General features: G+C 39.1%; 84 protein-coding genes, 1 pseudogene and 1 riboswitch. Of the genes and pseudogenes, 3 read left to right on the forward strand and 82 right to left on the reverse strand.

Annotation, left to right across the window (positions count from 1 at the left end):
* Positions 1–21: 21 nt before the first annotated feature.
* From tnpA to KH286_RS07435, 53 genes and pseudogenes are all read right to left on the reverse strand, one after another.
* Positions 22–485, reverse strand: a pseudogene (gene tnpA / locus KH286_RS07175) (IS200/IS605 family transposase).
* Positions 478–1,779: an S-layer homology domain-containing protein gene (locus tag KH286_RS07180; RefSeq protein ID WP_278617789.1), complete on the reverse strand. Its 1,302-nt coding sequence runs from the start codon at positions 1,777–1,779 to the stop codon at positions 478–480. The pseudogene tnpA and the gene KH286_RS07180 overlap by 8 nt, the downstream one beginning before the upstream one ends.
* Positions 1,780–2,385: 606 nt before the next feature.
* Positions 2,386–3,648 (reverse strand): S-layer homology domain-containing protein, encoded by a 1,263-nt coding sequence (locus tag KH286_RS07185; protein WP_008715767.1) that lies wholly within the window; start codon positions 3,646–3,648, stop codon positions 2,386–2,388.
* A gap of 612 nt (positions 3,649–4,260) precedes the next feature.
* The gene (gene lepB / locus KH286_RS07190; RefSeq protein ID WP_008715769.1) at positions 4,261–4,833 is read right to left on the reverse strand and encodes a signal peptidase I; all 573 of its coding nucleotides are present in this window, start codon (positions 4,831–4,833) and stop codon (positions 4,261–4,263) included.
* A 9-nt stretch (positions 4,834–4,842) separates the two neighbouring features.
* Positions 4,843–5,712, reverse strand: a complete 870-nt coding sequence (locus KH286_RS07195) for a YitT family protein (RefSeq protein WP_038125901.1) — start codon at positions 5,710–5,712, stop codon at positions 4,843–4,845.
* Positions 5,702–6,229, reverse strand: coding sequence for a hypothetical protein (locus KH286_RS07200; protein WP_008715774.1), 528 nt, complete (start codon positions 6,227–6,229; stop codon positions 5,702–5,704). Before KH286_RS07200 ends, KH286_RS07195 begins: the two co-directional genes overlap by 11 nt.
* Positions 6,230–6,343: 114 nt before the next feature.
* Positions 6,344–7,558, reverse strand: a complete 1,215-nt coding sequence (locus KH286_RS07205; protein WP_278617790.1) for a DUF3084 domain-containing protein — start codon at positions 7,556–7,558, stop codon at positions 6,344–6,346.
* Positions 7,559–7,645: 87 nt separating this feature from the next.
* Entirely contained in the window at positions 7,646–8,737 is a 1,092-nt protein-coding gene (locus tag KH286_RS07210) for an LptF/LptG family permease (RefSeq protein ID WP_119209191.1), read from the reverse strand.
* A gap of 9 nt (positions 8,738–8,746) precedes the next feature.
* The gene (gene lptB, locus KH286_RS07215; RefSeq protein WP_008715778.1) at positions 8,747–9,466 is read right to left on the reverse strand and encodes an LPS export ABC transporter ATP-binding protein; all 720 of its coding nucleotides are present in this window, start codon (positions 9,464–9,466) and stop codon (positions 8,747–8,749) included.
* A gap of 9 nt (positions 9,467–9,475) precedes the next feature.
* Entirely contained in the window at positions 9,476–10,198 is a 723-nt protein-coding gene (locus tag KH286_RS07220) for an LptA/OstA family protein (protein ID WP_004698437.1), read from the reverse strand.
* Positions 10,199–10,210: 12 nt separating this feature from the next.
* Positions 10,211–10,747: an LPS export ABC transporter periplasmic protein LptC gene (lptC, locus tag KH286_RS07225; RefSeq protein ID WP_004698432.1), complete on the reverse strand. Its 537-nt coding sequence runs from the start codon at positions 10,745–10,747 to the stop codon at positions 10,211–10,213.
* Positions 10,734–11,666 carry a lysophospholipid acyltransferase family protein gene (locus tag KH286_RS07230; protein WP_004698446.1) on the reverse strand — a complete coding sequence of 311 codons (933 nt, stop codon included), beginning with the start codon at positions 11,664–11,666 and terminating at the stop codon, positions 10,734–10,736. Before KH286_RS07230 ends, lptC begins: the two co-directional genes overlap by 14 nt.
* A gap of 14 nt (positions 11,667–11,680) precedes the next feature.
* Positions 11,681–12,202 carry a KdsC family phosphatase gene (locus KH286_RS07235; RefSeq protein ID WP_024061567.1) on the reverse strand — a complete coding sequence of 174 codons (522 nt, stop codon included), beginning with the start codon at positions 12,200–12,202 and terminating at the stop codon, positions 11,681–11,683.
* Positions 12,202–13,173: a KpsF/GutQ family sugar-phosphate isomerase gene (locus KH286_RS07240; protein WP_004695498.1), complete on the reverse strand. Its 972-nt coding sequence runs from the start codon at positions 13,171–13,173 to the stop codon at positions 12,202–12,204. Before KH286_RS07240 ends, KH286_RS07235 begins: the two co-directional genes overlap by 1 nt.
* Before the next feature lie 11 nt (positions 13,174–13,184).
* Positions 13,185–14,003 carry a 3-deoxy-8-phosphooctulonate synthase gene (gene kdsA, locus KH286_RS07245; RefSeq protein ID WP_004698452.1) on the reverse strand — a complete coding sequence of 273 codons (819 nt, stop codon included), beginning with the start codon at positions 14,001–14,003 and terminating at the stop codon, positions 13,185–13,187.
* The gene (gene kdsB, locus KH286_RS07250) at positions 14,004–14,735 is read right to left on the reverse strand and encodes a 3-deoxy-manno-octulosonate cytidylyltransferase (protein WP_004695494.1); all 732 of its coding nucleotides are present in this window, start codon (positions 14,733–14,735) and stop codon (positions 14,004–14,006) included.
* 44 nt (positions 14,736–14,779) lie between these two features.
* Positions 14,780–15,892 (reverse strand): tetraacyldisaccharide 4'-kinase, encoded by a 1,113-nt coding sequence (gene lpxK / locus KH286_RS07255; RefSeq protein ID WP_278617791.1) that lies wholly within the window; start codon positions 15,890–15,892, stop codon positions 14,780–14,782.
* A gap of 54 nt (positions 15,893–15,946) precedes the next feature.
* Entirely contained in the window at positions 15,947–17,251 is a 1,305-nt protein-coding gene (locus KH286_RS07260; RefSeq protein WP_278617792.1) for a 3-deoxy-D-manno-octulosonic acid transferase, read from the reverse strand.
* Positions 17,252–17,253: 2 nt separating this feature from the next.
* Complete coding sequence (locus KH286_RS07265; RefSeq protein WP_004695487.1) at positions 17,254–18,984, reverse strand: ABC transporter ATP-binding protein; 1,731 nt, start codon at positions 18,982–18,984, stop codon at positions 17,254–17,256.
* Positions 18,977–20,119: a lipid-A-disaccharide synthase gene (lpxB, locus tag KH286_RS07270; RefSeq protein ID WP_008715788.1), complete on the reverse strand. Its 1,143-nt coding sequence runs from the start codon at positions 20,117–20,119 to the stop codon at positions 18,977–18,979. The genes KH286_RS07265 and lpxB overlap by 8 nt, the downstream gene beginning before the upstream one ends.
* The gene (locus KH286_RS07275) at positions 20,119–20,955 is read right to left on the reverse strand and encodes an LpxI family protein (protein ID WP_004695483.1); all 837 of its coding nucleotides are present in this window, start codon (positions 20,953–20,955) and stop codon (positions 20,119–20,121) included. The genes lpxB and KH286_RS07275 overlap by 1 nt, the downstream gene beginning before the upstream one ends.
* A 330-nt stretch (positions 20,956–21,285) precedes the next feature.
* Complete coding sequence (gene lpxA / locus KH286_RS07280; protein WP_004695481.1) at positions 21,286–22,098, reverse strand: acyl-ACP--UDP-N-acetylglucosamine O-acyltransferase; 813 nt, start codon at positions 22,096–22,098, stop codon at positions 21,286–21,288.
* 20 nt (positions 22,099–22,118) lie between these two features.
* Positions 22,119–22,544, reverse strand: a complete 426-nt coding sequence (gene fabZ / locus KH286_RS07285) for a 3-hydroxyacyl-ACP dehydratase FabZ (protein ID WP_004695477.1) — start codon at positions 22,542–22,544, stop codon at positions 22,119–22,121.
* A complete protein-coding gene (gene lpxC, locus KH286_RS07290) occupies positions 22,541–23,380 on the reverse strand; it encodes a UDP-3-O-acyl-N-acetylglucosamine deacetylase (RefSeq protein ID WP_004695472.1) in 840 nt (279 codons plus the stop codon). The genes fabZ and lpxC overlap by 4 nt, the downstream gene beginning before the upstream one ends.
* 263 nt (positions 23,381–23,643) lie before the next feature.
* Positions 23,644–24,546 (reverse strand): lysophospholipid acyltransferase family protein, encoded by a 903-nt coding sequence (locus KH286_RS07295; protein WP_060919866.1) that lies wholly within the window; start codon positions 24,544–24,546, stop codon positions 23,644–23,646.
* Positions 24,547–24,552: 6 nt separating this feature from the next.
* Entirely contained in the window at positions 24,553–25,584 is a 1,032-nt protein-coding gene (lpxD, locus tag KH286_RS07300) for a UDP-3-O-(3-hydroxymyristoyl)glucosamine N-acyltransferase (protein ID WP_024061013.1), read from the reverse strand.
* Positions 25,585–25,615: 31 nt separating this feature from the next.
* The gene (locus KH286_RS07305) at positions 25,616–26,143 is read right to left on the reverse strand and encodes an OmpH family outer membrane protein (protein WP_004695467.1); all 528 of its coding nucleotides are present in this window, start codon (positions 26,141–26,143) and stop codon (positions 25,616–25,618) included.
* 11 nt (positions 26,144–26,154) lie between these two features.
* Positions 26,155–27,126 carry a hypothetical protein gene (locus KH286_RS07310; protein WP_278617793.1) on the reverse strand — a complete coding sequence of 324 codons (972 nt, stop codon included), beginning with the start codon at positions 27,124–27,126 and terminating at the stop codon, positions 26,155–26,157.
* Between the two features lie 29 nt (positions 27,127–27,155).
* Positions 27,156–27,644, reverse strand: coding sequence for an OmpH family outer membrane protein (locus KH286_RS07315; protein WP_004695463.1), 489 nt, complete (start codon positions 27,642–27,644; stop codon positions 27,156–27,158).
* A gap of 107 nt (positions 27,645–27,751) precedes the next feature.
* Complete coding sequence (locus KH286_RS07320; RefSeq protein WP_278617794.1) at positions 27,752–29,887, reverse strand: BamA/OMP85 family outer membrane protein; 2,136 nt, start codon at positions 29,885–29,887, stop codon at positions 27,752–27,754.
* A gap of 176 nt (positions 29,888–30,063) precedes the next feature.
* The gene (locus KH286_RS07325) at positions 30,064–34,353 is read right to left on the reverse strand and encodes a translocation/assembly module TamB domain-containing protein (RefSeq protein WP_058948507.1); all 4,290 of its coding nucleotides are present in this window, start codon (positions 34,351–34,353) and stop codon (positions 30,064–30,066) included.
* A gap of 178 nt (positions 34,354–34,531) precedes the next feature.
* Positions 34,532–35,992, reverse strand: coding sequence for a TolC family protein (locus KH286_RS07330; protein WP_004695458.1), 1,461 nt, complete (start codon positions 35,990–35,992; stop codon positions 34,532–34,534).
* Positions 35,993–36,034: 42 nt separating this feature from the next.
* Positions 36,035–37,294 (reverse strand): MlaD family protein, encoded by a 1,260-nt coding sequence (locus KH286_RS07335; RefSeq protein WP_024061015.1) that lies wholly within the window; start codon positions 37,292–37,294, stop codon positions 36,035–36,037.
* Positions 37,294–38,052 (reverse strand): ABC transporter ATP-binding protein, encoded by a 759-nt coding sequence (locus tag KH286_RS07340; protein ID WP_024061016.1) that lies wholly within the window; start codon positions 38,050–38,052, stop codon positions 37,294–37,296. Before KH286_RS07340 ends, KH286_RS07335 begins: the two co-directional genes overlap by 1 nt.
* A gap of 21 nt (positions 38,053–38,073) precedes the next feature.
* The gene (locus KH286_RS07345) at positions 38,074–38,835 is read right to left on the reverse strand and encodes an MlaE family ABC transporter permease (protein ID WP_004695453.1); all 762 of its coding nucleotides are present in this window, start codon (positions 38,833–38,835) and stop codon (positions 38,074–38,076) included.
* 30 nt (positions 38,836–38,865) lie between these two features.
* The gene (locus tag KH286_RS07350; RefSeq protein ID WP_004695451.1) at positions 38,866–40,848 is read right to left on the reverse strand and encodes a SpoIVB peptidase S55 domain-containing protein; all 1,983 of its coding nucleotides are present in this window, start codon (positions 40,846–40,848) and stop codon (positions 38,866–38,868) included.
* 12 nt (positions 40,849–40,860) lie between these two features.
* On the reverse strand, positions 40,861–41,145 hold the full coding sequence (locus KH286_RS07355; RefSeq protein ID WP_058948506.1) for a biotin/lipoyl-containing protein: 285 nt from the start codon (positions 41,143–41,145) through the stop codon (positions 40,861–40,863).
* A gap of 88 nt (positions 41,146–41,233) precedes the next feature.
* The gene (locus KH286_RS07360; protein ID WP_058948505.1) at positions 41,234–42,574 is read right to left on the reverse strand and encodes a phosphodiester glycosidase family protein; all 1,341 of its coding nucleotides are present in this window, start codon (positions 42,572–42,574) and stop codon (positions 41,234–41,236) included.
* 226 nt (positions 42,575–42,800) lie between these two features.
* Complete coding sequence (locus KH286_RS07365; RefSeq protein WP_012864056.1) at positions 42,801–44,186, reverse strand: rod shape-determining protein; 1,386 nt, start codon at positions 44,184–44,186, stop codon at positions 42,801–42,803.
* The gene (murA, locus tag KH286_RS07370) at positions 44,167–45,432 is read right to left on the reverse strand and encodes a UDP-N-acetylglucosamine 1-carboxyvinyltransferase (RefSeq protein ID WP_004695444.1); all 1,266 of its coding nucleotides are present in this window, start codon (positions 45,430–45,432) and stop codon (positions 44,167–44,169) included. The genes KH286_RS07365 and murA overlap by 20 nt, the downstream gene beginning before the upstream one ends.
* Before the next feature lie 201 nt (positions 45,433–45,633).
* The gene (glpX, locus tag KH286_RS07375) at positions 45,634–46,596 is read right to left on the reverse strand and encodes a class II fructose-bisphosphatase (RefSeq protein ID WP_004695442.1); all 963 of its coding nucleotides are present in this window, start codon (positions 46,594–46,596) and stop codon (positions 45,634–45,636) included.
* A 59-nt stretch (positions 46,597–46,655) separates the two neighbouring features.
* On the reverse strand, positions 46,656–47,300 hold the full coding sequence (gene fsa / locus KH286_RS07380) for a fructose-6-phosphate aldolase (protein WP_058948504.1): 645 nt from the start codon (positions 47,298–47,300) through the stop codon (positions 46,656–46,658).
* Between the two features lie 13 nt (positions 47,301–47,313).
* The gene (gene serS, locus KH286_RS07385) at positions 47,314–48,594 is read right to left on the reverse strand and encodes a serine--tRNA ligase (RefSeq protein WP_004695438.1); all 1,281 of its coding nucleotides are present in this window, start codon (positions 48,592–48,594) and stop codon (positions 47,314–47,316) included.
* 125 nt (positions 48,595–48,719) lie between these two features.
* Positions 48,720–49,673: a cation diffusion facilitator family transporter gene (locus tag KH286_RS07390; RefSeq protein ID WP_021147868.1), complete on the reverse strand. Its 954-nt coding sequence runs from the start codon at positions 49,671–49,673 to the stop codon at positions 48,720–48,722.
* Positions 49,674–49,825: 152 nt separating this feature from the next.
* Positions 49,826–51,112, reverse strand: coding sequence for a guanine deaminase (gene guaD / locus KH286_RS07395; protein ID WP_021147867.1), 1,287 nt, complete (start codon positions 51,110–51,112; stop codon positions 49,826–49,828).
* A gap of 129 nt (positions 51,113–51,241) precedes the next feature.
* Entirely contained in the window at positions 51,242–52,591 is a 1,350-nt protein-coding gene (locus KH286_RS07400; protein WP_024060965.1) for an NCS2 family permease, read from the reverse strand.
* Between the two features lie 53 nt (positions 52,592–52,644).
* A riboswitch (purine riboswitch) is annotated at positions 52,645–52,743 on the reverse strand.
* A 157-nt stretch (positions 52,744–52,900) separates the two neighbouring features.
* Positions 52,901–54,220 carry a putrescine-ornithine antiporter gene (potE, locus tag KH286_RS07405; protein WP_021147865.1) on the reverse strand — a complete coding sequence of 440 codons (1,320 nt, stop codon included), beginning with the start codon at positions 54,218–54,220 and terminating at the stop codon, positions 52,901–52,903.
* Positions 54,221–54,282: 62 nt separating this feature from the next.
* Entirely contained in the window at positions 54,283–56,457 is a 2,175-nt protein-coding gene (locus KH286_RS07410; protein ID WP_021147864.1) for an ornithine decarboxylase, read from the reverse strand.
* A gap of 556 nt (positions 56,458–57,013) precedes the next feature.
* Positions 57,014–58,528, reverse strand: coding sequence for a lysine--tRNA ligase (gene lysS, locus KH286_RS07415; RefSeq protein WP_021147863.1), 1,515 nt, complete (start codon positions 58,526–58,528; stop codon positions 57,014–57,016).
* Positions 58,529–58,557: 29 nt separating this feature from the next.
* The gene (gene greA / locus KH286_RS07420) at positions 58,558–59,031 is read right to left on the reverse strand and encodes a transcription elongation factor GreA (RefSeq protein WP_004695428.1); all 474 of its coding nucleotides are present in this window, start codon (positions 59,029–59,031) and stop codon (positions 58,558–58,560) included.
* Positions 59,032–59,154: 123 nt separating this feature from the next.
* Positions 59,155–60,141, reverse strand: coding sequence for a tRNA dihydrouridine synthase DusB (gene dusB, locus KH286_RS07425; protein ID WP_021147862.1), 987 nt, complete (start codon positions 60,139–60,141; stop codon positions 59,155–59,157).
* Between the two features lie 94 nt (positions 60,142–60,235).
* A complete protein-coding gene (locus KH286_RS07430; RefSeq protein WP_004695423.1) occupies positions 60,236–61,003 on the reverse strand; it encodes a type III pantothenate kinase in 768 nt (255 codons plus the stop codon).
* 9 nt (positions 61,004–61,012) lie between these two features.
* On the reverse strand, positions 61,013–61,987 hold the full coding sequence (locus KH286_RS07435) for a biotin--[acetyl-CoA-carboxylase] ligase (RefSeq protein WP_004695422.1): 975 nt from the start codon (positions 61,985–61,987) through the stop codon (positions 61,013–61,015).
* A 171-nt stretch (positions 61,988–62,158) separates the two neighbouring features.
* On the opposite strand from KH286_RS07435, the gene KH286_RS07440 reads away from it, so the two are divergent.
* Positions 62,159–63,502, forward strand: coding sequence for a threonine/serine ThrE exporter family protein (locus KH286_RS07440; protein ID WP_278617795.1), 1,344 nt, complete (start codon positions 62,159–62,161; stop codon positions 63,500–63,502).
* A 53-nt stretch (positions 63,503–63,555) separates the two neighbouring features.
* Here the strand turns inward: KH286_RS07440 and ftsH are convergent, their stop codons facing one another.
* The 21 genes from ftsH to KH286_RS07545 all read right to left on the reverse strand — a co-directional run bounded on the left by ftsH (position 63,556) and on the right by KH286_RS07545 (position 83,412).
* The gene (ftsH, locus tag KH286_RS07445) at positions 63,556–65,484 is read right to left on the reverse strand and encodes an ATP-dependent zinc metalloprotease FtsH (RefSeq protein WP_004695418.1); all 1,929 of its coding nucleotides are present in this window, start codon (positions 65,482–65,484) and stop codon (positions 63,556–63,558) included.
* An 88-nt stretch (positions 65,485–65,572) separates the two neighbouring features.
* Entirely contained in the window at positions 65,573–66,118 is a 546-nt protein-coding gene (hpt, locus tag KH286_RS07450) for a hypoxanthine phosphoribosyltransferase (RefSeq protein WP_004695416.1), read from the reverse strand.
* Positions 66,119–66,141: 23 nt separating this feature from the next.
* Positions 66,142–67,140 carry a tRNA lysidine(34) synthetase TilS gene (tilS, locus tag KH286_RS07455; RefSeq protein WP_004695413.1) on the reverse strand — a complete coding sequence of 333 codons (999 nt, stop codon included), beginning with the start codon at positions 67,138–67,140 and terminating at the stop codon, positions 66,142–66,144.
* A complete protein-coding gene (locus tag KH286_RS07460; protein WP_278617796.1) occupies positions 67,109–68,005 on the reverse strand; it encodes a phosphatase in 897 nt (298 codons plus the stop codon). Before KH286_RS07460 ends, tilS begins: the two co-directional genes overlap by 32 nt.
* Positions 68,006–68,101: 96 nt before the next feature.
* Positions 68,102–68,503: a S1 RNA-binding domain-containing protein gene (locus KH286_RS07465; protein WP_004695410.1), complete on the reverse strand. Its 402-nt coding sequence runs from the start codon at positions 68,501–68,503 to the stop codon at positions 68,102–68,104.
* Positions 68,504–68,572: 69 nt separating this feature from the next.
* Entirely contained in the window at positions 68,573–68,905 is a 333-nt protein-coding gene (locus KH286_RS07470) for an FtsB family cell division protein (RefSeq protein WP_004698500.1), read from the reverse strand.
* A gap of 177 nt (positions 68,906–69,082) precedes the next feature.
* Complete coding sequence (locus KH286_RS07475) at positions 69,083–70,030, reverse strand: L-lactate dehydrogenase (RefSeq protein ID WP_004695406.1); 948 nt, start codon at positions 70,028–70,030, stop codon at positions 69,083–69,085.
* A gap of 94 nt (positions 70,031–70,124) precedes the next feature.
* Positions 70,125–70,940: a hypothetical protein gene (locus tag KH286_RS07480; protein WP_278617797.1), complete on the reverse strand. Its 816-nt coding sequence runs from the start codon at positions 70,938–70,940 to the stop codon at positions 70,125–70,127.
* Positions 70,941–71,041: 101 nt separating this feature from the next.
* On the reverse strand, positions 71,042–71,512 hold the full coding sequence (folK, locus tag KH286_RS07485) for a 2-amino-4-hydroxy-6-hydroxymethyldihydropteridine diphosphokinase (protein WP_278617798.1): 471 nt from the start codon (positions 71,510–71,512) through the stop codon (positions 71,042–71,044).
* A complete protein-coding gene (gene folB / locus KH286_RS07490; RefSeq protein WP_008603485.1) occupies positions 71,512–71,874 on the reverse strand; it encodes a dihydroneopterin aldolase in 363 nt (120 codons plus the stop codon). Before folB ends, folK begins: the two co-directional genes overlap by 1 nt.
* A complete protein-coding gene (gene folP, locus KH286_RS07495; protein ID WP_278617799.1) occupies positions 71,874–72,707 on the reverse strand; it encodes a dihydropteroate synthase in 834 nt (277 codons plus the stop codon). Before folP ends, folB begins: the two co-directional genes overlap by 1 nt.
* Complete coding sequence (gene folE / locus KH286_RS07500; protein WP_060919845.1) at positions 72,700–73,269, reverse strand: GTP cyclohydrolase I; 570 nt, start codon at positions 73,267–73,269, stop codon at positions 72,700–72,702. The genes folP and folE overlap by 8 nt, the downstream gene beginning before the upstream one ends.
* 8 nt (positions 73,270–73,277) lie before the next feature.
* Complete coding sequence (locus KH286_RS07505) at positions 73,278–74,834, reverse strand: ABC-F family ATP-binding cassette domain-containing protein (protein WP_004695392.1); 1,557 nt, start codon at positions 74,832–74,834, stop codon at positions 73,278–73,280.
* A gap of 97 nt (positions 74,835–74,931) precedes the next feature.
* On the reverse strand, positions 74,932–76,086 hold the full coding sequence (locus KH286_RS07510; protein WP_058948496.1) for an amidohydrolase: 1,155 nt from the start codon (positions 76,084–76,086) through the stop codon (positions 74,932–74,934).
* A 150-nt stretch (positions 76,087–76,236) separates the two neighbouring features.
* Positions 76,237–77,175 carry a S66 peptidase family protein gene (locus tag KH286_RS07515; RefSeq protein ID WP_058948495.1) on the reverse strand — a complete coding sequence of 313 codons (939 nt, stop codon included), beginning with the start codon at positions 77,173–77,175 and terminating at the stop codon, positions 76,237–76,239.
* A 56-nt stretch (positions 77,176–77,231) separates the two neighbouring features.
* Positions 77,232–78,833, reverse strand: a complete 1,602-nt coding sequence (locus KH286_RS07520) for a peptide ABC transporter substrate-binding protein (protein ID WP_004695386.1) — start codon at positions 78,831–78,833, stop codon at positions 77,232–77,234.
* A complete protein-coding gene (locus KH286_RS07525) occupies positions 78,830–79,648 on the reverse strand; it encodes a serine hydrolase (RefSeq protein ID WP_278617800.1) in 819 nt (272 codons plus the stop codon). Before KH286_RS07525 ends, KH286_RS07520 begins: the two co-directional genes overlap by 4 nt.
* Positions 79,649–79,660: 12 nt before the next feature.
* Positions 79,661–80,608: an ABC transporter ATP-binding protein gene (locus KH286_RS07530; protein ID WP_004695381.1), complete on the reverse strand. Its 948-nt coding sequence runs from the start codon at positions 80,606–80,608 to the stop codon at positions 79,661–79,663.
* Positions 80,608–81,588, reverse strand: coding sequence for an ABC transporter ATP-binding protein (locus tag KH286_RS07535; RefSeq protein WP_058948494.1), 981 nt, complete (start codon positions 81,586–81,588; stop codon positions 80,608–80,610). The genes KH286_RS07530 and KH286_RS07535 overlap by 1 nt, the downstream gene beginning before the upstream one ends.
* Positions 81,588–82,487, reverse strand: a complete 900-nt coding sequence (locus KH286_RS07540; RefSeq protein WP_060919840.1) for an ABC transporter permease — start codon at positions 82,485–82,487, stop codon at positions 81,588–81,590. The genes KH286_RS07535 and KH286_RS07540 overlap by 1 nt, the downstream gene beginning before the upstream one ends.
* The gene (locus KH286_RS07545; protein WP_004695374.1) at positions 82,480–83,412 is read right to left on the reverse strand and encodes an ABC transporter permease; all 933 of its coding nucleotides are present in this window, start codon (positions 83,410–83,412) and stop codon (positions 82,480–82,482) included. The genes KH286_RS07540 and KH286_RS07545 overlap by 8 nt, the downstream gene beginning before the upstream one ends.
* Positions 83,413–83,547: 135 nt before the next feature.
* On the opposite strand from KH286_RS07545, the gene KH286_RS07550 reads away from it, so the two are divergent.
* Both KH286_RS07550 and KH286_RS07555 read left to right on the forward strand, forming a co-directional pair.
* On the forward strand, positions 83,548–84,381 hold the full coding sequence (locus KH286_RS07550) for a pyridoxamine kinase (protein WP_270279382.1): 834 nt from the start codon (positions 83,548–83,550) through the stop codon (positions 84,379–84,381).
* Between the two features lie 21 nt (positions 84,382–84,402).
* Positions 84,403–84,987 (forward strand): DUF805 domain-containing protein, encoded by a 585-nt coding sequence (locus KH286_RS07555; RefSeq protein ID WP_156696946.1) that lies wholly within the window; start codon positions 84,403–84,405, stop codon positions 84,985–84,987.
* A gap of 128 nt (positions 84,988–85,115) precedes the next feature.
* Here KH286_RS07555 and KH286_RS07560 read toward each other — a convergent pair whose 3' ends face one another.
* From KH286_RS07560 to KH286_RS07595, 8 genes are all read right to left on the reverse strand, one after another.
* Positions 85,116–86,285 carry a hypothetical protein gene (locus tag KH286_RS07560; protein ID WP_278617801.1) on the reverse strand — a complete coding sequence of 390 codons (1,170 nt, stop codon included), beginning with the start codon at positions 86,283–86,285 and terminating at the stop codon, positions 85,116–85,118.
* Between the two features lie 272 nt (positions 86,286–86,557).
* The gene (cydD, locus tag KH286_RS07565; RefSeq protein WP_278617802.1) at positions 86,558–90,145 is read right to left on the reverse strand and encodes a thiol reductant ABC exporter subunit CydD; all 3,588 of its coding nucleotides are present in this window, start codon (positions 90,143–90,145) and stop codon (positions 86,558–86,560) included.
* 201 nt (positions 90,146–90,346) lie between these two features.
* Complete coding sequence (gene cydB, locus KH286_RS07570; RefSeq protein ID WP_278617803.1) at positions 90,347–91,366, reverse strand: cytochrome d ubiquinol oxidase subunit II; 1,020 nt, start codon at positions 91,364–91,366, stop codon at positions 90,347–90,349.
* A complete protein-coding gene (locus KH286_RS07575) occupies positions 91,357–92,745 on the reverse strand; it encodes a cytochrome ubiquinol oxidase subunit I (protein WP_278617804.1) in 1,389 nt (462 codons plus the stop codon). Before KH286_RS07575 ends, cydB begins: the two co-directional genes overlap by 10 nt.
* Before the next feature lie 86 nt (positions 92,746–92,831).
* Positions 92,832–93,263, reverse strand: coding sequence for an RrF2 family transcriptional regulator (locus KH286_RS07580; protein ID WP_021147851.1), 432 nt, complete (start codon positions 93,261–93,263; stop codon positions 92,832–92,834).
* 219 nt (positions 93,264–93,482) lie between these two features.
* A complete protein-coding gene (locus KH286_RS07585; protein ID WP_156696943.1) occupies positions 93,483–93,977 on the reverse strand; it encodes a MogA/MoaB family molybdenum cofactor biosynthesis protein in 495 nt (164 codons plus the stop codon).
* Between the two features lie 8 nt (positions 93,978–93,985).
* A complete protein-coding gene (locus KH286_RS07590) occupies positions 93,986–94,858 on the reverse strand; it encodes a polysaccharide deacetylase family protein (RefSeq protein ID WP_278617805.1) in 873 nt (290 codons plus the stop codon).
* 413 nt (positions 94,859–95,271) lie between these two features.
* The coding region (locus tag KH286_RS07595) for a hypothetical protein (protein ID WP_278617806.1) at positions 95,272–95,558 on the reverse strand (287 nt) is incomplete at its 5' end.

A 95,558-nucleotide genomic window follows, 5' to 3' on the forward strand; every position in this document is an offset into this window, starting at 1 on the left:
ACTCGGGGGCTTTTATTTTGCCTATTTTACCGGCTCACCCGTAAACGGGTCGGTATATTCTTTAAAGTTTAATGTATCTTGTGCTATATCTTCTTGTAATTGATTGCGAATATACTCTTTTATCGCTCCTTCGTATCTTCCCACTGTATCCACATAATATCCTCTACACCAGAAATGTCTATTTCCATACTTATATTTTAAATTTGCGTGTTTATCGAATATCATGAGGCTACTTTTGCTTTTTAAATATCCCATAAAACTTGATACACTTAAATGTGGTGGAATAGTTACTAACATATGAATATGATCCGGACAGCATTCTGCCTCTATAATCTCTACATTTTTCTATTACATAAATCTCTTAAAATTTTACCTACATCAGCTTTTATCCGTCCATAAATTATTTGCCTTCTATACTTTGGTGCAAAAACAATATGATATTTACATCTCCATTTACTATGTGATAAGCTTTTTACGTCATTCATTGACATTGAACCTCCTATGTTGAAATGTTGTGGTTGCGTCAGCTTTGTCAGTTTTAGCGCTGTCAGCTGTTTTCCAGTCGAAGCCATAGTATGCGGACAAACCAACATTGGATTGTAATGCATAATCAACGGAAGCCATCCAACCTTTAGCGTTTTGGATGTATTTGTGGTTCCAAGTGGAATCGAGTACAGGTGCGTTTTCTTTAGCGTTGAAGTATTGACCTTTAACGCCCCAAGAACCTTTTTTAGCAATGCTGTAGTCGCCAAAACCAACGCCTGCAGTCCAAGCTGTGGAGTCTTCAATATTAGAAGCTTTTACCCATTCGCCACCAACCCAAACTTTGTCGAAGTTAGTGTTAGCATTGAAACCGTAAACGTTTTTGAATTTATTAAGTTTATCGGAACCACCATTATCTTCGGAAACACCTAATTCTTTGCTACCGTTGAAACGAGCATAGAAACCACCTAAATCAGCATGTTTACCTAATTTACCGTTTAAGCCTAAGTATACTACTTCAGCGTTAGCATCTTTTTCTACAGTTGTAGTTGCTGCAGTCGCACCAGCTGGTGTATGGGAAGCAGTCATAAGATTGCTAGAAGTCAAGTAACCATAAGCAGCTTGGAAGCCGATTTTATCGTTACCAGCGTTGAATTGAGCACCATCGAATTGTGCATCATAAGCTAAACCAGCACCGAATATTTGACCGAAACGACCAGCTTTAGCAGATACGCGTTCGCCAAATTTGTGGTTTACATAAGCACGGTCCATTGTTACTGTAGAAGATTTGGATGCATCACCAAATTCATACGCACCTTTAACACGAACTACAGCGTCAGTACGATCGTTTACTTTTGCATTGAATTGGATACGAGCACGAGCATCAGTTTTGGAGGAAGCATGTTCTTGGTCTTCCCATTTAATACGCGTATCGCCAGTAACTTTTACGTTACCAACGCGGTCTTCCAAACGAGCTACACGAACTCCCAAGTTGTTCAATTCGTTGGAGAATTCATCAGCCAAACGGTTGATCATAGCTTGTTGTTCAGCGTTAGCGCGGTCTTGGTTAGCCATAGCTTTAGCTACCATTTGAGCCATTTCGTAACGAGTGATGTTGTTTTGGCCTTTGAAAGTGCCATCTGGGTAACCGTTAACGATACCAGCGTTAGCCAATTGGGAAACTGCTTGGTATGCCCAAGAATCTGGAGTTACGTCGGAGAATGGGTTAGCTGCGAATGCAGTAGTTACACCCAAAACTGCTGTTGCTGCGAAGATTGCTGCGAATTGTTTTTTCATAGTTGAATTCCTTCTTTCTGAAAAATAGAAATATAAAAGGTTACAAGTCATAACATTCACATTCTACTCTGTTCTTCAGAATAAGAATTACTGGGAGTGTCCACGTTTCCTCGCCACATTCTACATCGAAGTTCTTCGTTTCATGTGTTTGTTACTTCTTGTAGGGTGATATTAGCATAACCAAATTTTCGTGTAAACCCTTTTTTCTCAATTTCATTCTCATTATAAAAATTTTATAATTTAAAATGCCCTAAAATGCATTTATTATCTACTTTTATGCGATATATATTTTTTTATTAAAAATATCAAATTTATCTTTTTTTACACTAAATGAGATTTATTATCACATATATTATTAAGTTATACTAATTAATAACATATCTATTAATTAATCGATAGCTATTTTATGCATAATTGGTTCATAAATACCTCATACAATATATTGTGGAATAGATCGATATACATACTAAGCAAATAAATTTTTACCTTTTACTATATATAGATTTATTTTACTATATATATACTATTATATACAAAAGAAAATATTATCTCTTTATATACAACAAAAAAAGACTTCCGAAGAAGTCTTTTTTGTTTGTGAGGGAATTAGAATTTGTAGTTTAATTCTGCACGGTAGAAATCGGAAAGATCATTACCTTTTTGGTCTTTAGAGTTGAAACCATAACCTGCAGATAAGCCTACGTTATCTTGTACTGCATAGTTTACGCTAGCCATATAACCTTTATAACCATTAGATGTATTTGTTAAGTCATACGCTTGATCCCAAGTGGAACTTACGATTGGAGCGTTAGCTTTTTGGTTGAAGTATTGACCTTTTACATCCCATGTACCTTTTTTAGCGATGTCGTAATTACCATAACCAACACCTGCTGTCCAAGCTTGGGAGTCATTTACGTTGGAAGCTTTTAACCATTCACCACCAACCCAAACTTTATCTTTACGTAAATCTGCATTGAAGCCGTATACGTCTTGGCTATCAGAGTTTACTGTGGAACCATTATGGTTCAAGTTGCCGCTAGACAATTTAGAGTAGAAACCACCAACTGTGGATTCTTGACCAACTTTACCTTTAACACCTACATAAGCTACGGAAGGGTTATCGGATTTGGAATTACCATCAGCAGCACCTGCCATCATGTAACCATAAGCACCTTGTACTTGAACTTTATCATTACCTACGTTCAATTGAGCACCATCAAATGTATCATCGTACATTAAACCGCCACCAATTGTTTGTTGGAAACGACCACCTTTAGCAGATACGCTATTACCAAATTTGTGATCTACATAAGCACGATCGATTGTCGCATCAGCACCTTTTGTGGAGTCACCGAATTCGTAATTACCTTTTACACGAACAACAGCTTCAGTTTTATCATTTACTTTACCATTGAATTGAACACGTGCACGGCCATCTGTTAAGGATTTGCTGTTTGTTTTATAAACGCCTTTATCTTCAGAACCTTGGTAACGGATACGAGCATCACCAGTAACTTTTACATTACCTACGCGATCTTCCAAACGAGATACGCGTACGCCCAAGCTGTTCAACTCGTTGGAGAATTCATCTGCTAAGCGGTTAATCATTGCTTGTTGTTCTGCATTAGCACGATCTTGGTTAGCCATTGCTTTAGCTACCATTTGAGCCATTTCATAACGAGTGATATTGTTTTGGCCTTTGAAAGTACCATCTGGGTAACCATTAACGATACCAGATTGTGCTAATTGAGATACTGCTTGATATGCCCAGCTATCTGGAGTTACATCGGAGAATGGGTTTGCAGCGAATGCTGTTGTTACACCTAATACTGCTGTTGCTGCAAAAATTGTTGCGAATTGTTTTTTCATAATGAATTCCTTCTTTCTTATAAATAAGAATTTATAGTATCAGAAGACATTCACTGTATAAGTGGTATAACTATGAAAGATATATTAGGAGTGTCCACGTTTCCTCGACTATATTATCTATCACAGCGTCACCTCTTTATTAGTGGTGCCTTACTGTGATTAGAATATATCACCGTCCAAATTTTTTGTAAAGCATTTTATACAACTTAATTTGATGAAATTTCTTTCATGAATAAAAATAAACCTATAAACATAGATTTTTACTGCATTTTTCAAAATTAAATTTTGCGCAATTTCATTTTATTTATCTAAAATTCATGTATTTTAGATAATAAACCTACAACTTTTAATTATTAAAAATAATGAATATCATATTATTTAATATTTAATACTAATATATAGACCTAAAATATAATTATATTCCTCTTTTCTATTATTAATACCTTTATTTTGTCTCTCTAATTTCTATTAGTAATAACCTTATCAATGCCATTCATCATATATTATCTCTTAAAATATGTAATTAATAATATTAAGCTATAAATACCCCATTATTTAAATACAAAAAGCCTCTCTATAGTAATTACTACTATAGAGAGGCTTTTAGAAGCATTAAATTGCATAGGATACAAAACCTAGGACGTGATCAACTGGAACAGGGCCAATGAAACGACTATCACTAGAATGATTTCGGTTATCCCCCATCACAAATACATGACCTTCTGGAACAGTAACCGGTGTAGAACGTGTATAATTCATTATTGTATCTTTAGTATATGGTTCTTGTAATTGTTCACCATTACGCCATACATGACCATCTTTAAATTCTAATACATCACCTGGACGACCAATAACGCGCTTAACCCATACATCATTTGTTTGAGCAGCTTTATTAAAGACAGATGCATAGTTCATCAATGGTTCTTCTACATCATCCACCCACGTACGAGCGCGATTAACACGACTATCAATGATTACAATTTGTCCATAATTTGGCATTTCATTCATAATATGATGCCACTTCGTTACAATTAAGTATTGACCATTATGTAGTGTATCCTCCATTGATTCACCAGAAACACGTGTTGGTTGAATCAAGAAAATATGAATTACCATGGCAATAATTAATGCCAATACAATGGCATAAATCCAATCTAATATTTCTTTTACTATTTTATTACTCATATTAACCCCTTAATGACCGTTCTTTGTAAATCTACCACCAAATACATCATGTACATCTTGAATCGTAATAAATGCCGATGGATCTACTTCATAAACAGTATTTTTTAACCTCATAATTTCAAGTCTTGTTACTACAGAATATAAAACATGCTTAGGTTGCTTTAAATAGCCCCCTTCACCATACATAATTGTAACACCACGATTAAGGTTCGCATTTAATGCATCTGCAAGATTCTTAGAGTTCTCTGCATCTGTAATAATCATTACCCCTTTAGATTCATCAAGGCCTGTAATTGTAATATCGATCATCTTATAAGCAATGAAATAAGCGATTAAGGAATACATAGCACTATTCCAACTATATACAAAACCTGCGGCACCAAGAATAATGAGATTCATGGCCATTACGATTTCACCAACGGAGAAAGTGGAACGTCTATCAAAGATGATCGCCACAATTTCAGAGCCATCTAAAGAACCACCATTACGTATTATGAGGCCTACCCCAATACCTAAAATGATACCACCAAAGATAGAACCTAAGAATGGATCTGTTGTGATAGGTGTAAAATCATGAGCAAAGGTAGAGAAAATTGCCATCCATACGATAGAAAATAGTGTAGAGAAAGTAAAGTTTTTGCCATTAGCTCTATAGCCAATATATAAGAAAGGCAAGTTAAAGAGTACGACGAAAATACTAAAGGAAATTCCTGAAAGCTCTGCAGCCATCAAGGAAATACCAACTACACCGCCATCGATGATACTATTCGGTACTAAAAATAAATCTAAGCCTATAGTATAAATTAAGGCCCCTAAGATCATCATTAAGCAACGCATAATAAAGTTCGACCAGTTATGCGTTAAAGTTTCATTTTTCATGCACTTCTCCTTTACCGTACAACTGCTCCATAGCATGTAATCTTTTTTCTTCTAACTCACTAGCATCCATCGTATCACCTTGTATGTCATTAACAGCTTGGCTTAGTTGTTTTGTATATCGTAAACCAATAACAAAAGCTGTCAAATCATCTACAGGTTCAGGTGGAAATTGCATAGACGTAGGGATAATTTTACGCCATCCTGTAGGAGGATTATACTTCCAATATAATTTTCGAGCCTCTTCCGTACTATGCGATTCATCAATTAAGCTAGTCGTAATTTTATGATTTCGTCCAATTTGTTGAAGCGATGGATACAAATATTTATGATTTGTACCATTTCCACATACCATATGAACAATTCCATAGTATTCAGTTAATATACGTTCAATTTCACCATTGAACTGTTTTGTCATAATAATTTTACGACATACCATAGTACCAGAAGGTGTCACAATTGCTACACCTGTTTTTTCATTGCCTGGATCTACAGCCAAAATGTACGTAGTATCAGTCATATTATTATCCTCATTTCTAATACAGCATTTATATTTTAACACAAAACGAAGGTCTTATGTAAAAATTTACATAAGACCTTCGTTTAAAGTATATAAACCAAAATACTATTCAATTTAATAAGCTGGCATTTTAGCCTTATCATTAAAAACAGGCATTTGAGTAATACGTAACTTAAGATGTACAGGACCAGATGAATATGTATCACCATCAACATACGCTTCTACATGAACCTTGCCATGTATTGTAGCAATACGACGAATAGCCGTAAACAAATCATCCCCTGGTATCGTTCCGATATCACCAGATAAGGAGTCTGGAATAATACCTTTCTCTCTTGCCTTTTCATTTACTTGCTTTAAGAATTGAAGCATAGCAGATTGAGCGTTAGGTCCACCATCCATTATAGCAGAATGAATTACTTCCCCATTTTTATAAATAAATTGTTGTGGGTAAACTTGGATAACTGCTACCGCTGGTTCACCAGCAATAATATTTCCAGCAGCAACCACTTGAACCACCATTGGAGTCTTTGCACTATTAAGCTTTTGTGTAGCTACCTCAATATTCTGACGATCTACATATACAACAGCCTGATCTTGATCTTCTATACCAAGACGACGTAATACCAATTTATTTGTATCATCAATAATATTTTTGATGGCTGCATTGCTATCTTCTTCACTTAAACCAGGTCGAACAACAGCTTGCGCCAATAATTGATCAACTTGGAAAAGAATTGTACCTTCACGCAAATGAATAATGCCATTTTGCAACTGTTCCTGCGTTGTCTGTAAATCCTTAATATGAGCTTCCATCTTGGCTCTTGTAGCCTCTAAATCAGCTAATTTTTTAGATACTTCATCATATGAAGCTTGAAGTGTAGCTAACTCAGCTTCAGTCGCATCTTTAGCCGCTTGTGCACTAGCCAACTCAGCCTTAGTTGCATCAACCTCTTTACGAATTTGCTCTATTTCAGCCATTCGTTCTGCTAATTCTTGCTTATTTTGCTCAAGCAATGCTTGTCCTCGAATAAGCTCTTGCGTCTTAGCAGCTACCTCATCATTAAGTTGCTTCATATCTGCTCGTAACTGATCCATCCCAAAGAGCGCTGTTCGTACGCTTTGAGATGTAATAGTTAATACACCTACTGTAGCAGCAGCAACTAACAATCCCGTTACGATAGTAACAATTATGGACGTATGTTTAGGCCGTAATCCAAAGAGGGACATGCGACGCTTACCAACTTTAGTGCCTAACTTATCCCCCATGTAGGCAATAAGTCCCCCCATAAGGGCAATAATAACTAATATTTTAACACCTACTAACATCGAGTCCCTCCTTTCATAAGATTACACAATTATTGGATTCGAAAATATGCTATTTCGTAAATCAAATTTATTTCTTTATATACTAGGTTACTTAGATACACGCCAATTCAAATATAGGCCAGCAATGATGCCTAATGTATCTGGAATTAATGCAGCAAATACGGTTGGCAATGCACCACCTTTACCTAATGCACCAGCAAATGTCATCACCCCATAATAAATAAAGATGATTAAGATACTGATACCAAAACCAATAGATGAGCTAGAACGTTGCTTTTGAAGACCTAATGGAGCACCTACAAGAGCAAATACAAAGCTAGCTAATGGAATTGTAAAACGTTGATACATTTCCATTTCTAGTTTATTGGCATTCGTATAAGCCGCCTTATATGCTTTAATTTGATGACGTAATTCTTTGATTGTTAATTCTTCTGGTTTACGTTGATCTTGTTGAATATCCTTTGGTGCAGACTTAATTGGCAAGGATTGCTCCTTGAACTTCATTGTACGTTCTACACCATCACCAGCGGAAATATCATAAATAATGCCGTTTTGCATCACCCAATATTGACCATTCCAAACAGCAGTATCTGCATTTTCAACTTGTTGTAACTTGCCACCTTCACCAAACTGTTGCACCGTAATCATGCTTAATTTTTTAGTCTCCGCATTGTAGCTTTTAGCATACATTAATGTGCCTAAATCATTACCATTCATTGTTTTTAAAACGATATGATTTTGTGTTTGAGGTGATGCATTTTTCATAATCTGTTCACGCACAATCGTTTGATACATATTATTTGTACGTGGTACAACAAATTCATTAAATGCGACAGCCCCAATTGAGATGATAAGGGCAATAATGTATACAGGCATCGCTAAGCGTAAAAAACTAAGACCACCGGCACGCATAACAACAATCTCACTAGTACTGCTCAAGCGACTAAAGGTCATAAGTGAAGCCAATAGTACTGACATTGGGAATGTTAAGATAACAATGCTTGGTAATGCCAACACAAAAGCTTTCATAACGAGAACTAGCGGTGCCCCATATTCAGTAATATATTGAGCAATTCTAAATAATGTACCTGTGCCAATAAAAATACTGGTAAAAGCAAATACCCCAAATAGGAACGGACCTACAAAAGCTTTTAATATATATTTATCTAATAATCTCATAGTCCCCTCCTATAATCTAAAGTTATCCCCTAAGTAATGCTCACGAGCGATTGGGTCGTTTGCAATTTCTTCAGGGGTGCCTTCTAGGAGGATTTTACCACTACTTAAAATATAAGCCTTATCTACAATCCCCAATGTTTCACGCACATTGTGATCTGTAATCAAGATACCAATACCGCGATTTTTTACATGCAAAATGATTTGTTGAATGTCAGCAACTGCGATAGGGTCGACGCCAGCAAAAGGTTCATCGAGAAGAATAAAATTCGGTTCTAACGCAAGACAACGAGCGATTTCTACGCGACGGCGTTCACCACCAGATAGCTGCATCCCCATACGATCTCGAACATGACCAATATGAAATTCTTCAATGAGGGATTCCACTATAGCTTCAATTTCATCAGATTTCTTTGATGTTGTTTGTAACATAGCACGAATATTATCCTCAACAGTCATGGAGCGAAAAATTGATGCTTCTTGTGGAAGATACCCAATACCTTCAGCAGCTCGTTTATACATTGGAATATTCGTAATATCCTTGCCATCAACGGTAATGATACCAGAACTAGGTCGTTCAATGCCAACAATCATATAGAATGATGTAGTTTTCCCTGCCCCATTAGGACCTAGGAGCCCAACGACTTGCCCCTTATCAACGCGTAAACTAACCCCGTCTACAACATTGCGACCGCTAAAGGTTTTGACTAAGTTTTTGGTTTCTATATACATATTTAATCCTTATTTATTCGGAACAATGACGAGTGTACTACGTCCACCTAATGTTTCAGCAGAATCATCAGCTAAACGAATTTTCAGTTCCGGTGCATTCAGTACATTACCATTTTGAACGGCATGCGCAGAACCAGATAAGAGTACCACTCCATCATTTTGGTTTGGCGTTTGTGTATATGTAGCTCGGTCAGCAGAACCAGACACGTTTCGTTCAGGATTAGAGAAAGTAACATTACCTTGCGCTACAGCACGAACTTCCTTCATCCATCCTTCTACCTTATCACCGGTTAAGGTTGTCCCTTCAGCAATCAAACGGGCATTGCCTGTAACAAGACCGTATTCAGAGTCAGTACTATACTCAACACTGTCGCCAAAGATTTGGCGATCAGCACGTTGTAAATGAACGCTACCATTAGCAGTGAATTTATTATTATTGTAACTGTGAACCGCTTGAGCAGACATAGCCATATCAGAACCAATCATAGATACACCACCATCAAGATTTGCTTCTTGAGTTTTTGTATTGTACCAACCCTTGGCACCAGTCATAGTTTTATCCGCTTGGGTGATAACAACATTACCTGTTGCATCTGCACGACCTGAATTGCCATCATAAGACAATGTATCAGCGCTGATAGTCAACGGATCATTTGCAGCCCAAACTGTAACAGATGCGGTCATGAGTACAGCTAATATAGCCATACCAATCTGTTTTTTCTTATTCATCATATTTCCTCTCAATTACTTCTTTGTTAATTTCGCATGTCCAATGGCTTTAATAATTTTTAAAGACATATTGCCCTCAAGCTTGTCACCTGTGAGGGTTACATCCTTACTGTTATAAGTGAAAGCCGTTTTAGATGTCAATGTTTTCGTTTTGTTATCAAAATGAAGGGCCTCAGTTTTAAATTCTGCACCTTCCGTATTAGTAGCAGTAACGCCTTGATCAATATCAAGAGAATTTCGATCGCCCGTCAGTACAGCATGAGGCGCTGTAATCGTAGTAGTCACATCATCTTGATAGAACAGACCTTTCAAATTGGTCAGAACGATAGCTTTTGTACGCGGGTCATATTCAATCTTCTCAGCCGATAATGCCCATACTAGCTTGCCATCTTTTTCCTCTTGCAAATCCGCACCTTGGAAATTAACGAGTTGTCCACTTTGATTTTGAGTGGAATTAGCCTCATTAGAGTCTTTCATAATAAATACAATAAGACCGATTAGAGCTAATACTATAGCGACCACAATGGCAATTAACTTTTTATTGTTTTTCATGCGCTCTCTCCCGTATAGCTATCTTCTTATCGTAATCAATAATTTGATCCATCTTAGTCATCCAACGGTGTTGGAACCAAAGCCACTCATCTGGATGTTCACGAATAAATTCTTCCGTAACACGTACACAGGCTTCAGTTAGACGATACATATCAACATCTTCATCGCCAGTTTCCTCATAATGTAATGCTGGCAAGATATGAACGATATGCCCTCCTTCAGGCTTACGAGATGCAAAAATAGGTACTACAGGAGAGCCAAATTTCTTTGCAAATGTTGCTGGTCCCATAACAGCTGATGAATCTTGTCCCAAAAACGGAACTGGTAAACCATTTATATATCCATCTTGGTCAGCTAAGAATCCAAGAAGTTTTTTCTTTTTTAAAGCCTTAGCAGCAGAAACGATTTCGTTGCCACCACTAGCAAATACGTCAAGCCCCACCATCTCACGATATTCATTCATAAGGCGTGTGAATTGAGCATTAGGTTGTTTCTTAACAATTGTAGTGGAAGGATATCCATGAGCCGCCATAGCAGCCCCCATCCATTCCCAGTTGCCTACATGGCCAGTAAGAACGATAACTCCCTTATCTTCAGCAATGGCCTTTTCTAAATGTTCAACACCACGCATCTCTATGTGTTTATTGATAAAGGATTTCGTCAGGTTTGGCATGTATAATACTTCCATAACACTGCGACCAAGATTTTTGAACAACTTATTGATTAATTGTTCCGCCTCTTGATCGTTCATATTCATGCCAATTTTAATATTATTTATGCCTCTAAGCTTTTGCTTCTTCGCTATTAGCCCATATACAGGACCTAAACAAGCGCCTATGAGCAAAATGAGCTTGTATGGTAGTCGACAAACAAGCCAACTAATGCCTTTAACTAAATGGTATTGCCATTCGTTATTCATTCTGCCCACCTCCTTTATTGTCCATGAGCATGGGCCTCTCGCGCATAATCTGCAACAACAGAATCCCATAAACCTTGATTCTTCAAGATATATTCTACAGCCTCTCTAACAGCACCATGTCCACCATTGACGGTAGAAATAAATTTAGCTATTGATTTAACCTCTAATACCGCATTGTTTGGTGCCATCGGCAAACCTACGAGTTGAAGAGCTCCTAAATCATTAAGATCATCACCCATGTAAGCAACCGAAGCTAAGTCGATTTGATGTTTTTTACAAAGAGCTCTTAATGCTTCAGTTTTATTAGCATGCCCCATAAGAAGTTCATCAAAATGCAATTCCTTTGCACGGCGCTCTACCATAGGAGATACACGAGCCGTAATAATTGCTAACTTTATCCCTGATTTACGAGCCGCAGTCAAGCCTAAACCATCTTTTACAGAAAAGGCTTTGAGCTCTTCTCCAGTCGATGTATAAATTAGAGTGCCATCTGATAAAACTCCATCAACATCGAGAACAATCCATTGAATATTCATTATACAATGCCTCTACGCAATAAATCCGTAATGTGAACAATGCCAAGACATACATTATTAGTATCAACCACAGGTAATACGGTGATAGGGCGAGGTTGATTTTTCTCCATCAAATGAAGCGCTTCTGCGGCCAGTTTATCCTTTGTAATCGTACGCGGCATAGACGTCATCATATCCTCTACGGGCCATTCTAAAAAATTGCTGCCAGAATCAAGTCCACGACGCACATCACCATCAGTAACTAGACCTAACAAATGTCCTTCTTCATCAATAACATTTGTAGCACCTAAACCTTTTTCTGTCATTACAAAGAGTGCATCACGAACGGTAGCCCCTTTAAATACTGTTGGATTATCCTCGCCACCATGCATGATATTTTCTACAGTCAACAATAATTTGCGACCTAAGGAACCACCTGGATGGAATACAGCAAAGTTTTCTGGAGTAAAATGATGGCGTTCCAATAAACATACTGCTAACGCATCACCTAGTGCTAGGGCAACAGTAGTACTTGTAGTAGGTGCTAAACCTAATGGGCAAGCTTCTCGTTCTACCTCTGCCAACAATACAATATCAGAATTTTTTGCTAATGTAGACTCTGGTTTCCCTACAACACAGATTAATTTAGCTCCTATGCGGCGCAGAGACGGCAAAATACTAATGATTTCTCCTGTTTCACCACTATTAGAAAATGCTAACACTACATCATCTTCAGTAATCATACCAAGATCACCATGCACGCCTTCACCAGGATGCATAAAAAGTGCCGGTGTCCCTGTACTAGCCAAGGTAGCCGCAATTTTACGACCAATATGACCAGATTTCCCCATTCCTGTACATACTACACGGCCCTTACAAGCCAAAATCATATTTACAGCATTTACAAAATTGTGATCCAAACGAGAACTTAATTCTTCAATAGCACGAGCTTCCTCATGAAGCACCTGTGCCGCTTGTTCTAAAATAGTCACAAATACCGCCCCTAACCTTTTACGATTTTATCAATAGCTACTAAATCACGAAGCACAGCTTCGAATTGATCTAAATACAACATATTAGGACCATCAGACAATGCTTCCTCAGGATTATCGTGTACTTCAAAGAATAACCCATCTACGCCACTAGCCACAGCCGCACGTGCCAAATTTGGTACAAATTCACGATTACCACTAGATTTAGTTCCTGCACCACCTGGCAATTGAACGCTATGAGTAGCATCAAAGATTACAGGATAGTCGAAAGAACGCATAATTGGGAAGGATCTCATGTCAACTACGAGGTTGTTATAACCAAAGCTAAAACCACGTTCGGTAAGCATAAGATTTTCATTACCTGTTTCTTTCATTTTATTTAGAACATTTTCCATGTCCTTAGGAGCCATGAATTGACCTTTTTTAACATTTACGCATTTACCAGTTTTAGCAGCGCCGTAAACAAGATCAGTCTGACGGCATAAGAAAGCAGGAATTTGTAGAATATCTAATACTTCAGCAGCAGGTTCAATTTGCTCGATAGAGTGAATGTCACTGACAACGGGCACGTTGAGTTCCTTCTTAATAGAAGCAAGCATTTTTAATCCTTCCTCAAGACCTGGTCCGCGGAAAGAACTAAAGCTAGAGCGATTAGCTTTATCAAAAGAAGCTTTAAAGATATAAGGAACACCTAAACGTTCGCATATCTCTTTTGCTCGTTTACCGATAGCTAATGTGCGGTCATAGTCCTCAATAACACATGGACCTGCAAGGACAAATAAACCTTTGCCACCACCCACTGTAATATCTTTAATTTGAACTGTTTTCATTTATTTCTCCTCTTGCTCGTAAATTGCATTAACACGAGCTAAGTCTTCAGGTGTATCAACACCGATAAATCGTTTATTTGTTAGAATAACACGAATTGTATAACCGTTTTCTAGAGCACGTAATTGTTCTAGAGATTCTGTTTGCTCCGCCGGAGTTGGCTCCATCTTAGCGTAGTTTAATAAGAACTCTCTACGATATGCATAGATGCCAATATGTTTTAGTGGCGGACGCACAAAGTCATGACGAGGATATGGGATTAAAGATCTAGAAAAATACATCGCATCATTACGATTATTTAAAATGACCTTTACCGCTGATGGCTCCTCGTACTCTTCCTCTAATAAAGGAGTAGCTACTGTGGCCATCTGCAAGTTTGGATCTTCCTCAAATAGACGTGCCAAGTCATCAATAAGATTTGGATCAATCATCGGTTCATCACCTTGGACATTGATAACAACATCTAAGTCTGTATAATGACTAGCAACCTCTGCTAATCGATCCGTTCCTGTAGGGTGATTAGGATCTGTCATCATAACAGTTCCCCCAAACTGTTGTACTGCAGAATATACGCGGTTATCATCAGTGGCTACAATTGTACATACTGTCTTTGTAGCTTGTGATACCCTTGCATAAACCCGTTCAATCATAGGTTTACCTGCAATATCAGCTAATGGTTTGCCCGGTAATCTTGTAGAACCATAACGCGCAGGAATAACACATCCAAACTTCACGATAAAACCCCATTTCTGTTATTCGTGTATCTTATTATTATACACTAAATCTCTAAATTTTCTATGAATTCTTGTTTTCCAGAAATAAATTCAATCCCTATAGATAGCACCAGAATCGGTATTTTTAAGTCTTCAATTGCATGCAACTGACTTAACTTAACTGCATCCTTTTCTGTAATACAAATAGCATCAGCTTGATGAGCAAATGCTTGTTTCCAAATCTCAACTACATCATCATTTGAAAAGTCATGATGATCTCCAAATGGCAAGGTATGAACAACGTTATACCCTACATCAGTTAACGTTTGTGTAAAGGATTGAGGGTTTCCGATTCCACTTACAGCCATAATACGTTGTTCCTTGTAAGCATCTACAGAAGCCCCAACAGAACCATTAGCCCACTCATCTAAGGTGTACATAAATTGCGGTTTATGTGTTGTTTCATAGACAGGTATATTGGGAATCATCTGAGTTAATCGCTTTCGAATTCCGGATACAATACCTGGTGCTACTTGATCAACCTTAGTAAGAACGATAATATCCGCGCGCTGTAAACCACTAAGGGGTTCACGTAATAGTCCCCGTGGTAACACATGTTCATAGCCAAACGGATTGGATGCATCAATTAGTACAATATCAATATCTCTTGCTAGTGCACGATGTTGAAATCCATCATCCATAATAAGACAATCGGCACCTAGCTCATTAATAGCGATTTCTGCAGATTTGGAACGTTCACGTCCAATAATTACATTGGATTTTTGTAAAACCTTAGCCAGTAACCAAGCCTCATCACCACTGATAGATGGCTCTACAAGCATTGTTCCGTCTTTAGAAATAATAATATTTTTGTTATTATCTTCTGCACGGTACCCACGACTAAGAACAGTAGGATGAAGGCCCTTCTGAGTAAGCACATCACAAATAAATCGCACCATCGGTGTTTTTCCAGTACCACCAGCCGTAATGTTGCCAACGCTGATTACAGGCACCGTAACTTTCGTAACGCCTTTACCCTCATCAAATCGAGCATTGCGTATTGATACAGCTTTCTCATAACCTTTACTCAAAAGGCCTAAACTGGAGCGAGCTATATCACCTAATACGGATTGATCTTCACCACTAACGATGGATTTGAATAATGCTTCCCCACTCATAGGTGACGCCTCCTATTATGTAATACAGTAAACTAATCTACAAATTTAGTCTTACTACGGAATAATTTGATGTTTCTCAAATAGCAAACGCAACTCTTGTGTATTACGTCGCGTAGCACCACGATTTTCTTTAATGATATCCAGGCAGTTTTGCCCCATCTTTTTAGCCAAGTCTCTATCTTTACATAAACACAAGACCATAGCGGTTAACTCTTTTCCATTCTTCACTTGCTCACAAGCATTTCGAGAGTTTAATAAGGCGAAAATTTCTTTAAAGTTAAACATATGAGGCCCAACCAAAATTGGCTTACCATGTGCAGCTGGTTCCAAAATATTATGGCCTCCAGTTTTAACAAGGGAACCACCAACAAAGATAATATCGCCTAAGCTATACAGTCGTCCAAGTTCACCAATGGTATCTAAAACAACAACGGGAATGCCTTCGTGAACAGGCTCCTTCATATCGCTACGACAAATAGCACTCAATTCATAACGCTTTGCAATATTTTGCACATCATGACCGCGATAAATCTCACGAGGTGCAATCAATAAACGAGCTTGTGGATACGCTTTCAATACTTGCTTGAAAGTTTCAAAAATAGCCTCTTCTTCACCTTTGTGAGTACTACCTGCAATAATGATAGGATGATTATTCCCAAAGCCAAATTCATCGAGAAGAGCTTGTTTTTCTTCATATGATACGGTGGCATATGTTTGATCGTATTTCATATTACCTGTTACGGTAATATCAGGTGTATGAGCACCTAAACTTTCAATATACGCCGCATCAAATTTGGACTGCATGCAGAAACGCTCAATAGAACGTAACATTTCACGCGTAAAAGCACTGATATACTTATAACGTTTCATACTGCGATCTGAAATGCGTCCATTAACCATCATAACTGGAATATTTTCCGATTCGGCGATACGCAAGAAGTTTGGCCAGATTTCAGTTTCTACAAGTAAAATAGTAATCGGCTTAATAATATGTAAAATTTTACGAGTTAAATATGGTAAATCAAGGGGAAAGAAAATAATTCCTTCGGCTTCAGGAATGATACGATGAGCCATAGCATGACCAGTAGCAGTAACTACAGACACGACCACAACAGCTTCAGGAAACTCCTTTTTGACTTCTTTTACCAATGGACTGGTAGCCACAATTTCCCCTACAGAAGCGGCGTGAATCCAAATAGCACGACGCCCTTCAATTTTCTTTAATAGTGAAGCTGGCATATAGCCTGCACTCTGTTTGATACGCTCATAAAATCCATCTTCAAAGGCAAGTCGGTATAAAATAACCGGAATCAAGCCAATCCAATAGAATATGAGCAATACGTTATATATCCAGTACATGGTTATCCTTTATTGGAGAATTGAACGGAATAAAGATGGTTGTACAATCCGCCGTCAATAGCTAATAGCTCTTGGTGAGTCCCCTGCTCTACCAAGCGGCCTTGATTGAGTACAACAATTTGATGAGCATTTTGAACAGTGCTCAATCGATGGGCAATAACAAATGCCGTACGCCCTTTCATAAGGCGATCTAACGCCTCTTGCACAAGTTTTTCACTCTCCGTATCTAAAGCAGATGTAGCTTCATCTAGAATTAAAATACGAGGGTCTTTTAAAATAGCGCGTGCGATGGCAACGCGTTGACGTTGTCCACCAGATAATGAACTGCCTCGTTCGCCTACAATTGTATCGAGACCATCAGGCATCTTCTCAACGAACTCAAGTACGTTAGCCGCTTTAGCCGCTTCATAAACGTCTTCATCAGTAGCATCTAAACGGCCATACAAGATATTCTCTTTAATTGTAGCATTGAATAATACGGTTTCCTGTGGTACAAGACCAATTTGTTCACGCAAAGATTTAAAAGTAACATCTTTTATATCGTAACCATCAATTGTAATAGAACCACCGGTTACATCATAGAAACGAGGTAGTAAGTTAGCGAGAGTTGTCTTACCTGCACCAGATGGTCCAACAAGGGCTACACTTTCGCCAGCCTTAACTGACAAGGTAAAGTTTTCTAAGGCAGTCTTTTCTCCATCATAGGAGAAAGAAACATCATTAAACTCCACATTGCCGGTAATAGCAGGCAATGTAATAGCATCAGGTTTCTCCACAACATCTGTTTTAGTATCTAAAATTTCAAATACACGATCGGCAGCAGCCAACGCCTTTTGAATATTACCATATACTTGACTCAAACGTTTTACGGGATTTGACAAGTTAATAGCATAAATCAAGAAAGCAATCAAAGAGCCTGCAGTAATAGCACCTGTTACTACGGAGTAACCACCGTACCAAAGGATGACCGCTACAGCGATTGCCGCAGAAAACTCAACCATTGGGCTTAACAAGCTAGTCAATTTAGTAGCTTTGATAACTGCTTTAAAATTGCGATCATTTTCGTCTTCAAAGCGCTTACGCTCAAAATCTTCACGAGCAAAGGATTTTACAACGCGAACTGCACTAATTACCTCTTGTAAAAGTGCCGTAATATCAGCTACACGCCCTTGGACATCGTGCCCCGCCACGCGAAGCTTCTTACCAAAAACATTGATAATCACTAAAACTACGGGAACCGTAATAAAAGTAACTAACGTCAATTTCCAGTCAATGAGAAGCATGGACACCAAGGAACCGATAAGTGTTACAGATTCAGTGATAAAAGAAATCAAATTATCTACCACGGCCGTTTGCAATGCAGCTACGTCATTTGTAAGATTACTCATGATAACGCCCGTCTTACGACGATCGAAATAGGATAAGCTTAATTTTTGTAGATGATTAAAAATAGCCTCACGTACATCGATAATCACGCGCTGTCCGATGTAGGACATGTTATAAGTTTGACCATAGGTAGCAAAGCCACGAATTAGGAAAATGAGTATAATAGCACCTACAATAAGGTTCAACATAAACATATTCTTTTCATCTAATACTTGGTCTACTACATTCTTAATTAGCCAAGGTACTACCAAATAGGCAGCAGCAGCGACAATCATGCAGAATACTGCAAAAAGCATTCGCTTATAATAAGGCTTTACAAAGTATAAGAGCCTAGAATAACTATTCATTACATTTCTCCTTACCGAGATTATATACAAGATGTGCTACCCGTTTTACTGCACCCGGCTCACCTAATTTATGACGTACTTCGCGCAATTCACTGCGCATAGCTTCATTTTTGTCTACATCGCTGAGCAATGGTTCTACCAAAGACACAATTGCGTCTGGAGTGACAGCATCTTGTAATAATTCGGGAATGACTTCTTTACCCGCTACAATATTAGGCAAGCCCACATGTGTTACATTCACAACCATCTTACCAATACCATACGTAATTGGAGATACACGATACAATAATACCGTTGGCAATTCCATCATCGCCGTTTCTAATGTAGCCGTTCCTGATGCAGCAAGGCACACATCACAAATCTGCATCAAGTCATATGTATGGTCTTCCGTAATCGTAACAGGCACCTTATGAACATCGATAAACTCTTCTAGCTCACTTCGATCAATTGTATGTGCTCGAGGCAAGAAGAATTGAATATCTTCATGCTTCGCCATCAATTGCTCACCACTTTTTAACATCGTATCAAGTAAGGATAAAACCTCTTGTTTACGACTGCCAGGCATGAGCAATATCTTTTTAGCCTCTTTGCGAGCCCCAAAGTATGCTTCGGCCACATCCTTAGTCATCGTAGGATGTACGATGTCGAGTAAAGGATGCCCTACAAAATCTACATTACATTTATACTTGCGATATGCTTCAGCTTCAAATGGAAAGATAGATGCTACCTTAGTTACATACTTACGGATTGTATTACCTCGACTACTATGCCATGCCCAAATCGTTGGAGCAATATAATACAAAACAGGAATCCCCAGTTCATGCGCCACCGCAGCTAATTTCATATTAAAACCTGGGTAATCTACACAAACGAGAATATCTGGTTTCTCCTTCATCATGACGCGTTTCAAATACGTGCGCAACTTAAAGAATTTTGGCAATGATTTCACAATCTCTACAATACCAATGACACCAAGATTCTTAATATCATACACGATACGAACACCAGCACGCTCCATCAAGGTGCCACCCATACCAAACATTTCTACAGAAGGATCTATTTCTCTCAATGCATTGGCTACACTTGCCGCATGAGTATCGCCGGAAGCTTCACCGGCGGAAAACATGACTTTCATTATGCATCCTTTCTGGAATTTACAAATTCTTGGTCAACAGCACAGATAACAATACCATGACGATCTGCCATATCAAGCACATCTTGTTGTTGTACGAAAATAGTCTTTTCCGCTTCTACAGCTAGTACCTTACAACCACTATCAATCATAGACATGAGCGTTTTTATGCCTACTGCCGGCACATCAAAGCGTACATCTTGATTTGGTTTTTCGGTTTTAACAACAACCGCATCCCCACGGCCGAGCTCACCACCTCGTAAAATACACTTATCAGTACCTTCAATAGCTTCAATAGCCATGGCCGCCTTATGCTTAACAACAACAGTTTGACCTATATCAAGGGCACCCATTTGTTTAGCTAGTTCAAAACCAAAACAAATATCAGCCCATTGCTCATCTGTAGGTTGTGCTTTTGAAAGCACTCCAACCTTTGGCATAAATGGTTTTAAGTATACGGTTTGATCTAATACTTTAAAGCCTTCTCGCTCTATTTCATCAACGATGGCAAGCATAATCGTATCATCTTTACGATTTTTAAGACGCTTTAAAACACCTAATGTTTTTAAATCAGGAAACGTAAGACCTTTAAAAAGAATCTCTTTAGTAACTTTCCCAAGCATGGTTAACTCTTCAACCTCTTCTTTTTTCAAGGTTTTGAAGATTTTACCTAGTTTAGCAACACCAATATCGTAGAAAGCATCAGCCTCAGCCTTTAGAGCCGGGTCTATATCAGGTACCACACCGATAACAACCACCTCGTGGCCCAATACATGAGCGGCACGCATGAATTCTACAGGCAAAACACCTATGCCCGCAATTAATCCTACCTTTGCCAAGACTATACCTCCTAGATGGCCTCACGGCCTATATATCAATTAGTAATTTCAAGTTCCCTATGAAAAGGCCTAAAAATAGACATAATCATATACAATATATTGTACTATAAATAGCTACTTTTTACCATTAAAAAGCCATGGTTTATGCCCTTTTCTTCATCATTTTATTATAATTCCCTTATTCCTTTTAAGCACTAAAAAATCTACGATTATATCTATCAAAACTTTTCTATAAATATAAAAATATAATGTAAATTAATCATTGATATAAAACTCAACTAGTGATAATGCACACAAAAAGACCTCGTACATTGTACGAGGTCCTCATAATTAGTCGCGACGAGTACGCATAATTCCCCTATCAGCATTGCGTAGGAAGCGTAATAAATTTTCAATTTCTACGGAAGAATCCAATTGTAATTCCATTTCTTCAATCGCCTTAGATAAGCTGAATCCAGAACGATAAATAATACGGAATGCCTGTTTCAAATCACGTCGTACATCTTCGGAAATTCCTGCACGAGATAAGCCTACAGAGTTTAGACCGATAACACGTGCCGGTTGACCATCAGCAATTACGTAAGGTGGGATATCTTGTACCACCTTAGCCATCCCGCCAACCATTGCATTACGACCGATTTTAACAAATTGATGAATACCTGCAAGGCCGCCAATAACCACGCGATCTTCAACGATAGCGTGCCCTGCAAGACCAGCACAATTACTCATTATTACATTATTACCAACGATACAGTTATGAGCCACATGTGTACAGGCTTGAAGTAAACAATTATTGCCTACACGTGTTTCTTCACCTTCACCAGTAGCGCGGCTAATAGTTACGAATTCACGAATAACCGTTTCATCGCCAATATTACAATAGCTTTTTTCGCCTTTAAATTTTAAATCTTGCGGTTCCAACCCAATAGATGCGTTAGGATAAATTTCACAACGCTTACCAATGGTTGTCCAACCACCAATTACAACATGTGCACCGATTTGTGTGCCATCGCCAATCTCGACATGTTCGCCGATAACAGCGCCAGGACCTACGATTACATCTTTGCCCAATTTAGCATTTGGATGGACTATGGCTGTACTATGGATGTTGGATTCCGCATTTTCCATGCCTACAACTATCACTACAATCACTCCTCATTCTATTATACAAGGGCAAACATGTATTCACCGCTAGCGCACAATTTGTCGCCAACATAGGCACGGCCTTCAACCTTGCCCATTTTACCTTTAATTTTAACAATATCTACCTCCATGCGAACTTGATCGCCAGGTTTTACAGGATGGCGGAAACGCACTTTATCAATACCTGTAAACATAGGAGTAAGACCACGATTTTCCTCAGGGTACAATAATGCAATACCACCGACTTGAGCAATAGCTTCAGTCAATAATACACCTGGCATAACGGGGTTCCCTGGAAAGTGACCTTGGAAGAACAATTCGTTGAATGTAGCATTTTTAATACCCACAGCACGTTTCATAGGTTCTAACTCAACAATGCGATCAACCAAAAGCATTGGGTAACGATGAGGTAAAATTTCTAAAATATCTTCGTGATTAAGAATCATGGCTGTGTCTCCCTTATTTCTTCCATTATACTGCGAGCCAATCTTGAATTTAATTCATGACTCGATTTCAAAGCAATTACATGGCCTTCAATCGGTCCTAACAAGAATAAATCCCCTATAACATCTAATGCTTTATGGCGAACTAATTCATCCTCAAAGCGTGGTATAGATAGACATTTCTCATCATCATAGACTAATGCATTATCTAGGCTACCGCCTTTTGCAAGCCCCATGGCCTGTAATTGTTCCAATTCCTTCATAAATCCGATAGTCCTAGCCGATCCAATGTGTGCTTTGAAATACTCAGGCGATACTTCAAAATCACATTGTTGCGTACCAAGCAACGGATGGCTGTTAATTGATGTAAAAGTCATGCGATAGCCATCATATGGCAAAATCACAATAAAACGATCCCCATCATAAACAGCATGAGATCGAGTCACTTTGTATATATGACGTGATGCTATTTGTTCTTCAATGCCAGCCTCTTCAATAAGATTGACAAAAATAGCACTACTACCATCACCTACAGGAGGTTCTGGAGAATCCATTTCAATATAACAGTTATCAATATTCATAGCACTGAACGCTGCCATCACATGTTCAACAGTAAATACCTTTGCTTCACCATTTTCCAGCGTGGTAGCGCGCATAGTGTTCGTCACATTATCAATGTGTGCTCGCACAGAAGGATGCCCTTCAATGTCCGTACGGACAAACACAATTCCTGTATCTTCAGGTGCAGGCTTAAAAACCATATGTACTGGTTCACCGCTATGAAGGCCAATCCCTTGATATGAAACAGCCTTTTTTATTGTTTGTTGTGGCTTACTCATAAGAATGTCCTTTCATAATCCGAATTCACGTTTACTATACACCAATATGTATTATACCCTATTTGCATAGGCGTTACAAGAAATTTACCATATATTACGCTAATTGGAAAGACTATTCTTAGTCTTTAAAATTTTAATAGATTATTTTTAAACACTAAGTTATAAGTTATAAAATAAAAAGAGATTTCATCCATGCTAGTAGGAATCAGTTTCATCTTGAAGATTCCACAATCGCATAAACAAAATCTCTTTAAAATTATTAACTATTGAAAAACATCAGGTGGTGTATCTATTTGTTCACCATAAAAACGACGAGTCCATTTCCAACGGTTATGAAGCCAGAACCAATCTTCAGGATATCGTCGAATATAATCTTCAATAAACTCATTTAGACGAGTTGTTGTTACCGCTATATCACGCTTTTTATCATCTGTACGTTCCACATAAATTGGTGGATGTGCTTCAATCTCATATTTCTCAGAAAACGGGCTATAATGTATGGTTACAAAAATAATAGGCACATCTTGCATACGAGCCAGTACAGCTGGCCCCGCAGCCGTCAATGTTTCATAGCCAAAGAATGGTACAAGAACGCCATCATCACCAGGGTCCTGATCCATAATAAGGCCTAAAAATGCACCTTTTTTTAGTTCATTAATCATTTCACGAACACCTGTTTTATAGGTCACATGTTGATGCATAATCTGACGATATTCATTGATAAACTTATCGGCATCACCATTCTGTTTCATAGCCACAGAAATCAGCGGATATCCTTCAGAAGCAAGAACGCCACCTAAAAGTTCCCAGTTACCACTATGAACAGCAGCTAAAATTGCACCTCGACCATTTTCTAAGGCATCATCTAAGTACTCTCGATTAATAAACTCCACCATATCTTTGTATGCGCCATCTTTAATTTCAGGATAGCGCAATACATCAATAATCATACGGCCAAAGCGTGTAGTACTAGCTTTCGCAATACGTCGAGCTTCTTTAGGATCATCTGTAATATTACAGAATAAAATTTGGCCTATCGCCAGGCGCTTGCGTTTAGGTGGCACCACTAACCACGCAATTTCACCAAGCAATGTACCAATAGCATATTGCAAACCTTTAGGTAATAAGCAAATAAAGGCACTAAAGATTTTCATAAACCTATACATGGATTATTAGCTCTCCTTAAGCTGTGCTTTCAAAGCGTCAATTTCTTTTTGTAATTGTTTTACAGTTTTCACCATTTCTGGCAAACGATTCTCGTAAGCAGCCAATTTTAGCCACTCTTTATGAGGTCTCATTGGATACCCAGCCATAACAGAATTAGAAGGCACATTGCCAGTAATTCCTGTTTTACCTGCAAATTGTACATTATCTCCAATTGTAATATGACCTGTACAGCCTGTTTGTCCTGCAAAGATTACATGGTTACCACATTTTGTACTACCTGCAATCCCAACCTGTGCGATTAAGAAACAATCTTCTCCAATCTCAACATTGTGGCCAAGGTGAACAAGATTGTCAATTTTGGTACCGCGGCGTACCAAGGTAGATCCCATTGTAGCATTGTCGATAGTAGTGCAAGAGCCAATTTCTACATCATCTTCAAGAATAACATTGCCTACTTGAGGAATATGCGTATGAATACCATTTTCTGTGGCAAAACCAAAACCTTCACCACCGATAACTGCTTTAGCACGCAATACAACGCGTTTACCCAAAATACAGTTCTCATGTACGATAGCACCCGCATAGATGTCAGAATCTTCCCCAATTCGTACATTATGACCAATATATACATAAGGTCGAATCGTTACATTATCACCGATAACAGCATTATCATTAATAACACAATAGGCACCAATAGCTACATTTTTACCAAGTGTAACATTCTTGCCAATAATAGCAGTACTATGCACTTCACGGGGAACTACAACAGGTGGATGGAATACTTCTAGCACTTGGGCAAATGCAGATTTTGCATTATCAACTACGATTTGCGCCATCGGTGCATTTTTTACTTCTGATTCAACGATAACAGCACCCGCTTGGCATAACGCAATATGTTCAACATATTCACCAATTGCAAAAGTTATGGATTGTTTTACCGCTTGTTCAAAGCTACGTGTCTCAGTAATGACAATAGACTCATCCCCTATAAGTTGACCGCTTACTAAATTTGCGAGTTCCTGTAAAGTTTTTTCCAAGGCAAACTCCTCCCCCTGTGGTAATCCTCAATTATTGTGCAGCTTCAGTTGTACTTGTTGTAGCTTGATCTGCTTGCTGTGCATTTTGCTGAGCATCTTGTTGCTCTTGGGCTTTAGCCGCATTTTCAACTTCTTTGATTTGATCGTCAGAAGCTTTACCCATTTTTGTGATCAAATCATCGGTTACATCAGAGCCACCACCAACAACAGCGCCTTTTTCAATAATAACATCAAGTTTTTTTTCTTTCACAAGTTCATTGATTTTTTGTTCTTGATATTGACGGTATTCTTGTGCTTTTGCATTTGCAAAGGCATTTAATTCTTGATTCGCTTGGTTAAATACATTTTGTTTAGATGCTTCATCAGCAGCAGCAATTTTAGCATCTAATTCCGCTTTTTTAGCGTTAATCTCTTTAGTAATTTCAATACCTTTTTCAGTACTATTTGCTACTTTCACGCTATCCACATAGCCAACATTGTTAGAACCACAACCACCTAAGATAGCCATAGAAGCTACTAAAGCTGCACTTAATACTAAAGATTTAATACGTTTATTCATAATATAACTCCTTATTGAACTCGATAAGACGCCTTCACTGCATCAGTAATATCAAGCCCTTTAATATTACCACCATCATCGATGATGACTAAATCTAAATGTTGTTCCTCAGCAATAATTGTTACACGCATACGAACATCTTCTAAAATAGCCTCATGAAGTGCACTCACTTCAGCTTCTTTATCTGAAAGTTTTTTTGCCCATGTATCATTCCACTCTTGCGCCACAGGCAGGTTATTATTAGCAATGATGGATTGTGCTTGTTGTTGTACCATAGAGTCTCGTTTCTCAGCTAATTCCTTCTGTAGGGATGCAGCGTATTGATTGAGCTCTTCCTGCCCTTTTTGTTGCATTGGAGCAAGCTCAGCCTGTACCCTTGCTTTAATTGAATTTACATCGAAATCCGATGGTTTTCTCTTAGCTAATAAGTCCTTTAATCTTTCTTCTTTTTTAGCTTTTTCAGCCATAGCCGCTGCTCTTTGTGCATCATCTATATATACACGTGCATCATAGGCATATAAGTCTAGTTGAAGGTTTACGATTTCCAGATCATATTCATTAGTACTAACCTTTAACTCAGCTAAATACTTTTGAGTCAATTCATTGCGCTTTGCATTTAATTGCTGATTTAGTTCATTCTCTTTTGTTGCAATACGAGTTTGCAATTCGACCGTAAGAGCATCTGACAAGGTTGAATCCAGTGCAAGCGTTTTCAACTGTTTATCTTGTGTCTCTGACTTGGCATTTAAGGCTTGTTGTTCAAGTTCATATTGACGTTGTAAAAGTTCCAGTTCATTTTTGGCTTGTTTATAATCCGCATAGGATGGATTAAACTCTAGTACATCATCAATGCGTACAACACCTATTGACATGCCATCAGGACCCTGTTGGTGATTTGTTACAAAACCATAGGCCCAAACCATAGCACTTATTGCAGCAACGAGAAATATGACTAGTCCTATATATCGTTGTTTCCCGTTCATTGTCGTTCTCCCTTACATAGAACTACAGTTTATTTTTTTGCATCAGTAGCTAGTTTTTTCAATACTTGATCTGTAATATCAACACCACCGTATAGTACAGTGTCTTTAGTCATGACAACGCTAAGACCTTTAGCATCACCAACCGCTTTTGCAGCCTCCATAGCTTTATCTTGAACGGATTTAGCAATTTCTTGATCTTTTTTAGCTAGGTTTTGACGAGCTTCTTCAGCAATTTTTTGTTTAGTAGCATCATCTTGTGCTGCATCAATTTTAGCTTGCGTTTCTTGTTGTAATTGGCTTTGATAGCTCATATATTCTTGAGCTGCAGAGATATAAATTGGATTATCTTGCGACAACATACGAGATGTATCGATAACCCCAATAGTACTAGTCCCACTATTACTACTAGGCGAAGCCATTTGCGTATAAGCTAACGCACCAATACCAACAATAAAAATAGCAGCAATGACGATGGAAAAAATCTTTACATTCGCCTTGTTATTCATCATTCGCATCATAATAGAGTGCCCTCATTTCTTTAAATCACTGCATCAAAGGATGCCATATAGAGATATTGGTGAAAGCCTCTTTAGAAAAGAGGCCTCCACCATATACATTTACTATATTAGAATTGTGTGCCGAAGCTGAAGTGGAATTTATTTTTGTGTTTACCCACACCATAGTCAAGTTTAACTGGACCAATTGGGGTTGTAATACGAACACCAGCACCAACGCCATAGTTAAAGGTTTTCTTACTATTATACCATGTAACATTTGGTGCATCCCATGCATCACCAATATCAGTAAACAATACGCCACTAACCTTTTTAACGATTGGGAAACGGAATTCCAATGTAGCATTGTACATATACTTGCCACGGAATTGATCATCTTCATAACCACGTAAGGAGTCAGCACCCCCCAATGTGAACAATTGGCTATAAGGAGCATCACCTTGAATAAAGCCACCACGTGCACGGAATGCCAATACATTCTTAGCACCAAGTTTTTTATACATGCGTGCTTCAGCTGTGAATTTATAGAAGTCGAAGTCACCGCCTAAACCATGACCAGCCCATTGTGTAGTATAGGAAATACGACGACCACGAGTTGGTTCATAGATATTATCACGAGAATCGTATACTTTTTGCCATGTTACGGAGTTAATGCGACCGAAGTTATTTTTTACATAGTTGTCAGATGCAAAGTTATAGGAACCATTATCCCAGTTTGTACCTTTACCCGCATTTTTATCATAACGGAAGCCAGAGCTATCATCATCATCCCATTTATAAGTATCTTTACGAGATTCTAATGTCAAGTAATCACGAGTATATTCCCCAGTTTGACGACCGAAGGAAATATTGAAACCACGAGATTTCTTATTGTATTCTGCTACTTCACTACCATCTTCATTGTAATCTGTGTATTCATCTTCGCGATTGAAGAAGGAGAAGCCAAGGGATGTACCTTTGCTATCGATCCAAGGTTTCAAGTAGGAGATTTGGTAGTTCTTATATTTTTTCTTACCACCGATTTCCCAGTGAACTTTAAATTTATCACCAGTACCACGGAAGTTATCTTCACCAAACTCAACGATGCCCATCAATCCATCAGATTTAGAGTAACCAGCACCTAATGTAATGGTACCAGTCTTATGTTCCAATACATCGATTTCAATAATTACATTATTTGGATCTTGTTCACCTGGCAACATACGAACGTTTACGTCATCAAAGAAACCTAAGTTATATACGCGTTCTACAGAACGACGTACCAAGAATTTATTAAAAGGTTTTCCTTTCTTTTGAACAAATTCACGAGTAATAACTTTATTGCGAGTTTTCTTGTTACCTGCTGGAATGATATCTTCTACGATACCTTCAACAATGTGTATATGAAGTACGCCTTGGTCATCTACACGGACACCATCAACGTGTGCTAACATATAGCCATCACGAGCATATGCAGCATTAATACCTTGGACTTTTTGCCCTACAGATACAGAGTTAAGAACTTGACCTGGTTGAATATCCATGAACTTAGTCAATACTTCGGAGGAATATACAGTATTACCTTCAAAGGAAACGCCAGTAGTAACTGGATTTACGGTTACGGCAAAGTCCAATTTTACGCCTTCAGGCACGGAAGTAAATACAGGATTTACTTCAGAGAAGTACCCAGTATTACCAAGATTAGTTACATCTTTAAATACGCCATCAACAGATACGGCATCGCCAACTTTTTCAGTTAAAATTGGCAACAAATTTGCTTGCTGTTCAGCTGTAACGCCAGATATAGATAAACCGGTAATCAATTTACCTACGTAAGGATTAACAGATTCTGCACTAGCAGATGTGACATATTGTGCTTCTACTGTTGTAACAGCTTGAGTTTGGCCATTTTCAGCAGCCTTATCAAGATCAGTACCACCAGTAGTTTTAGATACCATTTTTACTTGTTTATCATCAGTTTTTAAAGCAGCATTATTGACTGTAACAGTTCCATCAGAACCTTTTACTACAGTGCCGTCACTAGATATAGTCGTATCACCACGAGCAGCTAAGATAGCTGCATCAGTTTCATCTTGTATAGTTGTAGTAGCTGCATCATTTGCTGTAGCAGCATTAGTCGTCGTTGTGCTATTTAAATCTGGAGTATAGCCAGCTTGTACCTCAGCAGCAAATACACTGCCTGTCCCCATGACAGCGGTCAACACGGACGCTGCAAGCATACTTTTATAAGCTTTTGGTTTAAACATAAATTCCTCCTAGAACTCATCCCCATAAAGAGTTTACATCTTATTTATAAAGACTAATAAATCTTTATCATTATAGCATAAATTGCTTGGAATGAGTACTATATTAAACAAATTTTATGAAATTAATATGACTAGAATGTGCATACCTAAGGGGTTTACACATTCTAGCCATACTCTTAAAAGCTACGTGTCCAACGACCACCTATATAATTGTTCCCTTTTGATGTATGCCATCCCGTGAACTTAAGGTTTCGTTTAACAGAATATTCTATACCATATTTATTTTGTTTGTTATTAATACCTTGAGAATAAGTCAACATGACTCTCGGTAATACATATTTACCGATTTCAATATTATAATTACTTGCCGTATCCCTATTGGTTGGCTCATCGGGATCAATTGACCCTGTTGTAATATTGATGCGGTCTAACCCAAGTGTATTTTGTAATGCATCTTGTACATAGCCAAAAGCAAACATTTGAAGCCCTGCTGTAGCCACAGCATTCACATCTTCATTTGTCAAAGTACTACTATTTGAATCTGCACCGCGGCCGAAGGTCAACATGGAAATGATTTGCTTTCTAGACAATGTAGGATTAGAGGACAATGATAAGTCCATATGATCCACTGTCCCTTTTACGCCAAGCATAATAGTGTAATTACTTACATTTGTTTCAGCCTCTAATTGTAAGTTTGGTAAATAAGAGCCACCTACGAAATGAGCATTCCCTTTTGTAATATTAAATACATGGCTCAAATACTTAAACGTGCCATTTCTAACATCGAATTGACCACTAGCAGTTGGATTTTGTAAGGATCCACCAAAATGAACATCGCCACTGATAAACATGTTGTATAAGGTGCGATCATATAAACGTACACCTTTACCCGCATGAACAGTAACATCCACCCCCATATCTTTGGTACTTTCACTAGATTGTAAGGAAAGAGGAATTTTGAATTGAATCTTTTCAAGATTTAAAGTGCCAATAAGGGTCGGCAATCCATCTCGGTCAGCAATATAAAGTTCACCATTCAAAGGTCCTCTTACATATTCACTGCGAACCTCTAAGTCTTCTAGCTGAACTGCCGCCTTGTAATTAGTAAGAGTATGTCCAGACCAATTTACTTTAGCAGCCAAACCAGCTGAGCCTTTGCCCATATTAATACGGGATTGGAAATCACCTTGTTGACCAGAGAAAATTAAGTCACCATCAATACCAGTAATTTGATTTTCTACACTTGCCAATTTCATCGTACCATTACGTACCGATACAGTACCATATGCTTCAGGCTGATCAATAGTGCCTGTAATGTGAACCGTGCCTTTTAACGGACCTGTTGCCTCCTTAACACTAGTTGTAAGAAGAGGGATAACAGCCATATCTGCTTCGTTAAAATCAATAGTTACATCCATAGATTTGCTATCATTTGCTGGAATATACCCAGACGTAAAGATTGCCGCTAATGGAATCTTACCATAGACACTTAGCTTATACCCACTTTTGGCACCTTGAATTCGTTGAATCTGAATAACTTGATCTTGCATTGTAGCCAATACAAAACCTTCATCAATACCAACACCATTAAAGGACCCCGACTCTACAGCACCGGATAATTCTACTTTAGGATTCTTAGTTTCCCCAGTGATATTTACAACGCCAGTCACCCAACCAGTAGCTTGAATATCCTTACCCATAAGTGGCAAGAACGGTACTATATCAACATCCTTTAATGCAACCTGTAAGTCCGCTTGACCATCAAGATCCATCGTACCGCCTATTGCAATGAGACCTTCATCAACAGGCAGTTTCAAAGTTGTAACTTTGAATTTACGATTAGCAAGACTTGCATCGATAGTTGCATCACCAACAATCTTTTCATCAATACTTACATCATTAATCTTGCCTGTTACATTAACGCTTGGATTGTCGCGTGTACCTCCGATTTCAACAGAACCATTTAATTTGCCATCAATGTGTTCATTGGACCGGTCTAGCAAGGTTAGCAAATTCTTTACGCTACCATTAGTAACATCTAATACACCAAATAGTTGTCTACTATCATCAAACTTCATACCACCTTTAGCAGTGTAGCGACCACCATCGGCTTCAGCAAAGGTGAAATCTTGCACATTTACAACCGATTTATCTGCATAAACACGACCATGAATATCGTTCAATAATTCCCCATTAACTGATAAGGCATCGGATGAAATATAGCCATTGAATTGAGGGTTATCCACAGATCCAGTAATTTGTCCTCGACCAGATAGCAAACCATCAACTTTGTAATCCGTATTAATGAGCAATCTGCCCATATCAATTTTTTTGCCTTCAAAATCAATATTAATTGCTTCTTTAGATACTGTACCGCCACCTGTGATAGTTGCACCATAACCTTCAATATCAAATCTATAAAGCTCTAATGTATCATTCTGATAGTTATATTTTGCAAACGCATTGGTCACGAGTTTGCCATAAGCAGAACCATCCCACAAATGAGCACGACCTTCTATAATCGGATTTGCAGCCGTCCCTGTAATATGATTGTCTGTTTCAAACCAACCTGTAATAGGAACATCTGTAACAGTACGAATCACATTTTCAATACGAGCAGCCCGAGCCTTGGCATTTAGATCTAACACATCTGTATTAAGATTATACCAACCATTAACATCATAGCCCCCATCGCCATCACCAATATGTCCATTGGTGATAGTGAGAATATGGTTATCTAGCTTAATATCTCCATGGATATTATTGAATCGAGCCCCTTTATAATGTACCTCTTGCCCCCATACAGTGCCCATTACATTTGGATTATCCAATGTACCTTGTATCGCAAAAGAGGTATTCAAGGTGCCATCAACATCTTGACCAATAATAGGACTTAGTGCGGTCAATGGCAATGCATTACCGGAAATAGTGGCATCTATATTACCATTTTGGATATAGCCATATCCGCTTAGCGCCCCATCTCCTATAGTGCCTACAACGGTCATATTTGTACTATTATCTGCATGTGTAAAGTTAGCTTTTGCAGTATCAACTACAACACCGCGAATGCCTATTTGGCGACCTTCAACAGCGCCTACAACATCTGTAACTTGATTATTTTTTCCTAAGATACGCATCTCACCATCGATATTACCTGTAACCGGTGAGGTCATATCTTTTGTGAAAGTGCCTAAAGGTAAATTTTGAATCTTTATAGTAGTATCAAAATCCCCTGTATCAACCACATATTGGCCCTTAACCTTTGCACTACCTTCGCCTACTGATAGGCGCACATCATCCGTACGAACTAAACCGTTATCATATACAATATCACCTTGTAAACGATCAATATAGTAACCATTATAAGAAATACCATCACTAGCAATCGTTGCATCTACACGTGGAGCTACTGTCGTGCCACCAATATGTGCACGCCCACCTACAATACCAGAAACACCGACGTCTGTTATCGCCTCTAAATCTACTTTATCGGCCACAACATTAAGATTTAAATACTCTTCATCTTTGCCTAGTGTAACTAAGCCATTGATCTTTGTTACTTGATCATTTACCCTCCAAGAACTACGACTAATAATGATTTGATCATTATTAAGCATAATGCGACCCGTGCCATCGGTAATATTATAAATTGTATTACCCCGTTTATAAGTGCCTGTTGAACCTTTAAAGCCTACATTACCACTCATAATGTATTTGCCATCTTCACTTTTAAGATTTAAATGTAAATCTTGTAACTTACCACTCGTTACAGATAGATCCTTACGAAGTGGAACAAAACTCATAATACCAGCAGTATCAATTTCATCAGCTTGTACAAAGAGATCAAAATTAGATACATTGTTCATATCAATTTTGCCATTCAAGGTAATTGCGGAACCATCTACATCAGCAGTAAAGGCACCTTTAGACATGCCACTCATATCAAGCGCCATAGTCCCATCAAGATTTCCTACATTCCTCTTTATTCCATCTTTAGTACGTAGCGCTACGCGACCATCATTAACAGTCACAGAGCCATCAAAAGTACCCGACTTATTTGGATCGGATGGTTTTACTAACTTAGTTATACTCCACGACCCATCAGCTAGTTGCCATATATGAAAATCTGGCGCCTCAACGATTACACTAGAAATAGCCGTAGCCCCTGATGTGTTGCCACCGACAATCTTCGGCAAAGAAGATAGTTTAACTCCTACAGCTACCTCTTGAGCAGTTCCAACTAAATGACCATCTCTATCTTTGATAGTCACATCTGTTAGAACAACATCACCATTCCAATTAATTCGGAGAGAATCATAGTCTATAGATCCGTTTATGACATTATTTACTTGTTCTTTAACCATAGGTGCAATGTAAGTTTGAGCCATAGGATTGATGCTGGCACCAACAATACCAGACAAACCTAAAATCGCTGCACCGATAAGGAGCCACTTTTTACGGGTCATAATGATACTCCCATACACATTATGAATAATATAAATATATATACTAATCTTACCACAGACACAGTAATAACTATAGTATTTTCAGAGTGAATTTTATAAAACCTATCAAGAACACCCATTGTCTATAATGTCCATTACAAGAAAAAAGACGACCGAAGTCGTCTTTTTAAAGATCATATTATTGATTGCCGCCTAGTTTTGACAATTGTTCAACAGCACCACTATTAGCAATAACTTCAGCACCTTGACCTACAGGTGTAGACAATGGAACGCCTGTTAATTGTTCAAGAGCCGCAATGCTAATATTGTAATTGTAAAGAGCTTCTACATAGTTATTACGAGCTGTTGTCAACTTAGTTTCTGCATCAAGTACATCAAGGTTCGTACCAACACCTGCACGGTAACGAAGCGTAGCAATACGGAAACTTTCTTGACCTTGTGCGACTGCAGTTTGTGTACTTTGGATTGTTTGTTCAGCAGCTCGTAAATTCAAGTATGCTTTTTGTACAGCTAACAATACAGCATCAACAGTTGCCAAGTTAGCTTCTTTTGCTTGTTCAAGTTGTGCATTTGCTTTTTTAATAGCATTTTGTGTTGCACCACCGTCCCATAAGTTCCAAGTAGCACTAGCACCAACACTCCAGGACTTTGTACTTGTACCAAAGTAACCATCTGGATCACCATAGCCACGACCAGCTTTTACAGCAACCGTAGGCAAATAACCCGCCTTAGCAGATTTTACAGCTTCTTCCGCAGATTTTACATCAAGAGCTGATTTAACAAGAGCGGAACGATGAAGCATAGCATATGCTTTCGCTTGCTCCAAAGTTACATTATATGGTTTATATTGTAAATCATGCTCTGCTGTAGTAATAGCTGTTTGTGCAGGGTATGCAATAACTTGATTTAAGTTCGCCTCTGCTAAATTTGCAGCATTTTGCGCTTTTACAAGAGATGTTTGAGAATCATCAAGATTTGTTTTAGCGGCCAATACATCGGAGCTCGCCACTAAACCAACATTATACTGTGCCTCTACATTGGTTACATGACCTTGATAATCTTTAACAGCTTGTTGTGCTACATCTACCATATTACGGCTCATAATCAATGTATAATAACCGTTAAGAGCATCATATTTTGCTTGTTGTAAAGCCTCTTCATAGCTAGCACCAGTACCTTCACGAGTATAACGTGCAGAATCAATGCTTGCATCGAGTTGTGGATTGAATACAGGCGCACTAATGGAGAAGTTATGACTACCAGATTTGCCACTACCTGTGTCACCGCCCGTTTTTTGAGCACTCCAACCATAACTAACACTTGGATTCTTACCAGCTGCTACTTGGCTTACTGCAGATTTAGCAGCTTCATAACCCCATTTAGTTTGCTTAGCTGTACGATTATTAGCTAATGCTAAATCAACCGTACGGGCTTCGTTTAAAGCTAATGTACGTTCATAGGTTTTACTATCTAAAACAGATTTTTCTGCTAATTGCTTTTGTGTTAATTGAATAGCTTCTTTTTGATATTTGCTTAATTGGTCTCCGTTGTTAACGGATGTAGTTACTACATCAGCGGCAAATGCACCAGTAGTAACTAAAGAAAGCATTACACCTAAGGAAAGAACCTTTTTATTCATAATATGTACCTCCATACTCATATAGAGTAAATGTGTTAGTCATTAGAATACTTGTTTAATACCGAAATAGGTACCTCCATTCGTAGAACTGAACGGTCTGGTCATTTGAATAACGCCATAGGTATCTTTATGCAAACGTATATCACTACGAATACGATATTTACGATGATTAAGGTCATATAGCGCGGCTGATAAGGACACAGGACCACGGAGGTTATAATCCACTCCAAGACCCAATTCACTTTCAAAAATACCACCACGCACCAACCATTTAGAACTAATAAATCGACCTGCATTCAGATCAAAAGTAGTATCATCACCCATATTAGAAAGGCCAATTTCAGCCATTCCTTTATTATTAAAGGCACGTACTCTACCATTGACACGGAATTCATTATCCGTTGTGTTATACAACAAATCTACAGATGGTTCAATCTTGGTAGATGACTTTTTTTCAGTCATACCAACCTCTACACTATTTCCATTTACATCCGTTTGGTACGCCTTTCCGCCCATCAGTTTATTGATGCGAGCTGAAATCTGTGCCGTATTATGTAAAGTCTCCTTAATATTTTCTTGTGCTTTAGGATCTGTTACAGTTGATTCCATGGTACGAGCCATATTATCTACACGATCAGTAGTTTGTTTTAAATTAGTTAAAATAGCACGCATATCATTGCCTGCATTACCATCAGCATTAAACTGTTGTGCTGCTTGATTTAGCTGAGCCGTTACATCCGCCATATTTTGTGTAATAGCTACCGCATTATCAGCCATCACAGCTGTAGATTGCAAAGAATATTTAAGTGCACTTTGAGTTGCAGGATCACCAATAATACTATTAATAGACTGTAGCATCTTCTCAGTACCATCCATTAATTTTTGTGCACTCTGCATGGCCTTATCCACAGCATCAACGCCTTCACCTTTAACGGAGTCACCATCTTGTAAATATACTTTAGACTGTCCTGGTGAAATTTGAATAAATTTATCACCTAAAAAACCATCTGACCCCAAGGAAAAGATCGAGTCACTTGGAATCTGCGTTTTTTCATCAAGTTTCATCTTAACCACAACGCCACGCGGTGTAATTTCAATATCAGAAACAGTCCCGATGGCCACGCCGGAAAATTTAACCTGATTCCCATTTTTTAGGCCATTTACTTGAGTGAAATCACCTGTAATTGTCATTTGCGGTTTAGCCCAAATATCGATACGGCCTACAAATAGTATGCCTGCAATAAATAGAACTATACCTATTATTGTAAAAGCCCCTACCTTGGCCTCCGTCGTCCACTTCATTATATATCTCCCATCGCAGATTCGTTAATCGGCTCTGCTTCACCATGAATAAATTGTTGTACCTTCTTATTTGTAGAATTCTTAAATTCTATTGTATCAGAAATTTCTACAAAATGCCCCTGATCGAGTAAAGCTATGCGGTCAGCAACATAAAATGCTGACTGCATATCATGTGTTACCACGATAGAAGTACAACCAAGCCGATTCTGCATCCCCTTAATTAGTATACTAATCGTACCTGATGTAATAGGATCTAACCCTGATGAAGGTTCATCATAAAGAATTAAACTCGGATCTAGTGCTATAGCACGAGCTAAGCTAACCCGCTTTTTCATACCACCAGATAACTCATTAGGCATATAGGACTCATATCCCTTTAAACCAACCCAATCAAGTCTTTCTGCCACAATGCGTTTGATTTCGTCATCCTTTAACTTCGTATGTTGACGCAAACCAAAAGCTACGTTCTCACCTACCGACATAGAATCAAACAAAGCTGAATATTGGAATACCATCCCCATTTTTCTTCGTACCGTATTAAATTCATCTTCAGATAATGTAGTTATATCTGTGCCATCTACGATAATCTGCCCTGATGTAGGACGTTGTAAACCTATTAATAAGCGAAGTAATGTACTTTTACCACTACCACTGCCGCCTAATATAACTAACGTCTCCCCATCATTAATAGTGAGATTAACAGAGTCTAAAATCACACGTGACTCGTAGGCAACTACAACATTGCGTAGTTCAATCATAAATCCCTCTAAAAATATCCACTAAAATAACAATGTAGATAAAAAGTAATTTAATACAAATACTAGAATAATACTAGTTACTACAGAACTAGTAGTGGAAAAACCAACAGCTTCTGCGCCCATTTTAGTTTCCATGCCCTTATAAGCACCTACCAATGCAATGACAGCACCAAACACACTAGACTTTATAAGTCCTAAGGTGAAATCTGAAATGGTAGAAAACATTTGAATAGAATCTAAATATGTACTAGGCGCCAAACCCTTGATAACAGTGGCTACAAAGTAACCACCGGCAATACCGATAACAACACCATAAAATGCCAAAATTGGCACCATAATCATACACGCTACTACACGTGGTACCACGAGGTAACCAACAGGATCAACAGCCATAACACGTAGGGCATCAATTTGTTCTGTTACCTTCATTGTACCAATTTCAGCCGTGATAGCTGCGCCAACACGGCCGGCTAATACTACACCAACTAAGATAGGACCCAATTCACGGCCCATAGCTACAGCCATAAGGCCACCTACTGTACTTTGAGCACCATAGGTAATGAGTACATCTGTAATCTGTAAGGTCATAACGGCACCAGCAAAGAGTAGAGTTAAGCTAATAATAGGCAAGGAGTCTACCCCTAAGTGAGCCATCTGTTGAAATACATGCCACAGATTAATCATTTTTAATTGTTTTATTGTTTGCCACACTAATAATGTAGCACTACCCATCTGCGATAAGCCGTTTATGACGACTCGACCTATCGATTCTAGCCAACTCAACAGTCTATCCCTTTCCCTTACAGTTTCAACTTATTCAGCTGTATTTGTTCCACCAGCATTAGCCTCATCTTTTTTATTGGTTTCTTTCGACTCTTTTTTAGAATCCTTTTTAGACTCAGCTTTATCCGTTTTATCTTTTTTAGATTGATCTTCCAATTCTAACTTGCGTTCCATCTTAATCTGATGTTTCGCTTCTTTGACACGTTTTGCTAATTCTTTATCCCGATCAGCAGGCTTCATTACATGAATCGTAAATTGACCATCACCTTGCACAATGTACTCAGTATCAACAGCAGTCTTTTCAGGTTTCTTTTCATCATCCTTACTAGAACTCAAATCTTCTTGACCTGTTTTTTTCTTTACATCCCCTGGCATAGGTTTTGATTCCACATCTTTAAGCTTAGCCTTTTTAACAGATTGAGAGCCATCTTCATCAACTAAGCTGATACCATCTTCCAAAAATTCTACAACGATTTGATTATTTGTATCTGTCTTTTGAATTTCATCATAAAGCTCATCAAAATCTTTATGAACTTTCAAACGGCGTAAAATTTCATCTGTTAAATTATATTTCTGTTTTTCCAATACGTATGGTAATGGAATCTCGCCACCGCCACGCACCTCTAAGGTATACTTACCAATAGCTTGATCTTCAGGTACCTTAAAGAAAATTTGTTTAATAACCTTTTCACCGCGGAACGGCTCTAATGTTACATCTACTACGATAGTATCCCCAGGAGAAACTACAGTAGACGAAGCAGAAGCATCGATAAGCTTTGCTGTTTTCTTATCTTGCGTTACGTTTGTTTCAACCGAAATATCCGAAATTTCATAGTTGATGAATCGATTGTTCATAAGAACATCAATGACATTATAAAATTCATCAACTGCTTTTTCACTAATAGAATCAGAGCTGTAGAACATATTTGTCCGCGTTAATGGCTTATGTTCTTTCCCTTTTGGCGTAATAGTATAAGAAATTGTAGCCGTACCAGAGCCACTGCGATCCAATGTTTTATTCAACATATTGTATAAGGCTGTAGCTGCTAAAGTTGGTGTCATTTCACCATCTTCAATAACCTTGACAGAACTAGTTCTATCACGGCCCATATCAATATCCTTTAAATGGAATCGCAATGGAATACCTGGCGAAATCACGCCTGATACACCTGCAATACCGGCACCTCTATCTTCGGTAACAGAGCCAATCTCTTTACCCATAGAGCCAAGCTTAAAGGCAGCATTATAGCTTTTTACAACGGTAAAGATACTTGCATTGTGCATAAAATAGTTAGAAGAACCATGTTTTAAGAATGGATGACCAAAGGCAACAACCTTTTCACCATCTACATGAGTAACAGTACCAATAGCGCCCAATTTAAGGTCACCATCAACTAGCAAAGCCGCTACTGAGCCACCAGCTTCTAAAGGTTTTGCAATTTCATCACCACTAGCACTTGCGGTGTCATATGTTTCATATTTATATTGTGGTAACTTCGATTTAAAGTATTCCATTGATGCCGCATCGAAGCCATATGCCATAAGTGGAGTACCTAAAGGAATCAATTGTGTATCATCCCAAGGTTTAGATAAGTTTTTCTCATATGGTATATTCCATAGTTTGACCATATCCTCAATAGGAGTAATCATACCTATCGTACCATCCGCAAACCCCCAGCCATAAGCAACAGCCCCAACGAGTTTACCATTTATATATACAGGGCTACCACTCATACCATGCGCAATGCCACCAGTTTGATCCATAACGGGGCCGGAAAACTTGGCTAAAATAAGATGACCAGATGGTCCCTTATCCTTCATGACACCCAGTACCTTTACATCAAAGGTGGAAATAGTATCCCCTACGATTACAGTTTTTGCAATACCTTCCATACCTGTTGTTACATCATTGACAGGCATAAAATCAATAGCCTGTGCAGTTGTAAGTGAAGTACAGAAGAAAAGCGCCAGTATCGCTTTTCTATACCGACGCCAAGAATGAGAAAACTTCATTCCTTCTCTCCTTTATTTACTTTCTACAGTGACAACGATTTGATCACGAGAAACGTCTGAACCCACTGTAACATTAACCGCCGTTACAGTACCAGTTACAGTAGATTTAGCAGCAGCCATAGGACCAGCCAATGTCTCTACAGTCACCAATGTTTGGCCTTCTGTTACAGAAGTACCAACAGAAACTGTAGAAGCAACTTTACCTGTTAATACACTTTGGTATGATACAGGGGCCGCCATTACAGAGCTAACACTTAAAATGCCTAATGCAGCTAAAGCTAACGCTACTCTTTTCATAACGATCCCTCCTTTTACAAAATTAGTTATGTATTTATAGTATACTAAATTATTAGTAATATTTCAAACAAAATTGTATGCAACGAATCTATTTTATAATTACTATATCTTCATAACTCATAGGTGCAGAAGATTTGTGTACATAATCATCATTGATAACTATATCAATGCTACCTTGATTTGATAATTCAGCGCCATCAACAACACCTAATTTAGACAATAACTGAGCTCCTTCTTTTTGAGTCACACCTACAGATTGAAGTTCGGATTTATCAACTGTTAGCACAACTAAATCATGTTCCTTTGTAGTTCCAATGAAGCTACGACCTTTGTTATTAGATTCATCAGCTCCTACATAGCGACCACCTTTCATCACCATAGTGCCCACTTCTAAACTAGCTCCACCGGTAGTGCTAACTTGAGCTAGTTCTTCTCTATTTTGAATTGTAATAGGTGTTCCAACTTTTAACTTACGTAAAGCATTTCCAGATTCGCCATGACCAGACAATACGTATTGATTTTCCCCAATTTTAGAATTTCCCTTTTGTTTACTAATAACCTTGCCATTAGCTACAGTCACTTCATAACCATATTCATTGGTCTTTGTAGAAGGACCATAAGTTGACGTATAAAGGGTCAAAGCGTTCTCTTTACGAACCGTATCAACGGAGGTGATTACAAAACTCTCATTCTTTGTTTTAGCTTGAAGCAAAGGTTTTTTCTCTTCTATAAAGTATCCTCTATTAGGCGTATATCGTAACGTACCACGATTGGAAATACGCTCTAAATCAATAGCTCCATCACTCGCCACTGAGTAAGGTCGTTCAAAACTGCCCCCTTTTACCTTTGCTCCAATGATAGCTGTATGAGCTTGAGTGACAGAAGATAATGGTTTACCTTCTGGAACATGCGCCACCACCATAGGTGAATCATTATCTACGGTCAATGCAAAGGCTTGAATTTTCCCTTCAGCTACGGTGTTATTAATTTTGCTATACGTTACAGATTTATTTACATCTTTTGTAGTCTGTTGCGCATAGCCAGAAAATAAATCCACTACTATACGCGAAGGCTTTTCTAATGCAAACTCATGATGTTGTACATCCTTATTCGCTGTTAATGTTACTCGTAAGGCCCCATTAACCGGTTGTAAGCCAATGCCTTTAAGAACTCCCGTTTTTTTATCATTTTGTGATATGGGGCCAGTTAAACCATTTGTAGTGCCCCCCAAGTTCAATGTAAGAGCATGTGTTTCTTCATTATAGGATTGAGTCCAAGATACAGGCATTTCAGATACATCTAAAACAATTCGGCTTGTACCTTCATGATTAGATACACGCACCCCTGTTAAATTACCTGCCTCAGCATGAGGAACGGTACTACCCAGTAGACCTAAAACAGCAAAAGTCATATACAGATATCGTTTCATCTTTAATTCCTCTATAGCTACAAACCATAATAATGGCCTTATATCATTACATCAATTTTACGCAATATACTTTTACTATAGTATACAGCATAAAGATGAAAAATTCAAAAATAAACGAAAAACGAGGTCACAGTCTAAAAATATTCCATACCAAAAATAGAATAATTGTAGACCATAACCTCGTCAATTTAAGCTTACATCATCATGGTATATTATTGTAACTATATTATTGTAACTCATCTAATGTATCACGAAGCTGTGACATTTCATCTAAAGCCTTTGCAACACCTTTAATCACTGCATATCTTGGAGATTCTACAAGGTATGCCGCGATTCCAATAGAACGTGTAATAACACGGTCTAATCCATCGATGAGCGCGCCACCACCAGTAAGAATTATGCCATGATCGTTGATAGCGGCCACAAGTTCCGGTGGAGTTTTTTCTAGAATAGACTTAACGCCTTCCAAAACATTCATCACTTGTGCTTCTAGAGCACGTTGAATCTCTAAAGAATTCACCGCAACCATCTTTGGTAATCCAGAACTTGAATCTCGTCCTCGTACCTCAATCGTGCGCTCCTTTGCACGGCGATCCACAGTCCCTACAGAAATTTTAATTTTCTCTGCTGTTAGCGGACCAATAACCAAGCGTTTCTTACGACGGATATAGCGAATAATAGATTCGTTAAAAGAATCTCCACCGATGCGAAGTGATTCACTTACAACTACACCCGTATCACAAAGAACGGCAATATCCGTAGTGCCACCGCCAACATCGACAACCATCGCCCCTACGTGCTTAGCATCATTGAGGCCAGTCCCCATAGCAGCAGCCAATGGTTCTTCAATAAGGACTGTCTTTTTTGCACCAGTTCTGAGTAAAGCTTCCAAAATAGCGCGTTTTTCAACTGGTGTAATGCCCGACGGAACACATACAATAATACGCGTCTTCATCAATCTAGAAGCAGGTACAACGGAGCGAATAAAGTACTTCAACATGAATTCTGTCATATCATAATCTGCAATAACGCCCGCTTGAACTGGACGGATGACGGAAATCCCTTTTGGAGTACGGCCCACCATAGAACGTGCAGCCTCACCTAAAGCAAGAATATCACCGGTTTTATCATCCCGTGCAATATACGCAGGTTCATCTAATACCAAGCCTTTACCCTTCGCAAAAATGAGGATATTTGCAGTCCCTAAATCAATTCCCAAATCGAAGTTTAAGGATCGATTTAAACGACTCATAAAATCTCCGACTTGCTCAGGTCGAACTAAACGTTTTAATGTCATGGCTGGTGTTGTTTTAGCAATCGCTACAGTCTCACGACTACGTCGTTCAGCACGGCGCATTTTTGTAACTTTAATCATGGTCTCACGCATATTGGAGGCCAAATGATTAGCTTGCTTTGCCACGCCATTTGAAAGCTTAGTAGACTTACGTTTTGTCCTTCTCAATGGTTTGCGTGTAGTACTCACTTTCGAATTTTCAACCTTTGCAGCACCTAAGTTCTGTTGCTCGTTGTATAAAGCCGGCCCTTTAGAGCGCCGGCTTCTTTTCTTTTTATTTTGTTTTGGCTGTGTACTCTTATTCGTCAACCCGAACAATATCAGCACCTAACCTTTGCAATTTACCTACAAAATCATCATAACCTCGGTCAATATGATGTAAACGACCGACTTCTGTTCTACCTTCCGCAGTCAATGCAGCGCATACCAGCGCCGCTCCAGCACGCAGGTCAGTAGCATTCACTATAGCCCCGTGTAAGCTTGGCATACCTTCGACAATAGCTTGACGATTATCGATGTCAATATGCGCCCCCATTTTACGAAGTTCAGCAACATGCATAAAACGATTTTCAAATACAGTTTCTGTTACTGTACTAGTGCCTTCCGCAATCGTGGTAAGAGCCATGAATTGAGCTTGCATATCTGTTGGGAATCCAGGGTATGGCAAGGTTTTAATATCGACAGCTTTAATGCCTTTACCACTACTGATAACGCGAATGCCGTCGATTTCTTCCTCTACTGTTACACCAGCTTCCTTTAATTTAGCCACTACTGGTTTTAGATGTTCTGGCAATGCATTTTCTACGAATACATCACCACCTGCCATAGCAGCAGCGATTAAATATGTACCAGCTTCAATGCGATCAGGAATAACTGTATGAATAGCACCGTGTAATTGAGGTACACCTTCAATACGAATCACATTTGTACCAGCTCCGCGAATATTAGCTCCCATAGCATTTAAGAATGTAGCTAAATCAACAATTTCAGGCTCTTCTGCAGCATTTTCGATAACGGTTTTACCTTCCGCCATAGAAGCAGCCATAATTACATTCTCTGTAGCCCCCACACTTGGGAAATCCAAATAAATTTGAGTCCCTTTAAGTCCTTCCGGAGCATGAGCATATACATAATCTTCAGTAATTTCAATTTTTGCACCTAATGCTTCAAATGCTTTTAAATGAAGATCAATGGGACGTGCACCGATAGCACATCCACCAGGCATTGAGATTTTAGCCTCCCCTTTACGAGCCAAAAGTGGACCCATGACAAGAAAGGATGCACGCATTTTACGCACAAGTTCATAAGGAGCTTCCGTAGCAGTCAATGTAGAAGCATCGAAAACAATTTCACCATCTGCATTATTACGAGTGATTTTAACCCCCAAAGACTCGATAACTTGGCAAATCGTGCCTACATCTTCTAAATTTGGAATTTCAAGCAATTTACTAGGCGTTGATGCTAGCAAAGTACCGGCAATAATAGGGAGTACTGCATTTTTAGCACTACTAACACGTACACGTCCTTCCAATCGATTGCCACCTTGAATGATTAACTTTTCCAACAGAATTCCTCCTACACTTTATATCGTTCATCTTGTATAAGCTACAAGACCTTGTATTTATAACGTCATATACTAAATGTTATTATACTATTTTTCGATATATCTCATCAAGAGAATGAGAGAAAATACAAAGAAAAAAAAGCCCTGAATATATCTCAAAAATTTGTGCCAAATTTTTGAGTATATTTCAGGGCTTTATTCTTATTTAGCTTTTAATGTTTTAAGTTTATGATCCATATGCACTGTATCAAGGAAACGAACCGTACCAGTTTTAGACCGCATCACAATAGTATGTGTACGCGCACCACCTGGGAAATATTGAATTGGATTTAATAAGTTACCACGTGTAATGGCAGTAGCCGCAAAAATAACATCATCAGTACGAACTAAATCATTTAATGTGAGCACTTGGTTTACATCGGCAATGCCCATTTCATGGCAACGACGAATTTCTTCTTCCGTTTCTGGTTTTAAGCGAGCTTGCATATCGCCGCCTACACATTTTAAGGCTGCAGCCGCTAATACACCTTCAGGTGCACCACCAGTACCTACAACCATGTGCACCCCAGAACCTTCGATACAACATTCCATAGCTGGATTAACATCACCATCAGAAATGAGCATAATACGAGCCCCTACTTCACGAGCCTCTTTCATCAAGCCTTGATGACGCTCACGATCAAGCATAACCAACGTGATTTCATCTACATTACGTTCCATTTTAGCCGCTACATTTTTGATATTTTCGGTCAAAGATTTCGTAATATCGATAGCACCTGCACCTCGAGGACCAACACAAAGTTTCTCCATGTACATATCCGGTGCATGTAACAAGCCACCTTTTTCTGCAATCGCCATAACTGCAATAGCACCATTTTGACCTTTAGCAATCAAGTTTGTCCCTTCAATAGGATCAACAGCGATATCTACTTCTGGTCCGCCAGCACCTACGTGTTCTCCGATATAAAGCATAGGAGCTTCATCAATTTCGCCTTCTCCGATAACCACAGTACCAGAAATGCGAACAGAATCAAACGCTTGACGCATAGCATCTACAGCAAGACCATCGGCTGCATCCTTTTGCCCACGGCCAAGCAAACGACCGCTACGCAAAGCTGCGGCTTCAACGACACGAGCAAATTCCAAAGATAATGTACGATCCATAATGGGCCTCCTTATAAGTCCTCTATGTATTGATATGACTCTTACCTAGAGTCTCTAACTTATTGATTAGCTTGTTTCCAATCTTCCATAAATTTTGCAAGTCCTGCATCAGTCAACGGATGTTTCATAGCTTGCATGAGTACTTTAAATGGAACAGTTGCAATATGAGCACCTGCTTTAGCACATTGAATAATATGCAGCGGAGTTCTCACACTTGCAGCAATAATTTCAGTTTCAATTTCATGAATAGCGAAAATATCTGTAATATCTTGAATCAATGTAAGACCATCCATGCTGATATCATCAATACGACCCACAAATGGACTCACATAACTTGCACCTGCACGAGCAGCTAATAAGGCTTGGTTTGCAGAAAAAATCAAAGTCACATTCGTTTTAATGCCTTCTTTGCTCAAAATAGCAACGGCTTTAAGACCTTCTGGAGTCATAGGAACTTTAATAACCACATTAGAGCCTAATTTCACAAGGTCATGTGCTTCCGCCACCATGCCTTCAGCATCAGAGGAAATAACCTCTGCGCTAACAGGTCCATCAACAAGGTTTACAATTTCAGAAATAACTTGTTTCAAATCGCGTTTAGCTTTCACGATAAGCGATGGGTTTGTAGTTACGCCATCAATAAAACCAAAATCATAGGCCTCTTTAATCTCATCAAATTCTGCTGTATCAATAAAGAATCTCATAAAATGCCCCCTCTTATTTAGCCGGTGAAATCACTTCAACGCCACCCATGTATGGCACGAGAACTTTTGGAATTACAACGGACCCATCGGCTTGTTGATAGTTTTCCAAGATAGCAGCTACTGTACGCCCTACTGCAAGGCCAGATCCATTTAATGTATGAACAAATTCCGGTTTACCCTTAGGTCCACGACGGAATTTAATATTAGCACGACGAGCTTGGAAATCAGTCATATTAGAGCAAGAGGAAATTTCTCTATACTTGCCTTGTGCAGGCATCCACACCTCTACATCATAGGTTTTAGCAGAACCAAAGCCCATATCACCTGTGCACAGAGTGATAACACGGAACGGTAATTCTAATAAGCGCAATACTTCTTCTGCATTATCTGTTAATGTTTCTAATTCTTTGAAAGAATCTTCTGGTTTAGCTAATTTAACCATTTCAACTTTGTTAAATTGATGTTGTCGAATAAGGCCACGAGTATCACGCCCCGCGGAACCCGCTTCAGCACGGAAACATGCGGTGAATGCAGTATAGTATTTAGGCAATTCCTCTTCGCTCAAAATTTCACCACCGTGATAATTAGTCAATGTAACCTCAGCAGTTGGAATCAAGAAATATTCCGTTCCCTCTACATGGTACATATCTTCAGCAAATTTAGGCAATTGCCCAGTGCCCGTCAAAGTTTCACGTGTTACCATATATGGAGTCATCATTTCAGTATAGCCATGTTTATCTACATGAAGATCCACCATGAAGTTGATAAGAGCGCGTTCCAAACGAGCCCCTAACCCCTTATACACAGTAAAGCGAGCTCCACTCATTTTGCCTGCACGATTGAAATCAAGGATATCGAGGCTTTCACCTAAATCCCAATGAGCCTGTACATCAAAATTAAATTGACGTGGTTCGCCCCATTTGCGTTGCTCCACATTTTCATCTTCATCGGCCCCTACAGGAACAGATGCATCACACATATTTGGCAACATCAATGCCGCATCGCGCAATTTTGTTTCCACTTCGCGAATACGGTTATCAAACTCAGCAATCTCATCGCCTACTTTTTTCATTTCTGCGATTTTTTCATCAGCATTTTCTTTGTTGCGTTTTAATTTGCTAATTTCTTCTGTTACAGAATTGCGAAGCGCTTTTAATTCTTCTACTCGACCGATCAATTGACGACGTTCATCATAAGCGGATACAAAGGTTTTCAGATCGCCTTTTGTATGACGATTATCTAAATTTTGTTGCACTAAATCAATATTTTCACGGACAAATTTTAAATCTAACATACTATAAACCTCATTTTCCAACTATGTTACGCACAATATATTCAATACGTTTAAGTATACCATATATTGGTGTATTTATCATTAAATTATGTGCTATATACTAGACTTCTCACCAATATTTTATATTATTCATCCTCTTCTTCATCTAGCAAATAATCTTTTGCCATCCATTTACGCGTGCCTGTAAAAGAAATGGTCACCCATTTTTCCGTTGGGTTACCGCCGATTTCTTGGTCAATTTCATTGCGAATAGCATCAATTTCAGCAATGGTTTGATATGGAAAACTTTTAGGAACTAAAATATCAATTTCAATGATTCGAGTATTGCCATATACTTGCACGCTCGTCACATAATCTTTAAAATTATACTTTTCCATAAATCGATCCATAATTTCTTGCACTTCATTATGCAATGAAGTTGGTGCCCATCCTAATATTTGTTTCATGGATGGCACAATGATACGAAATGCAGAGGGTATCATCTGTACCGCTAAAATAATTAATACAATAGGGTCAATATAAGTAGCCCATCTAGCATATTCAGTACTTTCTAGCATAGTAGCTACAACGAAACTAATCAAGATAGCCGCTTCTAACAAAGCATCGACATACCAGCTTACATTATCAAATTTAATCAAGTTAGACTGCAAACTTTTATTAATACGACGTACATAAAGATAGTAAGCAGTATCCGCAACAGTAAAGAATATAGCATAGAAAATAGCTGGCCCGAAGTCTACGTGACGTCCACCAGACAAAAGATCTGTAATCCCACTAGATAAGGCATAAATTACTATGAGAAGAATAAAAAAGCCCTCCACGGCGAGCACCAGAGGTTCAAATTGCCAAAAACCGAATTGGAATCGCTTACTCGTTTCTCTAGCAACTAACTTAGCTGTCATAAGCATCATAATCTTAATAACAACATCAACGAAGGAGAATACCCCATCTAACAACACTGCACTAGATCCCGTTACAATCCCCATTATCGTACCGCTCACAGCCACCAAAGCCATAAGCCCTACGGATTGCATCAGCAGTTTCTGTTCAATGGAGCGCCTTGCCCCTAATATATCCATTGAGCACACTCCTTTCTGACTTATATACATCTTTATTATACACTAATCATCGAAGTGTATAAAATGTATTACAAAAAGTCCACCGTATACCTTATGCACGGTGGACCTTCAATAATCACTAACATATGAACTTTTATTCTATTATATGATAGCTACATAGCCATCGGAGGCTCATCTAACAATTTACCGGCTACATATCTCCCAACAATATGGCGATCATCACCTATATATAGCCACCGTTCCAGACGTTCCTCTATACTCCGTTCATTCGGATCAAACAATTCATGATCATCGATAACAAGAGCATCAAATTCATAGCCGGTTTCAAAGCTACCTACGTCACCAAAGAATTGTCCGCCTCCCTTAGTCGCCATATAGAAAGCTTCCGGTAATGTAAGCGATGCATAGCTGGCATCCACCTCGGCCCACTTCATCTTTGACAAACCCACGGCTTCGGTCAAAACCTTAGCCATACTGATGTCATGGCCTCCTGAAATGTCTGATCCCAGTGCAATGGAAATACCATGATTCAATAATTTTCGTATAGGTGCAATGCCGCTGGACAAATTCACGTTAGAATACGGACAGTGTGCCACCATCGTCTTCGTTTCATGCATCCGCTCCATTTCTTCATCGCTCAGATGAATACAATGAGCCATGACCGTCGGCACTGTACCCATCAGACGATGTTCACAGTATACATCCGTATAACTGGAGGAATCCGGATGAAGTGAATGAACCCATTCAATCTCACCATGATTTTCAGATAAATGCGATTGAATTGGCACATTATACTCCACCGCTAAATCTCCGAGACCACTCATCAGGCGGCTCGTACAGGATGGCACAAAGCGAGGGGTTACAATAGGTCGTACGAGCGGTCCAAACTGTCGAGCCTCTTCAAGCCATACTCTCGTATCATGTAAGGACTGGTCCGTATCCTCAATCAGATAATCGGGACTGTTCCGATCCATATTAACCTTGCCTACAAAAGCGGATAGGCCGGCTTCTGAAAGCAACCTCATCAATAGCAATGTGCTTTCTTTATGAATAGTGCCAAATAAAATACTGCGCGTTGTACCGTAACGCCATAATTCGTTAACAAAAGCGCTATATACCGTCTTTGCGTAGTCTAAATCCGAAAACTTCGCCTCCTCCGGAAATGTATACGTTTCAAGCCAAGGCAGCAATTCTTTATCCATGCCAAGGCCTCGATTGCAAAATTGAGGCGCATGAGCATGGGTATCGACAAATCCGGGAATAATTAAATTATCCCCGTAGTCCTCAACCGGATACGACTCAAATTCGGAGGGAATACTTTCACCACAATATGCGATACGACCGTCACGCACAATCATATAGCCGTTTGGAATCACTGCAAACTCCGCTGGTCGTGATGTATAAATAATATTACCTTTTACTATATAAACGGAATTCATCGAATAATCTCCTCTTTTCAACAATACCGCTTAACCGTAATATACGTACGTCAACTACAATGAACTATAATTGCTCGATGCTACTCTCTCAACAATAAAAACACATATAACAATCCCGACTCTCACAGCTTATATAGCAAAATGTATGATGAAAGCAATGGTCATTACATACATAACAGGATGGATTTCCTTACGACGTCCTGTAATAAGTTTCACCAATGTATAAGAGATAAAACCGAAGGATAAACCTTGCGCAATACTGAAGGTAAGCGGCATAAGAAGAATCGTTAAAAATGCAGGCAACGCTTCCGTAAAATCACCGAAGTCGATATGCGTCACTTCACTCATCATAAATACACCTACGATAACGAGTACCGGAGCTGTTGCTTGAGCAGGTACCAATAAGAATAATGGCGCAAAAAACAGAGCGATTAAATATAATATACCCGTTACGCATGCCGTAAGACCCGTACGTCCACCATCGGCAACAGCGGCCGCACTTTCAATATAGGAAGTTACCGTAGACGTACCGATGATTGCACCGGCCGCGGCACCTATAGATGTACATAGTAATGCATGATTTAACCGTTTAAATTTACCGTCCGCATCAACGAGATTCGCTTTTCGCGTGACACCGATAAGCGTACCGATGTTATCAAACATATCTACAATTGTAATAGAGAAAATAATAGACAAAAATCCATATTTAATAGCACTCATCACATCCAATTGAGCAAATGTATCCACAGGAAATGGCGGCACCAAGTTGAAAATATCCGCACTAGTTTCAGGGACCTTTGTATAACCGAAAATCATGGCCGCAACAGTCGTGATAATCATACCCAACAACAAACCGCCCCTCACCTGCTTGGCTAAGAGCACACTGGTGATGAGCAAACCGGCCAATGTCAACAATACCGCAGGATCCTGCATATTGCCAAGTGTTACGAATGTGGCCTTATCCGCTACGATAATATGAGCATTTTTAAATCCGATAAAAGCAATAAAGAGACCTATACCGACACCAATAGATGTTTTAAGTACCTTGGGAATACCGTCGATGATAAGATTCAAAATACGCGTTATTGTCAAAACAATAAAGACAGCACCGGAAATAAATACGGCACCTAGTGCGGTCTGCCAGGTCAGTCCCATCGATCCGCATATGGTATAGGCGAAGAATGCGCTAAGTCCTAGTCCCGGAGCGACGATAACCGGAACGTTCGCTACTAAACCGATTAAAATTGTCGTAAATGCGGTCGTCAAAATAACTGCCGCAACCGTACTTTCATGAGGCATACCGGATGCAACCAGCAAATTCGGTATAACCGCTAAAATATATACGGAAGCGATGAACATAGTTATGCCCGCAAAAATCTCGGTACGCACATTCGTACCATGCTGAGACAGCTTGAAAAATTTATCAAGCCAGCACCGGTCCTGTCCGTGTCTCACACTCTCATTCGACATCGAATTCATCTTACTTACCTCCTAACTTAAAGAGAAGAAAATAAATAAAAACGACTACAAGAGCATCACAAAATAGCTCTTGTAGTCGTGAATATCGGTTCCCGCTAGAAAGCCTTGACCCATCATGTCAAGGGTATACAAGGTATAGTCTTACTATGAAATTATATATATCAATTGTATAAAATATGTACCGAACAAATATGTCTTAGTTTAAGTATAAAATTATTTTTATATACTGTCAATAATAAATAATAAATAATAAATAATAAATAAACATCCTAACAATGCGCCTCCCTCAGGAGGCGCATCGTATAAAGACTATTTCCCGAGATTTCGTTCCAAATCAAATCGGTCCGATACAAAGCCGTACAAGGTCCAGCCCGCAAAGGTTACAATGGCACCATATGTCATTGCTTCAAGACCGGATGCATATAGCGCATATAAGCTATAAATGGAGCCAATGAAAGCGATAAAGGTTGTCCCCTTCAATTCGCCGCCACTGCGGCCCGTAGCTTTCATCAACACGATGATAGCCCCCATCGACAAGAGGTATGGAATGATATTCGTTACAACCGCTAAATTAACGAGCGTTTCAAACTGTTCACTCAAAGATGGACTGATTGTCATCAAGCTGAGGAAGGATTGAATGATTGTAATCGTTACCATACCAACTACAGGTGCATCTTTAGATGTAATCTTGCTGAATAATTTAGGGAAATATCCTTCGTCCGCAGCACCTTTAAATACATTGGCAATGGTAAACTGCCATCCGAGTAAAGATCCGAAACACGACATAACCATAAGACCCATAACGATTTTACCGGCTACACCGTTAAACATGGATGCAAAGGCCAAACCAAACGGTGCATTACTGTTAACGAGTTCATTTGCAGGAACAATACCAAAGATCATATTGGTGGATACGATATAAATAACTGCAACCCCTAATGTACCACCGAGAACTGCTTTCGGTACATTCTTTTCAGGATTATCTACGGCATCCGCATTTGCACAGGCGGACTCAAGGCCAAGAAATGCCCATAAAGTCATAGCGATGGAATTAGTTGCCGCTTCGCCGAACGGCATATTATTAACATTCCAGTTCGCCACATACATATCTGTTGAGAAATAAGCCCAACCGACTGTACTGATTACGATAACCGGTGCAATAACACCCCATACCGTAAAGCTGGATACACGTCCCGTGATGCTGGCACCACCGAAATTCAACGTCGTCGCCAACCACAATGTGACAATCGTATAAATACCGGTCAACAACGGAGTCAACGTAACATCTGCAAAGGTCGCCGCATAGCCTACGGCTGAAATAGCGATAGCAATATTGGCGATTAAAAGAGACACGCCATACGTATAATTCGCCATGAAGTTCCCCGCCTTGCCAAAGGAATATTCGGCATAACCGCCCATACCGCCGCCTTTACGACTGTACATACCGCACTTTGCAAAAGCATAGGCCAAACACATGGAACCTACAGCTGTAATCAGCCATGATACGATTGACAATGATCCTACCTGCGCCAATTTTGTAGGCAGCATGATAATACCTGAGCCCATCATATTTACAGCGGTCAAAATTGTAAGCTGCAATACGGACATCTTATTTTTGCCTGTACTCATAGTTACCTCCTTTTATCTTGTGTATTGTACCGCCGGAAAACCTCCGACGGTACACAGAGGAATTATTTTTCAAATTCTTTTTTCAACACATAACCGAATGCTTTCTTCGTTCCATCCGGCTGTTCCGTAATGTATACGCCTTGAATTTCCGGAGCAAATCCAGGTAATTTGTTGATGCCTTCTTCCAACGCCAAGAAGTAATCACAAGCAGTTTTTGACCAACATTCGCCCGGTTGTACGCACAATACCCCTGGAGGATAAGGAAGCGCACCTTCAAGAGCGATGCGCCCTTCCGCTTCGCTCAACGGTACAAGTTCACCTTTGCCGCGCTGGAATTCAAAATTAGCTTCCTGAGGATTCATAACATATTCCGGGAAGTAATCATATAAGAACAATCGTTGTTGCAAGATACTTACATTCCGGTCTTTATAGAAGTCATGCATTTCCTGACATAGCTGACGAATGTGATATCCCTTGTATTTATCCAAGTGGCTGTAATAAATGGACGGCAATACATCTTGCATAGGTGCATCAGCTTCAATCAATTGTTCAAATCGGACAAGTTGCGCCACTAAATCATCCATCTTCGTCTTTGTTTCCGCCGGTGTCATCAAGAACAGAATGGTATTCAAGTCACATTTTTCAGGAATGATTCCGTTTTCACGCAAGTAGTTTGCAAGAATATTGGCATGAATACCGAAATCTTCGTATTCACCCGTTTCCACATTAATACCCGGTGTAATCAATTGAAATTTACAAGGATCTATGAAATATTGACCTTTGCCATAGCCTTTAAAGGAATGCCATTTCGCATCCGGTTCAAATGCGAAGTAATCCACATCCTGTGCCATTTTCTTTGTGTCGCCGTCTTCCCACTTTTTACCATGTACAACCGGTGGTACTAACGGACGTAGATATTTACAGTGTTTCAATACGGCTTTACGAGCTTCGATAACCGTTTCCACACATTCAATCCATAATTTTTTACCCGCTTCGCCTTCATGCATTTTTGCATTTACGTCAAGGGCTGCAAACAACGGATAGAACGGTGATGTAGAGGCATGCATCATAAACGCATTATTCAAACGTTTATGATTTACATAGCGGTCTTGCCCCTTAATATGCTTATCCTTCTTATGAATCTGAGATGTCTGTGAGAAGCCCGCCTGCTGCTTATGAACGGATTGAGATACCAGGATACCAGGATCATCAGGACCAAGTTCCAAAAGCAACGGACTGCAGTCTTTCATCATAGGGATAAACTGTTCATAGCCGACCCAAGCGGAATCAAAGAAGATATAATCACAGAGATGTCCGATTTTATCGACTACCTGACGCGCATTATAAATGGTCCCGTCATACGTTCCCAATTGAATAACCGCCAACCGGATAGGCCGCTTTGCCTTTGCTTTCTTAGGATCTTTTTCAGCAATCAGCTTGCGAATATATTTTTCATCAAAGCAATGTTCTAAGATACCGCCGATGGACCCGAACGGATTACGTGCCGTTTCAAGATATACAGGTGTTGCGCCGGACATGACGAGCGACCCGTGACAAATCGATTTATGATTATTGCGATCGTATAAAACAATGTCCCCAGGAGTAAGTAATGCATTTAACACGACCTTATTAGAAGATGATGTTCCGTTCAATACAAAATATGTTTTGTCCGCATTATACACCTGTGCAGCATGTTGCTGAGCCTCAACTGCGGAACCTTCATGAATCAGAAGATCACCTAACTTAACGTCCGCATTACAAAGATCGGCGCGGAATACATTTTCTCCGAAGAAATCATAGAAAGCACGTCCTGCAGGATGCTTGCAGAAGAATTGCCCCCCTTGATGCCCCGGGCAGTCAAATTGAGAATTACCGTCCTCTACGTAATTTGCCAAGGCCTGGAAGAATGGCGGTAACATAGATGCTTCATATTTTGCAGCAGCCGCTTCAATCTGTCGTTTATATAAATCAAAATTTGTAGTTGATCCGTCGATAACACGTTCCACCTTACCGATAAAAGGAGAAATATCTACAGACTTATCAAACACAACCAAGAAAACCGGTATACCAAAGGATTGTACCAACTCATTTTCAAGTACATCTGTATCGGACTCGCTAATGACGATGGCCCCCACATCGGTAAAATCAGTTTGACTAAGCTCCACATTTGTACGCCCTTCCATAGAACCGAAGTAGAATTGCGCCTTATGAGAGAAAGCAATTTTTAAATGTTTCATGATGTGTTTCCTCCTAAATTATGTTAACAACGATAATTTAAAGAATATAACTTACACATAGGGTTGATTTATAAAATTTATTAATGAATTCACCTTTACTAAATACACCTCCTTGTTTTAAAGGTAATTCACGTATCTATATTTCTATCTTAACATCTGAATTTTTCATTTAAAAGTGTTTAATTATACACATATATCATAATTATACATTGTGCATGATTTAAATGTATAATCTATACTATTACAGGTATGTGTAAATTTAATCACATATATCTCTATAATATTGGAAAATCAACGATAAATACTATATATCCATGTTCTTTTATTTCATCACAAAGTAAATCAAAATTTTTTATGTATATCATAATGTAATCATAGATAATCCGTACACCATTTTTATATTGTATATCTAATCACACTTCATATATTTATTAATCAACATTATAAGAGTTGATAAAAGCCCGTATCAAAGTGTTTGATACGGGCTTTATATCGATTTTTTTTGTATGCTAAACAGCAAAAAGCTCACCACCATACACGGTAGTGAGCTTTAGAATTAATCTTCTTCAGCTTCAAAATGCTTAGGAGCTTCTGGTTTCATCAATGGGAACAATAATACATCTCGAATAGATGCAGAGTCTGTTAAGAACATAACAAGACGGTCGATACCAACACCAAGACCAGCTGTTGGAGGTAAACCGTATTCAAGAGCTGTAACGAAGTCTTCATCCATGCGGTGAGCTTCATCATCGCCCGCTTCACGTTCTTTTAATTGATCCAAGAAACGTTGTTTTTGGTCGATTGGATCATTTAACTCGGAGAAGCCATTTGCCAATTCACGACCATAGATGAAAGCTTCAAAACGTTCTGTAGCCAATGGATTTTCACGACTTGCTTTAGCAAGTGGAGAAATCTCTTTAGGATGACCATATACGATAGTTGGCTGAATCAAGTTTTCTTCTACATAATCTTCGAAGCAAAGATTTAAGATTTTACCAATACCATCATTTTCTGTGTATTCTACATTTAAGCGATCAGCAATAGCACGAGCTTCTTCTATAGTTGTGACTGCATCAAAATCTTCACCAGTGTATTTTTTTACACCTTCAGCCATTGTGATACGATTCCAAGGAGGAGTCAAATTAATTTCTGTACCTTGGTATGTAATTTCTTGTGTACCAAGTACTTCTTGAGCACAGTAGGACACAAGATTTTCTGTTAAGCGAATGGCATCCTCTACATCGCCATAGGCTTGGTACGATTCGATAGTAGTAAACTCTGGATTATGACGATTATCGATACCTTCGTTACGGAAGCAACGGTTCATTTCGAACACGCGGTCCATACCACCAACGATTAAACGTTTGAGGTACAATTCTGGTGCAATACGCATATAAATATCGATATCAAGCGCATTATGGTGAGTGATGAATGGACGTGCAGCAGCACCACCAGGGATAGCATGCATCATCGGTGTTTCCACTTCCATGAAGCCATCACGCATCATGTATTCACGAATTTTAGCAACGATTTGAGAGCGTTTTACAAATGTATCACGTACTTCAGGATTTACAATCAAATCAACATAACGTTGACGGTAACGAAGTTCTGTATCCTTTAATCCATGCCATTTTTCTGGTAATGGACGTAAAGACTTAGATAACAATGTTAATTTGTTAACTTTAATGGTAACTTCACCTGTATGAGTTTTAAATACGTGACCTTCTACGCCGATGATATCACCTATATCAAGCATTTTAACGTATTTATAAGCCTCTTCGCCCAAAACATCTTTACGGAAGTATACTTGAATATCACCAGATTTATCACGAATATTCGCAAATGCCGTTTTACCATGGGAACGGATTGTCATCAAACGACCTGCAATAACTACAGGCTGACCATCATATTTCAAGAAGAAGTCTTCTTTAATATCTTTTGCGTAATCTTTTACGACAAAACGTTGGCCGAATGGGTAAATACCATCAGCTTCATATTCGGCTAATTTATCGCGGCGAATTTGCATTTGCTCATTCAGCTCTTCTTGTATATTTTTAATTTCTTCACTCATGTTATCGCCTCTTTGTCGGTAATTGTAAATTATTGGATTGCTAACACTTTGAATGTTACAGGACCATCTGGTGTGGAAACCTCTACTTCATCGCCCTTACGTTTTCCCAAAATAGCTTTACCTACAGGAGATTCATTAGAGATACGATTGTTAAATGGATCCGCTTCAGAGGAACCAACGATAACATATTCCAATTCATCGTTGTACATAGTGTCAAGTACAGTAACTTTACTACCTACAGATACAACGTCACCTTTTACAGATTCATCGATGATCTTCGCAGTGTTAATCTTATTCTCTAACTCTACAATATGACCTTCAATAAAAGCTTGTTCATTTTTTGCATCATCATATTCAGAGTTTTCACTGATATCGCCATATTCAATAGCAGTTTTAATACGTTCAGATACTTCAATACGGCGTACAGATTTATAGTACGCTAATTCTTCTTCTAACTTCTTTAAACCTTCGGCGGTGAGTAATGTTTCTTTTACGTCTGCCATGGGTACCCCACTCTTTCTACATATAAATAATAAGAAAAAGTGTCATAATAAGATGACACCTTATCTCTTGTTTCTAAATTATCTCAATCATTATATAAAAATACTATTTATTTGTCAATCTGACTACCCTTCGGACAGTATTTTGCGATATGATTCTAGCTCATTGTGAAAGCTCGTTACAGTATGAATTGTATTCACTCGATTGCGCCAATATGCAGATTCCGGAAGTCCCTTCATATACCAGCCCGCATGAGTGCGTATCTCCTTAACGGCCATACTTTCACCTTTGTATTGGCATAACAAGTCAAAATGCTTTAATAACATATCTAGACGCTCTATATCGGTCGGAGCCGGCAATACTTCACCAGTGGCTAAATAATGATGAATACGACCAAAGATCCAAGGATTCCCCTGTGCACCACGGCCTACCATTACAGCATCACAACCGGTTTCATCAAGCATTTGCTTAGCATCTTCAGGATTCACAATATCACCATTGCCAAGTACGGGTACAGATACCGCTTCTTTCACAGCCTTAATATAAAACCAGTCCGCATGTCCACTATACATTTGCTCCTTTGTACGCCCATGTACGGCTATAGCAGCCACACCTGTAGACTCAATGCGTTTTGCAAAATCCACAACATTAATAGAGTCACTATCCCAACCGATACGCATTTTTACAGTAACAGGTACATCAACAGCCTCAACAGCGGCTTCTGCAACACGCGCCGCTAGATCAGGATTTTTCATAAGTGCCGAACCATCGCCAGAGGTAACTACCTTTTTTACAGGACAGCCCATGTTTATATCTACAATATCGGCACCCGCATCGGCCACAACCTTAGCCCCCAAAGCGATTGCTTCTGGATTAGAGCCAAAAATTTGCATGGATACAGGACGTTCTGCCTCTTCAATGCGCAATAATTCATGAGTACGTTCATTCTTATATTTAATACCCATAGCACTGACCATTTCGGTACATACCAAGGCTGCACCTTGTTCTTTGGCCAGTAGTCGATACGCAATATCGCTAACCCCTGCCATAGGCGCTAATATGGCTTGACCATCAATTTTGACAGCCCCAATTTGCCACTGTTTATTATTCATATAATTCTATTTCCCTTAATAAAAAAGGTACAGCATAAGCTGTACCCGAATGTACACTACTTCGTTACCTATACGTAACTATATTATAGTAGCATTATTTATTTCTTTCGTAAATAAGGCGTAAGCCTTCTAATGTAAGCATAGGTTCTACATGGTCAATGCAGTCTGTAGCACTGCTAATAAGCTGTGCCAAACCACCTGTAGCCACTACAGTTACATGATTTCCCATTTCCGCTTTCATACGAGACACGAGGCCTTCTACTTGACCTACATAACCGTAGAACATACCAGATTGCATAGAAGACACCGTATTCCGGCAAATGACTTGCCCAGGGTCTCTCACATCGATACGAGGTAATTTGGCCGCCCGTTGGAATAAAGCCTCTGCAGAAATTGTTACCCCTGGAGTAATAACCCCGCCCATATAATCGCCATTACCTTGTACCGCACAATAAGTTGTAGCCGTACCAAAATCGATGATAATTAAATCGCCCTTATAAAGCTCATGTGCTGCTACAGCATTTACAATACGGTCAGCCCCTACTTCACGAGGATTATCATACTTAATAGCGATGCCAGTTTTAGTACCTGGACCTACAATAAGAGGATTTACATTAAAGTAGCGCAAACACACGCGCTCTAATGTAGGCATTAATGGTGGTACAACCGAGGAAATAATGATAGCATTAATATCTTTTACATCAACCTTACGGTCGTGAAAGAATAAGTTCATCATCAGCATGCCATATTCATCGGTGGTACGGACCCGATCTGTGGAAATACGCCAGTGACCCACAAGTTCTGTCTTGTCGTATACACCGAGAACAATATTGGTGTTTCCCACATCAATTACTAATAACATTAATGCCTCCTATTTACGTGGACGAATTGATACGTCCCCTGCCACAATACGTTTAATTGTCCCATCTGAGATTCTTACTAATAAATTACCATCTTCATCAATATCTGTAGCTACCCCTTCATAGGTATTGCCAGGAGCACGCACTTCAATTTCTTCACCGAGCGTAACAGATAATTGCCTCCATTCATTAAGGGTTTCTTCAAAGCCGCTATCGAGCACTTCATAATATTGATGTTCTAATTCTTCTAATATAAGTCTAAATGCTTCTGTGCGCTCAATATCAATATCTTCCATCGCAAGGGATGTAGCAATTAATTTCAACTCTTCTGGTAATTCTTCTTGTTTTGTTTTTACGTTGACCCCAATGCCCATTACAATATGAGAAATTTCTTCCATAGAACCAGACATTTCTGTCAAAATACCTACTAGCTTACGACCATTCACAAGAATATCATTAGGCCACTTTATCCCCGCATCGGTGAGCCCCATCTTATGAAATGCCTTCGTCAAAGCTACAGCAGCCATCAAAGTACACTTTGGAGCCTCTACAGGTGGAAAATCAGGCCGTAAAATCAAGCTAAACCACAAGCCTTTGCCAAATGGAGAATACCAACCGCGAGATAAACGCCCACGACCAGCAGCCTGTTCCTCAGTAACCACAACCGTACCTTCTTCTGCACCTTGTTGAGCTAAACGACGAGCTTCTAAGTTCGTAGACTCCGTGGTATCCATATAAACATATCGTTTACCAAATACATCTGTTTTTAAGATTTGTTTCATTGCCAAGGGGCTCAACAAATCAGGTTCTTCCAATAATCGATACCCTCTCTTGGTATAAGATTCAATTTTGTAGCCTTTTTGACGTAACGCCTTGATATGTTTCCAAATAGCTGTGCGCGAAACATGGCAGGCTTCGGACATATCTTGTCCCGATACGAAACTACCTTGGTTTTGTCTCAAGAATTCTAGCACTTCATCACGCATAGTTTAGAGCCCCTTTCTTTGTCAACCTAGGTTTACAATTCGATTGTACAAGTGTACCTTGTAAAATGCAAGGATTATTTAAAATAATTAATGTTATAATGTATATAGTATAAAGGTATACATAAAAAAATAGATAACAATAATGCTATCTATTATCCTTCGGAGAGATATATGAAACAGTTTACATTAGAAGAGAAAAATCAAGTTTTAGAGAACCCTTTTATCCATATTCATCGAAAACTGGATGTACTACTCAATATAGGGAAGTTACTAATGGAATGTGGGGCAAATACAAATCGAATCATTGAGGAAATGCTAAAAGCCGCAACATTTATGGGAATTCCTCATGATTACTTAAATATCCATATTTCATATACCACTATTATGGTCAATCTATTACACAAAGAACGATCCATAACAGTCTTCAGAAAAACACCAGTTCATATTCCGAATATGGCTATGATCAATGCCGTATCAAAGCTCACATGGCGCGCCTTTGAGCGACATTACTCACTAACGACCTATGAACGACTAATTGCCAAACTGGATACAACTATACCAACGTATCCAAACTGGATAAAAGGACTAGCTTGTGCACTAGGTTCGGCAGGTCTTGCATACCTTTACAGTGGCGATATTATCGCATTCATCGTTACCATCATATGTTCTAGTATTGGTTATTTTACGCGCACCCTATCAGGCAGATTAGGGCTTAATGAATATGTAGGAATCGCATTAGGCGGATTTGGTGCCATGATATCGGCTTACGCTTTTTATAGTCATGTAAATAATGAATCCTTACTATATGTACTCGTTTGCTGTACCTTGTTCATGATTCCTGGGGTACCATTGATCAATTGTGTCATCGATATCATTAATAATCATATTTTATCGGGTATGACACGCGCTATTAGAACATTACTCATCGTGGGTAGCATGACTTTAGGTATGGCCATGGCACTCTACTTTAGCCCTGCACCAGCATTTAATTTTGTTGATATTAAACCTCATGTTATTTCCATTGAGCAAGTTATCGGTTCTTTTACAGCTGCAGCTGCTTTTGCGGTACTTTTTAATGCTCCTGTCAGACTATTAGTATCCATTGGTATTGGTGGCGTACTATGTGTATGTATTCGCAATATACTATCCGTAGAATTAGGATTTTCTACACCAGGTGCTACCTTTATTGGTGCTGCCATTATGAGTATTATTTTTGTAAAAGTTTCTACTTGGTTAAAAACATCTAGCACTATCATTGTCGTGCCGTCTGCCATCGCATTAATGCCCGGTATACTGTACTACCGATTTCTCTTCGACATGTTACACATCAATGCATTAAATGATGCTAGTCTAATCCTTATGATACAAAATGGTGTAACTGGCACATTTACAACTATAGCTATAGCAATCGGTGTAGCTATACCAAATGTTTTGGCACAAAAATATTTGCAAAAACTAAAAGAACAACGCATGACAGAACTTCTTGCCACACGTCATATAAACGATGGACAGTAAAAAAGAGCTAGCCTTCTAAAAAGGCTAGCTCTTTTTCATTTGGACAAAATCCATTATTTAATTTCATTAGATGATGCTTCACTAGGATCTGCTACAGTACTAGTTATTTCTTTAGCATCAACACTCTCTGGTACTACGCTACCTTCTACTTCAGAAGCTACTTTAGGCTCCTCAGCTTCAGGTTCTTTTGTTGTACCATATTTGTAAAGATTATCTACCGCTTTCGCATCGATTGTTTCCTCTTCTAACAAAGCATTTGCCATGTCATGTAAGAATTTTTCATTATCGCTAAGAAGTTTTGTTACATCTTTATAAGCTTCTTCTACGATACGATGAATTTCAGAGTCGATTTTCGCAGCGATTTCTTCACTATAGTTGCGCTCATGGCCTAGGTTTTTTCCTAAGAAGATTTGTTCTTGTTGTTCACCAAACACGATAGGACCAAGCTCATCGCTCATCCCCCAACGCGTTACCATAGCGCGAGCAGTATTAGTTACACTTTGAAGGTCCCCAGAAGCGCCTGTACTGATTTCATCTAAAATCAAGGCTTCTGCAATTCGACCACCAAGAGCAACTCGAATATCTGCTAATAATTGAGATTTTGTTTTGTAGTTTTGTTCCTCAGTAGGAAGCATCATAGTGTAGCCACCAGCTGCACCACGAGGAATAATCGTTACTTTATGAACAGGATCTGCATGAGGCAATAGATGTGCCACGATAGCATGACCAGATTCATGGTATGCTGTCAATTTACGATCCTTATCGCTCACAATATGACTGCGGCGTTCAGGTCCCATACTAACTTTTTCACTGGCTTCTTCAACTTCAGCCATAGTAATTACTTTTTTGTTAAGACGAGCCGCCAAAAGAGCTGCTTCATTTAACAAATTGCTCAAGTCTGCACCAGTAAAGCCTGGAGTTTTCTTCGCAATTATTTTCAAGTCTACATCATCAGCCAAAGGCTTATTACGAGCATGAACTTTCAAAATTGCTTCACGGCCGCGTAGGTCTGGACGACCTACAATAACTTGACGGTCAAAACGACCTGGACGTAAAAGTGCAGGATCTAGAATATCTGGGCGGTTTGTTGCAGCGATAGTAATAATACCTTCGTTGGCACCAAAGCCATCCATTTCAACGAGCAATTGGTTTAATGTTTGTTCACGTTCATCGTGACCACCACCAAGGCCGGCACCACGTTGGCGACCAACCGCATCAATTTCGTCTATAAAGATGATACATGGGGCGTTCTTTTTCGCTTGTGTGAAAAGATCACGCACACGAGAAGCACCAACACCAACGAACATCTCTACAAAGTCAGAACCAGAAATCGTAAAGAATGGTACCCCTGCTTCACCAGCAACAGCTTTAGCAAGTAATGTTTTGCCTGTACCTGGAGGTCCTGCCAATAATACACCTTTCGGAATTTTAGCACCGATAGTTGTAAATTTGCCTGGATCCTTTAAGAACTCTACTACTTCTTCTAATTCTTGTTTTGCTTCTTCAGCGCCAGCTACATCTTTGAAGCTAACCTTTACATTGCCTTCACCCATCAATTTAGCACGGCTTTTACCAAAGTTCATCACTCGGCCACCGCCACCTTGCGTTTGTTGCATGATGAAGAAGAATAATACTACCAAGATGATAATCGGAATAGCAGAACCTAACAAGCTCATCCACCAAGCAGGTTGCTCAGGTGGAGCTGCAGTAATTTCTACACCATTATCTTGTAAAGTTTTGATTAATGTTTCATCAGTTGGCGCATAAGAATTGAATTCTGTTCCATTTTTTAGTTTACCTTTAATACCATGATCATTGGTAATCGTTACGGACTCAACCTTTTTCTGTTGTACTTGTTGAATAAATCCTGTATAACTGAGTTCAGATTTATTCGCACTTTGACCAGAGAAAGCGTCAATGGCGATAACGAAAGCGGCAATGATAAGTAAATAAAGGACGATATTTTTAGTAAATCGACCCAAAATATTACCCCTTTCAATAATAGTTTAGTGGCATAAACGAATTGAGTACATCTCGTTGAGAGATGCACTCATATATTATATCATATTTTTAATCTTGATACATTTCTTCCTTTAAAATACCTATATAAGGTAAGTGTCGATATTTTTCTGCATAGTCTAAACCATAGCCGATAACAAAGTAGTCAGGAATGACAAAGCCTACATAGTCTACTTCTACATCCATTTTACGGCGTTCAGGCTTATTCAATAACGCTGCAAGGCGTACACTTTTAGCTCCACGGGCATGTAAATTTTCTAGCAAGTAATGTAATGTTGTACCCGTATCTACAATATCTTCTACAACGAGTACATGCTTTCCTTCTACAGAGCGATCCAAATCTTTTAAAATTCGAACTACCCCTGTACTTGTTGTACCGCTGCCATAGCTAGAGCAAGAAATAAAATCGAAGCTTACATCCACATTCTCATCGATAGAACGAGCTAAATCTGTAAAAAAAACGATAGCACCTTTCAATACCCCTACGAGAACTACGGATTCCCCTTTATAGTCAGCACTGATTTGATGACCTAATTCAGCCACACGTGCCTTTAATTGTTCCTCTGTATATAAAATATCTTTTGCATCTTGATGCATCTATATGACCTCCGCAATTCATATTAATGTTTGCAATATACTTTTATTGTATCACATTGAGCACTTACTTTTATACTTTTTATATTGAAAGTTTTCTTTTCCCCAGTGTTAACAATGTCGAGTAATTGCTCTTGATGAGCAGTGGTAAGCTTGATTTCAGGATCAAAGATGCTCACCAGTCTTTGCCACAATCGACGTTGGATAGCCAACGGCTTCTTACGTAACCCCCTACGAGATATAAACGCGCCCTCATCAGAGATAGTTACTAACTCATCAAACGCCATATCCGTTAAATTAGAAATAAGAGAAATGTCTTCGCGTACAGAAGCCCCTAGCCTTACTATAGCATCGATAACGATAGGATTAATGGCTTTTAACTCAGGTATAATGCGATGACGAATTCTATTTCTTTGATATCGCACATCCTCATTTGTACTATCTATACAGTAAGAAATATCTTTCTCTTTTAAATATAGAAGTAATTCTTCTTTTGTGACATCTAACAGAGGTCTTACTACTGGAACAATATAATCATTACTAACAACGGCCATGCCTGTCAAACCATTAAGTCCAGTCCCTCTAATAAGATGTGCTAAAATTGATTCTGCTTGGTCATCTTTATGATGAGCTACTGCAATATAGTCATACCCCTCAGACTGTGCTATACCGGTTAGCCATTGATACCGAACTTGGCGGCCTATAGTTTCCTCTGATAGCTTTTGAGCTTGACTCAATTTAGGCACGTCAAAGACAGCCGTATAAAATGGCAGTCCTAGCACGTCCGCTTGATTTCGTAACCATAGGACCTCATCCTTACTTTCAAGACGAATACAATGATCTACGATAGCAACTCCAAGCTCATATACTGTATGGCGATGTGTAGCAATATCTTGCAATAAATGCAATAAAGCCATCGAATCAGGACCACCAGAACAAGCTACCAAGATACGACAATTCTCAGGAAATATATCATGTAATTTTAAAGTGTGATTAACGGTTCGAATGAGTGCTTTCACATTCACGGGCCATCGCCTCCATACCATCTTGGTCGCTCACAAATACATGAGGGACCTCATAGGAATCCATAAAGGACGTTAAAATCTCTGCCCCAGCAACAATAATGTCGGCACGCCCAGCGGGTAAACCTTTTACTTGTAGTCTCTCATCACGACTCATATACCGCAATTTCATAATAATGCCTTCCACTGTTTCACGGCTCAATTTATGACCTTGTACCTTTGTGCCATCATAATGGTCTAAACCTAAATCAATAGCAGCCAAGGTTGTTAGGGTTCCTCCAATACCGATAAATTCACCAAATTCACCTTCAATCCTCATCGGGTCCCAAAGAAAACGAGTTTCCTCCCACACTCGTTGAGGCCCTTCGTCAGATATAGATTGAAGGCGTACCGCTCCCACAGGATAAGAACGACTCCAGTACACTCCGTCCTTGTTACCTAATGCAAGTTCTGTACTACCTCCACCAATATCGATGGTCGTATAATGACGTCCATCCTTTAATTGATCTCCTAACGCACCATTAAAACCATAAATAGCCTCCTCAGCACCAGATAAAATTCGCCACTCCATAGGACAGTATTCATTAATACGTTCCATAAATGCAAGTCCATTGGCTGCTTCACGAACAGCACTCGTCGCAAAACCAAAGCAATAGTCAGCACCGTATTCATTTGCTATTTTTTGTATATCCGTAAAGGCTTGATAGGATGCTTCCATGGATTCAGCTCGCAAGGTACCATCTGTATTTCGTTGACCTAAACGGGTAGTCCACAACTGCTTAGGCTCATAACGCCACTCATTATTCTCATAGGTAGCCAATAATAAACGCACCGAATTAGAGCCAATATCGATAATTTCTAACTTCATAATTGCTCCTTACATATAAATGATTTTCCCTAATACTATTATAGCGTTAATACTCTATACATAAGTAAAGAGATGGCTAGATGCCATCTCTCACTATTAATCTCGACGACCACCTCGGCCTCCGCGTTTTCCTTCGGTATTGCGTTTTAAATCGTGTAATCGTTCATTGCTATCGCGCAAGAATGATTTCATCTTCGCTTCGAAAGACTCTATGCTTTGTTTCGATTGAACACGATGAGGACGTTTTTCTTCGTCCATCCCCTCTTTAGGTTGTGTTTGACGAATGGAAAGTCCTATTTTATTACCATCAATAGATAAAACCTTAACCTTTACTGGATCCTCAACCTTTAAAAGGGTATTAATATCTTCGATATATCCATGAGCTACTTCAGAAATATGAACTAACCCTGTTTGCTTTTCTCCTAAATCAACAAATACGCCGAATTTTGTAATACCTGATACGGTACCATCAATAATGTTACCAACTTCGATTGCCATGCAACCTCCTAATTAATGCGGAAACCTTAAACTACAAACTGATGCAAAGAAAAAATAATAGAATACACTCTATTTTACATATGGTACTTCACCAGGCTTTACCAATCCTAACTCCTCACGAGCAACCCCTTCTATGGTCTTTGGATCTTGTAACCTAGCCTTTTCCTGTTCTAACTCTTCATTTCGCTGCTGTAACTCTTGCAATTGTTGCTCTATATGTTGTTTTTCTTGATATACAGCCACCAAGCGATAAGCCTGCCCTAACAGTAACAGCACCATAATCCCTATGCCAATTCGCTTGATCCACATGAGGATAATACGCTGGTCCTGTGCTTTGCGATTAGGACGAACCCGTTTGCGTGGCCTTTTTGGGCGTTGTACATCCATAGTGTCCTGAGTCATAATGTCCCCCAAATATTCATCATCTGTATACTGTCATTTTTAGATTATACCACATAACAGAGCTTGGGACTAAAGAAAATTACAGATATTTCTCATTAAGAACGGTAACATAAATCCGTATAAATTTAAAACTCCATATGCAATGTAAACTTTCTATATACAAAAGTAAATATCCACTTACATAGCCTCAGCCTTTGCAACATGTTCACGAATGACAGCACAAGAAGCTTTAAATAAAGCTAGCTCTTCATTAGTTAGTTGCAGTTCAAAAACATCTTCGATACCATCTTTACCAATAACAGCAGGAGTAGATGCAAATATTCCTTCTTCTCCATATTGTCCATTTAAATAACAGGAGCAAGGCAATACCTTCTTTTCATCATGGAATACGGCGCGAATCAATTCTGTGGTAGCACTCGCAATACCAAACTCCGTAGAGCCTTTACCAGCTAGTACATGATAGCCACCAATTTTAACATCATCTAGTACTTTTGTATGGTCAAGTTTAGGAAATCTATGAGGTAGCTCTCGATATAATTCTAAAAGTGGTTTACCTTGTACACAGACATGGGACCACGGCACCATGGCACTACCTCCATGTTCACCTAAACAGTAGGCCGTAATAGAGCGATTACTAATAGTAAAGATATGAGCTAATTCTTTTTGCAATCTAGCTGAATCTAGAGCGGTTCCCGTTGAAATAATACGCTTAGGATTCCACTCAAGATGTTTACATAAATAGGTAGCTACTACATCAGCAGGATTAGAAATGGAAATGATGAAACCTTGAAAAGAAGACTGCTTAATACGTGGAATAACGTCTTCTAGTACAGCCACTGTTTCACCAAGGCTCTCAAGGCGATCCTGATACAAATTCGGCAAAGGCCCCGCACTAAAAACGAGGATATCACAATCTCCACATTCTTCAATAGGACCTGATGTAGCAGTTACTTGATGTGGAATATAGCTAACGGCATCATTAATATCCATAGCTTGCGCCTGAGCTTTTTTCTCGTCAATATCCATCAAATATAATTCATCAACCTCACCTTGCAAGGCTAAAGAAAATGCCACATGAGAGCCTACATGGCCAGTGCCAATAATACCTACCTTACGTAACTTCATAAGAGCCTCCATACCTTAGCATAAAACGATAGCATATCCTCAAATGCCAATTATTTAAATCACGTATATCTGTATATGATTTATCTTAATAGAATCATAACTCATTTAAATTCATCTCATCCAAATTGAGTGGGAACAAATCTTTTCCTTCCATCGCTTGAGGAGATTTTTCTAAATATTGTTTACGCATGGACCATAAAATATCCAAATCTGAAGGATCCAATTTAGATAATGCATATATCATAGTAAAGTCAGAACCATAGTGTCCACGTAAGCTATCAGGTACACCCTTAGAGCCTTCACCACTAATGCGGTTATTAAAGAACCCTTGGATACGACGATTATCTAAATCTATAATAATAAAACCTGATCCATCATACACATATAATGTATGATTAACACGTTTTAATGCACGTACTGTATTCGTAATAAAATACTGGTCCTTCAAATCAATGAGGGACGACTCATAACCAGAATGGTAAAAGTCACCATAATAATGGGCCCCTCCATCAGTAGACTCCAACAAGCCTTTAAATTCTTTTTGCTCTTCAGCACTGAAATCGGATAAAGATTTTAGCTTTGTTATATTCCGTAAACCTCGTTGGTAATCATCCGATTTAGTTGGCTCTATATGTTGCCCCCTAAAGGTTATTGGCATTAAACGAAGTGCATTATCAGATAAATTATAAATTCCTAGTCCTTCATAACCTAAGAAATACACTTGTGATCCACTAGTCTTCATAGCTAATATTCGTTTTGAAATAATGGCATCACTAGAATTAACCAGTGTATGCGCTTCTGGATCAATACGTACTGTTTTACTATCATAATTTGCTCCTACAGCAAGCCAGTAAGATATCCCCATTATAATAAGTGCCAGTACAAATAATCCAATACGTTTTATATTCATCTACGCTCTCCACGACTTTCCAATCATAAAACGTAAAAGCATGCGTACAATATGTATCGTGTTTACAGTGTATCTAACATTAGATTATATACGATTCTAGTTTATGTACCCAATTGAACTAATCGATCAGCAATCTTAGTCCCTTTATATGTGAATGTTGGTAATAGCTGAGATAGCGGTTCTAGTACAAAATTACGATTCCAAAAATGAGGATGCGGTATCACAAGACTTTCATCACACAAAGAAATCATCTTCCCCTCTATATCGTACACTAAAATAATATCCAAATCTAATGTGCGAGGGCCCCAATGAATCAATCGTTTTCGTCCAGCCTTCTGCTCTAATTGCTGAATAAGGCTGAGCATTTGATGTGGTTCTAGAGTGCTTTCACAAGACCATACGCCATTGACAAAGGTGTCTTGTTCCGTATATCCCCACGGCTCAGTTTCAATCAGAGGAGAAGTGACTAGCCTGGAAATTGCCTCATATTGTAGTAAGGATCGAAAAGCAGAACTGATGTAGCCTCTCTTATCCCCCATATTCGAGCCTACACTGATGTAATAGGTATACATCAAATTTGTCCTCTTGTGGTGATAACCTCAACATAATCCAAAATACCTGAAATCGGTACAGATGGTTTACGCACCGTTACTGAGAGACCTACGATACCTTGATAATGTTGGTACAAGGAATCGGCGATAAGCGCCCCTAATCGTTCTAACAAATTATGCTTTTCACCAGTCATAATTGATTCTACAATTTCATATACCTCTACATAATTGATGGAGTCCTCTAATTGATCACTTTGACCGGCCTTTGTAAGATCAGTTATTATTTCTACATCTACAAAAAATCGTTGCCCTTGTTCTTGCTCAGATGCCAAATTTCCGTGGTATCCGTAAAATGCCATATTTTTTAAAACGATTCTATCCATTATTCACCTCGTAACAAGCCGTCTGCTACAGCTAAGGCGCGTTTGTGCATTTTCACATTGTGAACACGCACCATATCAACGCCTTGGAATACACCTGTAATACAAGCAGCTACCGTACCTTCATCACGATCTTCCGGAGGCAATCCGCCTATCATAGATCCGATGAAACGCTTACGGCTTGGAGCAAGCAAAACAGGGTATTCATAAGCGGTTAACTCACCCAAGCGTTGCATAACTTCAATATTTTGTTCTTCAGTTTTACCAAAGCCAATACCTGGGTCAAGCCAGATTTGTTGTGGCGTTACACCCTCTTTTAACGCTTTATCAATAGCGCAGAAGAAGAAAGCTTTCATATCTTCAATGATATCACCATAGTTTGTATCATTACTATTATGCATGATGATAACAGGTACCTTATATTTAGCCACCACCGCGGCCATGTCAGGGTCATAATGTAATCCCCATACATCATTTAGAATATGTGCCCCTTTTGAGAATGCATATTCTGCGGTTTTTGCATGATATGTATCGATAGATACAGGAACGGTAGAAGCCTTTAACACAGGTTCTATCAATAAAGAAAGACGTTCTATTTCTTCGTCCGTAGTCAAAGGTGTAGAACCTGGTCGTGTAGACTCAACGCCTAAATCGATAATATCTGCACCATCTTCAATCATTTGTTCCACATGAGCAGTAGCTGTTTCTGGTGTATTAAATTGCCCCCCATCAGAGAAGGAGTCAGGTGTACCATTCAGTATACCCATGATAAGGGTACGATCACACAAAGATAAGCTTTTGCCATCATTCCATGTATAATTTCTACGTTTAAACATTTACCTGTCCTCCGCCTAACATTGCCAACGCTTCATCCCTTACTGTACCTGTTTCAGCTAATACGCCTCGGCTTTCTAATGTAATTACCTTTGAATCTTGCTGCATAGTTCCTTTAATAAGCATACACAACTGAGTCGATGTAATGCGTACAAAAACGCCATGAGCAGATAAATCATTCATTATCGCATCTGCTAATTCAGATGCTAACCGCTCTTGTAATTGCGGTCTGCGACTGAGTATATTAACAACATCTTGAAACTTACTGAGCCCTGCCACACATCCATCCTTGGGTTGATACACAATGTCTACAGTCCCAAAGAATGGCAATAAGTGGTGCTCACACATAGAATAAAAGGGAATACCTGTAACGGCTATAAGTCCCTTGTAATCAGTGCTAAACGTTTCACCCCATACCGATTTTGTTTCGACTCCTACGCCACTAAATAACTCACTATATAATTCTGTTACACGACTTGGTGTCTTTTCTAACTCTGGTGCCTCTGTATCAACAGATAAAGCCTCTAAGAATTGCTTTATCCCGTCATTTGCACGTTGATTCATCGGTCCTCCTAAACAATCTTTGTCGTCCAATCTTCAATATTCCAAATATCCGTAACCCAATCTTGATAGAATTCAGGCTCGTGACTTACCAATATAATTGTACCTTTAAAATCACGTAGTGCACGGCTCAGTTCTTCTTTTGCATATATGTCTAAATGGTTAGTCGGTTCGTCTAGGACCAACACATTGTACTTATTCTGCATGAGCTTACATAGGCGAACCTTCGCATTCTCACCACCTGAAAGTACGCGCATTTGAGACGTAATATGTTCATTTGTAAGGCCACAACGAGCTAATGCTGCACGCACCTCTGCATTTGTCATCGCCGGATATTCATTCCAAATATAATCTAACGCTGTTTCGGAATTAGATGGCGTATCCTCTTGGGCAAAATAGCCAACTTGTAAGAATTCACCTTTTACCAACTCACCACTAACAGGCTTTAATAGGCCTAAAATAGTCTTCAACAACGTTGTTTTACCTAAACCATTAACACCGCGAATAGCAATTTTTTTGTTTCTTTCAATTTGAAAGTCTACTGGTCTTGTTAATGGTTCATCATAACCTAATTGCAATCCAAAAGCCTCTACAATAAAGCGACTTGGCGTACGTCCTTCTTTAAAGCCAAAAGTGGGCTTGATATACTCTTTTGGCTTTTCTAGAATTTCCATCTTTTCTAAGCGCTTTGCTCGAGAATTTGCCATACCACGTGTTGCAACGCGCGCTTTATTGCGCTGAATAAAGTCTTCCATACGCTCAATCTCTTGCTGTTGACGTTCATACGCCTTAGCTGCTTGCGCTTTTTTCACCTCGTAAGCAGCTTGGAACTGATGATAATCACCAGTATAACGCGTAAGCACCGCTTGTTCGATATGGTAAATAACATTGACTACGGAGTTTAAAAACTCCATATCATGAGAAATCAAGATAAAGGCATTTTCATAATTTTGCAAATAGTTTTGCAACCACTGAATATGCTCCACATCAAGATAGTTTGTCGGTTCGTCTAAAAGCAAAATAGTCGGTTTCTCTAGTAATAGTTTTGTAAGCAAAACCTTGGTACGTTGACCACCGCTGAGCTCTGTTACATCTCTATCTAAGCCGATATCCATAAGTCCCAATCCGGCAGCGGTACGCTCAATAACCGCATCAATTTCATAGAACCCACGTTGCTCAAGAATTTCTTGCCATTCCCCTACCTGTTCAAGTAGCTTATTCATTTCATCTTCGGATACATCACCCATACGATTATACGCATCATTAATGTTTTGCTCCATAACGAACAAATCATCAAAAGCACGTTGTAATACATCACGGATGGTCATACCTTTTTCAAGAACAGCATGTTGATCCAAATACCCAACAGTTACCTGATTGGACCATTCAATTTTCCCCTCATCAGGTGGCAATTTACCTGTAATGATATTAAGAAACGTAGACTTACCTTCACCATTTGCACCAATGAGGCCTACATGTTCACCTTTTAGCAAACGGAATGATGCATCATCTAAAATTTGTCGCGCTCCAAAACCATGAGTTACATTTGAAACGGTTAAAACACTCATATCTATCTCCACCGGAATAAAAGCCGTCTTGTAGAAGACGGCTTGTTTCATACTTACTTAAATATTATATCTATTTTACCTTTTTGACCTCTATATGTCAAAACTTAGGTATATCACTTAGCAAGGCATATCGCAAGGCTACAACAGCCATAATTTTAGCTCCTTTAATAGCTTGTGCCAATCCATAGTCAGAACCTGCTGCACAAGTGAATTCTGGCGTATGCGCTTCTAATCCCAAACCAATTTGCAACGTAGGCTGCGCCGTAGGCACTTCATAGGACACATTACCTACATCAGTACTACCATCAGCCTCATCATCAGGCAATATACGAGGTACCTCACCAAACTCAGTCATCACAGCCTTAAAGAGATCTAATAATCTTTTATCTTGACGCATATCCTTAAAAAGTGGCTCATAATGATGCATTTCAACTTGAGCACCATAGGATGCTGCAATCTCTTGAGCAGCCGCTTTGATAGCCGGCAAAATAATACCTTCTAAATCATCCACTGTACTACCACGAACAGTCATGCGAATCGTAGCCTTTGGTGTAACCACATTTGGCGCTGTACCTGCTTCGGTAAAAATGGCCCCCACAATAGCCCCTTTAGGAAAGGTTTTCTTTAACTCTTTTATTTTTTGATATAATTCTACCGCACAATCTAAGGCATTAATTCCTGAATCTGTTAAGGATGCAATATGACAGGAGCGCCCATGGAAGGTAACCTCTAGTGGGTGTGTCGCTAAGGATGTGCCCCCCACCTCATTTTCACCGCCAGGATGAATAATAAGCGCCGCCTCATAGCCCTTAAATAAACCAGCCTCTGCCATATATACCTTACCACCGATAGTTTCCTCTGCAGGGCAACCAAAGAAAGTCGTTCCCCAATCCTGTGGCGCACTTTGACTGAAAGCAACAGCAGCACCTAAGCTCATCATGGCAATAAGATTATGACCACAACCATGACCGAGCTCAGGTAAGGCATCATATTCTCCTAAGAATGCGATTTTATATTTAGCATTACCTCTATAGTCGGCTCTTAACGCGGTTTGTAACTCACGTATATCGGTGAGCCCTACTTGAGATATAAAATTCTGTTTTTCTAAGAATTGGTGAATTGCCTTTACTGCTTTATGCTCATTCAAGCCCAATTCTGGATTATCGTGTAAATATAAGGAAACAGCACGTAATTCCTGTGCCATACTATCTATGATGGCACAGGCACGAGCCTCTCGTTCTTGTAGTGTCATAACTCCCCTTATTATTATCTAATATCTTTGTTATCTAATATCTTATTTCCTAATATTTTATTACCTAATATCTCGGTAACTACTATTTTTATCTAATATCTATTTATCTGTTTGTCTGTTAACTAAAATCGTTCACCTAAAAGCTCTTATCTATTTCGTATAAGGATGAACGATGATGGTATTAGAAATATATCTAAAGCTAATCGTCGCTCCTAGCGGTAAGGTTTGATGTGGTGAACCATGTCCCGTTGGCACATAGCATACAAAAGGATCTGGTAATTCTGGTTTTCTATTTTCCTCCATGTATCGCAATGTTTCATAACCTAAGTCATAATCACGTTCATCTTCATCTCCTTCACAATCTGTAAAGGTGCCAATCACTAAGCCTTTAATGCAGCTCAACAAACCACTGAGGCGAAATTGTTGTAACATACGATCCAGCTTATAAGGAGCCTCCCCTACATCTTCAATAAATAGTAAGGTATCCTCCCAAGATTCATCCTCTAAAAAATAAGGTGTTCCTGACAGAACGGATAATATCGTCATATTACCACCACGCAAAATCCCTTCTCCTAGCTCGGTACCAATCGCACCTCTAGGAGGTTCTGGCAAAGGTTCTATGACTTTTAATTTACCTTCTAAAACATTAAATAATGCATCAATATCTGCCTTACGCTCTGCTTTAAAATCTACCCCCATAGGCCCATGATACGTAATAAGGCGACTGTATCGATTAATAGCCATATGGAGCGCTGTACAATCACTGTATCCAATAAAAGCCTTACGATACTTGCGAATCGCTTTATAATCCAGTCGTTCTAAATAGCGCATCGTGCCATAACCACCCCGTAAAGCGAGCACCGCATCACAAGGAGCTGTAGTCATCATGTATTGAAACTCTGCGGCTTGCTCCTCAGGTGTGCCTCCATATAGCCCCTTTCGGCTTGCACTTTCACCCACAAGCACCTTATAGCCTTTAGCCTTACAAATTTCTTCTATTCTATGTAAATCTTCATCGCTTGCACTAGCAGGTGCCATAATACCTATGGTCATTCCCGGTGCCAAACGTTTTGGTTCAATCCAGTTCATATACCCTCACAAAATACAACAAAAGACGTACATCAGGTGTACGTCTTAAGTGTATCTTATTTGTATGCTTTTTTAAAGTCAACAAGTCCCAATGTGGTCCAGAAATAATTTTGAATTGTTCCGTTTGTCACATATGGTTGTGTTGTAAAGTACAACGGCATAACAAGAGATTCATCAAAAATCATCTTTTCTGCTTCATGCATCAACGCATCACGAGCCGCCCCATTTGGAGTTGTACGAATACGTGCAATTAACTCATTATACTCATCACTATGATACTGACCATCGTTATCTTCAGCAGAGAATACCTCTAAAAAGTTTTGTGGATCGCTATAATCGGCAACCCAAGAAGCGCGAGCTACTTGGTACTTTCCAGCTTCACGGTCTGCCAAGAATACCTTTGTCTCTTGATTTTGTAAGCGTACATCTGCGCCAAATGCATTTATCCATGCATCTTGAATCGCTTCTGCAATAGCTTTATGTAATTCACTTGTATTATACAAAATCGTAATTTGCGGCAATGGACGATTCTTGCCATAGCCAGCCTTTTTCAGGATTTCCTTGGCTTGCTCTACATCTTCGTATACGAGATAGCTACCAGCTTCACGGAAGTCTTCACGACCATTGCTTTCAAGCATACCATATGGTACGAACGCATAAGCTGGTTCTTTACCGCCTCTAACAATATTATTAACAATATTAGCACGGTTGATAACCATAGAAAAGGCTTTACGCACATCTGGATCTGTGAAAGGTTCTGCTTTCACATTGAATACGTAATAGTAGTTACCAAGCATTGGGCCAATATGTAATAGGCCGGCTTCTTCTAGACGTTTTTGATCCGCTACAGGAGGCTCAACCGTCATATCAGCTTCGCCACCTTCAACTAAGGTAAGGCGTGTACTTTGAGACTCACTAATAGGCCAATTCATCTTCTCTGTCTTCACAGATTCTGCATCCCAATAGTTTGGATTCTTAATGAAGTCCATTTCTCCATTATGCTTCCAAGAAAGTAAACGGTATGGACCATTAGATACTATTGTTTCCGCATTAGCCGCCCAGTTTTCGTGAGCTTCAACTGCTTTTTTACTCACTGGATAATAGCTATGAGACGCTAATAATTTCAAGAAATAAGCCGTTGGATTTTCTAAGGTAACTACCAATGTATCCTCATCAATAGCTTTAACCCCAACATCTTCAGCTGCAGCTTTCCCCGTATTAAAAGCTTCACCATTTTCCAATACATATAACATATATGCATTATCCGCATGGACTTCAGGGTCTAATACGCGCTTCCAAGCGTATTCAAAGTCATAAGCCGTCAAAGGCTCTCCATTGGACCATTTTAAATTAGGTCGTAAATGGAAGGTATACTCACGACCATCATCGGAGATGTCCCAATTTTTAGCAAGTGCTGCTTCAGGTTCACTTTCATCATTCAAACGAACTAGACCATCGAATAATTGAAGTTGAACCGTAGCCTCCGGAGAGGTAGTAGACTTTGCGGGATCCAATGTGGATGGTTCCTGCTCAATAACATAGCGGATTGTGTGTTCATCGATTGGTTGAACACCACGAGGGTACCCAAATACGAATAAGAGTACGCTCACCCCTAGAGCGAGGACCATGAGTTTTAACAAGTTTCGTTTATCCATCATGGCAATGCTTCCTCTACAAATTCTTTCATGATGCGCCCAACTTGAGCGCCTAACTCTTTACCTCGGTCATTATCGATATCGCTCATTAAAAGGATAAAACAAAAATGACCCCTAAATGTTTCTATTACACCCCCATCATGTTCTACACGATCAAGGGATCCTGTTTTATGGTGAAAGCGTATGCCTTCTCCCCAGTAAAATGGTAAGATATCACGGAATTGTTGGCGACCTAAGATATTCCACATTTCTCTGCCATAAGCATCTCTATCACGACATTCAAAAATGTGTTTATACAAACGAGCTAACGACATAGCTGTAATGTGATTATCACGACCTTCAGCTAGGGCGTTAAAGTCCATCATCATGCGATTAAGCTCCATCTCATCCACACCAAGCTTTTCTGCACGAGCATTGATATTTTCCATGCCGAGCACTGTGATGAGTAGATTTGTTGCAATATTATCACTAAGAACCATCATGAGACGGCATAACTCAAGATATGTAAAACTATGTTTACCAACTAACTCTTGTAGTGCGCCGCCACCTTCAACGCGTGGAGTTCTAGATAAAGAAACTGTATCATTAATGTCCAATTGCTCAGTACGAGCTAAATGAAAGACATATTCCATGATAAGTACCTTAATTAAACTCGCACTAGAATGTACAGTATTTTCACCTCTAGCTGCGATGAGTGTTGGTTCCTCTTCATCATCGAATTGTAGCACCGCATAAGAAATATTCCCTGCTGGTGCCAATTCTTTAATGACTGTATCTAGTTGATGTTCCAAGGACTTGCCAACAATTAGTTTTTCCATACTATTCTCCCATTATATGTGCCAGCATGCGATGCGGCGATCTGCCCAATCTCGAAGTGGCGGACGTTCTGTAAAACAACGACCTTCCGCTTCTGGACATCGACCACTAAACAGACACCCTTTTGGTGGGTCTAATGGATTTGGTGGATCCCCTTTAAGCGGTGCCCCAATTGGTGCATGTGGCATAACTGGACCATTTAAGGCCGTCAATGCACGGGTATACGGATGCTGAGGGAATTCATATAAGTCCAATGCAGGACCTTCTTCCATGACGGCACCTAAATACATAACAACCATGCGATGACTAATGTAGCGCACCATATTTAAATCATGAGAAATAAAGAGGTACGAAATACCATGTTGTTCTTGTAACCGTTCTAGTAATGTCATAATTTGCACTTGGATAGATACATCTAACGCAGAAATCGGCTCATCACAAATGATACATTGAGGCTCCATAATAAGAGCCCGTGCAATGCCGATACGTTGACGTTGCCCACCAGATAGTTCATGAGCATAACGCTCACCAAATGACATATTTAAGCCAACTTGGTCAAGCACCTCTTTTACACGAATCACGCGATCTCGGGGTGTATACTTTGGATCCAGTTCTAAAGGCTCCTCTAAAATTGCATTAACCGTAAGCCGCGGATTAAGGGATGCATAAGGATTTTGAAATACCATTTGCATCACCGGGTGAACAGACTCTCTATCCACATAAGGGTTGATATGTCGACCATTCATATAAATAGAACCAGATGTAGCTTGATATAAACCCATCAAAGTATAACCAAAGGTAGATTTACCACATCCAGATTCACCTACGATACCTAGGGTTTCCCCTGGTGATTGATATAGACTCACGCCTTGTACGGCGTGTACCGTTTGTTTTGGCTTAAATAAGCCACCTGACAGGGTGAACTCTTTAACGAGATTGTCAGTCTCCCATACGTAACTCATTAAAGTCCCTCCAACTTAGCTAACCAACATGTAAACTGGTGACTTTCACCAACATTTGTAACCATCGGAACCCGACTACCGCAGATTCGCATAGCCCATTTACAACGAGGATTAAATGCACATCCACGAGGTAAATCAAATAGATCAGGAGGTTGACCTTCAACGGCCTTCAATTCACCGTGCCATTTACCTTGAGGCAATGCAAGTAACAGCCCCAAAGTATATGGATGACGAGGCTCGCTAAAGATACCATCTACTGTAGCAGACTCAACACATTTACCTGCGTACATAACCATAACGCGATCACAAATTTGAGCAATAACACGTAGGTTATGAGAGATAAAGATAATCCCTATGCCAGCCTCTACGGCTAATGTTTGCATAAGGCGCAAAATTTGTGCCTCTGTAGTAATATCAAGAGCTGTTGTAGGCTCATCACAAATTAAAATTTTAGGACGACCAGCCACTGCCATGGCAATACATACGCGTTGACGCATACCACCGCTCAATTCATGAGGATATTGAGATAATCGTCGTTCCGGAGTGGATAACCCCATTTTCTTCAACAAATCGATAGCAATGGCCCTTTCATCGTAATCTTCACCATACGCATTAGTACGATGGATAACCTCATACATTTGCTCCCCAATCGTCATGATAGGATTCAAAGAGGTCATAGGATCTTGGAACACCATGGCAACCGTCGTGCCACGAAGTTCATTCCAATCATCTTCTGTAAATCCTAAACAATCATGACCATCAATCATGAATGTATCCGCTTTAATTTTAGTTTTACCATATGGTAATAAGCCCATTAATGAGTTAACTAAAACGGATTTACCACATCCAGATTCCCCGACTATACCTAAAATCTCGCCAGGGTATAAAGAAATATCTTGATTGCGAATAACTCGCAACGGACCTTGGAAGGTATTGATGGTAATAGATACATTACGTACATCAACAATAGCGTTATTCATTATCTATCTCCTTCCTTAGGGTCTAATACATTACGTAAACCGTCGCCAAAAAATGCGAAACCAAGCATAGTAATACTAATAGCAACAGCGGGGAAAATCAATTGGAATGGATAAGAGCGCATGCTACTAATACCTTCAGAAGCCAGTACACCCCAGCTCGCCATAGGTGCATTTACACCTAAGCCGATAAAACTAAGGAATGCTTCTGTAAAAATTGCCTCAGGAATGGCCAATGTTAAAGTAATAATGATAGGCCCTACACAGTTTGGCAAAATATGGCGCAATAAAATGCGATGCTTAGGAATACCCATGGCTTCTGCTGCGATGATGTATTCTTCGTTCTTAACTTTCAAAATTTGGCTGCGTACGATACGGGCCATATTAAGCCAATACGCAATACCCAACGCTACAAAAATAGAGGTTAGCCCAGGTCCAAGTACAACCATCAATAAGATTACGTATAGTAAAAGTGGAATACCGTACAAAACATCTACAATCCCCATCATGATACGGTCTACCTTGCCACCTATATAACCCGCAATGCCGCCATAGGCAACGCCAATCACAAGATTAATAAAAGCTGCTACAAAACCAATGGTTAAGGAAATACGAGCGCCGTACATAACACGTGTATAGATATCACGGCCCAATGTATCCGTACCAAACCAATGGCTAAAGCTTGGACTTTGGTTCGCATCAATTAAGGATTGGTCCGCATAGGTATAAGGTGAAATAAGTGGACCTAGAATAGCAAGCACCATCATCACAATAATGATGGTTGCACCAACTACAGCTAAACGATTTACCTTAAATCGTTCCCATTTACTAGGACGTTTTATAAAGCTAGTAATCTCTTCTTGAGGGGCTCGTTCAATAGGTAAAAAGTCTTCCTTATTCATCTGTCCCCTCCTCCGTTGTAACTCGTGGATCGATTAATGGATAAATCATGTCCACCAAAATATTAAGAAATACTACAAGCGCACTATAGAAAATCGTAATACCAAGAATAACCGTATAGTCTCGGTTATAAATAGATGTTACAAAATACTGACCTAGACCAGGAATCGCAAAAATTGTTTCTACGATAAAGCTGCCTGTTAACAAACTAGCTGCCAATGGACCTAAGTACGTAATAACTGGCAAAATTGCATTGCCAAGGGCATGACGTGTCAAAATGGTCCAAGAACCTAGACCTTTTGCGCGAGCTGTACGAATGTATTCTTGTTGATACACGTCAAGTAAACCACTGCGCGTTAAGCGAGCAATAAATGCCATCGGTTGCGCTGCTAATGTCAACACAGGCAACACCATGTAAGATGGGCCACGCCATAAGGCTACCGGGAACCATCCCAATTCAAAGCCTACTATGTACACAAGAACAGCACCGATAATAAATGTTGGTACCGAAATCCCTATTGTAGATAATACAGTTACCGCATAATCTACAATACTATTAGGTCTCATGGCACTAATCGCACCAGCTGTAATACCACCAACTATAGCTACCATTAAGGATAATAAGCCAAGCTGTGCGGAAATTGGGAATGCATCACCAATTATATCGTTTACACTACGGCCTTCATATTTAAATGATGGGCCCAAGTCACCTGTAATAACGCCACCTAAATAATCTCCATATTGCTTCCACACGGGGTCATCAAGATGATATTTCGCCTCGATACTTGCTTTCACTTGAGGCGGTAATTTTTTTTCTGTTGTAAAAGGCCCTCCCGGTATCGCATGCATTAATGCAAATGTTACGGTAATGATGACCCATAAGATTATGATTGCGCCACCTAGGCGTCGAAATACATACCTCGTCATTGTCACTTTCCTCCATAAAAAGTCTATTCGTTTTATTATACTACATTATGAAGCTAATTTCATGATTAACATCATTACATTTACAGAAAGGCTTACATAACGTACAATAAAATATATGATTATTTGGAGGTGTCTATGATAGCAGTACCTAGAGTTTTAACAATTCAAGACATGAGCTCTATTGGACGCTGTGCCCTTACCGTTATGATTCCTATCATCAGTGCCATGCGCTGTCAGGCGGTTCCTTTGGCGACAGCGGTACTAAGCAATCACTTAGAGTATCCTCACTATGAATTTGTCGATTTATCTGCTCATATGAGAGATTTCATGGATTGCTGGGATAAAAACGAAATTGACTTTCACGCTATCGTAAGTGGATTCTTGGCCTCACCAGAACAAATTCACCTCGTTGAAGAAGCAATCAATCGATTTGCCTCTAATGGTCAGATGGTTATCGTCGATCCCGCAATGGCCGATGATGGTCGCCTCTATTCCATTTATACTCCTGATATGGTTGTAGCTATGCGCCAACTTGTATCTAAGGCCCACATCGTAAAGCCAAACTTTACTGAGGCATGCTTCTTATTAGATATTCCATTCTCAACAAATCCTATTAGCGAAGATGAATTACGTGAGCGATGTAAGCAATTACATCACATGGGCCCTGAAATGGTTATCATGACCAGCGTCCCATCGAAAACACATGCTGTTATTGCGGTCTATGATGGACCTACAGACTTTTTAAAAACATACTCTATACCTCTGGTTCCTGTAAAAGCTACAGGGACAGGAGATATTTTTACTGCTGTATTATCTGGTGCGGTAATGAGGGGATATTCTCCTTATGATGCGGCAGAACTGGCAATGAATTTTACTACCAAAGCGATTCAAGCAACATTAGATACAGTACAATCACTAAAACATGGAGTCGCATTTGAGTTAGTTTTGCCAGAATTAACTCAACTATAAGCTAAAAATAAAGGGGAACTTATGGATTTACTTTATGTTGTATTACGAACACTGCTCATATGTACCATCGGTTTGCTCATTGCATTCCAAGGACGTCGCATGGGTTTATCGATTTTTAACTTAACGGGACGGTTAAATCGACTACAATTTATCATATGCTTCATCGCTTTAATGATTTTATTTCATATTGTCCACTACATCGATAACATATTCTTAGATTTTGTTGTATCACTACCAGCATATTGGTTGACTAGGGTCATTATTTGGCTCTTATTGGCAACCCTCTTTCCTTTATCTTGTGTCTTATTTGGCCGTCGTATTCACGACATCGGCTTCAATGCATGGGCAGGAATCCTCTGGTCGGTAATCATGATTTTCATCAATACCTACTCTGCCGTATCTCCATTCAATTACATGCTAGAGCTTTTTATATGGCTCATCGGCTTCCTATTCTGGGTATTGCCAGGACAACCTGAGCCTAACCAATACGGTAATCCTCCATTTATGCCTGTAAATCAGCCAACATATGAATCCGTACAAACTCCTGTATCAAGCAAAAAACAAGAAAACCGCAAGCCAGCTCGAAAACGTCGTAAAAAACGATAACCAAAATTAATAACTTGTAATCAAAAAAACGTATCTCTCATTGATATGTACCCATTTTATTGGATATCCAGTAAAGGTGGGACATATCACATAGAGATACGTTTTTATATTTTATATTTCTTACAACATTAATTCATTAGTAACATCAACTCAATCAATGTACACCCGATATAGGCAATAATAAACTTAACCTTTTGTTTACGCGCTCTATCATCATCTGCAATTTTAAGACGATTTGCAAGGAATCGTTTATCTCGAATTTGCAACAAGAGGTGTTTAATTCGCTCTTGGCTTTCATTTGCTGTATCCTCATCACAATCAGATGTCAATGTAGCTTGTTGCATGAAGATACGACGATGTAGTTTACGCATTTGAATTTTAATATTGTTATGTACAAATGCACTTTGCCATTGTTTGCGAGAATCAAAATACATGTACAAATACCGAGGAATATTCATAACTAAGAAGGAAATGATAAAAATCCCTAAGGAAATTAAAAAGTATGTAGAGAATGAAAATTCCAGTGTTTCTGTTGGTAAATAGTGATGCAAGATAATAAATGTAATCCATACACCTATTGGCAATAAAAGAACTGCTGCAATATCGATAGAACGAAGCCAGCTAGTGCGAGTTGGCACATCCGGTACTGTAAAAGTATCTACAGGATCATGGAATGCATAGTAATCCAACTGTAACACAGATTGACTGGTCCGCGGGTTACCCAAGAGAACAGGTCCATTACTACCAATATGGCGCTCAGGCATGGGTATGAATTTCTTCACTTGTGTATTAGGTAATAAGTCAAATTGAATGATACCTTTCTTCTCAAAGCGTACAGTAGATCCTTTTTCACCTAATGCAATAGGGTTAAAGAAAATACCGAAGAGACTTAGACACCAGTTTCCCAACAAGTGTAAAATAGAGTTCAAAATAAACCCACCTGTATCTATATTATTTGTATCTAAACGAATGGCAAAGGATGATGAATAATCATCGAACCATAAATCCTCTAAGGTGAATTCCACATTAATCACATTCCCCCATTTTGTAATAATGGATAGGAATATTTGATTGTTTGGTTCAAATTCAAATGTTACAGCATAAAAGAACCAATGATTACGAAGAGCGGCACGCAACATGCGATTAACCATATCCTCTTCTATATATAGCAAACGGTGGTCAAACAAATCTTGTTCTAAAGGTGCTTTTTCTAATACGGGCGCCTTATCCACCACCGCATCTCGATCAGATAATGCTTCATCCACCAAAGCTCGTAATTTGGTGAAGATTTTAGTCATAACCCCTCCAAGGGTGAAATAATAGCTCTTAATACAAAAATTATACCATATATTGCATGATTTATCGATAAAAGTATACTACATATACTATTAAATATAAATATAATTAAAGCCCCTTTTTGCATAGCAAAAGGGGCTTCATTAATGTAGTTTAATATTGCTCTTATTATAATTTAATATTCATAATAGATCTTAAATTGCAACGTAATATTAAACATTGTCCAAATCTATAATTAAGCATTAATAATAGATACTTTAAATGATATTTAGTTTTATTGAATACTTGCCATGGATAAATAACAATATTCATAGAAATGACCTCGAAGAGCTATCAATTCTTCATACGTACCATCTTCAACAATTTGACCTTTATCCATAAACAAGATTCGGTCCATTTGTTCTAAACCTTCCAATTGATGTGTAATATATAGACATGTCCTACCCTCTACATAATGCATCAAATCACGATGTAAAGCTTTTCTCGTTACTTGATCTAAGCCCTCTAAAGGTTCATCTAATAAAACGATTTTAGGATTGCGCAAGAACAATCTAGCTAATGCAACTCTTTGACGTTCACCACCACTCAAACCTTGCCCTCCACTCCCTACAATCGTATTCATACCTTCTGGTAATTTTTCAACTACCGATCGCAATGATGCACGGTTAATGGCTTGATCTAAATCCGCCATAGAAGCTTCAGGTCTTGCAAGGCGTATATTATCCTTAAAGGAAGCATTAAAAATATACGTATCTTGAGTTATAGTCCCCAATGCATTACGCCAAGTATCAATTGAAATATCTTTCAACTCCACCGAGCCTATACGAATGGATCCACCATAATCATATAACCTCTCAAGCATATTAAATAATGTCGTCTTGCCAGACCCACTAGCACCAACGATAGCAATGGATTTCCCTTGCTGAATATGTAGTCTGAGATTCTCATAAATATGGCGATATTCATCATACCCAAAGGATACATCTGTAAAAATAATATCATCATTAGGGTTAAATGATTTTGGTGATATAGGTTCTACAATAGATATCGGTTCATTACTGAGAGCCATGAGACGACTTGTGGCAACTTTACTTTCTGCACCATGATGAACAGCAGCAATCATAGGTTGTAACGCTTCAAACCAAGCCTGTGTACCAATGGCAGCCACCGCTACCATAACACTAGCCCAAGCACCTGTTAACGCATTAGAGGCCATAATAGCTACAATAACTACAGTTAACTGAACGCCGCCTATGAATAGTGTATTACCCATATTCATGCCCCGCTCAATAGTACCTTTTTGAGCATCTACATTGCGCATCATATGCTGAATACGCTTATATACCATGTCTTCGTTGCCATAACTAATCACATCTTCCAGACTATCCATAGTATCACTTAAAAGCGCTTTATAATCGCCTTGTTGAGGCCCAATCCTACGTAAAGATTCTTTATTATACAAATAAACAACCAAAGGTACTATTACACCTAATACGAAGGCCGACAAAAGAATAGGTATAATCAAACTATTGTCAATTGTAGAAACTCCATATGCAATCAATATAGTCAAGGCAACGGCTGCTACGGGTGGAATCAAAGTGCGCAAGTAGAAGAATTGTAATACCTCTATATCCCCCATGATGCGTCCCAACATATCACCTGCCCCAAACCGTTTGAGTATAGCAGGTGCCAATGGTTCCAAATGAGCATAAAACCACAAGCGCAAGCCATAGAGTCCTTGGAATGCCATGCGATGAGATGTATAGCGCTCAAAATAACGACATACAGCACGACTAACACCGAAGAATCGAACTCCTACGATTGCAAGACTTAAATAAGTAAGTCCTGGTTGCAGTGCGGCAGATGCCAATAGCCAAGAGGATACTGTCAAAAGCCCCACATTCATAAACACTGTTAAGAATGTAAATAGCAAGGCCAATACTAATGACCACTTAGCGGGACTCAATACAGAAAACAACAACTTCCAACCTTGTAAGCTCATATTAGAACCTTTTGCATTATCTTTAAAAGTCTCAGTATATTTAACAGATTTAACAAAATGCTCTGTGCCATTGATAGGTTTATCTACGACCAATGTATTCTCTGAATCAAATTGTTTTCCAATATACAATGGTTCTTCAAGAGTTGCTGATAATTGCCCTAAGCCAGATGTAACAAGGTCTTTAAAATAACCCGCTTCTTGAAGTAGGTCATGATAAGAACCTTCTTGAATAATTGATCCATTTTTCAAGACATATAGTTTAGATGCCCAATGCATAGTTTGTAATCGATGCCCAATAATGATGACAATCTTATTTTCCATCAAACGCTGAATAGCCGTACTTATAATGGCTTCTGTTTTTACATCTAGATGTGCTGTCACTTCATCAAGAATCAATACCTGACCCTTCCGGAGGAATGCACGAGCTAAAGCAATACGTTGCCGCTCGCCGCCACTAAGACCTAACCCACCTTCACCAATAACCGCATCAAGCCCATCTTGTTCTCGATTAATAACATCTAATAGCTGAACTTCTTTGCACGCATCAAGAATCTCTGCATCACTTACATCCATACCAAAGGATAAGACCTCTCGCAAGGACCCTTTCATAATATGTGGATGTTGAGATACATAGATAATTTGCTGACGCCACCAGTTGATATCTAAATCACATATATCAATGCCATCGATAGTAACTGTTCCTTTCGGAGCCTGTAAAAACCCTCCAACAATATGGGCCATAGTAGATTTACCAGCTCCGCTTTCACCAACGAGCATAATAGGTGCATTACGTTCAGCCTGCAGCGTAATGTGGTGTACCCCATTCTCACTATTTTTATAGGTGAAAGTTAAATCTTTAATTGCAATTTCCTGTATAGGCTTATCAAGTTTAGACTCACCACCTACTGGTAAATAAGGTGGACGCTGCATGAATTCTTCATACTTCAGAATAGATGTTTTCCCTGCCATCCCCGTATGGAAAGCAGCCCCTAATTGTCTAAATGGGGTATAGAACTCCGGAGCTAACAATAAAATAAAGAAGGCTGGGAAGAATGTAATTTCACCATCTAATAAAGTTAAGCCTAAATATACCGCAATCAAAGCAGTACTAATCGTACTCACTAACTCAAGCACTAAAGCGGATAAAAAGGCCACCCTCAATACTCGTAAAGTAGAGTCTTTAAACTCTTGAGATAATCGACCAATAACCTTAATTTGATCTTTTGCACGACCAAAGAGTTTTAGCGTAGTAATCCCTTGCAATACGTCTAAAAAATGCCCTGATAGGAAACTCATACGTTCCCATTGTTCCTTATTTAATCGATCAGCTTGCTTCCCAATCAAGATCATAAAAAATGGAATTAAAGGCACCGTAACAATCAAAATAATACCAATTATTGGCAATGTATTTACAATGACAATCCCCATAATAAGAGGAATCATAATAGCATATAAAATCTGCGGAATGTAACGTGCTATGTAAGCATCTACTTGTTCTAAACCATCGGTAAGCATATGGATGACATCGCCATGACGTTCCTTATGCTGTATACCGAGCTTAAACATATGCTCCAAAGAGCGTTCTCTAAAGGATGCTTTTACAGCACTCCCCAAACGATTTGCTACCGCCTCTTGAACATAATGAGCCACCAATCTCACAATAATAGCAATAAACAAATAAATAATGGTGTTCGTTTCGTCAGCTAGTGTATGCTCCAAAAATATAAGATTATTTATTAAGGTTCCAAAGAACCAGGCTTGCCCAACAATTGACAGACTTTCTATTAAACAGGTTAAACCGAGTAATCCAAGCCGCCCTTTATGTTCTAGCAGCGCTTTAAATGCGGTACGCTGTATCATACTATCCTCTATGGTAAATCAACTTAAATATATAAAATCAAACAAATTTAAATCCCTTTAAATAGGCCTAAAAAAGTCCAAGTGAATCTAAATTTATCAATATTATATATCATCTTACCACAAAAAAGAGGCGTGCCGCTACGGCACGCCTCACATTAAGACCTAATTTTTACAACTTACATAAGTTGTAAAGCTATGCTATTAATAGTGTAAATCTTTTTCTGTTACACGATGACGGAATGTCCAATATACCCAAGATTGATAAACCAAAATAATTGGCACAAATACGAAGGCTACACAAGTCATCAAAGTCAACGTATAAGTAGAGTTAGCTGCATTAGTAATAGTCAAGCTCCACTCAGGATTCAATGAAGAAACCATAATACGAGGGAACAAACCTGCAAAGTATGCAGCTGTTACAGAAACAACAGATAAACAGCTGAATAGGAACCCCCATTTTGTATTCCGAGTGCGTGCTGCGCCCCAAGAAATGAGGAAGAACACGATAGTTAATGCAAAGCAAACTACAGCTAATATAGAATTAAACAAATCTGTATATACGTAAGTTGCACCTACCAATGCTAATGCACCGATAGCTGTAGGAACACCTACTACCAAAGAAGCAGCACGAGAACGTTCAGAAACAGCACCAGCTGTTTTAATAGAAGTAAATAAGCCACCATGGTATGTAAATACCAAAATGAAAGCAATACCACAAAGTATTGTGTAAGGACTTAATAAATCAAAGAATGTACCAACATATGTCATACTTGCATCAATTGGAGTACCTTGAATCAAGTTCCCAACTGTAACGCCCCACAATAATGCAGGAATCAAAGAGCCAAAGAAGATGCAGTAGTCGAATGTTTTACGCCATAACAAATTAGGGCTCTTGGAGCGGAATTCAAAGGATACACCACGAATAATAAGAGCTGCAAGCATCAAGAATAGAGCCAAGTAGAAGCCACTAAATAATGTAGCATACACATGAGGGAAGGATGCGAATAATGCACCACCAGCAGTAATCATCCAAACTTCATTACCATCCCACACAGGACCTAAGGCATTGATCATTTGTCGACGTTCAACGTCAGTTTTACCAATGAATGGTAACAAAATACCTGTACCATAGTCAAAACCTTCTAATAAGAAGAAGCCAGCAAATAGTACAGTAATTAAGATAAACCATACCACTTCAAGGTTATTAAAAATTAATTCCATAATCTCGCCTCCTCTTTTTCAACTACATCATGAGATGGGTTGCCATCTGGACCTTTTTTAATGTGTTCTACAGCAAGGTAGATAGCCGCGATAGCAGCCACGATATACACAAGTGTAAAGCCGATGATTGTAGTCATAATTTCTGGAGCCGTTACGGATTTAGACGCACCATCTGCAGTCAATTGCAAGCCATATACAAGCCATGGTTGACGACCTGCTTCCGCTACAAACCAACCAGTGGAGTGAGCGATGAATGGCAATGGCAACATCCAGAACATAATTTTTAAGAATGTGCGATTTTCAACAAGTTTATCTTTTGCATTTAGGATAAGACCTACAAAGGCAACAAGTAACATGAGAGAGCCAGATGCTACCATGACACGGAATGTCCAGAAGATTGCTGGAACATCTGGAATATAGTTACCAGGGCCATATTGAGCCTCCGCTTTTGCTTGAAGGTCTTTAATACCTTCTACCTTACCAGACGTAAAGGAGTTTTGAGTCAAGAAGGATAAACCACCAGGAATTTCAAGAGCACTTGTATTCTTTTGTGCCTTCGTATCAATGTTAGCTACCAAAGAGAATGGAGCTGGATCTTGTGTTTCCCACAAAGCTTCCATAGCAGCCATTTTCATAGGTTGTACTTTTGTGATGTATTGACCTTGGTGATGACCTGCCAATGCACCTAAAGTACCGAACACAAGGGCGATAACCATGCCCCATTTAGCAGAGCGACGATAGAACTCTGTTGCATTATTGCGCAATAAGTGCCATGCACTGATTGCCATGATAATTACGCCTGCTGTCAATAGACCATTTAATACGATATGGAAAAATTGACCTGGTACATAACCATTTTGAACGATGGTCAAGAAGTTTTCCATCTCTGCACGGCCATTGCGTAATACAAAACCTACAGGATGTTGCATAAAAGAGTTTGCTACAAGAATCCAGAACGCAGATAGATTTGTACCTAATGCTACAAATGTAGCTACAAGGGCGTGAACACATTTATGTAAGCGATCCCAACCGAAAATCCAAACGCCCATGAATGTAGATTCCAAGAAAAATGCCATTAATGCTTCAAGGGCCAATGGAGCGCCGAAAATGTCACCCATAAAACGAGAATATTCTGCCCAGTTCATACCGAAATGGAATTCCTGAACAATACCAGTCACCACACCCATAGCAAAGTTAATTAGGAACAATTTGCCCCAGAACTTAGCCATTTTTTTGTATACTTCTTTACCAGTTGACACATAGGTCCACTCTAAAGCAGCAACAATCACTGTCATACCTAGTGTGAACGGCACAAATAACCAGTGATAGATAGATGTTAGCGCGAATTGCAATCGGGCTAAATCTACAGCTTCAAACATGTGTTTTCCTCCTTAGAATAAAATACTAACATCACTTGACGAGCTTTTACAAAAAACCTTGCATCATTGCGACTATAAAAAAAAGCTCAAGCCTCAGCGATAATCAACTGTTCTCGTTGGGCAAGGGTCTTAAAATTAACCGCTTCCAACTGATTGACCAATTGATGCTGAATCACGCCCATTGCTTCATTTATAGCGCAATGCCCCTTACAAGACTTAGAGCAAGAACCTACATCATATAAACAACGTTGTAAATACGCATCCCCTTCTACGGCTCTAATTACATCAAGCAACGAGATCTCTTGAGGGCTTCGATTCAGGGCAAACCCACCATCTACACCGCGGAAAGATTTCATAATTCCTGCTGCAATGAGACTACGCATAATCTTGAGCAAAAAGCGTTCTGGAATCAACTCTTGCTCAGCCAATACAGCACCAGTTATCTTCGATCCCGAAGGTAGTAGCGCCATATGCAAGACCATGCGAAATGCATAATCCGTGGCCTGATTTAACTTCATAAAGTCTCCTTTCTCATGCACTCGGACAAACGTATTACTAAATCTAGTATAAATGAAATAAAACAATACTGCAATGGTATTGTTTTAAACAAAATAAATTAATTCACTTACTTCTCATGCTCATATTTTATGGATCAATTACCTACTTTTATATCCATCAAATATTGATTGTCATCATATATAAAAAGACTGCTCTCAAAAGAACAGTCTCCATATATATTATTTTGTAATTTCGCGCACCAAATGACCCATTTCAGGAATGATGAGTTTGCTCATCGCTAAGGTGACAGCCCCAACAGAGCCAGGAATAGAGAACATCAAAGTGTTATTCTTAACTCCAGCTTCCGCACGAGATGCCATTGCTTTTGTTCCAATATCCTCCGTATAGGATAAATATCTAAAAATTTCACCAAAACCTGGAATATGCTTTTCATATAAGCTATTTACAGCCTCGATGGTAACATCTCTCATAGCAATACCAGTTCCCCCTGTAGATATAATGACATCAATAGACTCATCATTACACCATGGTGTCATAGCATTTATTATAGCATCACAATCATCAATGACAATTTTGCGATCTGCTACAATATGATTTGCTTTTTCCAAAAATTCTTGAACCTTGTTGCCCCCCTTATCAGTTTCTAATGTACGAGTATCAGATACAGTTAACACTGCAACACGTAATGGTCTTGCTACAACTTCGTAAGACATAATTCCTCCTAAAATAAAGGCATAACAGACGCCAATATCGGCCATCCATTATCGCGTAATGTATCACGCAATGCCCATGTATACTTAATAAACGGTGCACAATGTAGGCGCAACCAGAAAGATAAATACGGTGTATCTCCTTGGAATACAGCTAGTCGATTTAGAGCATATAAATTATCCCCTGGCTTTACTGTTCCTGGTTGGACTGTGAAAGCCATTTTATACCCCGACTGTTTAGTAACATATTGAACGAGCATATCATTAAAACCACCAGGATAGGCCAAGTAACTAATAGGTTCTCCTAAGATACCTTCCATAGATGTTTTACCACCGAGAATGGCATCAGGCAATTCCGTAGGATCCATATGAGTTAGTATCTTATGATGATTTGTATGCCCTTGAATGTCAAAACCAGCAGACTCCATTTGGTGCATTTGTGCAGTATTTACAAAACCAGGCGTATTGGCAGCGTCACTAATCATGAACAAAGTAGCTTTCATATTATATTCTTTTAATATAGGCAGTGCATGTTCATAATTATCCACATAACCATCATCAAATGTTATTACTATAGGCTTCTCTGGTAAATCCGAACCATTTTGTAAATAATCATACAACTGATTCAATGTAATCGTATTATACCCATGATTATGGAGGTATTCCATCTGCTCCTTAAACTGATCCACATGCAATGTTAAAGCGGAGTGTTTCTCATCATTTATTTGATGGTAATTAAGTACTGGTACACCATATAACTTGTAATCTGAAGACAGACCCCACATAACTCCAATAGAAACCGCTAAGATTGCAATACATATTGCAATACATATTGCAATACAATATAACAACTTTTTAATGCAGCTCTTGCCATATTTATACATATAAAATAATCACTCCCATCGACTTACATACACAATGAGAATACCATATTTTTAATAAAAGTATCAAGAAAATAGACGTATAAAAAAAGATCATTTTTTCTACAACTAAACTTAAATTCCTATCAATGCTCATTGTGGATTTACCTTCACTGCTCCGCAGTTCTGTACAGCTTACGTTCGGAAAAAGGTGATGTGTGGGCCCCATACGTCGTTTAATCCTAATTACTTTTTCCTTGCCCTACTTGCTTCCTCACTGTGGATTTCCCTTCTCTGCTTCGCAGTTTGGTAAATCTTACGTTCGGAAGAAAGTGATGTGTGGGCCCCATACTTCGTTTAATCCTAATTACTTTTCCCTTGCCCTACTTGCTTCCTCACTGTGGATTTTCCTTCACTGCTTCGCAGTTCGGTAAATCTTACGTTCGGAAGAAAGTGATGCAGTGAATCTGTCGTCGTTTCACTCCTCCATCTTCTACTGCCCTACTTTTCCCACGCCATCTTATTAATAAATACACATAGACAATACTTCTACAACCTTGGCTGGAGACGGTTCTAGCAGGGTTAGCTAGTCGAAGATGAGCAAAAAGAAAAAGGCCTACCATTCGGTAGACCTTTTTCTTTTCGTTAATCAGCAGCTTCCTATCCTCCCAGGCCGTCTCCAGCCAAGTACTTTCGGCGTTTATGAGCTTAACTACTGTGTTCG

Origin of the sequence: Veillonella parvula, from assembly GCF_018378075.1 — a bacterium.
GTDB classification, from domain to species: domain Bacteria; phylum Bacillota; class Negativicutes; order Veillonellales; family Veillonellaceae; genus Veillonella; species Veillonella parvula_K.

Excerpts from the sequence above, each read along its gene's own strand:
- KH286_RS07400 (WP_024060965.1), bottom strand. The coding sequence starts at position 52,591 with ATGAATTCGATGTCGAATGAGAGTGTGAGACACGGACAGGACCGGTGC.
- KH286_RS07435 (WP_004695422.1), bottom strand. The coding sequence starts at position 61,987 with ATGCGTGATGAAGTGCTAGAATTCTTGAGACAAAACCAAGGTAGTTTC.
- lpxC (WP_004695472.1), bottom strand. The coding sequence starts at position 23,380 with ATGAGTAAGCCACAACAAACAATAAAAAAGGCTGTTTCATATCAAGGG.
- fsa (WP_058948504.1), bottom strand. The coding sequence starts at position 47,300 with ATGAGATTCTTTATTGATACAGCAGAATTTGATGAGATTAAAGAGGCC.
- potE (WP_021147865.1), bottom strand. The coding sequence starts at position 54,220 with ATGAGTACAGGCAAAAATAAGATGTCCGTATTGCAGCTTACAATTTTG.
- lepB (WP_008715769.1), bottom strand. The coding sequence starts at position 4,833 with ATGAGTAATAAAATAGTAAAAGAAATATTAGATTGGATTTATGCCATT.
- KH286_RS07585 (WP_156696943.1), bottom strand. The coding sequence starts at position 93,977 with ATGTCTTACGAAGTTGTAGCAAGACCATTACGTGTTGCAGTGTTAACT.
- KH286_RS07295 (WP_060919866.1), bottom strand. The coding sequence starts at position 24,546 with ATGTATAGGTTTATGAAAATCTTTAGTGCCTTTATTTGCTTATTACCT.
- KH286_RS07520 (WP_004695386.1), bottom strand. The coding sequence starts at position 78,833 with ATGATGGATAAACGAAACTTGTTAAAACTCATGGTCCTCGCTCTAGGG.
- KH286_RS07185 (WP_008715767.1), bottom strand. The coding sequence starts at position 3,648 with ATGAAAAAACAATTCGCAACAATTTTTGCAGCAACAGCAGTATTAGGT.
- KH286_RS07360 (WP_058948505.1), bottom strand. The coding sequence starts at position 42,574 with ATGAAACGATATCTGTATATGACTTTTGCTGTTTTAGGTCTACTGGGT.
- KH286_RS07330 (WP_004695458.1), bottom strand. The coding sequence starts at position 35,992 with ATGAATAAAAAGGTTCTTTCCTTAGGTGTAATGCTTTCTTTAGTTACT.
- folK (WP_278617798.1), bottom strand. The coding sequence starts at position 71,512 with ATGTATACCTATTACATCAGTGTAGGCTCGAATATGGGGGATAAGAGA.
- cydD (WP_278617802.1), bottom strand. The coding sequence starts at position 90,145 with ATGATACAGCGTACCGCATTTAAAGCGCTGCTAGAACATAAAGGGCGG.
- folE (WP_060919845.1), bottom strand. The coding sequence starts at position 73,269 with ATGAATCAACGTGCAAATGACGGGATAAAGCAATTCTTAGAGGCTTTA.
- KH286_RS07430 (WP_004695423.1), bottom strand. The coding sequence starts at position 61,003 with ATGTTATTAGTAATTGATGTGGGAAACACCAATATTGTTCTCGGTGTA.
- lysS (WP_021147863.1), bottom strand. The coding sequence starts at position 58,528 with ATGAGTGAAGAAATTAAAAATATACAAGAAGAGCTGAATGAGCAAATG.
- KH286_RS07465 (WP_004695410.1), bottom strand. The coding sequence starts at position 68,503 with ATGGCAATCGAAGTTGGTAACATTATTGATGGTACCGTATCAGGTATT.
- KH286_RS07545 (WP_004695374.1), bottom strand. The coding sequence starts at position 83,412 with ATGACGAGGTATGTATTTCGACGCCTAGGTGGCGCAATCATAATCTTA.
- lptC (WP_004698432.1), bottom strand. The coding sequence starts at position 10,747 with ATGAAAAACAATAAAAAGTTAATTGCCATTGTGGTCGCTATAGTATTA.
- KH286_RS07335 (WP_024061015.1), bottom strand. The coding sequence starts at position 37,294 with ATGAAGTGGACGACGGAGGCCAAGGTAGGGGCTTTTACAATAATAGGT.
- KH286_RS07310 (WP_278617793.1), bottom strand. The coding sequence starts at position 27,126 with ATGAACGGGAAACAACGATATATAGGACTAGTCATATTTCTCGTTGCT.
- KH286_RS07320 (WP_278617794.1), bottom strand. The coding sequence starts at position 29,887 with ATGTTTAAACCAAAAGCTTATAAAAGTATGCTTGCAGCGTCCGTGTTG.
- KH286_RS07230 (WP_004698446.1), bottom strand. The coding sequence starts at position 11,666 with ATGAATAACGAATGGCAATACCATTTAGTTAAAGGCATTAGTTGGCTT.
- KH286_RS07355 (WP_058948506.1), bottom strand. The coding sequence starts at position 41,145 with ATGAAAAGAGTAGCGTTAGCTTTAGCTGCATTAGGCATTTTAAGTGTT.
- lpxK (WP_278617791.1), bottom strand. The coding sequence starts at position 15,892 with ATGAGTGGGGAAGCATTATTCAAATCCATCGTTAGTGGTGAAGATCAA.
- KH286_RS07440 (WP_278617795.1), top strand. The coding sequence starts at position 62,159 with ATGAAACAGTTTACATTAGAAGAGAAAAATCAAGTTTTAGAGAACCCT.
- KH286_RS07475 (WP_004695406.1), bottom strand. The coding sequence starts at position 70,030 with ATGAAGTTACGTAAGGTAGGTATTATTGGCACTGGCCATGTAGGCTCT.
- hpt (WP_004695416.1), bottom strand. The coding sequence starts at position 66,118 with ATGCATCAAGATGCAAAAGATATTTTATATACAGAGGAACAATTAAAG.
- KH286_RS07205 (WP_278617790.1), bottom strand. The coding sequence starts at position 7,558 with ATGTTAGTAGGTGTTAAAATATTAGTTATTATTGCCCTTATGGGGGGA.
- KH286_RS07580 (WP_021147851.1), bottom strand. The coding sequence starts at position 93,263 with ATGAAGTTAAATCAGGCCACGGATTATGCATTTCGCATGGTCTTGCAT.
- KH286_RS07265 (WP_004695487.1), bottom strand. The coding sequence starts at position 18,984 with ATGAATAGTTATTCTAGGCTCTTATACTTTGTAAAGCCTTATTATAAG.
- KH286_RS07340 (WP_024061016.1), bottom strand. The coding sequence starts at position 38,052 with ATGATTGAACTACGCAATGTTGTAGTTGCCTACGAGTCACGTGTGATT.
- KH286_RS07505 (WP_004695392.1), bottom strand. The coding sequence starts at position 74,834 with ATGAGTGTTTTAACCGTTTCAAATGTAACTCATGGTTTTGGAGCGCGA.
- KH286_RS07515 (WP_058948495.1), bottom strand. The coding sequence starts at position 77,175 with ATGAACTGGATTGAACCAAAACGTTTGGCACCGGGAATGACCATAGGT.
- KH286_RS07350 (WP_004695451.1), bottom strand. The coding sequence starts at position 40,848 with ATGAAGTTTTCTCATTCTTGGCGTCGGTATAGAAAAGCGATACTGGCG.
- KH286_RS07210 (WP_119209191.1), bottom strand. The coding sequence starts at position 8,737 with ATGAGATTATTAGATAAATATATATTAAAAGCTTTTGTAGGTCCGTTC.
- glpX (WP_004695442.1), bottom strand. The coding sequence starts at position 46,596 with ATGGATCGTACATTATCTTTGGAATTTGCTCGTGTCGTTGAAGCCGCA.
- KH286_RS07305 (WP_004695467.1), bottom strand. The coding sequence starts at position 26,143 with ATGAATAAACGTATTAAATCTTTAGTATTAAGTGCAGCTTTAGTAGCT.
- folP (WP_278617799.1), bottom strand. The coding sequence starts at position 72,707 with ATGTTTAAACGTAGAAATTATACATGGAATGATGGCAAAAGCTTATCT.
- KH286_RS07575 (WP_278617804.1), bottom strand. The coding sequence starts at position 92,745 with ATGTTTGAAGCTGTAGATTTAGCCCGATTGCAATTCGCGCTAACATCT.
- lpxB (WP_008715788.1), bottom strand. The coding sequence starts at position 20,119 with ATGAAAGTCATGTTTTCCGCCGGTGAAGCTTCCGGCGATACTCATGCG.
- kdsA (WP_004698452.1), bottom strand. The coding sequence starts at position 14,003 with ATGAAAACAGTTCAAATTAAAGATATTACAGTGGGTGGTGGCAAAGGT.
- KH286_RS07315 (WP_004695463.1), bottom strand. The coding sequence starts at position 27,644 with ATGATGCGAATGATGAATAACAAGGCGAATGTAAAGATTTTTTCCATC.
- KH286_RS07555 (WP_156696946.1), top strand. The coding sequence starts at position 84,403 with ATGGATTTACTTTATGTTGTATTACGAACACTGCTCATATGTACCATC.
- KH286_RS07530 (WP_004695381.1), bottom strand. The coding sequence starts at position 80,608 with ATGAGTTACGTATGGGAGACTGACAATCTCGTTAAAGAGTTCACCCTG.
- KH286_RS07235 (WP_024061567.1), bottom strand. The coding sequence starts at position 12,202 with ATGAATATTCAATGGATTGTTCTCGATGTTGATGGAGTTTTATCAGAT.
- dusB (WP_021147862.1), bottom strand. The coding sequence starts at position 60,141 with ATGAATAATAAACAGTGGCAAATTGGGGCTGTCAAAATTGATGGTCAA.
- KH286_RS07550 (WP_270279382.1), top strand. The coding sequence starts at position 83,548 with ATGATAGCAGTACCTAGAGTTTTAACAATTCAAGACATGAGCTCTATT.
- KH286_RS07460 (WP_278617796.1), bottom strand. The coding sequence starts at position 68,005 with ATGAAGTTAGAAATTATCGATATTGGCTCTAATTCGGTGCGTTTATTA.
- KH286_RS07410 (WP_021147864.1), bottom strand. The coding sequence starts at position 56,457 with ATGAAACATTTAAAAATTGCTTTCTCTCATAAGGCGCAATTCTACTTC.
- KH286_RS07590 (WP_278617805.1), bottom strand. The coding sequence starts at position 94,858 with ATGTATAAATATGGCAAGAGCTGCATTAAAAAGTTGTTATATTGTATT.
- fabZ (WP_004695477.1), bottom strand. The coding sequence starts at position 22,544 with ATGATTCTTAATCACGAAGATATTTTAGAAATTTTACCTCATCGTTAC.
- KH286_RS07535 (WP_058948494.1), bottom strand. The coding sequence starts at position 81,588 with ATGAATAACGCTATTGTTGATGTACGTAATGTATCTATTACCATCAAT.
- KH286_RS07325 (WP_058948507.1), bottom strand. The coding sequence starts at position 34,353 with ATGACCCGTAAAAAGTGGCTCCTTATCGGTGCAGCGATTTTAGGTTTG.
- KH286_RS07220 (WP_004698437.1), bottom strand. The coding sequence starts at position 10,198 with ATGATGAATAAGAAAAAACAGATTGGTATGGCTATATTAGCTGTACTC.
- cydB (WP_278617803.1), bottom strand. The coding sequence starts at position 91,366 with ATGGAATTAATTTTTAATAACCTTGAAGTGGTATGGTTTATCTTAATT.
- serS (WP_004695438.1), bottom strand. The coding sequence starts at position 48,594 with ATGTTAGATTTAAAATTTGTCCGTGAAAATATTGATTTAGTGCAACAA.
- lptB (WP_008715778.1), bottom strand. The coding sequence starts at position 9,466 with ATGTATATAGAAACCAAAAACTTAGTCAAAACCTTTAGCGGTCGCAAT.
- KH286_RS07260 (WP_278617792.1), bottom strand. The coding sequence starts at position 17,251 with ATGTACTGGATATATAACGTATTGCTCATATTCTATTGGATTGGCTTG.
- KH286_RS07180 (WP_278617789.1), bottom strand. The coding sequence starts at position 1,779 with ATGAAAAAACAATTCGCAGCAATCTTCGCAGCAACAGCAGTTTTGGGT.
- folB (WP_008603485.1), bottom strand. The coding sequence starts at position 71,874 with ATGGATAGAATCGTTTTAAAAAATATGGCATTTTACGGATACCACGGA.
- KH286_RS07195 (WP_038125901.1), bottom strand. The coding sequence starts at position 5,712 with ATGAAAAATGAAACTTTAACGCATAACTGGTCGAACTTTATTATGCGT.
- greA (WP_004695428.1), bottom strand. The coding sequence starts at position 59,031 with ATGGCAGACGTAAAAGAAACATTACTCACCGCCGAAGGTTTAAAGAAG.
- KH286_RS07480 (WP_278617797.1), bottom strand. The coding sequence starts at position 70,940 with ATGAATATAAAACGTATTGGATTATTTGTACTGGCACTTATTATAATG.
- KH286_RS07560 (WP_278617801.1), bottom strand. The coding sequence starts at position 86,285 with ATGACTAAAATCTTCACCAAATTACGAGCTTTGGTGGATGAAGCATTA.
- KH286_RS07390 (WP_021147868.1), bottom strand. The coding sequence starts at position 49,673 with ATGGATATATTAGGGGCAAGGCGCTCCATTGAACAGAAACTGCTGATG.
- KH286_RS07510 (WP_058948496.1), bottom strand. The coding sequence starts at position 76,086 with ATGACACTACAAGAACGAGAGGCTCGTGCCTGTGCCATCATAGATAGT.
- KH286_RS07525 (WP_278617800.1), bottom strand. The coding sequence starts at position 79,648 with ATGGAAAAACTAATTGTTGGCAAGTCCTTGGAACATCAACTAGATACA.
- KH286_RS07200 (WP_008715774.1), bottom strand. The coding sequence starts at position 6,229 with ATGACTGATACTACGTACATTTTGGCTGTAGATCCAGGCAATGAAAAA.
- KH286_RS07540 (WP_060919840.1), bottom strand. The coding sequence starts at position 82,487 with ATGAATAAGGAAGACTTTTTACCTATTGAACGAGCCCCTCAAGAAGAG.
- KH286_RS07470 (WP_004698500.1), bottom strand. The coding sequence starts at position 68,905 with ATGACTCAGGACACTATGGATGTACAACGCCCAAAAAGGCCACGCAAA.
- guaD (WP_021147867.1), bottom strand. The coding sequence starts at position 51,112 with ATGAATTCCGTTTATATAGTAAAAGGTAATATTATTTATACATCACGA.